The sequence below is a fragment of the Streptomyces sp. CB09001 genome (assembly GCF_003369795.1).
In the GTDB taxonomy this organism is placed as follows: domain Bacteria; phylum Actinomycetota; class Actinomycetes; order Streptomycetales; family Streptomycetaceae; genus Streptomyces.
The window spans coordinates 4,731,490-4,846,509 of the sequence record NZ_CP026730.1; the positions used below are offsets into that span (position 1 = coordinate 4,731,490).

Genomic DNA, 115,020 nt, shown 5'->3' on the forward strand with positions numbered 1-115,020 from the left:
CGGAGGAGCAGCCGACGCGACGAGACCGAACGACAAGGGACTGCGCCCCCGCCGGCCTTTGTGTGTTGGGGGGAGCATGAGAACGCTTGACGTACTGAGGCTGATGGGACGCAGAGAAGCGCTGCGGTGTTTGGCGGTAGGTGCCACGGCGGCCGCGGTCGGCGCGTGCGGCGGCCATGGTTCCGGTGGCGGCCCCGTGGGGCGGGCGCTCCGGGACTACGCCGTCGGCGACTGGGCGGCCACGATGACCGGGGGCCGCGAGGGGGCATTCACGATCACCTCGGACGGCAGGTGGTCGGAGACGGTCCTGGGCCTTTCGGGCCGGTGGAAGCTGGACTCCAGCGGCCTCACCGTCATCTCTGACGGCCTGGACAGCGAAGACCTCGTGGACAAGCCGTATCTCGTGCCAGACGTGCCGAGCCAGGCGTCAGCCGCGCTGTCGAAGAGCTACACCACGGTCGGCGGATGGGGCAGTGACCACGACGGCGACGTCATCGTGCGCACCGAACGGGGCACGGTGATCCTGACCTTCCCACGCAAGGGCTCGGGCGGTATGGATGACCACGTCGTGAGACTGACGAAGATGCCTCAGCCAACGCAGGAGGCCCCCTGATGCGGCACACCGCCCCGCGCCCCCGTACTCACCGACGCGTTCCCCCCTCGACCTCGACCTCGACCCAGGACCCCACTCGCAGCCCCCACCCGGCCATGGCCCCGGCTTCGGCCTCGAGCACGTGCCGCGCCCGCAACCGGGGCAGCCCCAGCCTGCCCGGCCGCATCGTGCGCACGGCGATGACGGCGAGCCTCCGGTCGAGGTAGGCCACGTCGATGGCCATCCGCATCCGGAACGTGTGCACACTGCTGGCGGGGCTCAGCAGCATCGCCCCGTCGACCGAATCGCGCCCCAACAGCCCCTTGGTCCGCGCACGGTACGAGCTTGCGACCTCCAGCGGAATGCGAACCTCCTCGCCGTCCGGCTCCACCACGGCCAAGACCCCCGTCCCGTCCCGCCACCGCCGCCGTCCCATGCAGATGCCCTCCCTACGGCCCCGTCGCTCCCGTTGAAGGTATCCGCCCGGAGTGGATGACCGCCGGACCCCTTTGCTGCTTCCGGTGCGTTACGGACCCGTTATGGCCCAAGAAGCCGCAAGTGCAGTGGTTTTGAACTCCCGGGTGGCCGGGGAGAGACAGGTGTCACCCTGGTGCCGCCCGTCCCCGGTGGATAGCGTTGCTTCGCTGAAGAGAAGCCTCGTCCCACCCAGGAGCCGACAGTGAATCGCCGCCGCCCCACCCTCCTCGCAGCGCTCACACTGACCGCCACAGCGGCCTTGACGCTCTCCGCGTGCGGCAGCGACGACGACAGCCCGGACAAGGGGGAGGACAAGATCGCGGGGGCGGACACGAGCAGCGAACCGTCAATGTCGCCCAGCGAAACGGCTACGGTCCAGCCGGAGCGGCCGGAGATCACATTGCCGGCCGACGTGACGTACAAGTTCGAGTGGGGCAAGACCGGTGATCCGGTCAAGGATGCCGTGCTGCACGATGCCGAACAGCGCATCAGGGCTGTGGACATGGCCATTGCCGAGCAGGACCCACTGCACAAGGCGTATCGCTTCTACTCGGAAGGCGAGGCGGCCGCGGGGAGTGAGAAGTACATTCGGGATTTCGTGGACCACAAGGCTCGTACAACGGGTGTGACCCGCTACTACAAGGAAAGCGTGGACGCCAAGGACGACGGTACCGCCGCCCTGGTGTACTGCGAGGACCAGAGTAAGTCGTTCAACAAGTTCCTCAAGACTGGGAAGGCTGACGTCACGTCGGTGACGAAGGACAGCTACGTCCTGTATGCGAGCACGCTGCGCAAGAACAGCGAGGGCGTCTGGGTGACGGAGCGACTGGTTTCGGAACGGGGGAGTGCGAAGTGCCAGCCATGAATCGCCGAAATGTTTTGATACTGCCTGTGGGGCTCGCCGCCCTGTTCCTCGTTACCACTGCCCCAGCCCATGCGGAGAAGGGATTTGGTGGAGCGACGGACGGGCAGACGGAGCAGCATGCCGATACCGGTGACGACGGCACCGTTTCCGTCACCGTAGGTGGTGTCGTCTTCGACCGTTCGAAGAACGGTAGTGGTGATTCGGTTGGGCCGGTGACGTCGTCGACGTCATGGAGTCCACCGGCGTGTTGGTATGCCCCGAAGTACACGCCCGAGGAGTTGCAGGACTACCTGGAGCCGATCTGGGAGGCCGAGTCCACGGGGTACGAGTGGGATGCCAAGCAGCGCGAGAAGTACAACGCGAAGGATGAGAAGAAGGGCTTCAACAAGGACAAGACCGGCAAGGGTTTCTGGTGGGGTTCGTATGTGAATGAGAGCTTCCCGCCGGGCTGGGACAAGTGCGACACGGACTACTTCTGGGTGGACGCGGGTGATCCACCGCCTGCGGACAAGGAGAACGCCGTGACCCCGGAGGTTCTCGCCGAGCTCGCCTACGCCGAGATCCGGGTCCCCGGCACCGAGGTGACGCTGGCGCCTGCCGAGGCGACCAAGGTGAACCTTCCGACGTGGGCGTGGCTGGACGGTGCCGAGTTCAAGCCGGTGTCTGTCACCGCGTCCGTGGAGGAGATCGGGATCAACGCGACGGCCACGGCGGAGCCGGTGTCGCTGCGGATCGAACCGGGCACCCCGGATGCCGAGATCTACCCGGCGTCAGGGGTCTGCGAGATCAAGGACGGCCGTATCGGCGCTCCGTACGAGAAGGGGAGGGCGGACGACACGCCGCCGTGCGGGGTGAAGTACCTGCGTTCCTCGGGTGAGGGGACCTTCCCGCTTCAGGCGACCGTCACCTGGGAGATCCACTGGACCGGCAGTGGCGGCGCGGGAGGAGACCTCCCCGACGGTACGTTCGGCGCCACGCAAGATGTCGTCGTGCAGGAGATCCAGGCCGTCAACCGCTGACCGGGTTGGCCGGTCCGGCGGCGGTGAGGTGGCCGGACTCGTAATGGTGTTGAACGGGGCCTCGGCCGAGGGTAGGAAGGCCGCATGACTGGACTCGGTGCCGTATTCCGTCCCCAGCTCGCCCCCGAGCGGCTGCGTGCCGTGGCGCGTGTCGCCGACGAGGTGGGCCTCGAGGAGCTGTGGCTGTGGGAGGACTGTTTCCGGGAGGGCGGGATCTCCACGGCCGCCGCCGCGCTCGCGTGGACCGAGCGGGTGCGGGTCGGGGTCGGGCTGTTGCCCGTGCCGTTGCGGAACGTGGCCGTCACCGCGATGGAGGCCGCCACGCTGCACCGGATGTTCCCCGGCCGCGCCGTCCTCGGCGTGGGACACGGGGTGCAGGACTGGATGGGACAGGTCGGGGCCCGGGCCGAGTCGCCCCTGACGCTGCTGCGGGAGCATCTCGTGGCGCTGCGGGCGTTGTTGAGGGGAGAGCGGGTGACGTCGACGGGGCGCTACGTCCGACTCGACGACGTCGCGCTCGACTGGCCGCCGGAGCAGGCCGTCGAGGTGCTCGCCGGCGCCACCGGGCCCCGCTCGCTGCGGCTGGCCGGTGAGGCCGCCGACGGGACCGTGCTCACCGCGAACACTCCGCCGGACGGGGTGCGCCGCGCCCGGCGGCTCATCGACGCAGGGCGGGCGGCGGCCGGGCGGTCGGAAGCGCACAGGGTAGTCGTGTATCTCCTCGCCGCCACCGGACCCGGCGCCGATGAACGGCTTCGGGACGAGTTGGTCGCCGAAGGTGTCGGGGACGTGCCGGATCTCGGGGTCGCCGGAGACGCGGAGGCCGTCGCCGACGCCGTGCGGCGGCTGGCCGAAGCCGGGGCCGACACCGTGATCCTCCAGCCGACCGGGGACGAACCCGACCCGGAGGGTTTCGTGCGGTTCGCCGCCGAGCGGGTCCGGCCGTTGACGGTTTAGCGGTGGCCATGGGCGGCGCCGGGGTGCCCAGAAGGTGTGCGGGCATCCGGGAGCGGCCGGGTGCGCACCAGGCGGACCCGGAGGGTCTGCTGGGTCTGCTGGACACCGAGCCGATCTCCGGACCACTCGGCGCGGCCTTCCGGATCACCTCCTTCGCGCTCGTGGTCACGCATCCCACTGCTCCGGTGCGGGGAACCTCAGGCGGGGCGGGTCGGGCTGCCCTCTGCCCGAAGGAGCCGCGCCGTGTACGGGTTCAGTTCGATGGCGTCGTCATCGCCGACGATCACGGTGCCGCCGAGGTAGGCGAGGTGTCGTCCGTAGGCGTAATTGGGCTCGAGGGCGAAGGTCATCCCCGGTTCCAGGACCATGTCGGCGGCCATGGTGGGACGGTGGTCGTCCTCGGGCGGGTAGGCACCGGCCCCGGCCATGCGGCGGCTGGCGTCGTTGGGGAAGCCGCCCGCCGCGATCATCGGGTTCAGTGTGTGGACGGCGGGGCCGAACTCCCATCCGCCGGCGTCGGCGTACGGCTTGCGGATGTCGTCGACGGCCTCGCCGAACGTCCGGCCGGGGCGCAAGGCGTTCAGACCGGCGTCGTACGCCGCCCGCGCGACGTCGGCGGCGCGCCGGAGTTCCTCGTGCGGTTCACCGATGGTGAGGGTGACCTGGTGCTGTGTGTGGCGGCCGGCGGCATTGCTGAACACCTCGGCGGAGACGACGTCGCCGTGCTCCAGGACACGCGGGGCCTGCGGGCGGTAGCTCCACGGCGGCGGGCCTGATGCGAGAGGGGCGGGGCCGGTCCAGAAGTGCATGGCCGCGGGGGTGGTTCCGCGGGCGTATCCCGCGGCCATTCCGGCCGCGTACACCTCGCTCTCCGGGACACCGGCGGCAGCGGTCCCGACCATGGCGCGCACCATGGCGTCGCCGATACGCGCGGAGTGGCGCACCACGGCGATCTCCTCGGGCCCCAGCGGCATGATGAGCCGGGACAGCGCCATCCCCGCCGGTGTGAAGCGGGCGGCGGGGAAGGCGGTCCGCACGGCGTCCCAGAGGCGGTGGGGCACGATGCCCTCGGGGTGCCACGGCGGATAGGGTTCCAGCCCGACGACCCCGACAGTGGCCTGCTCCAGCCCCAGCTCACCGAGGGCCGCGATGATCGCGCGGGAGTCGCGAGGCATGCGCAGGTTCTCCGGCGGAATCCACACGACATCGCCCCGGCGGGCGGATTCGAGGTGGTCCTTGGTGAACATCTCCATCGGGAGCAGCGAGACCGGCTCGCCGTCGCGCGGGAAGACGACGGTGGTGCCGGCCCGGCCGTTGGTGAACCAGGTGTCGTAGGCGAACGGCGCCGGGCCGGCGTCCTCGTGCTCCCCGAAGACCAGCAGGGCGTCGATGCCCTCGCGCTCCATGAACGCCCGCGCCAGGTCCCATCGGCGGTCCCGCTCGGCCATCGAGAAGGCGGGCACGGTGCCCACGGAGATGTCGACCGCCCTCACCACGGGACGTCGCCGTTGCGGTCGCGGTACTGCCCGGTGGGCCCGGGCGAGGTGGTGGCGAACTCGACGATCGCGTCGGTGCCCTCCGTGACCGTCTGGGTGCCCTGGTGGTGGTTGAGGTCGGTGGCGGTGAAGCCCGGGTCGGCCAGGTTGAACCGGACGTCCGGGATGCCGTTGGCGTATTGGACGGTGAGCATGTTCAGGGCGGCCTTGGACACCGGGTACATCAGGTGGGCGACGGCCGACTCCGGCCGCTTGGGGTCCGTCGCGATCGCCAGCGACCCGGCGCCGCTGGAGACCATGACCACCCGCGGGTCGTCCGCGGCACGCAGCAGCGGCAAGAACGCGTGGGTGACACGGACCGGACCGAACACGTTGACCCGGAAGACGGGGATGAGATCCTGCGGCAGCGTCCCCTCGGGCGGGGTCAGCCGGTCCATGGGACCGACCTGCTCACCGGTGATTCCGGCGTTGTTGATCAGGACGTCGAGTCGGGCGGTGCTGTTCCGGACCGCCCTGACGGCCGCGGCGACGGAGTCGTCCGAGGTCACGTCCAGCGGCACGAACGTCACGTCCGCGCCTTCGGCGGCGAGCCTCTCGGCGGCCTCCTGCCCGCGGGCCTCGTCGCGTGCGCCGAGGAAGACGCGCCAGCCGAGCCCGCCGAGGCGGCGGACCGTCTCGTAGCCGAGCCCCTTGTTGGCGCCGGTGACCAGAGCGGTGGTGGTGGTCGGGGTTCCTGGTGAGTCGTTCATGCTTCGACGCTAAGCAGGGGCCGGGAAGCCATCCAGGTACGCCGGAGAGTGGTAGCGGCCGTCCCAGGATGCCGGCACCGCCGAGGGGGAGGATGGGGGTATGGACCGCTTCGAGCTCGCCCGCGTCGTCAAGGCCGCCCGCGCACGCATCGCGCCCGGGGACGTCGGCCTTCCGTCGGGTCCCAGAAGGAGGGTCGCCGGCCTGCGCCGCGAGGAGGTGGCCCAGCTCGCCGGGCTCAGCGTCGAGTACGTGGTCCGCCTCGAGCAGGGCCGCGGACCCCAGCCGTCCGCCCAGGTGCTCTCAGCGCTGGCCGGCGCACTCCGGCTCGAGCGCGACGAACGCGACCAGCTCTTCCGGCTGGCCGGAAACTCCCCGCCGCTGTCCGGCCGGATCGAGACCACCGTCCGCCCGAGCGTGCTGCGGCTGCTGGAACGGCTCAGCGACCTACCCGCGCTCGTACTGTCCGCCAAAGGCGACGTGCTGGCACAGAACCCGATGGCCGGCGCGCTCCTCGGCGACCTCATGCGCTGGCCCGACGGGCACCGCAACATCGTCTGGCAGCGGTTCCTCGGCGTCGGGGTCGCTCATGTCGCGACCTCTCCGGAGGAGGAGGAAGCGACGGCCCAGCAGTCCGTGGGACTGCTGCGTACCGCGCGCTCGCGCTACCCCCACGACCCGGACCTCCGCTCACTGATCGAGGAGCTGATCGACGGCAGCGAGCGCTTCTGGAGCATGTGGGAGGAAGGCCGCTCCACGACTTCCCGGTCGATGCGCAAGACAATCGACCACCCCGCCCTCGGGACTCTCCTCCTGGACTGCGACACCCTGCTGCTGCCCGACACCGATCAATCGATGATCGTTTACTCCGCCGCGCCCGATTCGCGCGAGGCGGCGGCCCTCTGCACGTTGCGCGCCGCGATCGCCCACTGACGGACGGACCTCAGGCGCCGGGCGAGGCGACGGACCCTACTGCGGCCCGTGCGGCCCGTGCGGCCCGTGCGGCCCGTGCGGCCCGTGCGGCTCGTGCGGCCCGTGCGGCTCGGCGGGCGGCTCGGCGACGAGGCGGTGCGGGCGAGCAGCGTGGAGCGCAGGCGCGGCACCGCATCCCCCTGCCTCCGGGCGGAGATCGCGTGACACACGCAGCAAGGGCGGTTCGCTGGGCGTCTCGCTGCTGAGCACCCTCTACCCGAGTACGCTCACCTCCACCGCAGACTGCGCCGAAACAGGCCGCCCCGGAGCCGAACCGACCCGCCAAGGTCCCGCCCGGAAAATCGCCTGGGTCCGCGCCGCCGGCGGCCGTATCTTTGAGCCGGACCTCCCTGGCCCTGTCCGCCACCGTTCCCGACCGGCTATCGAGCGGAGCCTTCTTCATGGCGCGCCCTTCCCGCCCCCGGACCTTCGACCTCCTCGTGGCCGAAGGTGCCGCCGTTCCCACCGAAGGGTGGGACTTCTCCTGGTTCGAGGGGCGGGCCACCGAGACCCGGCCCTCCTGGGGGTACGCGCGGTCCATGGCCGGGCGGCTGGCCGGGGCCACCGCCGTACTGGACGTGCAGACCGGGGGAGGGGAGGTGCTGGACTTCGCCCTCGAAGCCGCCGGCGCCGACCGGGCGCGGCTCGTCGCCGCCACCGAGGGGTGGGCGCCCAACGCCGCCGAGGCCACCCGGCTGCTGCGCCCGCGCGGAGTCCCGGTGGTCGCCTCGGCCGACGACGCGCCCCTGCCCTTCGCGGACGGCGCCTTCGACCTGGTCGTGAGCCGGCATCCCGTCGAGCCGCACTGGGACGAGGTGGCCCGCGTGCTCATGCCCGGCGGCACCTACTTCGCGCAGCACGTCGGTCCTGCCAGCGTCTTCGAGCTCATCGAGTACTTCCTCGGACCGCTGCCCGAGGACAGCCACCGGCACCGTGACCCCGAGCGTGAGCGCGCCGACGCCGAGGCGGCCGGGCTGGAGGTCGTCGAGCTGCGGGCGGAGCGGCTGCGGATGGAGTTCCGCGACATCGGTGCCGTGGTCCACTTCCTGCGCAAGGTGGTGTGGATGGTCCCCGGTTTCACCGTCGAGGCGTACCGGGACCGGCTGCGCGACCTGCACGAACGCATCGAGGCCGACGGGCCCTTCGTCGCCCACAGCTCCCGCCATCTCTTCGACGTGCGCAAGCCGGACGCCACGAGCCGGCCCCACCCGCGGCCCTGACACCCACGACAGGACCGGGCCCCGCCTCCTCACGCGTGCGCCCCCACCGTCACCTCCCCGATCACCAGCTCCGCCGCCGCCTCCAGCACGGCCCCCACCCGTTCCGCGCGGTCCGCCAGCTCGCGCTCCTGCCGCGCCGTCAGTCGGACCAGCGGTTCGACCGTGATGGTCGTACGGCGGCCCCGGCGGCGCTGGTGCCAGACGCCCGCCGCGACCCCGTCGACCAGCAGCACGGGGAAGTTGCCGGCCTGCCCGCCCGCCAGGGCCCGCCGGTAGGCGGCCCCCGGGAAGAGCAGTTCCCGCGGCTGCGCGGCGACGACGTACGCGTCGAAGTACGGCAGCAACCGCACCCCGCGCAGCAGTTCGTCCCGTTCCGGGGCGTCGGGGAAGCCGGTGTCGCCCGCCGCCACCCACGCCGGGGCGCCCTCGAAGCGGACCTCCTCGATCTCGCCCGCGGCGGCCAGTTCGGCGTAGCGGTCCTTCGCCCAGCCGGGCGGTGCGGCCAGCCAGCGGGCGAAGTGCTGGGGCGTCGCCGGTCCGTACGCGTACAGGTATCGGCGTACGAGGAGCCGCGTCGCCTCCTCGGGCGGCAGCGGGGTGAAGTGGGGCGGCCGGGTGTACGTCACCCTGCGGCCGCGGTTCGGGCCGAAGGACAGGGCGCCGCACTGGCCGGCCCGGTGCAGGACCTGGCGCCAGCGGGGCCACATGGTCTGGAAGGCGGGCATGACCAGGTCGCCGGCCCAGGGGCCGGTGCGGGCGACGACTTCCTCGCCGAGTTCGTCGATGGTCAGGAAGGCGCCGTCGAGCGCGTCGGCGATCGCGGCCACGACCTGCCCGGCCTGCTCCCCGGTGAGGCGTACCCCGGCGGGGAAGGCGGCCGGGCCGGCCGGGATCGCGGGCAGCGCGGCGCACCACATCGGCAGGTCGCGGGCCGGGAGCAGATGCACCGTCCCGCGCGGGCCGTGCGTCTTCACCAGCGCGGGCGCGGGCGCGGGCGCGAGCGCCGGCGCTGGTGGCGCGAGCCGGGCGGTGGGCCACAGGGCGTCGCGTACGTCCGTGCGGGTCACGCCGTCGGCCCGCAGGCCCACCGACAACTCGGCCGCGGACAGTACCTGGGCGTGGACACCGAGCATCGCGGCGGCCACGTCGGCGACGGGCGTGCCCGTCCGGGCGGACCTGGCCAGGAACTGCCGTTCCGAGCGTCGTGCGCTCGCCGCGGCCCAAGTGATGCCTGCCGTCTTCGTCATGGGGCGACGTTAAGGGGGAAGTAGGACGGATCCTGTCCTCGGTCACTCCTGGTCGTCTTCGGTTGTCCGGGGACGGATCTTCCGGGCTTAAGTGACACACCTTCGCAAATATCCGCGTGCGTGGCGGCAGGGTACGCAATCACCCATCGACCCTCACAGGGTTTCCACATCGTTATTCATCGATGTCCTCTTCGAGTCGAAAACGGCCCGCCCGGTCGCGTAGGTTCGGAGCCAGGTAATTCGCGTGAGCAAAGCCGCGCGAGTGGCACCGCGCAGTGGAGGGGGCTGCGCGGTGCCGGAGCAACGGTCGGACGAGCCGTGGGACCCCGTCGTGCCGGCCGCCGGACCGATCGAGCCGAGTCGGCCCCGCCGTACCCCTCCAGGCTCACGCGCATCACCGCCCGCCCGGAGGTGCGCGGTGATTTGGCCACCGTTCAGGGCGGAATGAGGGCTTCCGTGGTCATCCGGGCGTTGCCGGGCGACTCCGGAGAGTAGTTGTGGCACGCCGATGCACGCAGCATCACTTACGAAGGGTTATGGTGGAAACCCCCCCCTCGGGCCGGTCCGTATCCCCCCCCACGGACCGGCCCGTTTTTTCTGCCCTCCGGGCGGTGCCCGCCAGCGGTACGCCCGTAACGAGGAGTTCACCGGTGCGCCGTCCTGTGTCGTGGCATGGCGGCGCTTGTTCGAGGGCATAAGCCAAGCAGGTCGACGCCCGAACCACGGGTGTCGGATCTCAGCGGACGGCACGGAGCCGTCCGCCCGGGAGGCCCTTTGCACCAGCCCCACCGTGCGGTCACGGCACGGAAGACGCGGCGGAGGACCGGTCCCCGGTCCGCGCCAGTGCAGGGCGGCCCCAGGGACCTGCCCGACGGCGACCGTCGGGCAGCCCCACGACCGGTCGGCTCGTTCCCGCCCTCCCGGCGCGGTCCGTTCCCGCCCTCCCGGCCCTGCGTCCACTCCGTCGCTCCCCGACCTCTTCCGAGGGGGTACGTCCTTCCGTGGTGACCAGCACAAAGCGCCACAAGCCAGATAGGCGCACCTACGTTCTCGACACCAGCGTCCTGCTGGCCGACCCGAACGCCCTGAACCGCTTCGACGAGCACGAGGTCGTGCTCCCCATCGTCGTGGTGACGGAGTTGGAGGCCAAACGGCACCATCCCGAACTCGGCTATTTCGCCCGGCAGGCCCTGCGCCTGCTCGACGAGTTCCGGGTGCGGCACGGTCGCCTCGACGCCCCCATCCCGATCGGGGACCTCGGCGGCACCGTCCGCGTCGAGCTCAACCACTCGGACCCCAGCGTGCTGCCCAGCGGCTACCGCCTGGGGGACAACGACTCCCGCATCCTCGCGGTCGCCCGCAACCTGCAGGCGGAGGGGTTCGACGTCACCGTCGTCTCGAAGGACCTCCCGCTCAGGATCAAGGCGTCCTCCGTCGGGCTCCTGGCCGAGGAGTACCGCGCCGAGCTGGCCATCACGGACGCCTCCGGCTGGACCGGAATGTCCGAACTCACCCTGCCGGGTGAGCAGGTGGACGTGCTCTTCGAGGAGGGCCGGGTCCACGTCCCCGAGGCGGCCGGCCTGCCCGTGCACACCGGTCTGACCATCCAGTCGGAGCGCGGCAAGGCCCTCGGCCGGGTCGCCCCCGACGGCGACGTCCGGCTGGTGCGCGGCGACCGGGAGGCCTTCGGCATCAAGGGCCGCAGCGCCGAGCAGCGGATCGCACTCGACCTGCTCCTCGATCCGGACGTCGGCATCGTGTCGATGGGCGGCCGGGCCGGCACCGGCAAGTCGGCGCTCGCCCTGTGCGCGGGCCTCGAAGCGGTCCTGGAGCGCCGGCAGCACCAGAAGGTGATGGTCTTCCGGCCGCTGTACGCGGTGGGCGGGCAGGAACTCGGCTATCTGCCCGGCTCCGAGGCCGAGAAGATGAGCCCCTGGGCGCAGGCGGTCTTCGACACGCTGTCGGCCGTCACCAGCCGGGAGGTCATCGAGGAGGTGACCGCGCGCGGGATGCTGGAGGTACTGCCGCTCACCCACATCCGGGGCCGCTCGCTGCACGACGCGTTCGTGATCGTGGACGAGGCGCAGTCGCTGGAACGGAACGTCCTGCTGACCGTGCTGTCCCGGATCGGGGCCAACTCACGGGTCGTACTCACCCATGACGTGGCACAACGGGACAATCTCCGGGTGGGGCGATATGACGGAGTCGTCGCCGTCGTCGAGAAACTGAAGGGGCATCCGCTCTTCGCGCACGTCACCCTGACGCGCTCCGAGAGGTCCCAGATCGCGGCGCTCGTGACCGAAATGCTGGAGGACGGTCACATCTGACGCTTCCGTGAAGTCCGACCCGTGAAGGGTCGATTGCCCGTAGGAGAGTCGGTTACCCGTCAGTTCGGCGCCGTCCGGAAAGGCCCAGAGCCTAGCCGGGCGGCGCCTCGGCGTGTGCGGATTTCCGTGAATCCCGTGGGCCAAACGAGATGTGAGCTTTCACACGCAACACAGAATTGCCTCACCCCGCCGGGTTACGGCAGAGTCTCACTCCTGTCAGGCCCCGCATACGACACAGCTGTACCCCTGGGGGCACCTCCCACGCTCTTAAAGCAGTGGGGGAGGTACGGCGCCCCAGAAGCATCAGATCCAACTCCATAGTCGAGTCGTATGCCGCCCGAGCACCACGCGGCGCTCCCGGCGAGGGAGTTGTCCACCGGGCCCGTGCCTCCCGTGACCCGTAGTTGGGGAGGCCAGTGCCAGGGGCACGATTGCGTCCGCGAGGGTCACCGAAGCGGGCGATGCTGGAAGGAAACCGTGTGAGCCGGATCTCGGTCCGGGGATTCGCAGTGGCCTCGGCCACGGCGGTCACCGCCGTCGGAAGCGTCGTCGGAGTTGCCTCGGGCAGCGTCGCGCAGAACAACGACGACGCGGAGGCGACGGCAGCAGGCACGACCCTGCTTGCCGACATCCCCATGGGTGAGCAGGCGCAGGTGCAGACCGCGTCCCTGACGCAGCAGGCCGATGTGCAGGCCATCGCCGCGGACGCGAGCGCCAAGAAGGGCGCCGAGGAGGCGGCCCGCAAGGCAGCCGCCAAGACCGCCGTGGCCAAGCAGCAGAAGGCCAAGCAGGCGGCCGCGGACGCCAAGAAGCGCGAGGCGGCGAGGGACGCGGCCAGCCGCGACGCCCAGCGCGACGCCAGCAGCTTCACCGTCCAGAGCTCCTACAGCACCAGCCAGATCCAGGCGATGGCGCGCCAGATGGTGCCCAGCGGCCAGTTCCAGTGCTTCAGCAACATCGTGAACCACGAGTCCAGCTGGAACTACCAGGCCGTCAACGCCTCCTCCGGCGCCTACGGTCTCTTCCAGGCCCTCCCGGCGGGCAAGTACGCCTCCGCGGGCGCCGACTGGCGGACCAACCCGGCCACCCAGATCAAGTGGGGCCTCAGCTACATGGACAACCGCTACGGCAGCCCGTGCGACGCCTGGGCCTTCTGGCAGGCCAACCACTGGTACTGAGCCCGCAGTCGCCCGCCTTCCCCGGCGCCGCGGTCCACGCTCAACCTCGCGCAGCCCCTCACCGTCTTATGGTGAGGGGCTTTCGCGCTCCCGCCATGTACGGTCGGACCGGAACGACTCCAGGGGGGAGTGGTGGGGAAGGACGGGGGAAGAGGACGGATCATGTCACGAGTGCCAGGGTGGCTCGGCCGGCTCGGCGCCGGACTGACGCGGGCGAGCGAGCGGTTGGAGCAGCGCCGCGAGGAAGCGGGGCGGGACGACACCGACGACGGCCCCGGGCCGGCCTCCGACCACGCGCGGCGACCCCTGGACGACCCGGCTGACGGCACGGCGCAGGACGCGGCCGGGGACACCGCCGGTGAGCACCTCGCCGCCCACCGCCCGGCCGGGGTCGTCAACCGCCCCGATCCGGCGCAGGCCGTGCCCTGGGGAGTCCGGGTGGCCGCGGAGGCGGGGTGGCGGCTGCTGGTGCTCGCGGGCACCGTGTGGGTGCTGATGCGGGTCATCAGCGCCGTACAGCTGGTGGTGCTGGCGTTCGTGGCCGCGCTGCTGATCACCGCGCTGCTTCAGCCGGCCGTGGCCTGGCTGCGCCGGCACGGGGTGCCGCGGGGGCCGGCCACCGCCCTGACCGCGATCCTCGGGTTCGTGGTGATGGGGCTGATCGGCTGGTTCGTCACCTGGCAGGTCATGGAGAACATCGACAACCTCTCCGACCAGGTCCAGGACGGCATCGACGAGTTGCGCAACTGGCTGCTGAACAGCCCGTTCCACGTCACCGACAAGCAGATCAACGAGATCGCGAAGAACCTGCGCGACGCGGTCGGCGCCAACACCGACCAGATCACCTCGGCCGGGCTCGAAGGCGTCACGGTCGTCGTCGAGGCGCTCACCGGCATCCTGCTGGCCGCCTTCTCGACGCTGTTCCTGCTCTACGACGGCAAGCGCATCTGGCAGTGGTCGCTGAAGCTGGTGCCCGCCGCAGCCCGGCCGGGCGTGGCCGGAGCCGGCCCGCGCGCCTGGCGGACGCTGACCGCCTACGTGCGCGGCACGGTGATAGTCGCGCTGATCGACGCCATCTTCATCGGCCTCGGCATCTACTTCCTGGACGTGCCGATGGCCGTCCCGCTGGCCGTGTTCATCTTCCTGTTCGCCTTCATCCCGCTGGTCGGCGCGGTGGTGTCGGGGGCACTCGCGGTCGTCGTGGCGCTGGTGACGCAGGGCGTGTTCGCGGCGGTCATGACGCTCGTCGTGGTGCTGGCGGTGCAGCAGATCGAGGGGCACATCCTGCAGCCGTTCATCCTCGGACGCGCGGTGCGGGTCCATCCGCTCGCCGTGGTGCTCTCGGTGGCCGCCGGCGGCATGGTGGCCGGCATCGGCGGCGCCGTGGTCGCCGTGCCGCTGGTGGCGGTGACCAACACCGTCGTGGGCTATCTGCGGGCGTACTCCCGCGAGGCCGCCCTGCGGCAGACGCCGAGACCGCACGGAGCCACCTCGACCGACGCCGCCCCGGCCGTCGACCGGGTCCCGGGGCCGCCGAAGACCCCGGAACCCCCGGTGGAAGGCCCGCCGGCGGACACCTCCCCGGCGTAGCGAGGGCGGGGGTGCCGAGCCCGCCCCGGCCAGGCGAACGGGCCCCGCCCACCTCTCGGTGAGCGGGGCCCGTGCCGTGTGTGCCGCGCCGGGACGAAGCCCGTGCCGACTACTCGGCGGCCAGGACCGCCTCGGCGTCCAGCGTGACGCCGACGGCCTCGACCACGGCGGCGATCTTGAACGCCTCCTGGATCGTCTCGCGGTCCACCCCGGCCTTGCGGAGCACCTGCTCGTGCGAGTCCAGGCACATGCCGCAGCCGTTGATGGCGGACACCGCGAAGGACCACAGCTCGAAGTCGACCTTGTCGACGCCCGGGTTGCCGATGACGTTCATCCGCAGACCGGCGCGCAGGGTGCCGTACTCGTGGTCCGACAGCAGATGCCGGGTGCGGTAGAAGACGTTGTTCATCGCCATCACGGCGGCGGCCGACTTGGCGGCCGTGTACGCCTCCGGCGTGAGGTTCGCCTTCGCCTCCGGCTCCAGCTCGCGCAGCACGATGGGGGAGCGCGAGGCGATGGCGGTCGCCAGCACCGTGCCCCACAGCTGCTGCGCCGGGAGACCGGAGTTGCCGATGACCGAACCCAGGTTGAGCTTCAGGTCCTTGGCGTAGTCCGGGACGGCGGACTTCAGGGAGTCGAGGGACATGTCAGATCACTCTCCCGAGAGCAGCGCGACCGGGTCCAGGGTCTCGTCGCCCTTGCTCCAGTTGCACGGGCAGAGCTCGTCGGTCTGCAGGGCGTCGAGGACCCGCAGGACCTCCTTGGGGTTACGGCCGACGCTGCCGGCGGTGACCATCGTGAACTGGATCTCGTTGTTCTGGTCCACGATGAAGACCGCGCGCTGCGCGAAGCCGTCCTCGCCCTCGATGCCGAGGTCACGCATGAGCTCGTGCTTCGAGTCGGCCAGCATCGGGAAGGGCAGGTCGGTCAGGTCCGGGTGGTCCTTGCGCCAGGCGTGGTGCACGAACTCGGAGTCGCCGGAGAAGCCGAGGATCTGGGCGTCACGGTCGGCGAACTCGTCGTTCAGCTTGCCGAAGGCGGCGATCTCGGTCGGGCACACGAAGGTGAAGTCCTTGGGCCAGGCGAAGACGACCTTCCACTGACCCTCGTAGGTCTTGTGGTTGATCTGCTGGAACTCCTTGCCCTTCTCCAGCGAGACACAGGCGGTCAGGTCGAACTCGGGGAACTTGTCACCGACAGTGAGCACGTGCTCTCCAAAAGCGCAGCGAAGAAACACCCATTTTGCGAGTGTTTCCCAGGGGTTGGACGTTAGTGATGTTGGCACAGGGTGCATTGATTAGTGAAATAGCTACACTCGGTCCAGTTGATCGGAGGTGGCTATTAGTGTCCAGTAAGAAGAGGCAGCCCAGCCTCGCTCAGCTGCGGGCTTTCGACGCGGTCGCCGAGCATCTGCACTTCCGTGACGCCGCCGCCGCGATCGGCATGAGCCAGCCGGCGCTCTCGGGCGCCGTCTCCGCCCTGGAGGAGGCACTGGGTGTCACCCTCCTGGAGCGTACGACGCGCAAGGTGCTGCTCTCACCGGCCGGCGAGCGGCTCGCGGTGCGGACGAAGGCGGTACTGGCGGAGGTCGGCGCGCTCCTCGAGGAGGCGGAGGCGGTACGGGCGCCCTTCACCGGCGCGCTGCGGCTCGGCGTCATCCCCACCGTGGCGCCGTACCTGCTGCCCACGGTGCTGCGGCTGGTGCACGACCGCTACCCCGACCTCGACCTCCAGGTCCACGAGGAGCAGACCGCCAGCCTCCTGGACGGGCTCACCACCGGCCGCCTCGACCTGCTCCTGCTCGCGGTCCCGCTCGGCGTCCCCGGCGTCACCGAACTCCCGCTCTTCGACGAGGACTTCGTCCTGGTCACGCCGCTCGACCACCGGCTCGGCGGCCGGGAGGGCCTCGAACGCTCGGTGCTGCGCGAGCTGAAGCTGCTGCTGCTCGACGAGGGGCACTGCCTGCGCGACCAGGCACTCGACATCTGTCGGGAGGCGGGCCGCGCGGGTGTCCCGGCGACGACCACGGCCGCCGGACTGTCCACGCTGGTGCAACTGGTGGCGGGCGGCCTCGGTGTGACGCTGCTGCCCCGCACCGCCGTCCGGGTGGAGACCTCCCGGTCCAGCCGGCTCCTCACCGCGTCGTTCACCGACCCGGCCCCCACCCGCCGCGTCGCCCTCGCCATGCGTACGGGCGCGGCCCGGTCCGCGGAGTACGCGGAACTGGCGGCGGCCCTGCGGGAGGCGATGGCGGACCTGCCGGTGCGGACGGTGCACGACTGAGCGACCGCCCGCCGGGACGGCCGCTCGGCCGGTCGTACGCCGGCGGAACTACTCCGTGCGCAGCCCCTCCGGCCGCATCAGCCGCAGCAGCGGCGGCAGGCTGCACAGCGTCACCACCAGGACGACCGCGGCGCCGATGCCGGTCATGGACAGGACGCCGGTCCAGTCGACGCCGACCGGGGTGTTCGTCATCTTCAGCAGCACCGTGCCCAGGGTCAGGCCCACCACCGAGGCGAGCAGCAGGCCGAGCACGATGGGAATCGCCGTCTGCCAGAGCACCGAGAGGCTGAGCGTGCGGCGCCGGGTGCCGAAGGCGACCAGGGCCGACAGCAGCTTCTTGCGCTCGCGCAGCTGCTCCAGCTGCGAGACCAGCAGACTGGCGCCGATCAGCGCCAGCACGCACGCCGCCCCCACGAACAGGCCGGTGCGGATGGCGTCGAACCGGTCGGTCCGCTCGGTCGCCGACCAGGTCACGGCGTCCGCGAGCGGGTCGATGGCCGCCGTGGTGTTCCGCACCAGGTCGTGCACGTCCGGCACCGACTCGTCCAGCTGGAGATAGGCGTGTCCGTCCAGCGTCGGTGCGAGCGATGTCGGCACCGCCCCCGGCGTGATGAGGAAGCCGCCCCGGTCGGTCCCGGCCAGCAGCCCCGGAAGCGCCTTCGCCGTCTTGATGCCCTGCGGAACCGTCCAGGGGACCGCCTGGCGCTGCGGACCGCCCTCGTAGGTCGGGTCCGAGTACAGCTTCCGGCCGGGGGCGGCCAGCTTCGTCATGTCCTCCCCGGTGTCCCACTCGGCACCGTGAACGGCGAACACGTCGCCGTCCGCGCACGAGGGCAGCCTGGAGATCTCCCGCAGCGACGCGCAGTCGCCCACGGTGAGCATCGTGCCGTGCTCCGGGTCCCGGGCGCGGTCGCCCACGTAGCCCTCGGAGAAGGCGTAGACCGCCGTCACCCCCTTGGTCTCGCGGAACTTCTCGGCCGCCGGGGCCATCGGGACCCCGCTCGACAGCTGCGCCTCCATCTGCGCCCGCGACACGTCCTGCCCGGTGGACTTGGTGTAGTCGTCGTCCACGCCGGCGAACAGCATCTGCAGCGCGATCGCCCCGGCGACGGCCACCGCGATGCCGTTGACCATCCGGGCCGCCGTGCCGCTGCTCAGCTGGAGCCTGCGCACGGCCAGCTGCCAGGCCACGCCGCCGGAGCCGAGCCGGGCGACGACACTCTCCACGATCCACGGCAGCAGCGCGGTCACGCCGACCAGGAGGAGGACGACACCGCCGGTCACCAGGTACTGGTTGAAGTCGCCGTTCTCCCGGCCGTTGCCGATCATCGGGTAGAGCATCGCCAGTCCGGCCAGCGGCAGTATCAGCCGCCACCACAGCCGGCGCCGGGCCGGCCGGCTGTCGCGCACCACGCCGAGCGGTTCGATGACGACCCCGCGCAGCGCGAACAGCGTCACCAGCACCGCCGCCGCCGGCACCGCCACCGCCACCAGCAGGGCCAGCACCGGCGAGGGGTTGAGATAGCTGGGGAACACGCTGATGCGGAACACCTCGGCGCTGCCGGCGAGTTGCCGCCCGACCATGAAGAACACGGCACCGAAGACCAGCCCGAGGGCCGCGCCGGCCATCGCCTCGCCGGCGGCGATGCGCCTGGTCATGCGGCTGTCGGAGCCGACCAGCCGCAGCGCCGCGAGCCGCCGGTCCCGCCGCTCGCCGCCGAACCGCACGGCGGCGGCGATGAACACCGCGACCGGCATCAGCAGCACCACGAAGACGACGAGGATCAGCAGGATCAGCACCGGGTCGGACTGCTCCTCCCCCGGATCCGGGTCTCCGAACCGGTCGATACGCTCGATCCGGCCCGAGGCGATGTGTTCCGCGAGCCCCTCCGCGCCCCGGTAGTAGGCGAGTTCGGCCGAGCCGATCAGCCCCTCCTCGGCGATCGTGCCGACGATCCGCTCCGGCAGCCGCTCACGCAGCAGCGCGCCGGAGTCCGAGTTCAGCAGCTCCCGCAGCGCGGGGGAGACCACCATCTCGCCCTGCGCCGGGAACTTCTCCACCCCCGGCGGCAGCGGGGCCCGCGGTCCCTCCGGCTCCAGGGCCCGGCCCCGGACGTCCTTGTCGCGGAAGTCCTCGTCGACGTCGGCGATCACGAGGGTGTCGTTCGCCTTCGGCATCGGGTCGGAGGCGTAGGTGATGTCGGAGCGCGCCGCCTCCCGGTCGTGCCGGACGGTGAGCGCGTTCGGCAGGGCCGTCGTCAGCAGCAGCAGCGCCACGCCGAGCCCGACGCCGACGGCCGTCAGCACGGCCCGGGTCCACCCCTCCCGGCCGCCGGTGAAGGCGAAGCGGACGCCCAGCATCAGGTCGGCGGCCCACTGGCGCACGTTCATACGACCCGCTCCATGTCCCGGGACTTGCCGTCGCGTACGACGATCTCGCGGTCGGAGTAGGCGGCCACCCGTGCCTCGTGCGTGACCAGCACGACCGCGGCGTTGGTGGAGCGGGCGGCGTCCGTGAGGAGTTCCATCACGCGCTCCCCGTTGAGGGAGTCCAGCGCGCCGGTCGGCTCGTCCGCGAAGAGCACGCGCGGGTTGGTGACCAGCGAGCGTGCCACCGCGACCCGCTGCCCCTGGCCGCCCGAGACCTCGCCGGGCCGCTTCTTCCTGAGGTCGTCGACCTCCAGCCGCTCCATCCAGCCCAGCGCGGCCCGCTCGGCCTCCTTGCGGGAGGTGCCGTTCAGGCGCAGCGGAAGGGCGACGTTCTCGACGCAGGTCAGCTCCGGCACCAACTGGCCGAACTGGAACACGAACCCGAAGTCCGAGCGGCGCAGAGCACTGCGCTGGGCGTCGGACATCGCCGACAGCTCGCGCCCGTTGTACGTGATCGTCCCCGAGTCGGGCGGCACGATGCCGGCGAGGCAGTGCAGCAGCGTCGACTTGCCGGACCCGGAGGGGCCCATGACGGCGACGACCTCGCCGGGGTGGATGGAGAACTCGGCACCGTCGAGGGCGAGGGTGGGGCCGTAGGCCTTGCGGAGCTGGTCCGCCGAGAGCAGGGAACCTGCGGGGGGAGTCATCGGGTTACCGCCTCACGGAGCTTGTCGAGGCGCGCGGCGGTCAGTTCCAGCCAGCGCAGGTCGGCCTCGAGATGGAACAGGGCGTGGTCGCAGATGAGCTGGTCGGCGAGATCGCCCTTGCGCTTGCGGTCGGTGAGGATGCGCATGCTGCGCAGGTGTTCCGAACGCTGGGTGTCGAGGATGTCGGCGGCGTCGCGGTGGGTGAGCAGCGCGAGGACGACCTTGGTGTACAGCGTCGACTGGAGGTACGGCTCGGGCTTCTCCGGCGTGGCGAGCCACCGCTGTACGTCGGTGATCCCCTCGTCGGTGATCGCGTACCGCTTGCGCTCGGGACCGCCGCCCGCCTCGATGCCGTCGACCACGACGAGGCCGTTCTTCAGCAGGCGGGACATCGTCGAATAGACCTGGCCGTAGTGCAGCGGCCGGTCGTGACCGAACTTCTCGTCGAAGGCGCGCTTGAGGTCGTAACCGTGGCGCGGCCCGGACTCCAGGAGCCCTAGGAGGGTGTGACCGATGGACATGCGGAGCACTCTACACACGGTGTATACCCCCGATGTATACGCACCGTGCAGAGATCGTGGCGCCCGGTTCACGAGGGCGACGGGGCCGCAGGTCGGAGCCGATTGTCACGGTTCCGCTACGACGGGGGGCCGCACCTCCGCATCGCTGCGGTGGTGCGGCCGGCGAGGGTCGGTCACGGCGGGGGCGCGGCCCCCGGCCCGCCGCCCCCCGGCGGGCGGCCGCGGCGCGGCAACGGCCCGGTGTCACGGGGCAGCCGCCCGGCCTCCGTCAGCGCCCTGCGGAGCAGGAACTCGATCTGGGCGTTGGCCGAGCGCAGCTCGTCGCCCGCCCAGCGGGCCAGCGCCTCGTACACCTGCGGGTCGAGCCGCAGCAGCACCTGCTTGCGCTGCCGCGGCCGGCGCTTCGGTGCCGGGCCCTCGGGCCCGGAATCCTCGGGCGGGTTCGTCACTGGTAGAGCGTCCCCGTGTTCAGGACCGGCTGGGCGGCGCGGTCCCCGCAGAGCACGACCATCAGGTTGGACACCATCGCCGCCTTGCGTTCGTCGTCCATCTCCACGATGCCCTGCTCGCTGATCCGGGCGAGCGCCGCCTCGACCATGCCGACCGCGCCGTCCACGATCTGCCGACGCGCGGCGACCACCGCACCGGCCTGCTGCCGCTGGAGCATGGCCGAGGCGATCTCCGGCGCGTACGCGAGGTGCGTGAAGCGGGACTCGATGATCTGCACGCCGGCCGCCTCCACGCGCGCGTGCAGCTCGACGGCGAGCTTCTCGGTGATCTCCTCGGCGTTGCCGCGCAGCGAGAGGCCGTCCTCGTCGTGGGCGTCGTAGGGGTATTCGATGGCGATGTGCCGCACGGCCGCCTCGGTCTGGGTGGAGACGAACTCGATGTAGTCGTCCACCTCGAAGGTGGCCTGCGCGGTGTCCTCCACCCGCCACACCACGACCGCCGCCAGCTCGATGGGGTTGCCGTACGCGTCGTTGACCTTCAGGACGGCCGTCTCGTGGTTGCGCACCCGCGTCGAGATCTTGGTGCGGGAGGTGAAGGGGTTGACCCAGCGCAGGCCGTCCTGGCGGATGGTGCCCCGGTACCGTCCGAAGAGCTGCACCACGCGGGCCTCACCCGGCGCCACCATGTTCAGGCCGCACATCGCGAGGAAGGCGGCGACGGCGATCAGGATGCCCGCGATGATCAGCACCGCCTTGGCGCCGGTGGAGGCGGCCGCGGTCGCGGTGACGATCAGGCCGGCGCCGACGAGCAGCCCGACCAGGCCGAGCAGCAGCGCGAGGCCGCCGCCGATGCTGTGTGCCTGATTCTCCCGCACCCGCGGCGCCGGCATCTCGGGCACATCCGCGGTGACCTGTGGGGCATCGTGCGTGGACATGGGTGGTCCCCCGTTCTCTCTTTGCTGGCAAAGTGATATCACTTTACCTGCAAATGACAACCCTGCGCCCCTCTCGTACGTCGGTTCCTGTGGAACGGGTGCTGATTCTCACGTCCGTACAAGGCTGGATCGGTTGCCGTTTGTCACATCTCCCGGTGTTAGCTTTCTGAGCTGACCTGAGCGACGAACCTGTGCGACGCGTGAGCGAGACGTGCCCACAGATGACCGAAGCGGAGCGGATCGGACCCATGGGACGAGCGGAAGAGAGAAAAGCGCGACAGCGCGGTGGACGCCGCGCGGCGCCGAAACGCCGCCGTTCGTCGGGCGCGGGCGCGGCCGCGGGCGGGAAGGGCCGGATACGCCGGCTGTTCACCTGGAAGAAGATCCTCGGCACGTTCTTCGGCCTCTGCCTGCTCGGCATGGGCGCCTTCATCGTGCTGTACATGATGATCGACATCCCCGAGGGCAACCCCGAGGCCGAGCTGCAGAGCAACGTCTACAAGTACAGCGACGGCAGCGTCATGGCCCGCACCGGGGACCGCAACCGCGAGATCGTCGACCTCGCCAAGATCCCCAAGGACGTCCAGCGCACCTTCGTCGCCGCCGAGAACAAGACCTTCTACAAGGACGCGGGCGTCGACCTCAAGGGCACCGCGCGCGGCGTGTTCAACACCCTCTCCGGCAAGGGCGCGCAGGGCGGTTCGACGATCACCCAGCAGTACGTCAAGAACTACTACCTGACCCAGGACCAGACGGTCTCGCGCAAGCTGAAGGAACTGGTCATCTCCCTCAAGCTGGACCGGGAGAAGTCCAAGGACTACATCCTCGCCGGCTACATCAACACCAGCTACTACGGCCGGGGCGCCTACGGCATCCAGGCCGCCGCACAGGCCTACTACCGCGTCGACGCCGAGGACCTGACGGTCGAACAGGGCGCGTACCTCTCCGCGCTGCTCCAGGCGCCGAACCAGTACGACTGGGCGATCGCGAGCGAGACCGGCAAGAAGCTCGTGCAGCAGCGCTGGAACTACGTCCTGGACAACATGGTCGGGCAGGAGTGGCTGAGCGCGGGCGACCGGCAGAGCATGAAGTTCCCGGAGCCCAAGGAGCCCAAGGCCGCCGCCGGCAAGGAGGGCCAGGTCGGCTACCTGGTGGACGCGGCCGACTTCGCGCTCAAGAAGCAGCTCGTCGCCCAGGGCGCCGCCGAGGACATGGAGCAGGCCAAGGCCCTGGTGGACCTCGGCGGCTACACCGTCACCCTCAACATCGACAAGAAGAAGCAGACCGCGCTGGAGGAGGCGGTCAAGAAGCAGCTCACCGGCAAGCTGGACCCCGACAAGCGCAAGGTCGACGCCGACGTCCAGGCCGGAGCCGTCTCCGTCGACCCGAAGACGGGCTCCGTCGTCGCGATGTACGGCGGCGTGAACTACCTGAAGCACTTCACCAACAACGCCACCCGCGACGACTACCAGCCCGCCTCCACCTTCAAGCCGGTCATCCTCGCCGCCGCCGTCGACCACGACGCCGAGACCCAGGACGGCGTGCCGATCACGGCCAGCACCCGCTACGACGGCGACAGCGAGCGCCCCGTGATGGACGGCGACAAGGAGGTCGGCTTCGCACCGCCCAACGAGGACGACCACGACTACGGCGAGATCGACGTCCAGGAGGCGATGAACAAGTCCGTCAACTCCGTCTTCGCGCAGATGGGCATCGACGTCGGCATGCCCGAGGTCATGAAGGTCGCCGCCGACCTGGGCATGGACACCGAGGGCGAGCAGGCCGTGCCCGCGCAGACCCTGGGCAGTATGGGCGCCAGCCCGCTGGAGATGGCAGGCGTCTACGCCACCTTCGACAACCACGGCAAGAAGGTCACCCCGGCGATCGTGAAGTCGGTCGAGCACAAGGACCGCACGATCGAGATGCCCGACCCCATCGGCGAGCAGATCATCAGCCGGGAGGCCGCCGACACGGTGACCTCGGTACTCACCGGCGTGGTCAACGACGGTACGGCCAAGACCTCCGTGCGGGAGAACCCGCTGCGCGACGGGCAGAAGGTGGCCGGCAAGACCGGTACGTCCGACAACAACAAGTCCGCCTGGTTCACCGGCTTCACCCCCGGCCTCGTCACCTCCGTCGGCCTGTTCGGCGAGGACGACAAGCCGCCGCACGCGCAGGTCCCGATGTACAAGGCGGCCGGGGTCGACTACCGCGTCAACGGCGGTGGCCCGCCGGCGGAGATCTGGGCCGCGTACACCTTCGGCGTGATGGACGAGGTCACCGAGTTCGACCTGGAGACCAAGCAGGGCGCCGCGGTGCAGCCCACCAAGTCGCCGTCCACCTCCCAGTCGCCGAGCCGGTCGCCGAGCCGGGAGGAGACCAGCGAGGCGCCCGAGACGGAGGCGCCGGAGACCCAGGAACCGACGTCCGAGGCGCCGGAGACCGAGGATCCGCCGGAGTCGCCCTCGCAGTCGCCGTCGAACAGCCCGTCGACCCAGCTGCCGCCCACGGGAGGGACGTCCACCGAGCCGGAGAACCCGGACTTCCCCGGCGGGGACTGGCAGCAGTAGACCGCCAGGAGTCGCGGACACGCGTGAAGGGGCGCCCGGTGCTCACCGGGCGCCCCTTCACACGCCGCCGCTTCTGGCGTCGCCCCTAGCCGCGGTTCAGCTCGAACCACACCACCTTGCCGGTGCTCAGGCGCGTCGCGCCCCAGCGCCGGGCCAGCCGGTTCACCAGGTACAGCCCACGACCGCCCTCGTCGGTCGCCCGCGCCTGCCGCAGCCGGGGGAGCTGCGGCACGTCGTCGCCGACCTCGCAGCGCAGCACGTCCGTGCGCAGCAGCCGCAGCGTGACCGGCTTGGAGGCGTACCGCACCGCGTTGGTCACCACCTCGCTGACGAGCAGCTCCACGGCGTCCGTCAGGTCCTCCATGCCCCAGCGGGCGAGAGCGCGCCGGGCCAGGCGCCGGGCCTTGCCGGGTGCCGCGTCCTCCGGCTCCAGGAACCAGTACGCCACGTCGCTGGGCGCGATGCCGTCGAAGCGGGCGGCGAGCAGCGCGATGTCGTCGTCCCGGTCGCCCGGGCCGAGCATGTCCAGCACCTCGTCGCAGAGGGCTTCCAGGGGCGGCGGATGGTCGGGACCGGTGAGCTGCGCGGTCGCCGCCAGCCGCTCCCGCAGCTGCTCTATGCCGGTCCACACGTCCCGCAGCCGGGACTCGACCAGCCCGTCGGTGTAGAGGAGCAGGGTCGCACCGGCCGGGGCGTCCAGCTCCACCGCCTCGAAGTCCACACCGCCCACCCCGATCGGGGCGCCGGCCGGCACCCGCAGCACCTCGGCGTGGCCGTCCATGTGCAGCAGCACCGGCGGCGGGTGGCCGGCGTTGGCGACGGTGATGCGGTGCGAGACCGGGTCGTACACCGCGTACAGGCAGGTCGCCATCCGGTCGGTGCCCAGCCGTTGCGCCTGCTCGTCCAGGTGGTGCAGCACCTCCTGCGGCGGCAGGTCGAGCCCGGCCAGGGTCTGCGCCGTGGTCCGCAGCTGGCCCATGATGGCCGCCGACGTCATGGAGTGGCCCATCACGTCCCCGACGACCAGCGCGACCCGGCTGCCCGGCAGCGGGATGGCGTCGTACCAGTCGCCGCCCACCCGCGCGGTCTCGGCGGCCGGGAGGTAGCGGGAGGCCAGCCGTACGCCGGTGCAGCGCGGCAGGTTCTCCGGGAGCATCGTGCGCTGCAGCTCGTCGGCGATGTACGCCTCCCGCCCGTACAGCACCGCCTTGTCGATGCCCAGCGCGCTGTGCGTGGCGAGCTGCGCGGCCACCAGCAGGTCGTCGGCCTCGAAGGGGATGCGCTCCGGACCGCGCAGGAACAGCGCGGCGCCGATCACCCGGCGTCGGCCGCGCAGCGGCGCGAGGATCGCCCTGCGGCCGTCGGGCAGGGCGAAGTCGAGGTCCTCGCCCAGCAGTTCGGGCAGCGCGGCGCGGGCGGCCGGGGTGTCCGTGAAGACCGGGCGCACCCCGCGCAGCACCTCGGCCAGCGCGCTGCCCGGCCGTACCTCGCACAGCTCGGCGCCGACCGTCTCCAGCTCGGTGGGTTCGGGCTGGGGCACGGGGGCGAAGCCGCCCTCGGTGTCCCGCTCGGCCGGTATGCGGTCGGTGCGCCGCAGCCGCAGTACCAGCGGGCCGGTGGGCCGCTCGTCGCCGACCGGCAGCGGCTCGCGCAGATAGACGAGGATGGCGTCCGAGAACGTGGGCACGGTGGCCCGGCACAGCCCCATCACGATCTCGTCCAGGTCCATGCCCCGGGCGATCCGCCGGGTCGCGGCGCCCACGAAGCGCAGCCGGTCCCCGTCCCGCCGCATGGGCGTGGGCTGCCCGGGCGCGGTGAGCTGCCCGGTACGCCGGTCCGGCTCCGGCGGTGCGCCGCGGCGGCCCGTGGCGCCGGCCGGCGCCTCGGACCCCGGCCGCACCGGAGCGGCCTGCCCGCCGCCGGGCAGGCCGGCCGAGGACACGCCGTCCGGCGGCGCGACCCCCGGCGCCGCGCCGGACGGCTCACCGCCCGGCTGCCCGCCGTCCGGCTGTACGGGGACGCCCTCGGACCCGGGCCGGGAACGGTGCGTGTCGGGCTCCGCCGCCTGCTCGGCGCCCGGCTGGGAGTGCTCCAGGGCCCCCGGGGAGTCCCCGCCCGCGGCGGGCGGTGTCTGACCGGTGCGCCCCTGGGCCGGTAACGCCGACCCGGAGGCGCGCGGCGGCACGGGGGCAGGCAGGAGCGCCCCGCGGGGATCCGTGGGGTCGGCGCCCGTCGAGGGGCGGTCGAAGGAGGTCGGGTGCTCCGTCACGCGTGTCGAATCCATCCGTCCGGGACTGCGCGCGGCGCGTGCAGTTCGTCCCGCAGAAATCCCGATACCCGCAATCCGTGCCCAAGGAACGGGGTTCCCGCGTGGTCAGAGGCTGTTCCTGTGTCACCGGCGGACCGTCTGCGGCCCGCCCGCGTGTTGCCCTCGTACCCCTCGCTCACGTCCTGCCGCCCCTCGGTGACGATCGGTCAAGCACAGCGCACGCTCCGCCGGTTGCCGCTGCCGCGCTCATTGCGGAGGACGATCCTACGTTTCTTGCCGGGGGGCACATCAAGGGTCTCATGAGGAGACGTGCGCGGGCGTGCGATCCCAGTCCCCCGGCAGCGACGGTACCGGCCACGCCGGATCGGGCCGCCAGTGCTCCCAGCCGTCGGCGAACGGCGACCCCCAGGCACGGATCTCCGCCACCGCGGACCGACCCGCCCGGCGCACCCGCTCGGCCGAGGCGGGGTCCATCAGGCCGTCCCGCCGGGCCTGCGCGAACTCGTCCTCGTCCCGCCAGTGCCAAGTGCGGTCCGGATGGACGGAGATGTCCAGGAAATGGTCCTCCGAGTCGACCCCGCCCTCCCAACGGGTCAGCGGCCGCTCCAGGTTCACGTACCAGTTCTTGAACCGCCAGCCCGGATCCCAGAACAGCCACACCGACCAGGCCTCGCCGGGCCGCGCCAGCTTCAGCACCCCCGTGCCGAACCACCGGTCGCGCTGCACGGCGCGCGGCTTGGTGTAGCGCGTGGCCAGCGGTTCCAGGTGTACGGGCGTGCCGTCGGCCAGGACCGGCTTCACACACTCGGTGCCGGGCGCCAGCCACACGGCGAGCAGGTCGGCGTCGTCCCGTACGACGGTGACGGGGCGCGCGATGTGGACGTGCGGGCCGCCGTTCTCCCGGTACCGCCACAGGATGTGGCTGCCGGGCGCCCAGTGTTCCACCGGGCCCGGCGGGCCCTCCGCCCCCGCCGCCGCGCTCACCGCTTCTCCGTCTGCCATGGAGAGATATTAGGTGCCATGGCCAATCGACGCGCCGAAGATCGCGAGAGCGTGCGCCGGCGTACGCCCCCGTGATCGCCGGGACCTCTCACGGGCGGGTCATCCGCAGCACGTCCAGGGCCTCGTACAGCTGCTCCTTCGTGAGGTCGCCGCGTTCCACGTACCCGCCCTCCAGCACGACCTGGCGGATCGTCCTCCGCTCGGCCAGCGCCTTCTTGGCGACCTTGGCGGCCTCCTCGTACCCGATGTACTTGTTCAGCGGCGTGACCACGGACGGCGAGGACTCGGCGTACTCGCGGGCCCGCTCGGGGTGCGCCACGATCCCGTCCACGGTGCGGTCGGCGAGCAGCCGGGAGACGTTGGCGAGCAGCCGTACCGACTCCAGTACGTTCTTGGCGATGACCGGCAGCATGACGTTCAGCTCGAAGTTGCCCGCCGCGCCCGCCGCGGCGACCGTCGCGTCGTTGCCCGTGACCTGGGCGGCGACCATGAGGACCGCCTCGGGGATCACCGGGTTGACCTTGCCGGGCATGATGGACGAGCCGGGCTGGAGGTCGGGCAGCGAGATCTCCGCGAGTCCGGTGCGCGGCCCGGACGCCATCCAGCGCAGGTCGTTGGCGATCTTCGTCAGTCCGACGCCGATGGTCCGCAGCTGCCCGCTGGTCTCGACGATGCCGTCCCGGGCGCCCTGCGCCTCGAAGTGGTCGCGCGCCTCGGTCAGCGGCAGCCCCGTCGCGCGGGCCACCTCCGCGATGACGGCGGCGGAGAAGCCGGGCGGGGTGTTGATGCCGGTGCCCACGGCGGTGCCGCCCAGCGGCAGCTCGGCGAGGCGGGGGAGCGACGCCCGAAGCCGCTCGATGCCGTACCGCACCTGGGCCGCGTAGCCGCCGAACTCCTGTCCCAGGGTGACGGGTGTGGCGTCCATGAGGTGCGTACGCCCGGACTTCACCACGTCGGCGAACTCCACCGCCTTGCGCTCCAGGGCGCCGGCGAGGTGGTCCAGGGCCGGGACCAGGTCGCGGGTGACGGCGGCGGTGGCGGCGATGTGGATCGAGGACGGGAAGACGTCGTTGGACGACTGGGAGGCGTTGACGTGGTCGTTGGGATGCACGTCGCGGCCGAGCCGTTCACTCGCCAGGGTGGCGACGACCTCGTTGGTGTTCATGTTGGACGAGGTCCCGGACCCGGTCTGGAACACGTCGACGGGGAAGTGCTCGTCCCACTTCCCCTCGGCGACCTCGGCGGCCGCCTCCCGGATCGCGTCGGCGACATCCCGGTCGAGCACGCCCAGCTCGGCGTTGACCTTCGCCGCCGCGCCCTTGATCCGCGCGAGCGCCTCGATGTGCGCGCGCTCGATGCGCTGCCCGGAGACGGGGAAGTTCTCGACGGCGCGCTGTGTCTGGGCGCGCCACTTGGCGTCCGCGGGGACGCGGACCTCGCCCATGGAGTCGTGCTCGATGCGGTATTCGCTCATACCGGGTACAGCGTGCGGGGCGACGCGGATGTTCCGGGGCCGGGCCGAACGGGTGCCGGGTGACGCCGTGATCCGGCACCCGCCCGGCGGGTCAGCCCGCCAGCAGGCTCACGTCGTCCAGGACGAAGCTCGTCTGCAGGCTGCCGTCCTCGCTGCCGGTGAAGCTCAGGGCCACCTGCCGGCCGGCGTGGGCGCCGAGGTCGACCGTGCGCTGCACGTAGCCGTCGCGGGCGTCCGCGTTGGACAGGGTGGCGAGCGTGGTGCCGTCGGCCTTCACCTTGAAGGTGTCGTACGCCGTCGTCCCCGACTCGTCGGTGTCGATGTGCAGCCAGTACGTCAGCCGGGTGCATCCGGTCGGCACGGTCACCGTCTGGCCGACCGACTCGGTGTGCGTGGAACCGTAGCCGGCCAGCCAGGAGAAGCGGGTCCCGGTGTGCGCCGACTGGCCCGAGTGGGCGCCGATGGTGCCGGTGTCCCCGGTCCACGGCGAGCTGCCGCTCTCGAAACCGCCGTTGGCGACGGGGTCGGTGTCGCAACCGCCGCCCCCGTCGTCGCCGGTGCCCACGGCGCGCTGCCAGATGGTGTACGCGATGCCGTCCGACGCCCGGTCCAGGCCGGTGGTGTTGATGTTGTCCAGGTTGTCGCACGACCGGTGGTAGCAAGGGTCGTACGAGGAGCCGGCGGTGCCGCCCCACTTGGCGGCCTGTGCGGAGGTCTTGCGGGCACCGGCGCCCATCGCGTAGCCGGAGGTCGGGATGCCGTACTGCTCGAAGGAGTAGTCGTCGCTGCGCCCGGCGCCCTCGGTGTTCTCCTCGGGCTGCAGGCCCAGCGAGTCCCAGTACGCCTTCATCGGCGCGGCGGCGGCCGAGGTGACGTGGTTGACGAAGTAGCCGCCGTTGGTGGAGGCGACCATGTCGAAGTTGTAGTACGCCGCGATGGCGGACCGCTGCGCCGAGGAGAGCGAGCGGACGTAGAAGTCGGAGCCGTTGAGGCCCTGTTCCTCGTCGGTCCACCAGGCGAAGCGGACCCGGGCCTTCATCGTCGGGTTCTGCCGCGCCAGGGTCAGGGCGTTCTCCAGGAGGGCGGCCGAGCCCGATCCGTTGTCGTTCATTCCGGGGCCCGCCGAGACGCTGTCGAGGTGGGCGCCGAACATGTACACATTGCCTGCGTCGCCGTGCGGCCACTCGGCGATCAGGTTGGGGCCGGCGCCGCTGCTGCAACCGGAGGAGCACGGCTGCTCGGTGACGGTGTAACCGGCCGCCTGCAGCTTGCCCTTCACGTAGGCGACGGAGTCGCGGTACCCCTGGCCGGCCGAGTGGCGGGTGCCGCCGTTGCGTCCGGCTATGGAGTGCAGTTCGGTCAGGTGCGCCTTCACCTTCGTCACGTCGACGTCGGGCGACTGGGCGGTGGGCGCGGAGCCGGCGGCGACGGCGGGGAGTGTGCCGAGACCGAGCACGACGGCGAGGGACAGGCTCGCCACGGCGAATCTTCGTTTCACCTTGGTCCTCCAGAAGTGGCTGAGGGGTGGCCACGCAGGGCAGGTACGCATGGCATGTCCATGTCGGAGCGGCGAAAGACTCACAGTGCGAGCCGGGGCAGTCAATGGAACGGACGCCCGGAACGGCAGGTTGTCCGAAAGATGAACCACATGTCCGTTATCCGGACATGAGGGGAGAGGCCAAAGGCCGGCCCGGACGGGTCCGGACCGGCCTTTCGCCGAGCGAGCGGAGGAGCGAGGCGGGTTACGCCAGGCCCGGCCCCCGTACCGGAATCGTCGTGAACGTCGGCGCGGGCGCCGGGTCCTGGAAGAAGTCGTTGCCCTTGTCGTCCACCACGACGAACGCCGGGAAGTCCTCGACCTCGATCTTCCAGACCGCCTCCATGCCGAGCTCCTCGTACTCGACGACCTCGACCTTCTTGATGCAGTCCTGCGCGAGCCGCGCCGCGGGCCCGCCGATCGAGCCCAGGTAGAAGCCGCCGTGCGCGTCGCACGCGGCGGTGACCTGCTTGCTCCGGTTGCCCTTGGCCAGCATCACCTTGGAGCCGCCCGCCGCCTGGAACTGCTCCACGTAGGAGTCCATGCGCCCGGCCGTGGTCGGGCCGAAGGAGCCGGAGGCGTACCCCTGGGGCGTCTTGGCCGGACCCGCGTAGTACACCGGGTGGTCCTTCAGGTACTGCGGCATCTCCTCGCCCGCGTCCAGCCGCTCCTTGATCTTGGCGTGCGCGATGTCGCGGGCCACCACCAGCGGGCCGGTGAGCGACAGGCGGGTCTTGACCGGGTGCTTGGTCAGCTCGGCGAGGATGTCGTCCATCGGCCGGTTGAGGTCGATCTTCACGACGTCACCGTCGGCGTCGAGGTGCTCGTCCGTCGTCTCCGGCAGGAACCGGGCCGGGTCGGTCTCCAGCTGCTCCAGGAACACGCCCTCGGCGGTGATCTTCGCGACCGCCTGCCGGTCGGCCGAGCAGGACACCGCGATGGCGACCGGGCAGGACGCCCCGTGCCGCGGCAGCCGCACCACGCGGACGTCGTGGCAGAAGTACTTGCCGCCGAACTGCGCGCCGATGCCGATCCTCTGCGTCAGCTCGAAGACCTTCTCCTCCAGCTCCTTGTCCCGGAAGCCGTGCCCGAGCTCCGAGCCTTCGGCCGGGATCTCGTCCAGGTAGTGCGCGGAGGCGTACTTCGCGGTCTTCAGCGCGTACTCGGCCGACGTGCCGCCGACGACGATCGCCAGGTGGTACGGCGGGCAGGCGGCCGTGCCGAGCGAGCGGATCTTCTCCTCCAGGAACTTCATCATGGAGGACTCGTTCAGGACGGCCTTCGTCTCCTGGTAGAGGAACGACTTGTTGGCCGAGCCGCCGCCCTTCGCCATGAACAGGAACTTGTAGGCGCCGCCGTCGGTCGCGTACAGCTCGATCTGGGCCGGGAGGTTGGAGCCGGTGTTCTTCTCCTCCCACATGGTGAGCGGAGCCATCTGCGAGTAACGCAGGTTCAGGTTCTTGTACGCGTCGTAGATGCCCCGGCTCAGGGCCTCCTCGTCGCCGCCCGCGGTGAGCACGTTCTGGCCCCGCTTGCCCATGACGATCGCCGTGCCGGTGTCCTGGCACATCGGCAGCACGCCCGCCGCCGCGATGTTCGCGTTCTTCAGCAGGTCCAGGGCGACGAACTTGTCGTTGCCGGACGCCTCCGGGTCGTCGATGATGCGGCGCAGCTGCGCCAGGTGGGCCGGGCGCAGGTAGTGCTGGATGTCGTGAACGGCCTCCTCTGCCAGCTTGCGCAGGGCCTCCGACTCCACCTTGAGGAACGTCCGCCCGTCGGCCTCGAAGGTGGAGACACCCTCGGCGGTCACCAGCCGGTACGGAGTGGTGTCCTCGCCCTGGGGGAGCAGATCGGTGTACGCGAACTCAGGCATCTCGCCCATTCCTCACTCGACATCACGCGCGGCTGGATTCCTCAGCAACGACGGCTGGCCTCCGTTGGCAGCGCCAACCAGCCTAAAACCTGCCGACGGCGCCGAGCTTGTGAGGTAAGGCTCAGTGGGCTCCGGCCCCGGGACCGGCCCCGGCCCCGGTCCGAGACAAGGTTGTCCACAGGGCTAGTCGCGATCTATCGCGTTTCGGTACGCTACTGACGTGGACCTCCAGAAGCACGCCCCAGCCGCCCCGCGCACCTCCGAGCTGCGCGCCTCGGACGCCGACCGCGACCGCGTCGCCGACATGCTGCGCGAGGCCCTCGCCGAGGGACGGCTCACCGCCGACGAGCACGCCGAGCGCGTCGAGGGCGTGCTGGCCGCCAAGACCGTCGGCGAGCTGGACGTCTTCGTGCGGGACCTGCCCGCCGCCCATCGCGGCCGGGACACCACCGCCCCGGCCCCGCACCACCCCACCGCCGGCGCCATCCCGACGGAACCCGACGAGAACGTGGTGGCGGTCTTCAGCAGCGCCGTGCGCAAGGGCCGCTGGCGCGCGAACCGCCGCATCCACGCCTACGCGGTCTTCGGCAGCGTCGAGATCGACCTCAGCGAGGCGGTCTTCGAGTACCAGCAGGTGGTCATCAAGGCGTTCTCCGTCTTCGGCAGCGTCGAGGTGCGCGTCCCGGAGAACGTGTCGGTGCGCGGCGCGGGCGGCAGCGTGCTGGGCAGCTTCGAGGTCCACACCCTCGACTCCAGCGAGGCCGAGGCTCCCGTCATCTACATAGACGGCTGGGCCGTACTGGGCAGCGTGGAGGCCCGCCCCAAGCGCGGCAAGGTCGTCGCCGACATCCTCGACCGGGTGCACCGGCGGGTCGAGAAGGGTTTGCGCAAGCACCTGTAGCGCGGCACCGGCAGCGGTTGGGAACCCAGTGCATAGGCGCGCGTACAACGGGTAAGCCTTGACGCATCGTCTCTCGCTAGCGAAGCCGTCGTCAGGAGTAGACCCGTGCTGCAACCGCCGCATTCGTCCCTGCAGGTAGCTGCCGTTCCGGCCCAGCGGGTGCCCGTGCGGGACAGGGACCAAGACGCTCCCTGGCACACCGAGGCGGTGTGCCGGCGCGACGAGGCCGGACTGTTCTTCGCCCCCTCCAAGGAACCGACCGCCGCCCGGCTCTCCCGCGAAGAGGCCGCCAAGCGCGTCTGCGCGCGCTGTCCGGTCATGGTCGAGTGCCGCGAGCACGCCCTGTTGCAGCCCGAGCCCTACGGCGTCTGGGGCGGCCTCACGGCCGCCGAGCGCCGCGTGGTCCTCGCCCGGCGCCGCCGCCGCGACGTGGAACTCAAGAACGCCGCCCGCACGACGGGCCGCATAGCGGCGGCCGGTTAGAACCCGGACACGCAGAAGGGCACCCTCTCCGCACAGAGGGTGCCCTTTCTGCGGCTGCGCCTCGTGGACGCGACCGACGGCGCCTCCCGGTGCCGGGGGCCGCAGCCGGCCCAAGGGGCGCGGGGAACTGCGCGACCAGCCACGACGGCGCCGCACCCGCCCCACGACAGGCACCCCCGACTCAATGGGCGCCCCGCGAAACCGACGGAGTCACTTCGCCCGGTCGAAATCCACCGCGCTGTACGCCCGCAGCTTGCTCAGCCGGTGCTCGGAGTCGATCCGCCGCACCGTCCCCGACTTGGACCGCATCACGATCGAGTCGGTCGTCGCCGTCTCCGAGCGGTACCGCACCCCGCGCAGCAGCTCGCCGTCCGTGATACCGGTCGCGACGAAGAAGACGTTGTCCCCGGAGACCAGGTCGTCGGTGGTCAGCACCCGGTCCAGGTCGTGCCCGGCGTCCACCGCGCGCTGCCGCTCCTCGTCGTCCTTGGGCCACAGCTTGCCCTGGATGGTGCCGCCCAGGCACTTCACGGCGCAGGCCGAGATGATGCCCTCCGGCGTGCCACCGATGCCGAGCAGCAGGTCGATGCCGGTGCCCTCGCGCAGGGCCAGGATGGAGCCGGCCACGTCGCCGTCGGAGATCAGCTTGATCCGGGCGCCGGTCTCCCGGACCTCCTTGATGAGGCCCTGGTGCCGCGGCCGGTCGAGGATGACGACCGTGACGTCTTCCGGCGTGCGCCGCTTGGCCTTGGCGATCCGGCGGATGTTCACGGCCACGGGCGCGTTGATGTCGACGAAGTCGGCGGCCTCGGGACCCGTGACGAGCTTGTCCATGTAGAAGACCGCGGACGGGTCGAACATGGAGCCGCGCTCGGCCGCGGCCAGCACCGCGATCGCGTTGGTCATGCCGTTGGCGGTCAGCGTGGTGCCGTCGATCGGGTCGACGGCGATGTCGACCTCGGCCCCGGTGCCGTCGCCGACCCGCTCCCCGTTGAAGAGCATCGGGGCCTCGTCCTTCTCGCCCTCGCCGATGACGACGACGCCGTTCATCGAGACGGTGTGGACGAGGGTCCGCATGGCGCGCACCGCGGCACCGTCGGCGCCGTTCTTGTCACCGCGCCCGACCCAGCGGCCCGCGGCCATCGCCGCGGCCTCGGTGACCCGCACGAGCTCCATGGCGAGGTTGCGGTCGGGGGCCTCCGAGGGGACGTCCAGCTCGGACGGGAGATGATGCTCGGTCATCGGAACGCACCTTTCTGATACGACGACGGCCGGATGAGGGTATGGCCACGACTCTATCGTCAGTCCGACAAAATGAGCAGGGGACCCCACGTATGAGCGGAGCGGGCACCTGCGACGATAGGGGGCGTGGCAGGTATGAAAGGCAAGCAGAAGTCGGCCCGGGACATGATTCTGTCCCTCGGGGTCATCGTCCTCGCGGCGGGCGTGATCTGGATCTTCATCCCGCACGACGACGGCGAACCGGACGTCAAGCGGGTCGACTACCGGGTCGAACTGCTGACCGCGCAGCGCGCCGCGTCGTACCCGGTGGCGGCGCCCGAGGGGCTGTCCGAGGACTGGAAGCCGACCTCCGTGCGCTTCCGGGGCGACGACTCCGACGCCTGGCACCTGGGGTTCCGGGCCCCGGACGGCGAGTACGTGGCGGTCGAGCAGTCCACGAAGAAGCCGGCCACGTTCATCCACGACGCCAGCCAGGGCGGGCAGGTGACCGAGCGGACCGAGGAGATCGGCGGCCGGACCTGGACGCGGTACACGGGCGGCCGGTACGACGCGCTGGTGCTGGACGGCACCGGCGACATGAAGGGCGCGACGACGGTCGTGGCCGGCACCGGATCGTTCGAACAGCTCGGCAAGATGGCGGCGGCCCTGAAACTGGCCTGACCGGCCACCGGCCACGGGTCACGGGTCACGGGTCACCGCCACGGGTCACCGGCCGCACGGCCCGGTCCGCACAGCACGACGAAGCCCCCGGCAGCTCGCCGGGGGCTTCGTCATGCGTGCGGTGCCGCGCGCCTCAGACCGTGGTGACGACCTGGTCGTAGGCCAGCCGCGGGGAGCGCGGGAACCAGGCGTCCGGGCCCGGACGGCCGATGTTCACGACCATCAGCGGAGTGTGGTCGTCGTCCAGGAACTCCTTGCGCACGCCCTCGAAGTCGAGGCCGGTCATCGGTCCGGCGGCCAGACCGGCGGCGCGGACGCCGACGATGAAGTACGCGGCCTGGAGGGCGGCGTTCAGGGTGGCCGCGCCCTCGCGGACCGGGCGCTCGCTGAAGAACGCGTCCTTCGCGGCGGGGAAGTGCGGGAACAGCTCGGGGAGTTCCTCGTGGAACTCGTTGTCGGCGGACAGGATCGCGACCAGCGGGGCGGTGGCCGTCTTGGGCTGGTTGCCCTCGGCCATGTGGGCGACCAGGCGCTCGCGGGCCTCGGGGGAGCGGACCAGCGTGATGCGCAGCGGCGACTGGTTGAAGGCGGTCGGGCCGTACTTGACCAGGTCGTAGATGGCCTGCACCTGCTCGTCGGTCACCGGCTCGTCGGTGAAGGTGTTCGCGGTGCGGGCCTCGCGGAACAGCAGGTCCTGGGCGGCGGGGTCAAGAACGAGAGACATGCGTGATCTTTCTCCGGGGGTGCGTCGGCTCCGCGCGGTGTGGGGGCCGGGGGCCGTTGACGCCGACGACACTACGGCAAAGAAGTTCAAGCTTCAACCAAAACGGGATTGCGGTGATCCGCTTCACACGTCCGCCCGAGTGAAGGGACCCTGGCGTGTGCGGCGGCACGTGTGTCGGGAGGACCGGCCTCTGCGCGGTGCGCCTGTATGACCGTCTGCCTCCTCCACCTCGCCTACAGCCGCTACGACGGCCCGGCGTACGCCCGCTGCGCAGCCGCCCGCGCCACGCCGAGGCATTCCCCGCCCTGCCCGCGCGGCCCCGGGTGAGCCTGCTGTCCTGCTGCGTACTCGCCTGGCTGCTGCCGTACGCCCTGCTCACGCTGCGCCGCGGCGTCTGGTCGAGGAGTGCCGCATGAGAATCCTGCTGCGCGGACTGGGCCGCTCACTCGCCGTCGGCCTCACGTGCGCCGCCGTCGCCCTGGTCTACGTGTTCGTCGTCACCCGGGGACGGTGGATGTGAGAAGCGACGGTTCCAGTGGAAACCGGCCCCGTCGGACGCCGGGAGGGCGCCCCCTGCTGCGGGCCGCCCTCGGACTGCTCACGGCGGCCGTCGTGGCCCTGCCCTTCACCGTCGCCTGGCAGTACGACGCCCTACGGAGCGCGGTGGCCGAACAGACCGCGCCCCCCGTCTCCCCAGACGGCCGATCCGGCCCCGGCGCGGACGCCGAGGCGGCGCCCGCCGGAAACGCGCCCGTGGTCCTCGCCTACCACGACGTCGGCCCCGACGACCGCAGCCGCTACACCGTCTCCCCGGAGCATTTCGACGCCCAGCTGCGCGCCCTGCGCGACGCCGGCTACCGCACGCTGACCACCCGGGAGTTCACCGACTTCCTGCGCACCGGCCGCTCCCCGGGACCGCGCACCGTCCACCTCACCTTCGACGACGGCACGCACGGGCTGTGGACGCACGCCGACCCGGTCCTGGCCGGGTACGGAATGAAGGCGGCCGCCTACCTGATCACCGGACAGGTGGGCACTCACCGGCCGTACTACCTGTCCTGGCCCGAGGTGGAACGGATGGCCCGGTCGGGGCGCTGGGACTTCCAGGCCCACACCCACCTCAGCCACGAACGGGCGGCGGTGGACGCCGCCGGAAACGAGCGGTCGGTGTTCACCAACCGGCTGTGGCTCGCGGACGAGGGGCGCGTGGAGACCTCCGACGAGTACCGGCGACGGGTCGCGGCGGACCTCGACCGGTCGATCCGCGACCTCGTGCGGCACGGCCTGCCCCGCCCGCGGCTCTTCGCCTACCCCTTCTCGGAACGCCTCGACGAGTCCAACCTGGGCGCGCGCGACGCCGGCGCCCTGCGCTCCATGCTGCGGGAGCGTTTCACGGCCACGCTCACCAACAGCGCGGCGCGTCCGCTGCCGGCCGGGCCGCGTGCGGCCGCCGCCGGACAGGTGCAGCGCCTCGAGGTCACCCGGGACACCACCGCGGCCGGTCTGCTGCGCGAACTGGCCCGCCGGGCCACGGTGACGCCCCAGGACGCCGACCGGCCGCTGTCCCACCCGGCGCACTGGCGGACGACCGGCGCCACCGAGCAGGCCGGGCCCGGGATGCTCACCGGCGACAGCCGTCCCCCGGCCGGCACCGCGTACGCCTCGGCCGACTACCGCCCGATCGCCACCGCCGACTGGACCCACTACCGTCTGCGCGCCGCCGTCGGCGGTCTGCACGGCACCTCCAACAGCGCCGGCATCACCTTGCGGGCGGGCAGCGGACATCCCGTGTCGCTCTCCGTCGGCCACCACACGGCGAGCCTCACCACTGACGACCCGGAGGGAACCGGCGACCGGCGGAGCTGCCGCCTGAAGCCGTCCGCCACCCACCGGATCACCGTCTCCGTGACCCCGCGGCACGTGCGGGTGAACGTCGACGGCGAGAGCTGCGCGGCGGTCCGCGCGGGCCGGTGGCGGGTCGCGGAGGGCGCCGGGGGCTTCTCGCTCAGTGTGCGCAACGACGGGCCGGAGCGGCAGTGGCCCCGCTTCACCTCGCTGAAGGTCGGGTGACACGCATCACACGCGGTCGCCGATCATTTCCCGCGCCGGCCGCGGTCCGAAGGGCACATCACCACACGTGACCCGTACCCCGTACCTCGTCCCAGGGAGCGCATCGACATGACCGCCGCAGTGAAGGGCCCGGCCTCGTACTTCCCGTCCATCGAGAAGAAGTACGGCCGCCCGGTCGCGGAGTGGAAGGACCTCGTCCGGTCCTCGCCGCTCACCAAGCACATGGAACTCGTCGCCTGGCTCAAGACCGAGCACGGCCTGGGCCACGGGCACGCCAACGCGCTCGTCGCACACACCCTGGCCGAGGACGCGGCGAAGGAGGGCTAGAGGTCGATGACGACCTTGCCCCGCACGTGCCGGCCGGCCTGGAGCTCGACCGCGCGGCGGATCTGGTCGACCGGGAAGCTCGCCGCGAGGGGCACCCGGATGTGGCCCGCGGCGACCAGGCGGGCGATCTCCTCCAGGGCGCCGCGGGCCGCGTTCGCGCCGTTGGCCGCCGGTACGCCGTCGACCTGCCCGGCGATGGTGCAGATGCGGCCGTCCGGGACGCCCAGTTCCCTGGCGGCGTGCACCGTCTCCGTCCCGTGCAGATCGAGGGCGGCGGTGACGCCGCCGGGAGCGAGGGCCCGGACCCGGTCGGCCAGTCCGTCGCCGTAGACGACCGGCTCGGCCCCGAGGCCGCGCAGGAAATCGGACGATGCCGCCGATCCCGTCCCGATGACGCGCGCTCCCGCGCTCCGGGCCAGTTGGACGGCGAACACCCCGACCCCGCCCCCCGCGCCGCCGATCAGCACGGTGTCGTCCGGGCCGGGACCGACCACGGCGAGGGCGGCGGATGCCGTGCGGCCGGCGATCGTGAGGGTGGCGGCCGTGCGGTCGTCGACGCCGTCGGGGGTGTGGTACGCCTCGTTCGCCGCGGTCTGCCCGGCCGGGTCGATCACCACGAAGTCGGCGACGGCGCGGGAGAGGGCGCTGCCGAACACCCGGTCGCCCGGCGCGAAGCCGGTCACGCCCTCACCGGCCTGGTCGACCACTCCCGCGTAGTCGGTCCCGAACCCGGCCGGAAGGCTCAGGCCGAACCGCGCGGCGGTGTCCGCGTCGGACGTCATGAACCAGTCCATCGGGTTCAGACCGGCCGCGGTGACCCGCACCCGGACCTGCCCCGGGCCTGCCTGCGGAGCGGGAACCTCGCGGATGTCCAGTACTTCGGGGCCGCCGAAGGAATCGAGCCGGACCGCCCTGCTCCTGGCCGTCGGCGACTGATCGCTCTGTTCTCGCACGGACGTCATGGAGACCTGTCTCCTTGGGATTGGGGGAGTGCCGGTAAACGGACTATGCTCCGTTTACATGAATGACCGTAACACAAACGGAGCGCGATCCGTTTCGAGTGGAGCGGAGACGCGCGTGTCACGGGCCGACGCGACCCGCAACCGCGACCAGTTGCTCGCGGTCGCGACCCGCGTGTTCGGGTCGGCGGACGCCGAGCCGTCGATGCGGGCGATCGCCCGCGAGGCCGGGGTCGGCATCGCCACGCTCTACCGGCACTTCCCGACGCGCGAGTCGCTGGTCGACGCGGTCTACCGGGACCAGGTCGTGCGGCTGACGACCGGCGCCCGCGAGCTGCTCGGCGAGCTGCCCCCGGCTGCTGCCATGCGGCGCTGGATGGACCTGTTCGGGGACTGGATCGCGACCAAGAACGGCATGCTCGACACGCTGCTCGCGATGGTCGAGTCGGGCGAGATCGCCCATGCGCGGACCCGGACCGAGCTGCTGACCGCCATCACCACGATCCTTGACGCCGGCCGCGCGGCGGGCGACCTCCGCTCCGACGTCGGCGCCGAAGACATCGCCGCCTCTCTCATCGGCATCTTCACCGTGGCTCCCCGGCCGGAGCACGAGGCCAAGGCCGGGCGCCTGCTGAACCTCCTGATGGACGGCCTCCGGGCCGCCCGGCCGGCCTGAACTAGGGCGTGCCGTCGCTCCCGGCGGCCGCGTCCTGCGGGCCCGCCTCCTCCTCGGCCAGCGCCGCGTCCAGGCGGGCCCGGGCGCCGTCCAGCCGGCGGCGGCACACCTTCGCCAGCTCCTCGCCCCGCTCCCACAGGGCGAGGGACTCCTCCAGCGTCGTCCCGCCGGCCTCCAGCCGCCGGACGACGTCGATCAGCTCGTCCCGCGCCTGCTCGTACCCGAGCGCCTCGGACATCGCCGTCGGCTGCTCCACCTCGCTGGTCATCCACCCACCCTATGCGTCGACTCGTACGGAGAAATCGCCCTCGGAGACCCGCGCCCGCAGCGTCTCGCCGGGCGCCACCTCGGCGGGGTCGCGAACCGCGTGGCCGTCGGCCCGCTGGAGCACCGCGTACCCGCGCTTGAGGGTCGCGGCGGGGGAGAGCGCCACCACGCGCGCGTGCGTGTGCGTCAGCTCGGAGTCGGCCCGGTCGAGGTGGTGCCGCAGCGAACGGCGGCCCCGCTCCAGCAGCGCCGTCACCTGCTCCGCCCGCTCCTCGATCATCCGGTGCGGATCCTGTATCGACGGCCGGGCCAGTGCGTGGGCCAGCCCGCGCTCCTCGCGGTCGACGAACGCCGCCACGCACCGCCGGGCGCGGTCCCGCAGCAGCCGTACCCGCTCGTACTCCTCGCCGACGTCCGGCACGACCTTCTTCGCGGCGTCGGTGGGCGTGGAGGCGCGCAGGTCGGCGACCAGGTCGAGCAGCGGGCTGTCCGGCTCGTGGCCGATCGCCGAGACGACCGGCGTGCGGCAGGCGGCGACCGCCCGCACCAACTGCTCGTCGGAGAACGGCAGCAGATCCTCCACGCTGCCGCCGCCCCGCGCGACGACGATCACGTCCACGTCGTCCCGCGCGTCCAGCTCCTTCACCGCCTGCACCACCTGCGGCACCGCGTGCACGCCCTGCACCGGGACGTTGCGCACCTCGAAGCGGACGGCGGGCCAGCGGTGCCGGGCGTTCTCCAGGACGTCCCGCTCGGCCGCGGACGCCCGCCCGCACACCAGGCCGATCAGCTGCGGCAGGAACGGCAGCGGCTTCTTCCGCTCCGCCGCGAACAGCCCCTCGCGCGCGAGCGCCTTCTTCAGCTGCTCCAGCCGCGCCAGCAGCTCACCGACGCCCACCGGCTTGATCTCGGCGGCCCGCAGCGACAACTGCCCCCGCGGCGCGTACCACTCCGGCTTCGCGTGCACGACCACCCGCGCGCCCTCGCCGACCACGTCCGCCACGGCGTCGAAGACCTGCCGGTAGCAGGTCACGCTCACGGAGATGTCGTACGACGGGTCGCGCAGCGTCAGGAACACCACACCGGCGCCCGGCCGCCGCGACAACTGGGTGATCTGCCCTTCGACCCAGACCGCGCCGAGCCGGTCGATCCAGCCCCCGATCAGCCGGGACACCTCGCCCACGGGCAGCGGGCTTTCGGGGGTCGAGTTGGCAGCCATGCGCCCGAGCGTAACGGCCGGGTCCGACAATCCGGCTCCCGCGAGCCCGTTCCCTCACCCGCCGACCGCACCACAGCCCCGGCCCGCCCCGGCCTCCCCGCCCCGCCGTCTCTCCGCCGCCGCGACCGTCGTCCCCGAGGCGCCGGCCTTTCAGTCCGTGCCGGGCTTGTGTTCCCGTGGCCGTGGGACTCGCGGCCGTGGCCCTTCGGCCGGCGCCGGGCCCGTGTCCCCGCTTCCGTCGTCCTTGCGTCGCCGGCCATTCGGCTCGCGCCGAGCCGGTGTCACCGCGCCCATGGGTCCTTCGGGTCCGGCTCTGAGCCGCGCCGGGCCGATGTCCCGGTGGCCCGGCCTTTCGGCCCGCGCCGAGCCGGTGTGCGGGCGCGGCCCACGCCTTACGCCCCCGTCGTCTCCGCGTCCCTTTCCCTCCGACCCCTCCACTGCACCGCCAGCACCACGAGTCCCACGGCCAGCCAGATCGCCCCGACCACCTGGGCCGTCCCCGACGCCTCCACGATCACCGCGATCGTGATCGCGGCGCCGAGCACCGGCACCAGCAGATGCCGCCACCAGGTCACCCGGCCCCCGCCGCGCCGCACCACGAACCAGCCGACCACGCTGGCGTGCAGCAGCGTGAACGCGGTCAGCGCGCCGACGTCGACCACCGAGACCAGGTGGTCGAGACCGTCGTCCCGGCGCGCCGCCCACACCGCCGCCGCCATCGTGATCACCGCCGACACCAGCAGCGCCACGCGCGGCACCCCGGCGTCCGTCCGCGACAGCGCGCCCGGCAGCCGCCGGTCGCGGCCCATCGCGAACAGCAGCCGCCCGGCCGCCGCCTGCCCGGCCAGCGCCGCGAACGCCGCGCCGATCGCCTTGCTCACCGCCACCAGATCGTGCAGCCACGTGCCCACCGACGCGTCCACGGCGTCGTAGAACGCCGACCCCTGCCGCTCCGGCTCCGCCGCCAGCTCGGCCGACGACACCGGCTCGAGAAGCGCCACCAGATACGTCTGCGCCACGAACAGCACGCCCGCCAGCGCCAGGCAGAACAGCAGCGCCCGCGCGACCTTCGCCGAACCGCCCGTGACCTCCTCGGCGAACGTGGCGATCGCGTCGAATCCCAGGTACGACAGCACCGCCACCGACACCGCGCCGACCACCGCCGACAGCGCGAACGCCCCCTGCGTGCCGTCCCCCGACAGCGGTGACAGCCAGTCGCGCTCGGCCCCGTCCTGCGCCAGGACCACGATCGCCGTGATCACGAAGACGACGAGTACGACGATCTCCATGGCAAGCACCAGGAAGCCCACCCGGGCCGCCGTCCGCACCCCCCACAGGTTCAGCAGCGTCGTCACGACCACCGCGATCGCCGTCCACACCCACCGCGACACCTCCGGGACGAGCGCCTCCATCGCGATGCCGGAGAACAGGTACGCCACCGCCGGGATGAGGACGTAGTCCAGCATCGCCATCCAGCCGGCGATGAACCCCGCCCCGTTGCCGAGCCCCGCGCGCGCGTAGGCGAACACCGACCCCGCCTGGGGGACCACCCGCACCATCTGCGCGTAGCTGAACGCGGTGAACGCCATCGCGACCGTGGCGACGAGGTAGACGAGCGCGACCGCACCGTGCGACTTGGCGTCCAGCGTGCCGAACACGCCGACCGGCGCCATGGGCGCGATGAACAGCAGCCCGTAGACGACCAGGTCCCTGAAGCCGAGACTGCGCCTCAGCTGCTGTTCCCCACCGGCCCCCGGGGCCGTCGTACCGCTCTGCGCCATGGTGCCTCCGCCAGTGCCTCGGTCCTCGCCCCGGTTTCCGCTTCGGGCTCCGCCTCGGAACGTTCCCGCCAGTCTCCCCGGCAACGCCGCACCCACGCGATCTTTGACCCGCCGAACGCGGCCTTACGATGGGTGCCATGACTGCTTCGCCTGGCCGCCGTGTCCTGCTCGCCGCCCCCCGTGGCTACTGCGCGGGTGTGGACCGCGCCGTGATCGCCGTCGAGAAAGCCCTGGAGCAGTACGGGGCTCCGGTGTACGTCCGGCACGAGATCGTCCACAACAAGTACGTCGTCCAGACCCTGGAGAAGAAGGGCGCGATCTTCGTCGAGCGGACGGAGGAGGTCCCCGAGGGGAACATCGTGATGTTCTCCGCGCACGGCGTGGCCCCCGTCGTCCACGAGGAGGCCGAGCGCGGCCGCCTCGCCACCATCGACGCCACCTGCCCGCTCGTCACCAAGGTCCACAAGGAAGCCGTCCGCTTCGCCAACGACGACTACGACATCCTGCTGATCGGCCACGAGGGCCACGAGGAGGTCATCGGCACCTCCGGCGAGGCGCCCGACCACATCCAGCTCGTCGACGGACCCGAAGACGCCGCCAAGGTGGAGGTCCGCGACCCGTCGAAGGTGGTCTGGCTCTCCCAGACCACCCTCTCCGTCGACGAGACGATGGAGACCGTCGACGCCCTCAAGGACAAGTTCCCGCAGCTCATCTCCCCGCCGAGCGACGACATCTGCTACGCCACGCAGAACCGCCAGCTCGCGGTGAAGCAGATGGGTGCCGAGGCCGAGCTGGTGATCGTCGTCGGCTCCCGCAACTCCTCCAACTCCAAGCGCCTGGTCGAGGTCGCCGTGCAGGCCGGCTCCCGCGCGGCGTACCTGGTGGACTTCGCCGACGAGATCGACGAGTCCTGGCTGGAGGGCGTCACCACGGTCGGCGTCACCTCCGGTGCCTCCGTCCCCGACATCCTCGTCGAGCAGGTCCTGGGCTGGCTCTCGCAGCGCGGCTTCGAGGACGTGGAGATCGTCAAGGCCGCCGAGGAGTCGATCATCTTCTCGCTGCCCAAGGAGCTGCGCCGCGACCTGCGCGAGGAGGCGGCGTCCCTGGTGGCGGAGCGGGGCGGCTCCGGGACGGCGGGAGCCTGACCGGCCGGACCACCGCCTGGGTGACCGTCAGTCGTCCGTCGTAACGTAGGGCCATGCAGATCTTCGGCGTGGACATCGGCGGATCCGGGATCAAGGGCGCCCCTGTGGACCTCGACAGGGGCGACCTGGCCCAGGAGCGCTGCAAGGTGCTGACCCCGCACCCGGCCACCCCCGACGGCGTGGCCGACGGGGTCAAGCAGGTCGTCGAGCACTTCGGCTGGACCGGGCCGGTCGGCCTCACCTTCCCGGGCGTGGTGACGGGCGGCGCGACGGTGCGCACCGCGGCCAACGTCGACAAGGGCTGGGTCGACACCGACGCGCGCGCCCTGTTCGGCGAGCGGCTGGGCGGGCTCGACGTGACGGTCGTCAACGACGCGGACGCGGCGGGCGTCGCGGAGATGCACTTCGGAGCCGGCCGCGGCCGCAAGGGCACGGTCGTCCTGCTCACCTTCGGCACCGGCATCGGCAGTGCGGTGTTCACCGACGGCCTCCTGGTCCCCAACACCGAGCTGGGCCACCTGGAGCTGGACGGTCACGACGCGGAGACGCGCGCCTCCAGCAAGGTCAAGGAGGACCACGACATGTCGTGGGAGCACTGGGCCCACCGCGTCCAGAAGTACCTCGCGCACGTCGAGATGCTGTTCTCGCCGGAGCTGTTCATCATCGGCGGCGGGGTCAGCCGCAAGTCCCAGAAGTTCCTGCCCCACATCGAGGGCGTCCGGGCCGAGATCGTCCCCGCCCAGCTGCAGAACAACGCGGGGATCGTGGGCGCGGCGATGCACGCGGCCGGCTGAGCGGGAGCGGTCGGGCGGGGGGCCGGTTCCGGGCGGGAGCGGTCAGGCGGCGGGCCGGTTCCGGGCGGCGGCGGCCCGACGCCGCATCAGCCGGACCCGGCGGACGATCACGGTCGACCCGGCGGCCAGCGTCCCGCCGTACAGCCACCCGGCCTCGGTGGCCAGCGCGGTCACGATCCCCATCAGTCGTCCGCCGAGGCCGCCGTCCCCGCTCTCCGCCACGGGCACCAGGCCCACGGCGAAGGCGATCGGCACGACGACGGGGGCGGTCAGCAGGTCGCCCCGGCGCACCCAGAGCGCGGTGAGCAGACTCACCGGCACGAACAGCACCCCGTACGCGGTGAGGGACGCGCCGAACAGCAGCTCGTCGAGGAAGCCCAGCAGGATCATCACGGCCGCGCAGAACAGGCCGCTGCCCAGCCCCGTCAACCGCGGATTGGGCATCCCGCGCAGGGCACGCACCGCCCTCGCCACCGGCGAACCCGCCCCCGGGGCCGGCCGCACCGGTTCCGTGCGCCGTCCCGCCGGCCGCCCGACCGGCCCGGCAGGCGGACGCGCGGCGGCACCACCCCGCCCCTGCGAGGGCAGCGGCGCCCGGCTTCGTCGCGGTCCGTACTGGGCAGGTCGCGTCCTGTGTTGCTCCACTGGACCAACTTAGGTCGGTTTATGTGCCGAATAGCCCGACAGACACGCCGTCGGGCGCGCCTTGGCCAAGCGTTCGACTCCGAGCGGGTCCGGTACGGCACACCCCGTAGACTGGTGGATCGGCCCATGCCTGGCCCGCCCCATCCCACCCGCCCTCCGCATCTCACGTACGGGAAGTCGCAACGTGTCGCTCACGATCGGAATCGTCGGTCTGCCGAATGTCGGCAAGTCGACCCTGTTCAACGCCCTGACCAAGAACGACGTGCTCGCGGCCAACTACCCGTTCGCCACGATCGAGCCCAACGTCGGTGTCGTGGGCGTCCCCGACCCCCGCCTGACGAAGCTGGCCGAGATCTTCTCCTCCGAGAAGATCCTCCCGGCCACGGTCGACTTCGTCGACATCGCGGGCATCGTGCGCGGCGCGAGCGAGGGCGAGGGCCTGGGTAACAAGTTCCTGGCCAACATCCGCGAGTCCGACGCGATCTGCCAGGTCATCCGCGCCTTCAAGGACGAGAACGTCGTGCACGTCGACGGCAAGGTCTCGCCCAAGGACGACATCGAGACGATCAACACCGAGCTGATCCTCGCCGACCTCCAGACCATCGAGAAGGTCCTCCCGCGCCTCCAGAAGGAGTCGCGCATCAAGAAGGACGTCGCTCCCAAGGTCAAGGCGGTCGAGGAGGCCAAGGAGATCCTGGAGAAGGGCGACACCCTCTTCTCCCGGGGCATCCTCCAGGGCACCGAGCGCGCGGAGCTCCTCCACGACCTCCACCTCCTCACCACGAAGCCCTTCCTCTACGTCTTCAACGTCGACGAGGACGAGCTGACCGACGACGACTTCAAGAACGAGCAGCGCGCCCTGGTCGCCCCCGCCGAGGCGATCTTCCTCAACGCCAAGCTGGAGGCCGACCTCGCCGAGCTGGACGAGGACGAGGCCCTCGAACTCCTCCAGTCCGTCGGCCAGGAGGAGCCCGGCCTCGCCACCCTCGCCCACGTCGGCTTCCGCACCCTGGGCCTGCAGACCTACCTGACGGCCGGCCCCAAGGAATCCCGCGCCTGGACCATCAAGAAGGGCGCCACCGCTCCCGAGGCCGCCGGTGTCATCCACACCGACTTCCAGAAGGGCTTCATCAAGGCGGAGGTCATCTCCTTCGACGACCTGGTCGACACGGGCTCGGTCGCCGATGCCCGCGCCAAGGGCAAGGCGCGCATGGAGGGCAAGGAGTACGTGATGCGGGACGGGGACGTCGTGGAGTTCCGCTTCAACGTCTGAGGTCATGTCAACGCCTGTGCCCGACTCGTCTGTTGGCGAGTCGGGCACAGATGTCTGTCCGCGGTGAGTCCTCGATCCCGCCATGCGGTGACAGCGTTTGCCGGGCGGCGTGGCGGCGACACGGTCTCAGACCTTGACGACCTCCACGGAAGGGCCGCACAGGAGTGTCAGGTCCTCGGGGTCGGAGGTGAGGACGGTGACCGGCTGGGGTGCGTTGCGGGCGATCGCGGCGAGAGCGGCATCGATGGCGTACTTGTGGCCGTGCAGGTGATGGGTGCGAAGGAGGACGGCAGCCTGGTCGGTGATCTCCTTGGTGACGTCGTGAACGTCGACGCGGGAGAGGACCCACCTGATGCGGGCCTGGTGGATGCGCTCGTAGTCGGCCTCGAGCGTGGTCATGGCGCTGGTGGCGACGCGGACGCCCTCCTCCGACGCGGCCTGGACCAGAGTCACGACGGTGCGGTCCTTGCGGTAGAGCTTCGAGAGCCCTTCGCTGTCGAGCAGGAGGGTGCCGGGCATCAGGCGGCGGCCCCGCCGGCCTGCCGGTGGTCGTGGCGCAGGAGCGCCCGGGCGGCCTCGACCTCCTCGCGGGTGAGAGCTTCGTTGTCGGTCTCGAAGTCGGCGACGATCTCCCGCAGTTTGTCCATGGCGACCCGCTGTTCGAGAGCCTCGGCGACGTAGGCGGAGAAACCGCCGGGCCCGACATGGGCGCGTACGGCCTCGGCGAGATCCTCGGGCAGGCTGATCGAATACTTCCTGCTACCGCTCATGGTGCCGATCCTACCAGCGGTCGTAAGCCTGGAGGTGTGAACGACTGCCCCGGGGCTCGGTGGTTCCGCACGGCGCGGCGAATGCCGGTCGAGGCCCGGTGTGGGCGGTGGGAGGATGCCGGGGAGGGGCGGAGAAGGGCGGGGAGCGTGGGGCGGGGCGAGCGGGACACGGTCGCGAGGGGATCGCGACTGTATGAGGCGGCGCAGGCAGTGGTCGGTGACCACGGAAGGGCAGTGGAGGCGGTACGGGCGGCACTGAAGCCGCTCCACGACGCGGCGGTGAAGCGGGAGCTCGACGCCATTCCCGTGGCCCGGCTGCAGGACGTCACCGAAGGACGGCTGCGGTTGGGGAGCGTGGAGAAGAGCGGACTGCGCACCCTGGGCAGTGTTCTCGAAGCGGGCCCCTACCGGCTGCGGCAGATTCCCGGTGTCGGGCAGCGCACCGTCGATCAGATGCTCGCCGCCGCCCGCAGGCTCTCCGAGGCTGTGCACGAGACCGTGGCCGTCCACATCGACGTGGACCGGCCGGAACCGCGCACCACCGCGCTCGTCAGGGCCCTGCACGTCCTGGTGGAGGCCGGGCCGGACGCCCGGCGTGCGGTCGACAAGGCCACCGCTCTGGCGGAACGCCTCGGTCCGTTGCTGGCCGACGCGAGGCCCGCCGCTGGAAGGGTCCGGATGCTTCTGGCCGGCCGGGAGAAGAAGGCCCGCGCATGGGCGGCGGTCGCCGAGACGCGGTCGCTGGTGGACGAGACGGAGCGTGCCGGGCTGCCCGGACTGCTCGCCCAGGCGTCGGTGGACCTGCTCCGGGGGCTTTCGTCCGACGTCGCGGCCTGGGTGGACTTCGAACTCCGCTCCGCCGAGTACTACAGCCTGCTCGCCGAGATCTCCGGACGGCTGCCGGACGCGGCTGCCGCAGAGGGCTTTCTGCCCGACGAGATTGCGGAGCGGGTACGGGCCCAGCACCTCGACGACACGCACCGGCGGGTCTCCCTGCGCGGTTACCAGGCGTTCGGCGCACGGTTCGCGCTGGCGCAGCGCAAGGTGATACTCGGTGACGAGATGGGCCTCGGGAAGACGATCCAGGCGATCGCCGTCCTCGCCCACCTGGCAACCGAGGGGCAGAGTCACTTCATGGTCGTCTGCCCGGCGAGCGTCCTCGTGAACTGGACACGGGAGATCGAGGCCCGCAGCGCCCTGCGCGTCATGGTGCTCCACGGTCCCGACCGGCACTACGCGTTCGCCGACTGGAAGGGGCGGGGCGGCGTCGGGGTGACCACGTTCGACGCGCTGCGCGGCTTTCCCACACCGGGCGGCGGGGAGGTCGGGCTGCTGGTGGTCGACGAAGCGCACTCCGTGAAGAACCCGAAGGCCAAGCGGTCCCAATCGGTCGGCCTGTGGGCGGAGCGTTGCGAGCGCGCCCTCTTCATGACCGGAACCCCGATGGAGAACAGGGTCGTGGAGTTCCGCAACCTGGTCCAGATGCTCGACGGCGACGTCGCGGACTCCCTCGGTGAACGGGACGCGTTGGCCGGATCGGTCGCCTTCCGCAAGGCTGTGGCCCCGGTCTACCTGCGGCGCAACCAGGAGGACGTGCTGACGGAACTCCCGAGCCTTCAGCAGACCGACGAGTGGGAGGAGTTGAGCGCTTCGGACGAGGAGGCGTACCGCGAAGCCGTGCGCGCGGGCAACTTCATGGCCATGCGCAGGGCCGCTTACACGCGCCCCGAGAAGTCGGCCAAGCTGGACCGGCTCCGGGAGATCGTTCAGGAGGCCGGCGAGAACGGGCAGAAGACGGTGGTCTTCTCCAACTTCAAGGACGTACTGGGCGTGGTGAAGGAGGCCCTCGTGGCCGGAACCGCCAGGGCCACTCCGGTGTTCGGTCCGCTGACCGGCGGCGTCCCGGCCCAGCGTCGCCAGGAGATCGTCGACGACTTCGCCGGTGTCCAGGGCTCAGCGGTGCTCCTGGGGCAGATCCAGGCGGCGGGCGTCGGCCTCAACATGCAGGCCGCTTCCGTCGTCGTCATCTGCGAACCCCAGATCAAGCCGACCATCGAACATCAGGCGGTGGCCCGGGCCCACCGTATGGGCCAGGTCAGGCCGGTTCGCGTGCACCGTCTCCTCGCCACCGGAGGCGTGGACGAACGCATGGTGAAGATGCTGGAAACAAAGACGCGCCTGTTCGATGCCTATGCCCGCCGCAGCGCGGTGGCCGAAGCCACCCCGGACGCGGTCGACGTGTCGGACACCGAGCTGGCACGTCGGATCGTCGAGGAGGAACAGGCACGTCTGGGTATGACGGACGAGAGACCCACGTCATCCGAGTGAGGGTGTCCTCCGGTCCGCAGCCAGTCCGCAGGACACCCGTGAACGGCCGTCGGGAGCCAACGCTTGCCAACCAGGAAGCCCAGGTCAGAGCTCTGAAGGACGCTTCGCCGCAGGTCAGGATCAGTGCCGCGGGCATTCCGCTTCAACGGGTAGCCGGTGAGCTGTGCCACCGCGTCGACCCGGTGCCCGGCAGGGCGCCGTCGAGCAGGTCGCGCAGTTGTGCGCGGGCGGTGATGCCCAGCTTGGGGAAGACGCGGTAGAGGTGTGAGCCGACCGTGCGCGGGGAGAGGAACAGCCGCTCCCCGATCTCGCGGTTCGTCAGGCCGCGGGCCGCGAGACGGACGATCTGTTGCTGCTGGGGGCTGAGTTCGGTGAGCGCACCGGGTGTGGCACTGGTCGCCTCGATGCCCGCGGCTCGCAGTTCCGCCTTCGCGCGCTCGATCCACGGCCGGGCGCCGAGCCGCCGGAACGTGTCGAGTGCGGCGGTCAGCAGCGGACGGGCCTCCGCCACACGACGCTGCCGACGCAGCCACTCTCCGTAGTCCAGCCGGGTCTGTGCCCGCTCGAAGGGCCACTGCTCGCCCGCCTCCCCCGCCAGCGCCGCCCGGAAGTGGCGTTCGGCGTGCTCCGGTTCGGCGAGCAGGGCGCGGCTCCGCTCGACCAGGGAGGAGACCCGGGCCGACATGCCGGTGCCCAGACGCCGCACCGACCGCTCCAGCAGAACCGCGGCGTGCTCGTGCCGTCCTCGGCGGACGGCCGCCGCGGCGAGTTCGGCCAGCAAGGTGGAGGAGACGTGGTAGTGGACCGGGTCTCCGTCCTCGGTGAAGGCGGCGCGGAACTGCGCGTACGCGGTGTCGTAGTCACCCTCGGCCACCGCCGCCAGCCCCAGGGCACGGCGGGCGAAGACCGCGACGGAGCGGCTCTCCAGGGGATCGACGAGGGCCAGCGCCCGCTCGGCGTTCCGGCGTGCGTCGGCCGGCTCACCGAGCAGGGCCAGCACGGTCGCGTCGAGCGCCCGCGCGCAGGCCTCGGCGTGACCCAGTCCGGCCTGCGAGGCGACCTCCGCGATCTCGGCGGCCACCGAGCGGGCCTCGGCCCAGCGGCCCTGATCCAGACAGGCCCAGCCGACGGCGCTGGCCAGACCGGCCGGCAGCGGGCCATGCGCCTGCCAACGGCCGAACGCCTCGTCGAAGGTCCTGGCGGCGAGGGGGGTCTCGTCGAGGAGCCAGGCCACGACGCCGAGCGCCGTCAGGGTTCCGGCATCGCCCCTGGCCTCGGCGATCAGCCGGGGCAGCGCCGGGGCCAGGGACGCTCCCGCGCCGGTGGGATCGGAGACGGCCAGTGTCCAGGCGCGCAGCGCACCGCCCGCGGCGGAGTCCGGCACCTCGGCGAGCAGGGTCTCGATCCGCCGGCGCTGGGACTCCTCGCCCGAGTAGTAGCGGACCACCGCCGCCGCGGCGAGCGCGTCCAGCAGGCGGGGCGACCGGGTGGCCGCCGCCTCGTCGGCGATGCGCGCCAGCAGCGCGAAGGCGGCCGTGTGGTGCGGCCCCAGGGACATGAGCCGCCCCGTCGCCAACGCGGCCCGGCTGATCAGCGCCGGGTCGTCACTGCGCTCGCGTACCTCGGCGGCCAGGTGCTCCACCCAGCCGAGCTGACCGGTGAAGACGGCCGTGTCCGCGGCGTCGGCCAGCAGTCGCGCCTGGTCCGCGCGGCGCGGGCTGAGTTCCGCGGCGCGCTCCAGGGCGGCGGCAGCGGCCGCGTGGCCACCCCGGCGCCTGGCCCGGCCCGCTGTCTCCCGGAGGGCCGCCGACACCTGCTCGTCGGGCCGTACGGCCGCGGCGGCGAGATGCCAGGCGCGGCGGTCGGGCTCCTCGCCCAGCGACTGGGCGAGAGTGAGGTGGGCACGCCTGCGCTGCTCGAAGGGCGCGGCGTGGTAGACCGCCGAACGGACGAGCGGGTGGCGGAAGGAGACCCCGGCGCTGTCCCGGCGTACGAGACCGGCCTGCTCGGCGGGCAGCCACACCGTGTCGTCGGCCCCGGGCAGGCCCCGTGCGGCCACCGGAGCGTCCGCCGCGTCGGTGGCGGCGAGCGACAACAGGGCACGGCGGGTGGCTTCCGGCAGGCGCCGCAGGTCCCGCGTGAAGATCCCTTCCAGTCGGTCGGTGACGGGCAGCGGGCCCTCCACCGCGCTGCCCTCCAGCTGTCTGTCCGCGGCGGCGCGGGCGAGTTCGACCAGGGCCAGCGGATTGCCCGCCGCCTCCCGCAGGATCCGGGCCCGGGTACGGCCGGTGGGCCGCTTCGGCTGCTCGTCGAGCAGCCGGTTCGCCGCGTCACCACTCAACGGCCCGAGCTCCAGGCGCTCGTAGCCCTTGTCGAACCCGGGCAGCACGGCCGCCGCACGCACGCCCATCAGCAGCGTCACGGGCTCACTGTCCATGCGCCGGGCCAGGAAGGAGAGAACGTCCAGCGAGGCGCGGTCGATCCACTGGGCGTCGTCGACCACCACGAGCAGCGGTGCCGGTTCCGACAGATCCGACATCAACGTCAGGACCGCCAGGCCGACGAGCAGGGCGTCGCGGGTCTCGGCGCGAGCGGTGTCTCCGGTGTCTCCGGTGTCTCCGGCGGGTTCGGTGTCTTCGGCGGGTTCGGTCAGTCCCAGGGCGGTACGGAGTGCGGAGCGCTGCCGCGCCGGGAGGTTGTCCAGGCCACCCAGCACCGGGCGGAGCAGCTGGTGCAGACCGGCGAACGCCAGCGGCGCCTCGGACTCGCTGCCGACCGCCCTCAGTGCCCGATGGCCGGCACCGCGGGTCCACCGTACGGCGAGGTCGAGCAGGACGCTCTTGCCGGCACCGGGGTCGCCTTCGACGATCAGCACCGAGCTGTGGGACCGGTCCGCGGCAAGGCGACTCCTGATCTCCGCGATCTCGGCCTCCCGCCCCACCACGCCCGGACCGAGCCCTCCGGGCGAGCCATGGCCCGCTTCGGCGCGTTCACCATTCATCACGGATGCTCCAGGTACTGAGACAGCCCTGTGGGCAACGTGGCAGTGCCACGGAGGTATTCCTGCCGTCCCGCAGCCGCAGACCTCGGGTCCGGGCGGCCCCGGAGTGCAGTCACCTGACGCATACCGCCGCCCGTCACCCGCGACGCACTCTTGCGGCACAGGGGCGTTCACGCCCGACCTTCTGAGACCTTCTGAACTGGAGCACACCGTGGACACCATCACCCTGGGCGATGTCACCGTGACCCGGGTCCGGGAGTACTACGGCCCCGTCGGCCTGACGCCCGAGGCGTTCGTCCCGGACAGCCCGGCCCAGGCGTGGGACACGCACCGTTCCTGGCTGGTTCCGGACTTCCTGGACGCCGAGACCCGCATCGTCAACACCGCGATCCAGACCTGGGTCCTGCGCAGCGAGGGCAGGACCATCCTGGTCGACACCGGCGTCGGCAACCACAAGGACCGGCCGTACGCGCCGGTGTGGAGCCGCCTGGACACCGACTTCCTGGGCAATCTCGCCCGCGCCGGGGTCCGGCCCGAGGACGTCGACATCGTGATCAACACCCACCTGCACGTCGACCACGTCGGCTGGAACACCTACCTCGACGGCCGGACCTGGGTACCGACGTTCCCCAACGCCACCTACCTCATGGCCAAGGCGGACTTCGACTACTGGAACCCGGCCAACGAGATCAAGACCCGGCTCGGCCGCGGCAACCAGAACGTCTTCGAGGACAGCGTCGCCCCCGTGCACGAGGCCGGACTCACCCGGCTGTGGGAGGACGGCCACCGAATCGACTCCAACCTGCGCCTCGACCTCGCACCCGGCCACACCCCCGGCTCGTCGGTGCTGCGGCTGGAGTCCGGCACCGACCGGGCCCTGTTCGTCGGCGACCTGATGCACAGCCCGATCCAGATCCACGAGCCCGATGCCAACAGCTGCTTCTGCGAGGACCCCGCCGAAGCCCGCGCCACCCGCCACAAGCTCCTGGGGTCGGCGGTCGACAGCAACGCCCTCGTCTTCCCCGCGCACCTGGGCGGTCACGGCGCCGCCGAGGTCGTCCGAGAAGGCGGCAAGTTCGCCGTCAAGGGCTGGGCCCCCTTCGCCAGGTACACCGAGTCGGCCTGAGGCCCGCGGAAGGACACGAGAGATGAACCACCACCCCGAACCCGTCGTGACCACCGCGCAGGGCGCCGTCCGCGGCCTGCGCCGGGGCAGCACCCTCAGTTTCCTGAACATCCCCTACGCCGCCCCGCCCAGCGGCGCCGGTCGGTTCGCCCCGCCGCGGCCGCACGAGCCGTGGGACGGCGTACGGGACGCCACCGTGCCCGGACCCAACGCCCCGCAGTCCGAACGCAGGCTCGGCGAGATCGACATGACCCCCTACTTCGGCACCGGCTGGAGCCGCGGCGAGGACTACCTCACCGTCAACGTCTTCACGCCCGCCACCGGGACCGGCGAACTGCCGGTCATGGTGTTCGTCCACGGCGGCGGTTTCGTCGCCGGATCGACCCGGGCCACCCTGTACGACGGCTCCGCGTTCGCCCGTGACGGCGTCGTCCTCGTCACCCTCAACTACCGGCTCGGGATCGCCGGGTTCCTCGACATCCCCGGGGCGCCCGCCAACCGCGGTCTGCTCGACGTCGTCGCCGCGCTGCGCTGGGTGCGGGAGAACGTCTCCGCCTTCGGCGGCGACCCGCACAACGTCACCCTGTTCGGCCAGTCGGCCGGGGCGACCACCGTCGGCGGCGTCCTCGCCACCCCGGAGGCCGACGGCCTGTTCCGCCGCGCGATCGTGCAGAGCGGCAGCGGGCTGGGCGCGTTCACGCCCGAGCAGGCCGCCCGCGTCACCAGGGCCGCGGCCCTGGCCCTGGGCATCGAGCCGCACGTCGACGCGTTCGCCGGCCTCCCCGACGAGCGGCTCGTCGAGGCGGCGTCCGGGCTCGCCGGAATCGACCTGCGGACCGAGACCCACGCCGACCCGCTGATCGGCCTCAGCACCTTCAGCCTGGTCCTCGACACCCAGCCCGCCGCATCCGTCGCCGCCGGCCGCGCCGCCGGCGTCGACCTGCTCGTCGGCACCAACACCGAAGAGGGCAACCTCTACCTGGTTCCGGTGGGCAAGTACGCCACCTCGACCGCCGCCGACGTCGACGAGGCCGCCGCGCGCGCACACCCCGACCCGGCGCGGCTCGTCGAGACCTACCGTGCGTCACGCCCCGGGGCGTCCTTCGGGCAGCTGCGCTCCGCCGTCATGGCCGACGCCCTGTTCGGCGCGGGCAGCCGCGCGCTGGCCGGCGCCCATGCCGCCCACCCGCGGTCCGCGACGTACGCCTATGAGTTCGCCTGGCGATCCCGCGCCCTGGACGGGGAACTCGGCGCGACCCACGGGGTCGAACTTCCCTTCGTCTTCGACCTCGCCGACCGGCCCGAACTCAACGGCCCCGCCGCCCTGCTCGGCCCCGACGAGGTACCCGCGGACCTCGCCGCCCGCGTCCACGCGACCTGGATCCGGTTCGCCCGGACCGGCGACCCCGGCTGGGACCCGTACGACACCGACCGCCGGGCCACCATGCGCATCGACGCCGAGTGGAGCCAGGTCGACGACCCCCGCGGCCTGGAACGACAGGCGTGGAGCTGACCCTGCGCCGGGTACCGGGGGTACACCCGAGGCGTTTCAGCGCGCCAGCGCGCACTCCGCCGCCGCCACCACCGTGCGGGTCTGGAGTTCCACCTGGGCGGACACGGGCACCCGGCGCAGCCCCAGGGACTGCTCGAACTCCGTGCACCAGGCGGTGAAGAGCTGGTCCAGCTGGTGGTGGAGGCCGCCGGCCGCCGGGTCGTGGGCCGTGTGCAGGAGGCGAAGCAGGAGTCCTGCCGCGCGGAGCGGCTGGCGGCGCGCGACGACCTCCAGTGCGCTGATCCCGGCTGTCGTCGACGAGGGGGCACCGTCGGTGCGGGGCCCCGCCTCCGCCTGCCGGGCCAGGGGTTCCCAGGAGTCGGCCACCAGGTCGTACAGGTCGTCGGCCATCCACTCCAGTACGCGTACGGGCGGGCTGTCCTCCGGTGACGGCAGGAAGCCGCGGGCCTTCTCGAACACGGCGGTCACCCGCCGGCCGCCCTCCCGCACCAGCCCGGACAGGTCGCGCAGGGCACGGGCGGGCGCCGGGTGCGGGGCCCGGTCGTCCGCCGGGGCGGTGGCCCACAGCGGTACTTCGACGATGGCCGTGGCGCCGCCGTACCGCTGCGGCGCGCACCAGGTGGACCGGCCGATGTTCTCGGACCCGGCCGCCGGCCGCGCGGTGCTGTCCGGCGGCGGCAGGACATGGATGCCGGGGGCCGGGTTCTCCCAGTACAGGGCGTCGTACGTGCCGTGCTGGACGGGGATGCCGACGTCGGCGGCGGATGCCGCGAAGGGCGCGGCGAGTCCGGGCAGGTCGCGGGTCAGCTGGACCCAGGCGCCGCCCGCGTCGACGTTGTGCAGGGAGCACTGGAGGACGGGCCGCAGGGCGTCGATCGCGTCGAACAGCGCACGGCTCTCCGGGAGCTGCCGCCCCTCGATCGGGGCCCACTCCGGCTGCTCCGCCGCGACCGGGCGGAAGGCGGCGCGGTAGTAGGCGGACAGGGTGGGGGCGGGCCCGGCCGTCGCCGCCTCGATGCCCTCGCTCAGCGCGGCGCCGTCCGGGTCGAGGCACAGGACGATGTCCCAGGTGACGGCCTCGGGGTCGGTTGCCGGGGAGCGCCGGTCGCCGCCCGCGACCCGCTCCGCCAGCGCCAGTGCCGTCGCGCCGCCCACCGGCTCGTCCGGGTGCGGCCGGGCCACCACCAGGACGTGGCGGGTTCCGTGGCCCACCGACAGCATCAGGATCGGCCGGCCCGCCCGGGACGTGCCGACACGGCGCAGACGCCCCGTCCCCGGGAACCGGGAGACCAGCCGCCGCGCCGACTCGGTGACCTCCGCGACCGTGGGGTAGCGGTTCATCGCGCGTGTCCGGTCAGGCACCGCCGTTGCCACCGCCGTCGCCGGTGGTCTCCTTCTTGGCCGGCGGAGCGATCTCGATTCCGTTCGCCATGCCGTCTCCTTCCGATGCGATGACGCCCGCGGTCACTCGGGGCTGTGCCGGTGTCAGCGTTCGCTCACCGGCTCGTCGTTGTCAACGTCCGTAGGGCCGTGACCGGGTCCGGGACCGTGACCCGACGGCGCCACGGCTCTCCGGGGGCGGCCGGGCCGGCCGGCCCCGTCAGCGCCCCGTCGCACCGTCGATCAGCTCGCGGAGGATGTCCGCGTGGCCGGCATGGCGGCCGGTCTCCTCCACCATGTGGGTCAGGGCCCAGCGAACACTGGGCGCGGGGCGGCCCGGTCGCGGCCGGGGGAGCGGTGCGCCGAGGTCGGTGCAGGTGTCGAGCACGCGGTTCGCGCGTTCGACGGCCTGCCGGTAGCGGGCGACGACCTCGGCGACGCCGTCCTCGGGCGCGGCCCGGAACGTCGCGGGCCAGCTCCGCACCTCCTCCCCGAGGAAGAGCGCGCGCTCGACGTGGGTCAGGTGGTGGAGCAGCCCGAGCAGGTTGGTGCCGGACGGCACCGCGGCCGTACGGACCTGCGGTTCGGGCGCGCCCTCGACCTTGCCGGCGATCGAGGTCCGCAGGTAGTCGAGGAACCCGCGCAGGGTCTCGGCCTCAGTGCCGCCGGTCCGGGGCGGCGGGGTGTCCCGGTGGTGGGTGCGGGGGGTGGTGGGCATGGTGACCGGCCTCCAAGTGGGGTGCGGCGGGCGGGTGGCCCGTCAGCCCGCGCGACGGACGAGCAGGACGTGGTCGACGACCTCGGCGGTGCGCCCGCCCGGGCCGGTCGCGGTCCGGCGCGGGGCCTCGGCCCGTTCGACCCGCCACGTCGCCGGGTCCAGGGCGAGTTCCGCCGCGACCTCCTCGGGGCCCGGGTACCGCGCGTCGGGGTCCTGGTCCCACGACCACGGCGCGGTCGAGCCGTGGTCGACGACCAGCAGCCGCCCGCCCGGGCGCAGCGCGTGCGCGGCCGTGCGCAGGACCGACGCGCGGTCCAGGTCGAAGGGCGTGTGGAGGTAGTGCGCGCAGACCAGGTCGAACCGTCCCTCGGGGAAGGAGGCGCGCAGGTCGTGCCGTACGGCGTCGACCAGGTCGCCGAGGCCGTGGCTCCGGGCGAGCCCCGTGAGCCGCTCGGCCGCTACACCGGAGATGTCCACGGCCGTGACCCGCCAGCCCCGCCGGGCGAGCCACAGCGCGTCGCCGCCGCTGCCGCACCCCAGGTCCAGCGCCTCGCCGGGCGGCAGGGCGGTGACCGTCTCGACCAGGCGGACGTTGGGGCGCGGCGCGTCGGGCGCCGGGCGGGCGGCGTACACGCCGTCCCAGAACGTGTCCGCGTCGGTGGCGCTCATCGGAACTCCTTCAGTCGGTTCGGCCGACGGCGGCGGACAACGCGAGTCGCGGTCGACGCGCCGCGAGCCGTCGATGCGGCCAGTCTCGACACCCTCCGCCCGAACCCGCACGAAATCTTGCCGTTGTGGCAAGGTGGCCCGATGAACGCCGGAACGGACGACGCGGACGGAACGGACGACGTACTCGACGCCGTGGGCCCGCGCCTGCGCGCGCTGCGCCGCGAGCGCGGCATCACCCTCGCCCACCTCTCGGCGGCGACCGGCGTGTCGGAGAGCACCCTGTCCCGGCTGGAGAGCGGGCAGCGCCGCGCGACCCTGGAGCTGCTGCTGCCGCTCGCCCGGATCTACGACGTCCCCCTGGACGACCTCGTCGGCGCCCCGCGCACGGGCGACCCGCGCATCCACCTCAAGCCGGTCAAGCGCTTCGGGATGGTCTTCGTGCCGTTGTCCCGGCGGCCGGGCGGCACCCAGGCCTTCAAAATGATCATCCCGAGCCGCCCGGCGCCGCTCGAACCGACCCCGCAGACCCACGAGGGCTCCGAGTGGCTGTACGTGCTCGGCGGCCGTCTGCGGTTGCTGGTCGGCGAGCGCGACCTGACGCTGTCGCCCGGTGAGGCGGCCGAGTTCGACACGTCCCTGCCGCACTGGCTGGGCAGCGCCGACGGCGGCGCGGTCGAGCTACTCGTCCTGTTCGGACTGCAGGGGGTGCGGGCCCATGTGCACAGCGGCTGAGGGCCGTTCGACGCCCGCGCAGCCGTCCTGAGGGAGTGTCACGCCCGGTCCGTCACCCTGCGGCACGCCGCCACGTACCCGCGCACCAGCGCCCGCCCCTCGTCCTCGCGGCGCCGGGCCAGGGCGTAGCGGCTGGGCGACAGACCGCGGACCGGGCGGGTGACGACGCCGCCCAGGGTGATCAGCGGGGCGTTGCCCGTGGCCACCAGGCAGATGCCGAGGCCCGCGACCAGGGCCTCGTACGTCTCCTCCGTGCCGGAGATCTCGGCGCCGACGCGCGGCGGGCGGGCGGCGGGGCCGGCCAGTGCGCGCCGTTCGTCCAGCGCCAGCCAGAAGTCGCGCAGGACGCCCGCCTCCGGGGGCAGGGCGAGGAACGGCTCGTCGGCCAGGTCGGCGAAGTCGACCTCCTGGCGGGCGGCGAGGGGGTGGGTGCCGGGGAGGGCGACCAGGCGGGGTTCCTCGGCGACCACCGTCCAGGCGTAGCGGTCGGCGTCGGGCAGCGGCAGCCACACGAACGCGACGTCGGCCGTGCCGTCGGCCAGCCCCGCGGTCGGGTCCTCCCAGCTCATCTGCCGCAGCCGCAGGACCGCCTCCGGGTGGGCCGCGGTGAAGCGGGAGCGGATCGCCGGCAGCAGGCCGCCGCGGCCGGGGCTGGTGCTCATGCCGACGACCAGGGTGCCGCGCCGGGCCGCACGGGCCGCCTCCACCGCCGCCGCGCCCTCGGTCCAGTCGGCCAGCATCCGCCGGGCGTGCGGCAGCAGGGCCGTGCCCGCCTCGGTGAGGGTCACGCCCCGAGGGCCGCGGTGGAACAGCTCGGCACCCAACTGCCGTTCCAGTGCCCGGATCTGCTTGCTCAGCGCGGGCTGTGACACGTACAGCAGCTCGGCCGCCCGCGTGAAGTGCAGCTCCTCGGCCACCGTCGCGAAGTAGCGCAGCTCTAGCACACCCCGCTGCGCCTGCCGCTGGGCGACGACGGCGTCACCGCGGTCCTCGGCCACCTCGACCGGGTCCGCGAGGAGGTCGAGACCTGGGAGAAGCAGACCCGGGCCACGGCGTTCGACAACTGAGGCGCGCCGGAGGGTCGTTGCTGGCACCTTTGGATCCCGCACCCGACCGCACCCGACCGCACGCGACCGTGCCGGACCGCACGCGACCGTGCCGGACCGCACGCGACCGTGCCCGTGCCGAACCCAGGAGCCCGTCATGCTCTCGTCCCTGAAGGCCGTCAACCTGCTGGTGATGTTCCTGCTGGAACTCGCGGTGTACACGTCGGTCGTGCTCTGGGGGGTCGCCGTCGGCGACGCGTGGCCGGTCGAGGTGGCCCTGGGGGTGGGCGCGCCGGTCGTGATGGCGGCGGCGTGGGCGCTGTTCGGATCACCCCGCGCCCGCCATCCGGCGCGCGGGGGCGCGCGGATCGTCCTGGAGGTGCTGTGGTTCGGTGCCGGCGCCGTCGCCCTGGCCGCCGCCGGGAGACCGTGGTGGGCGGCCGTCCTCGCCGGTGTCTGCCTGGTCAACGCGGCGCTCAGACGGCTGTGGAAGCAGTGACGCCCGGCGTGCCCGCGACCCGCGCGCCGCCCCTCGCGCGGACCGCGCTTACGATGCGCGAGGCCGCACCCGTCGCCGCACCACCCTCTCGAACAGGAGCACGGTACTCGTGTCGATACCGCCACCGCCGGGGCCCCAAGGGCAGTACCCCCAGGGCCCGTACGCTCCGCAGTGGGGGCACCCCTTCGCGCCGTACCCCCGGCCGGCTCCCGTGAGCGGGCTCGCCATCGCCGCGTTCGTCCTCGGCGTCCTGTGCTTCGTGCCGGCGGTCGGACTCGTGCTGGGGCTGGTCGCGCTGGCCCGGATCCGCAAGCGGGGCGAACGCGGCAAGGGGTTCGCGGTGGCCGGCTGCGTGCTGTCCTCCGTGGGGCTGGCCCTGTGGGTGCTGACGCTCTCCACGGGTGCCGCCGGCGACTTCTGGGACGGCTTCCGAGACGCCGCGCGCGGCGAGGGCACCGCCTACTCCCTGGAGAAGGGCCAGTGCTTCACCACCCCCAGCGGCTCCCTCCAGGGGGTGACCTACGACGTCGACGAGGTGCCCTGCGCGCGGGAGCACGACGGCGAGGTCTTCGCCTCCTTCGACCTGCCGGACGGTTCCTACCCGGGCGACGGGGAGATCACGCGGGCCGCCGACGACCGGTGCTACGCCCTCCAGGACGCCTACGCGATGGACCGGTGGGCGCTGCCGGCCGACGTCGACGTGTACTACCTGACCCCGACCTCCGCGAGCTGGCGGACCGGCGACCGCGAGATCACCTGCCTGTTCGGCAACACGGACGAACGGGCCACGCTGACCGGTTCGCTGCGCAACGACGGCGCGCGGCTCGACGCCGACCAGCACACCTACCTGCTCGCGGAGGGCTACCTGAACCGGGCCATGGACGAGGTGCCCGCGGCGGAGGCGGTCGAGGACGACCTCGCGGGCTACCGGGTCTGGGCGGGGCAGGTCTCGGAGGCGCTCCGGGGCGAGGTCGCGATGCTGGACGGGCACGACTGGCCCGCCGGCGCCGAGCGCCCGGTCGCCGCCCTGACCGACGACCTGCGGGCGGCGCAGGAGGAGTGGGGCCTGGCGGCGAAGGCCGCCGACCTCGACGCCTACTACGAGCACTACGGCAAGGGCTACGACCTCGTCGCCGCCGACAGCACGGTCACCGCCCGCAAGGCTCTGGGCCTGGCCACCACGCCGCCGGACTACGAGGGCGGCGAAGGCGGGGGAGACGACCCCGGCGTGGAGGTGTGAGAACGGCCATAGCGGGGAGGAAGTGCCTGCGTAAAGCCCTCGGGCACCCCAAGTCATCACATCGAGTGATTCTTTGGCCTTTGCTTGCCTGGGCCAACCTACGGTTGCCACGCTGTTGCTGTCTGTACAACCTGATGGGAGCGGCCAGTGACATTCGGTGAGCAGCCGGCGTATCTGCGTGTCGCGGGTGATCTCCGCAAGAAGATCGCCGACGGCCTGCTGCCGCCTCACACCCGCCTCCCGTCCCAGGCGCGGATCCGCGAGGAGTACGGCGTCTCGGACACCGTCGCGCTGGAGGCCCGCAAGGTGCTGATGGCCGAGGGCCTGGTCGAGGGCCGCTCCGGCTCCGGCACCTACGTGCGCGAGCGGCCCGTCCCGCGGCGTGTCGCCCGCTCCGGATACCGGCCGGCCGGCGGTGCCACGCCGTTCCGTCAGGAGCAGGCCGACGGCGACGCGCGCGGCACCTGGGAGTCGCGCAGCGAGCAGGCCGAGGCGAGCGGTGCCGTGGCCGAGCGGCTCGGGATCAAGCCCGGCGACCGGGTGATGTGCACGCGGTACGTCTTCCGGGAGGCCGGTGAGGCCGTCATGCTCTCCACCTCCTGGGAGCCGCTGGACCTGACCGGCCGCACCCCGGTGATGCTGCCCGAGGAGGGGCCCCTCGGCGGCATGGGCGTCGTCGAGCGGATGGCCGCCATCGACGTCGTCGTCGACAACGTCACCGAGGAGGTCGGCGCCCGCCCCGGCCTCGCCGAGGAGTTGCTCGCCCTGGGCGGCGTTCCGGGGCACGTGGTGCTGGTCGTCCACCGCACGTTCTACGCCTCGGGACGTGCCGTGGAGACCGCCGACGTGGTCGTCCCGGCCGACCGGTACCGAGTGGCGTACCACCTGCCCGTCAGGTAACCCGTCGGGCAACCCGTCACGTAGACCACGGACAGCCCGGCGGACAGTCGGTCAAGCAGGGCCGTGGCCGGGAGAGTTCACGCGCCATGCCGCGGTGCGGGGCGGCGGTGTGAGATGGCGCACGCCTGTCGTGCGCCTCCCGCGCCCCGTCCCCCCGCTCACGCATCCGCCGGGGCCCGCGGCGCCGTTCGCGCGGCGCCGGAATCCGGTCGTTCCCCCAGGTCGCCTCCTCCGGTCCCGTCATGCCCGTGACCGGAGGCATCGGTGTGCGGGCACGGCGCGTTCCGTATCGTGCGCCCCCTGCGTTCTGGCTGGTTGCGTACCTCTTTGTGCAAAGTCGTATTCGCTCCGTGAAGGTTGGGCGTAGGCTCGGGCATATGCGGATTGCGGTTTCCTTGGCGGGCGGGGCGCGGCGGGTGCCGCGGGCGGCGGGAACGGGAAGTGGAGGGGCGCGATGAACGACAGCACGGTCACTCTTCCCTGGCTGGTCTTCCGGCAGGACGACAACGGCAATCGCTACCGCGTGGGCAGGTACGCCACCCGGGCGGAGGCCCAGAAGATCGCGGACACCCTCGACGGCCGCGGCCACAAGCAGCTCTACTGGGTCGAGAAGCTCGCCGCGCCCGGCGCGGGTGCGGCGGACTGAGCCACCGCGGCCCGGCCCACCGCGGCCCGGCCCACCGCGGCCCGGCCGGGCAGGCCGTAGGCTCCGGCGAATGACGGAACGGATCGTGGTGGGTGCCGCCCTGCTCGACGGCGGGCGCCTGCTCGCCGCGCGTCGGAGCGCGCCCGCCGAACTGGCCGGACGGTGGGAGCTGCCCGGCGGCAAGATCGAGCCGGGCGAGACGCCCGAGGCGGCGCTCGTGCGCGAACTGCGCGAGGAACTCGGGGTGGCGGCCGAGGCCGGTGAGCGCGTCCCGGGGCAGTGGCCCCTGCGGGCCCCCTTCGTCCTCCAGGTGTGGACCGCCCGCCTGCGCCCCGGCTCCGCGGCCCCCGCACCCCTGGAGGACCACGACGAACTGCGCTGGCTGACCCCCGGCCAGATCTGGGACGTGCCCTGGCTGGACCAGGACGTACCGGCCGTCGAGCGGGTGCTCGCACACCTGGGACCCGAGGTGAGCGCCGCGAGGAACGGTACCGAGCCCGGATAAAGGGTATGTGCCCATTAACCCCATGAAAACGGACAGTAGTGGGGTCGTCGGCCGGGGAAGTGATCGGCGTGAGTGACGGCGAGGGCGACTCGGCCGAGTGGGTCTTTCCCGCGGCGCCGGACGCCGTGCGCACCGCCCGCTCCCTGGTCCGCCGCACCCTGGGCGAGTGGCGGCTCGACAGTGTCGGGGACATCGCCGCCCTGCTGGTCAGCGAGCTGGTCACCAACGCCTTGCGGCACGCCACCGGCCCCATCGGCGTCCGCCTGGTGCGCAGTCCCGACGGGGTCGCCGGAGCCGCCGGAGCCGCCGGAGCCGCCGGAGCCTCCGGAGCCGCCGGGGCCGCCGGGGTTGACGGGGTCCTGCTGGTGGAGGTCTCCGACCCGCTGCCGGACCCGCCACGCGAGCGCGTCGCCCGCCCCGACGACGAGGACGGCCGGGGTCTGCAGTTGGTGGCCTCCGCCGCGCGGCGCTGGGGCACCCGTCCCGGGGAGGCGGGCAAGACCGTGTGGTTCGAACTCGCCCTGCCGCGCTAGCGCGACGACCTCGTGACGCACCGTCGTCGGCACGCCGACGGATGCCCGAAATGTACCCGTATCGTCCCTGGTTCGGATCGCCAACCGGTTCAGGCCAGTGGCAGTTGTGGAACCGCGTGATTCGATGCCGTGTCCGCTGGTTAGAAGACTGGAAGTGTTGTCGCGGTCCGGACCGAAAACCATCGGGACCGTGCTGTGATCGTGAACACCGTGTCGTGCGGCGCCGTAGTGCTGGATACTGCGGGCAGCCGCCTCCGGTGACCGGTGCCGGATGCGGTGAGCTGGAGGGGACGGTTCGCGTGAGCGAGATACCAGCGAGGGCCAAGGAGTCCACGGAGTCCGAGGGCCCGTCGGCAGACGCGCCACTCGGTGACGCGGTGTGGCAGAGCAGCCCGCCCGGCTCCATCTACGACTACATCAAGGTCGCCTCCTTCTCCATCGGCCCCGACGGACTCGTCGACCAGTGGAGCCTGCGTGCGGAGCAACTGCTCGGCATCCGGGCCGAGGACGCCGTGGGCACCGACCCCATCGAGGCCTTCATCGACCCCGACCTGCGGGAGCGCGGCCAGCGCAAGATGACCGAAATCCTCGACGGCCGGGAGTGGACCGGAGTGGTCCCCTTCCGGGCACCGGACGAGGCCGACGGCACGGCGCGGCACGCGAGCGGCCGGGACACCGGCGGCCGGCGCGGACTCGCCGAGGTGTACGTCATGCCGACGCGCACGGAGGACGGGGAGAAGGCCGCCGTCTGCATCGTCGTCGACGTCCGCGTCCTGCGCAGCATCGAGACCGATCTCGCCGCGTCGCAGGCCATATTCGGCCAGTCTCCCTTCGGGTTCCTGCTCATCGACCCCGACCTGACGGTGCGCCGCGCCAACCAGCGGTTCGCCGCCACCTTCGGCGGCACCCCCGACGACCACCGCGGCAAGGGCGTCCACGACTACCTGCCGCGCGCCGAGGCCGACCGGGTCACCGCGACCCTGCGCCGGGTCCTGGAGACCGGCGACTCCATCACGGACATGCACGTCACGGGCTTCGTGCCGGGCTCGGAGGGACGCCGCCACTGGTCGGTCAACCTCTACCGCGTGCACAGCGGTTCCGGCCGGCCCATCGGCGTCGCCTGGCTCGGCACCGACATCACCGCCCGCCGCCAGGCCGCCCGCGAGGCCGCCAACGCCCGGCGCAACCTCGCCCTCCTCAACGAGGCCGGAGCCCGCATCGGCAACTCCCTCGACCTGGAGACCACCGCCCGCGAACTGCTCGACGTCGTCGTCCCCGGCTTCTGCGACCTGGCCACCGTCGACCTCTACCAGGGACTGCTGGTCGGCGACGAGACCCCGCCAGGACTCGCCGACGGCAGCGCGGAACTGCGCCGCGTCGCCTTCTCCAGCGCCGTCTCCGACGCCCCGTTCCTCGGCACCGGCGAGCGGGTCAAGCTCGGCGCCGTCCACCACTACCCGTTCAACTCACCCTGCGCCGACGCCCTGCGCACCGCCCGGCCGCGCAGCGTCCCCGCCGAGGACGGCGGGCTCGTGCAGTCCACGCTCGCCGTGCCGATGGTCGCCCACGACACCGTCGTCGGACTCGTCCAGTTCGCCCGCACCAAGGGCAGCGAGCCGTTCGGCGAACGCGACCGCGACCTCGCCGTGGAACTGGCCGCGCGCGCCGCCGTCTGCATCGACAACGCCCGGCTCTACCGCCGCGAACACGAACGCGCGCTGATACTGCAACGCTCCCTGCTCCCGCCCGGCGACCCGGAGGCCTCCGGACTCGACATCGCCTGCCGCTACCTGCCCGGCGAGGCGGCCACCGGCCGGGCCAGCGAGGTCGGCGGCGACTGGTTCGACGTGATCGAACTCCCCGGGCACCGCACCGCGCTGGTCGTCGGCGACGTCATGGGCCGCGGTCTGCGCGCCGCCGTCGCGATGGGCGAACTGCGCACCGCCGTACGCACCCTGGCCCAGCTCGACATCGAACCGGCCGAGGTGCTCTCCCAGCTGGACGAGATCGCGCGCGGCCTCGGCGCTCCCGGGGGCGTCCAGCAGGCCACCCGGGCCGCCCGCCGCCCCCGCGAGGCCGACCTGTCCGAGGTCTACCTGGCGACCTGCGTGTACGCCGTCTACGACTCGGTGACCAGGCGCTGCACCTTCGCCAACGCGGGCCACCTGCCGCCCGTCCTGGTCGAGCCCGGCGAGAGCGCGCTGATGCTGGACGTGCCGCCCGGTCTGCCACTCGGCGTCGGCGGCGAGCCCTTCGAGGAGGTGGAGGTCGAACTGCCCGAGGGCGCCCTGCTCGCCCTCTACACCGACGGCCTCGTCGAGAGCCGCGACCACCCCCTCGACGAGGGCCTCCAGGCCTTCGTGGGCGCCCTCACGGACCCCACCCAGCCCCTGGAGGACGTCTGCGACCAGGTCCTCAACACCCTCGACAGCCACCACGGCGAGGACGACATCGCGCTGCTGATGGCCCGGGTCCAGGGCCTGCCCAGCGACAGCGTCGGCGACTGGACCCTGCCGCGCGAGCCGCGCAGCGTCGGCCGGGCCCGCGAGTACGCCCGCGCCCAGCTGCTGGCCTGGGACATGGAGCCGCTGGTCGACACGACGGAACTGCTCGTCAGCGAGCTGGTCACCAACGCGCTCCGCTACGGCGAGGGCGAGATCAGGCTCCGTCTCCTCCTCGACCGCACCCTGGTCTGCGAGGTCTGGGACTCCGGCCTGGTCCAGCCGCGCCGGCGTCGTGCCCGGGACACCGACGAGGGCGGCCGCGGCCTGCAACTGGTCGGCCTGCTCAGCGCGGCCTGGGGCTCACGCCGTACGCCGCGCGGCAAGACGGTCTGGTTCGAACTGCCCCTGCCGGGCGCCGACACCCGGCTCACGGACCCCGCGGAGGCCTTGCTGAGCCTGTTCTGACCCGGCCCGGCGTCGTACGGGTCCGGGCCCGCCGGGTACGGCGCACATGCCCGTACCCGGCCAGCAGCAGGGCTGCCCCGGCCGTGACCAGGGGCGGCACCAGATCGGCGGAGATCACCGCCACGCACCCCTGATCGCAACCGGAACACCGGTTCGAGTCGTCCCCGCAGGCACCACGCTCGGAGCGTAAGCGCGGCGACCGGTCACCGCGACCGGGGACGGACCACAGGGAGGGGACACCGTGGCGGCCACGGAACCGAGAAACACCGAACCGAAAGACACCGAACCGAAAAGCACCGAACCGAAAGACGCCGAACCGAAAGACGCCGAACCGAAAGACGCCGACGGCGAGGCCGGGCCACCCGGGCCACCCGCACCCGAGAAGAAGAAGCGGCTCCGCCGTACCCGCCGCATCACCCTCGCCGTCCTCCTGGTCCTGCTCCTCCCCCTCCTCACCGCCGAGACCGCCCTCCGCATCAACTACATGGGCGACCCCGCCGACGGCACCCACACCCGCAACCGCGACGCGATCTGGCTCGGCCACGCCTGGGTCGACGGCCGCAAGAAGGACGCGGACCTCACCGCGCTGGCCCGAGACCTGAAAACCACCGGCATCCGCGACCTGTACGTCCACACCGGCCCGATGGAACACGACGGCACGCTGCCGAAGTCCCTCTACCCCAGGGCCCGCTGGCTGGTGGACGCCGTGCACCGCGAGATGCCCGGCGTCCGCGTCCAGGCCTTCCTCGGCGACGTCCTCGCCACCGAGAGCCCCGACGGCATGCGCCTGGAGAAGCCCGCCACCCGCGCCGCCGTCGTCGACTCGGCCCGCCAGGTGCTGGACGTGGGCTACGACGGCGTCCACCTCGACCTGGAACCGCTGCATTCGGGCGACGGCGACTACCTCTCGCTCCTGGACGACGTCCGCGCCGTCACCCGCGCCCGCGACGCGCAGCTCTCCGTCGCCGCGCACCAGATCGACCCGCTGCCCGGCTTCCACTCCTTCTGGGGCACGGTCGCCGGGCACCCCAAGTGGTGGTCGCAGGAGTTCTTCGGCCAGGTCGCCCGCCGCGTCGACCAGATCGCCGTCATGTCGTACGACACGATGCAGCCCCTGGAGAGCCTGTACGGCGGCTATGTCGCCCAGCAGACCTCGCTGGCCCTGGAGGTCACCCCGCCGACGACCCACCTCCTGATGGGCCTGCCCTTCTACCACGAGAACCGCTTCGGCCACTGGAACCACGCGGAGACCGTCGCCGCCGCCGTCCGCGGCGTCCGCCTCGGCCTGTCCCGCACGGACGCCGACCGGGAGAGGTTCGGCGTCGCCGCGTACATCGACTTCGCGGCGACGGAGCAGGACTGGGCGTCGTACCGGGACGGCTGGGTCCGCTAGGACCGGTCCCGGGACCGGCGCCCGATCTTCGAGCCCAGCCACACCAGCGGGTCGTACTTGCGGTCCACGGCCCGTTCCTTCAGGGGGATCAGCGCGTTGTCCGTGATCCTGATGCCCTCGGGACAGACTTCCGTGCAGCACTTGGTGATGTTGCAGTAGCCCAGGCCGTGTTCGTCCTGGGCGGTGCGTGACCGGTCCAGGCCGGTGTCACCGGCGGCGTCCAGCGGGTGCATGTCCAGTTCGGCGACGCGCATGAGGAAGCGCGGGCCCGCGAAGGCGGGCTTGTTCTCCTCGTGGTCCCGCACGACATGGCAGGTGTCCTGGCACAGGAAGCACTCGATGCACTTGCGGAACTCCTGCGAGCGGTCCACGTCCTCCTGCATCATCCGGTACTCGCCCGGCCCGAGGTCGGCGGGCGGCACGAAGGCCGGGACCTCGCGGGCCTTGGTGTAGTTGAAGCCGACGTCCGTCACCAGGTCCCGGATCACCGGGAAGGCCCGCAGCGGTGTGACGGTGACCGTCTCCTCGCGGGTGAACACGGACATGCGGGTCATGCACAGCAGCCGGGGCCGCCCGTTGATCTCCGCCGAGCACGAACCGCACTTGCCCGCCTTGCAGTTCCAGCGCACCGCGAGGTCGGGGGCCTGGGTGGCCTGGAGGCGGTGGATGATGTCGAGGACCACCTCGCCCTCGTTGACCTCGACCGTGAAGTCCTCCAGGCCGCCGCCCTCCACGTCACCGCGCCACACCTTGAAACGGGCCTCGTAGCCGCTCATTCGGACCGGCCCTCCAGTTCCTCGTCGGCGAGGTACTTCACCAGCTCCTCCTTGTCGAAGAGGGCGAGCAGGTCGGGCCGGATGGGCTCGGTGGTCTGCCGCTCCAGGGCGATCCGGCCGCGCTCCGGGTCCGTCGCCGCGAGGTCGCCCGCCGGTTCGGCCAGCGAGCAGAGCAGGTTGGCCGCGCGCCAGCGCCGGTCCATCGACGGATGGTCCTCGCGGGTGTGCCCGCCGCGCGACTCGGTGCGCTCCAGCGCGGCCCGTGCCACGCACTCGCTGACCAGCAGCATGTTGCGCAGGTCCAGGGCGAGGTGCCAGCCCGGGTTGAACTGCCGGTGCCCCTCAACCCCGGCCCGGCGGGCGCGCACCCGCAGCTCCGCCAGCTTCTCCAGGGCCTGCTTCATCTCCGCCTCGCGGCGGATGATCCCCACCAGGTCGTTCATGGTCTGCTGGAGCTCCTGGTGGAGGGTGTACGGGTTCTCCGGCGGGCCCGCGTCGGGCCCCTGCGCTTCGGCGGAGAAGGGCCGCAGGGCCTCCGCGGCGGCCGCGTCGACCTGGGCGTCGTCGACCCGGGGGCGGGCGTCCTCGTCCGTCCGCTCCGCCGCGTACTCGGCCGCGTACCGTCCGGCCCGGCGCCCGAACACCAGCAGGTCGGACAGCGAGTTGCCGCCCAGCCGGTTGGAGCCGTGCATGCCGCCGGCCACCTCACCGGCCGCGAACAGCCCCGGCACCCCGCGGGCGGCGGCGGTGTCGGAGTCGACGGCGACGCCGCCCATAACGTAGTGGCAGGTGGGCCCGACCTCCATCGCCTCCGCCGTGATGTCCACGTCCGCCAGCTCCTTGAACTGGTGGTACATCGAGGGCAGCCGGCGCCGGATCACCTCGGCGGACATCCGGGTCGACACGTCGAGGAAGACCCCGCCGTGCGGTGAGCCCCGGCCCTCCTTCACCTCGGCGTTGATCGCGCGGGCCACCTCGTCGCGGGGGAGGAGTTCGGGCGGACGCCGGTTGTGGTCCGGGTCGTCGTACCAGCGGTCGCCCTCCGCCTCCGACTCGGCGTACTTCTCCTTGAAGACGTCGGGGACGTAGTCGAACATGAAGCGCTTGCCCTCGGAGTTGCGCAGCACCCCGCCGTCCCCGCGCACCGACTCGGTGACCAGGATGCCCTTCACCGAGGGCGGCCAGACCATGCCCGTCGGGTGGAACTGCACGAACTCCATGTTCAGCAGCGGCGCCCCGGCCAGCAGCGCCAGGGCGTGGCCGTCGCCGGTGTACTCCCACGAGTTCGACGTCACCTTGAAGGACTTGCCGATGCCGCCGGTGGCGATGACCACCGAGGGTGCCTGGAGGACGAAGAAGCGGCCGCTCTCGCGCTCGTAGCCGAAGACGCCCGAGACCCTTTGGTCCTCCTGGAGCACGCGGGTGACCGTGCACTCCTGGAAGACCTTCAGCCGCGACTCGTAATCCCCGGTCTCGCGGAAGTCCTCCTGCTGGAGCGAGACGATCTTCTGCTGGAGGGTGCGGATCAGCTCCAGGCCCGTGCGGTCGCCGACGTGGGCGAGGCGCGGGTACTCGTGGCCGCCGAAGTTGCGCTGCGAGATCCGGCCGTCCTTCGTACGGTCGAACAGCGCGCCCCAGGTCTCCAGCTCCCACACCCGCTGCGGGGCCTCCTGGGCGTGCAGCTCGGCCATCCGCCACTGGTTGAGGAACTTGCCGCCGCGCATGGTGTCGCGGAAGTGGACCTGCCAGTTGTCGCCCGAGTTGACGTTGCCCATGGAGGCGGCGATGCCGCCCTCCGCCATCACGGTGTGCGCCTTGCCGAACAACGACTTGCAGATCACGGCCGTACGGGCGCCGCGCTCGCGGGCCTCGACGGCGGCGCGCAGCCCGGCACCGCCCGCGCCCACCACGACGACGTCCCATTCCTGCCGGTCGACCACGGACATCAGAAAGCCTCACTCGTCAGAAGAAGCGCGGATCGTCGAAGACACCGGACGCGACCAGGTACACGTAGAAGTCGGCGAGCGCCACGCTCACCAGAGACGCCCAGGCCAGCTGCATGTGCCGGGCGTTGAGCCGGCCGACCAGCTGCCACATCCGGTAGCGCGCGGGATGCCGCGAGAAGTGCTTGAGCTTGCCGCCGACGATGTGCCGGCAGGAGTGGCAGGAGAGGGTGTACGCCCAGATCAGCGCGATGTTGGCGAGGAACACCAGGGTGCCGAGCCCCATGTGGCCCCAGGCGTAGTGCTCGTCGCGGAAGGCGAGCACGGTGTCGTAGGTGAGGATCAGCGCGACGAGGAGGGCCGCGTAGAAGAAGTACCGGTGGACGTTCTGCAGGATCAGCGGGAAGCGGGTCTCGCCGGTGTACTTCCGGTGCGGCTCGGCCACCGCGCAGGCCGGCGGGGAGGCCCAGAAGCCCCGGTAGTAGGCCTTGCGGTAGTAGTAGCAGGTCAGGCGGAAGCCGAGCGGGAAGATCAGGATGATGATCGCGGGGGAGATGCCCCACCAGGTGCCGAAGAGCTCCCAGTTGGGTCCCGACCGCATCGGCTCGCAGTTCTCCGCCAGACAGGGGGAGTAGAAGGGCGAGACGTAGGGGGCCGCGTAGTAGTCGGCGTTCGCGAAGGCCCGCCAGGTCGAGTAGACGACGAAGGCCAGCAGGCCCGCTGCGGTGGCGGCCGGTGCCAGCCACCAGCGGTCGGTGCGCAGGTGCGGGGCGCGGATGGCGGCGCGCGTCGGGGTGTGGACGCCACCGCCCGGGGGACGGTCTTCGGTGGCTGGCGGTTCGGTACCAGTGGCCACTGGGCGGCTCCGGTCGGTCGGGTCGGGTTGAGGGCCTTTCTCGAGTCCCCGGAACGGGCCCTAGGGGGCGCGGCGGTCGCGGGCGCCGAGACCCTCGTCGTCCGAGTCCGTCCACAGGGAGCCGTCGTACGGCGTGTCGGGGATCGGGACGAGGTCCGGACGCCTGGGCGCCTCCGGCGCGGCAGCCGCCGCCCGCAGCAGCGCGACGCTCTCGCGCAGGTGGTCGGCGTCGGTGCGGACCCGGCGGACTTCCAGGTCGCCGCTGCCCAGCTGCTGTTCCAGCCGGGTCACCGTCCGGGACAGCTCGTCCAGGCTGCGCTGCACCGATGACAGATCGTCGTGCACGGACAAGACGTGACCTCGCTTCCGTCGGACACGGCAGAGGGCCGCCGGCCTTGGGGGGCTACGTTCATGCGCCTGAGAGTGTCGCGCGTCACACCAGTCGCTGGGAAGGGATGTGCAGCGATTGGCCGGGGCGCGTCGGTGCACCGCGGGCGGCATTGCGCCGCACGGGTGACCTTACGCACCGTCGTCGCCGTGTCTCCGAGCGTGGCGGAACCGTTTCCCCTTCAGTGGCCGCATCCCCGTCCGGATACAAATGATCAACTTGAATACCGCACATACGGCAAATGCGGCACAACGCAGCGAACGCGGCCTTCCGGAGGTAGCAGAGATGTCCCACGTCGGCGTCGGACCGCGCGCGGTGATGCGTTCGGTCGCCTTCCTCACCGCGGGCGTCCTCGCGGTCCCCGCGTTGGCCGGCTGCACCTCCGAGGATCCGTCGAGCAAGCCGCTCGCCGAACAGGACGTCGCCGCCGCGGCCCGCGCCAAGATCTCCGACGGCGGCACGCTGCGCTGGGCCGTGGACTCCGTACCGGACACGCTGAACGCCTTCCAGTCGGACGCAGACGCCACGACGACCCGCGTCGCGCAGGCCGTGCTGCCCTCCATGTACCGGATGGACGAGACCGGCAGCCCGGTGCGCAACCCCGACTTCCTGGAGTCGGCCGAGGTCGTCGACACCGAGCCCAAGCAGGTCGTCGTCTACAAGCTGAACCAGCAGGCCGTCTGGAGCGACGGCCGGGAGATCGGCGCCGCGGACTTCGCCGCCCAGTGGCGCGCCCTGTCCGGGAAGGACAGCGCCTACTGGACCGCCCGCAACGCGGGGTACGACCGCATCGAGAAGGTCGAGCGCGGTGCGAACGACCTGGAGGTCAAGGTCACCTTCAGCCGGCCCTACGCCGACTGGAAGGCCCTGTTCACGCCCCTGTACCCGAAGGACGTCACGGGCACCCCGGACGCCTTCAACGACGGCGCGCGGCGGACCCTCAAGGTCAGCGCCGGGCCCTTCGCCGTCAAGAAGGTCGACACCAAGGGCGACCGGGTGGTCCTCACCGGCAACCCGCGCTGGTGGGGCGAGCCGGCGAAGCTGGACGAGATCGTGCTGCGCGCCGTCCCCCGCGACGAGCGGGTCGCCGAACTGGTCGCCGGCCGGCTCGACCTCGCCGAGATCGACCCGGACACCGCCGACGAGGTCACCCTGGCCGCCGGTCCCCGGGACCCCGCCACCGGAACCCCGCTGATGGGACCCGGGGGCACCCCGGCCGCGGGCCCGCAGGGCAGGTCCGCCGCACAGGCACTGCGCTCCTGGGCCATCGCCAACGGCTCCGACGAGGAGGCAGCCGAGGAGGAGCTCCTCGCCCGGGAGGAACGCAGCGAGGCCGAGGCGAAGACCCGGCGCCGGCAGCAGGCCCTGAACGGCTTCGAGCTCCGCAAGTCCCTGGAGCCCGCCTACACCCAGCTCGCCCTCAACGGCGCCGGCGGCCCGCTCGCCGACGAGCGCGTCCGCCGGGCCGTGGCCCGCGCCCTGGACCGCGAGGAGCTGGCCGAAGCGGTGCTCAAGCCGCTCGGCCTCCCCGCCGAGCCCGTGGGCAGCCACCTCGCGCTGTCCGGCCAGCCCGCCTACGCCGACGGCAGCGGCGCCCTCGGCGAGCAGAACGCCAAGGAGGCCCGGGCCCTGCTCGCGGACGCCGGATGGGTTCCCGGCGGCCCGGTGAAGAAGAAGGACGGCGAGGAGGCGGCCGGCGCCGAGAAGGACAAGAAGGACAAGGCCGAGAAGGACGAGGCCGAGAAGGACGAGAAGAAGTCCGAGGGCGACGACGACGGCACGTACATCGTCGGCGAGGACGACGAGGACACGGACGGCAAGAACACGGACGGCCAGAACGACGACGGTGACGACAGCAAGGACGGCGCCGACCAGGAGAGCGGCGAGAAGCACAGCAGCGGCAAGAACACCGCGCAGGGCGGCGCCCCCGGGGCCTACGCCCCCAAGGGCACCGCGGCCCCGGCCGGCGCCGCGGCGGCCCCGCTCGCCAAGGACGGCAAGGCGCTCACCCTCCGCTTCGTGCTCCCCTCGGGACCCGGCTCCGGGACCCTGCGCACCGTGGCCGACCGGATCACGGACATGCTGAAGGAGATCGGCATCGGCACCAAGATCACCAAGGTGCCGGACGAGAGCTACTTCAAGGACCACATCGCCGCCGGCGAGTACGATTTGGCGCTCTACTCCTGGCCCGCCTCCGCGTTCCCCGCCACCGACGCCCGCCCCATCTACGCCAAGCCCGTCCCCGCCGCCGACGGTTCCCTGAACGTCGCCCAGAACTACACCCGGGTCGGCACCGACCAGGTCGACCAGCTCTTCGACCGGGCCCTGGCCACCCTGGACCGGAAGGAGGCCCGGGACCTGCTGCGCAAGGCCGACTCGCGGATCTGGGCGGCGGCCGGCTCCGTCCCCCTCTACCAGCGCCCCCAGCTGCTGGCGGCCCGCAAGAACCTCGCCAACGCGGGCGCCTTCGGCTTCGGGACACCGGTCTACGAGGACATGGGCTTCCTCAAGAAGGGCGCCCAGGGCTCCCGGCCCACCGCCCCGGCCGGCTCCTCCTCCCCGTCCTCCTCCTCGTCGTCTTCCTCGTCCTGAACCCTCCCGGCAAGCCGCAGTCTCCGGAGCCCCGTACCATTGGGTGAGGCCGTGGCATGTACCGCCCGGCAGGCCCGCGTGACACGGACGTCCGCGAGGGCCGTCCTCACACCCTCCGGGAGTACGCCTCACATGACCGCGTCTACAACGCGTCACGACATCCGCAACGTCGCCATCGTTGCCCACGTCGACCACGGCAAGACCACGATCGTCGACGGAATGCTCAAGCAGGCCGGTGCCTTCGCCGCGCACCAGCTCGAAGGCGTCGACGACCGCATGATGGACTCGAACGACCTGGAGCGTGAGAAGGGCATCACGATCCTCGCCAAGAACACGGCGGTGAAGTACCACCCGAAGGATGGCGGCGACGTCATCACCATCAACATCATCGACACCCCCGGCCACGCCGACTTCGGCGGCGAGGTCGAGCGCGGTCTGTCGATGGTCGACGGTGTGGTGCTGCTCGTGGACGCCTCCGAGGGCCCGCTGCCGCAGACCCGGTTCGTGCTGCGCAAGGCGCTCAGCCAGCGGCTGCCGATCATCCTGTGCATCAACAAGACGGACCGCCCGGACGCCCGCATCGACGAGGTGGTCAACGAGACCTACGACCTCTTCCTCGACCTGGACGCCGACGAGGAGCAGATCGAGTTCCCGATCGTCTACGCCTGCGGCCGGGACGGCATCGCCTCCCTCACCAAGCCCGAGGACGGCACGGTCCCGTCCGACTCCACCAGCCTGGAGCCGTTCTTCTCGACGATCCTGGACTACATCCCGGCCCCGACCTACGACGAGGACGCCCCGCTCCAGGCCCACGTCACCAACCTGGACGCCGACAACTTCCTCGGCCGCATCGCGCTGCTGCGCGTCCACCAGGGCGAGCTGAAGAAGGGCCAGACGGTCGCCTGGCTGAAGCGCGACGGGTCCGTGCACAACGTGCGGATCTCCGAGCTGATGATGACCGAGGCGCTCACCCGCAAGCCCGCCGAGAAGGCCGGCCCGGGTGACATCTGCGCGGTGGCCGGCATCCCGGACATCATGATCGGCGAGACCCTGGCCGACGTGGAGAACCCGGTACCGCTGCCACTGATCACGGTGGACGAGCCCGCGATCTCCATGACCATCGGCACCAACACCTCCCCGCTGGTCGGCCGCGGCGCCACCGGCAAGGGCGCCGACAACAAGGCGGTCGTCAAGGACCGCAAGGTCACCGCCCGCCAGGTCAAGGACCGCCTCGACCGCGAGCTGATCGGCAACGTCTCGCTCCGCGTCCTGGACACCGAGCGTCCGGACGCCTGGGAGGTGCAGGGCCGCGGTGAGCTGGCGCTGGCCATCCTGGTCGAGCAGATGCGCCGTGAGGGCTTCGAGCTGACCATCGGCAAGCCGCAGGTCGTCACCAAGGACGTCGAGGGCAAGACGTACGAGCCCGTCGAGCGCATGACGATCGACGTGCCCGAGGAGCACATGGGCGCGGTCACGCAGCTGATGGGCGTGCGCAAGGGCCGGATGGACAACATGTCCAACCACGGCTCGGGCTGGGTCCGCATGGAGTTCGTGGTCCCCTCCCGCGGTCTGATCGGATTCCGGACGGAGTTCCTCACCCAGACCCGGGGCACCGGCATCGCGCACTCCATCCACGAGGGCCACGAGCCCTGGTTCGGCACCCTCACGACCCGTAACAACGGCTCGCTGGTCGCCGACCGCTCGGGTGCCGTCACCGCGTTCGCGATGACCAACCTCCAGGAGCGCGGCGTGCTCTTCACGGACCCCGGCACCGAGGTGTACGAGGGCATGATCGTCGGCGAGAACTCCCGCGCCGACGACATGGACGTGAACATCACCAAGGAGAAGAAGCTCACCAACATGCGGTCGTCCTCGGCCGACTCGTTCGAGGCGATCGTCCCGCCGCGCAAGCTCTCGCTGGAGCAGTCCCTGGAGTTCTGCCGCGACGACGAGTGCGTCGAGGTGACCCCGGAGGCCGTCCGGATCCGCAAGGTGAACCTGGACGCCCGTGAGCGCGCCCGCGCCGCCAGCCGGGCCAAGCACGGCTGACCCCGGCCGCACGACCAACGGCACCGGACACCACGGCTGACGTGGGGTCCGGTGCCGTTCGTCGTGATGCCGACGCGGGCGGGACGCGAGCGTAGGGAAAACCCTCGATTTCCCGGCGGGGCGGCGCGGGGCGGGCAGGGCCGCACTAACCTGCGCGGGAGCACTTCGCCCGGACCGCCGGCGGACGTGCCGGGCGCGGGACATACCTTCGGGCCAGCTTGCACCCAGCGCCCGTTACGCGCAATCAATTTCTGTCGCGCGGACGTCCGTTATACGGACGGTCACCACCGTTAGATGTGTAACAAGTCCGTTTCGCAGCGATCTCGTACCAAACCCTTTGTCCGGATTTTGAAAGATCTGGCCCCTATCTGTGATCGAACCGAGACCTCGAACCTGTGGTTCGTTCCCCGGAGGATGGCAGATAGTTAGAGGCCATCTCATTTGGTAGGTAGGCTGTTGGCCGTGGCGGGGATTGTTGAGCGGCTGGTGCCGGACGAGTTGTGGGAGCTGTTTCAGCGGGTGGTGCCGACGGCGCCGTCGCGGCCTCAGGGCGGAGGCCGGCGACGTCACGGTGACCGGGAGGTGCTGGCTGCGATCGTGTTCGTGGCGACGACCGGCTGCACGTGGCAGCAGCTGCCTGCGGCGTCGTTCGGACCATCCGGTGCGACGGCCCACCGCCGGTTCACAGAGTGGACGAAGGCCAGGGTGTGGGCCAAGCTCCACCGCCTGGTCCTCGACGAACTCGGCTCCCGAGGTGACCTGGACTGGTCGCGTTGCGCGATCGACTCGGTGAACATGCGGGCCCTGAAAAGGGGGAACTGACAGGTCCGAATCCTGTCGACCGGGGCAAGTACGGCTCGAAGATCCATCTGATCACCGAGCGGACCGGTCTGCCCCTATCCGTCGGGATCTCCGGCGCCAACGTCCACGACAGCCAGGCCCTCATCCCGCTTGTGAAGGGCATACCCCCGATCCGGTCCCGCCGAGGCCCCCGCCGACGCAAACCCAGCAAGCTCCACGCCGACAAGGGCTACGACTACCGCCACCTGCGGCAATGGTTGTCACGGCGAGGCATCCGGCACCGCATCGCCCGCAGAGGCGTCGAGAATTCACAGCGGCTGGGCCGTCACCGCTGGACCATCGAACGGACCATGGCCTGGCTCGCCGGCTGCCGCAGGCTCCACCGCCGCTACGAACGCAAGGCCGAGCACTTTCTCGCCTTCACCAGCCTCGCCTGCACCCTCATCTGCTATCGCAGGCTATCTGCTCCCCTCACCCCTCGGCGCTCAGAATCATGAAGTTCCCGGGGTTCGGTACCGGGGTGAATCCGGCCTTCGCGTAGACCGCGTGCGCGTCGAGGGTCGACAGCAGCACGCGCTTGAGCCGATAGGGAGCAAGGTGGTCGCGAACCGCTGCGGCAAGCCACGTCCCGAGCCCCTTGCCGCGGTGGGCGGGGGCAACGTAAACGTCGCAAAGCCAAGCGAAGGTGGCACGGTCGGTGACCACGCGAGCGTAGGCAGCCTGGTCGCCGCCGGCGTCGTAGACGGCGAAGTTCAGCGAGCCGCGCACCGACTCTTCGACAGTCTCCCGGGTGCGCCCCCGGGCCCAGAACGCGTCCGTTGAGAGCCAACGGTGCACTAGTTCCACGTCGAGGCGATCCGGGTCTGTAGAGAGCTCGTACCCGTTGATTCCACCGCTGGTGATCATGAAGCGGCAGCGTATCCATGATGCTTGGTTTTTCCAAGTGGTTGTCACGCCAAATGAGATGACTTCTTAGGCGCGTAGAGCTCGGATAAACGGGTCACGCGCTGACGGGGCGCAGGCTCGCGAGCGTGAGGGTGCACGGCGATCTCATCACCGGCCGATGGCTGGAACGTGGCGCGTGCTCCTCTTTGCGGTGAACCAGCGGATTCATGAGGAGGAACCCATGCGAGGTGCCACAAGCGCCATATGGGTCGCGTCGTCCCCGATGGCAGGTGTAGGCCTCGCGGGTGCGTTCAGTGCCGTCACGGTTGATGCGGCAGCGGCCCGGCGTCGCGAACTTCCTTGACGTCGTGTGCCGTCGGCCGGCAGCCGCCGGCCGTGAGCCAGGGTTCTCCCGGGGCCGTGCCGCCCCTCCGTCTTTGTTCCCCTCGCGCGCTGCGAAAGACGTACGCCGTGCGAAGGCCGTCGGCCGCGTGCACTCCCGACGACCTCCTACCTGTGAAATGGACGAATCATGACGAGTCCAATCGAGATTGAGGGTGCTGAAGCCTCTTCCGTCTTGGACAAAGAGAGCGCGCCGCAGGGTGACGCCCCGAAGCCCAAGGAGCCGGAAGGGCGTAAGCCCGGCCAGTTGATGTGGGCGCGCTTCAAGCGCGACCGGGCCGGTGTGATCTCTGCCTGCGTCGTCCTGTTCTTCTTCGTGATCGCGGCCGCGGCGCCGCTGATCTCGAAGGTCTACGGCAAGGACCCGTACACGCTGTACGGGCAGGACAACCCCGAACTCCTGGACATGTTCACGATGCCCGCCGCACCGTTCGGCGGCATCGACGGCGACTTCTGGTTCGGCATCGAACCGGGCCTGGGCCGCGACGTGTTCACCCAGCTGCTGTACGGCATGCGCAACTCGATGGCCACCGCGCTGGCGGCGACCATCATCATGACGGTGCTGGGTGTCCTGATCGGCCTCGCCGGCGGCTACTTCGGCGGCAAGATCGACTACTGGCTCGGCCGGGTCACCGACTTCTTCATGGCCCTGCCCAGCCAGCTGTTCTTCGTCGCCGCGATGCCCGTCATCACCACGGTGTTCGTCGCTCCGGACAAGGAGACGCCGACCTATGTGCGAGCCTCGGCGATCATCATCGTGCTGGCCTTCCTGGGCTGGATGAGCATGTCCCGCATCGTCCGGGGCGCCACGATGTCCCTGCGCGACCGGGAGTTCATCGAGGCGGCGCGCATCTCCGGGGCCTCGCCCTGGCGCATCATCCGCAAGGAACTGCTGCCCAACATCGTCACCCCGACGCTGGTACAGGCGACGCTCACGCTGCCGAGCACCATCCTCAACATCGCGTTCCTGTCCTTCGTGGGCGTGGGGTACGTCGAGCCCACCCCGGACTGGGGACGGATGTTCTCCATCGGCGCCAACATCGTCGAGCAGGATCCGTACTACATGCTCTTCCCCGGTGTGGCCATGGTGATCTTCATTGTGGCCTTCAACCTCCTCGGTGACTCGGTGCGGGACGCCTTCGATCCCAAGGGAAACCGCTGAGGCCAAGGGGGACCCCCCACATCCTCGCCCGGCCGGTTCGGCGCCGCTCAGCCCGGCTCCGGCCACGTACCAGCAGTGCTCACTACTCACAGGCAGGTGGATTCGTCCTCATGAGCATTCTCCGTAACCGCACCGCCACGGCCGCCATAGTCGCGGTCGCAGCCGGCGCCCTGACCCTCACCGCCTGCGGTGGTGGCGACAGCGACAGCTCCGCCAAGGACAACAGCAAGAAGAAGGAAGACGCCAAGTCGCAGTCGAAGCCGGTCCAGATCGGCGACGCGCAGGCGTCCACCGGCCCGGCCCCCGAGGTCCCCGGCGCCAAGCCCGGCGGTACCGCGACCGTCTACCAGGAGGCGGACTTCTCGCACCTGGACCCGGGCCAGATCTACGTCTCGGACGGCAAGCTGCTCGGCCGCCTCATCTTCCGCGGTCTGACGCAGTACGACGAGGACGAGAACGGCAACCTGACCGTCGTGGGCGACCTCGCCACCGACGCGGGCAAGACGTCCGACGGCGGTAAGACCTGGACGTACACCCTGAAGGACAGCCTGAAGGACGCGAACGGGAACCCGATCAACTCGGCGGACATCCGCAACACGGTCGAGCGCCTGTACTCGAACTACATCACCGACGGTCCCACGTACCTGCAGCAGTGGCTGTCGGGCGACGGCACCACCTACCGCGACGCCTACGCCGGTCCGGACAAGGGCAAGCACCTGCCCGACAACGTCCTGGAGACGCCGGACGACAAGACGATCGTCTTCCACTTCAAGACCGCGCGGCCCGACCTCCCGCAGATGCTGACCATGCCCGGTTACAGCGTCGTTCCGGAGGAGACGGACACCAAGGAGAAGTACGACTCCGCGCCCGTCGCCGTCGGTCCGTACAAGATCGCCGACTTCAAGCCGGGCAAGTCCATGAAGCTGGTCAAGAACACCCAGTGGGACCCCAAGTCCGACTCGGTGCGCCACCAGTACGTCGACGGTTTCAACATCGAGATGAACCACGACGACGAGGACCAGACCAAGACCCTCCTCGCCGACCAGGGTGGCGCCAAGAACGCCATGATGTTCACCGGCCAGGTCGCCACGACGCAGCTCCAGAAGGTCGTCGGTGACAAGGACGCGATGAAGAACCGCACGATCCAGGGCTACGCCCCCTACGTGTGGCAGCTCAACTTCAACCTGGACCGCGTCAAGGACAAGAAGCTCCGTGACGCGATCACCCTGGCCCTGCCCTCGGCCGCGGTCTTCAAGGCCGACGGCGGTGCCTACGGCGGTGAGGTCGCCAACTCGCTGATGTCGCCCACCACCCCGGGCTACGACGAGTCGTTCGACCCGTTCAACCGCGCCAAGAAGCCGAACGGCGACATCGAGGCCGCCAAGAAGCTGATCAAGGAGGGCGGCTTCGAGGGCAAGAGCCTCGTCTACGCCTACGGCAACACGCCGACCCGTCAGCAGCAGGCCGTCCTGATCGCCGACGCCCTGGAGAAGATCGGTCTGGACATCCAGAAGAAGGAGATCGACTCCGCCACCTGGTACGAGCAGGTCGGCAAGGTCAAGAACGGCTACGACCTGTACATGACCGGCTGGGGCCAGGACTGGCCGTCCGCCTCCACGGTCATCCCGCCGGTGTACGACGGCAAGCAGATCCAGGACGGCGCGTCGAACTACTCGCACATCAACGACGACCACGTCAACTCGGAGATCCAGCGCATCCAGCAGATCACCGACACGGCCGAGGCCACCAAGGCGTGGGCCGAGCTGAACGAGTACATCTCCAAGGAGGTCAACCCGGCCGCCCCGATCTACTACACCAAGGTCTTCCAGATCTTCGGTTCGAACATCGGCGGCATCCGCTACAGCTCGGACTCGAGCTACGTGGACGTGACCCGGATCTTCCTCAAGAAGTAGTCCGCACGGTAGGGAATCCGGTGGTGGGCGCGCGGCGGAGCGCCCCCACCGGGCCCGGATCCGGTCCACACCTCCCCATCCGACTGCCGCAGTCCTGAGAGCAGCTGTCTGCCATGCTTCAATTCCTCATTCGCCGGTCCTTCGGCGCGGTGCTGATCCTGGTGTTGATCAGTGCCTTCACCTTCTTCATGTTCTTCGCGATCCCGCAGGACCCGGCGTTGCTGGCCTGTGGCAAGAACTGCACTCCGGACGCGCTGGAGATCATCCACAAGAACCTGGGCCTCGACCAGCCGGTCACCGTCCAGTACTGGCACTTCCTGGCCGGCATCTTCACGGGGCGCGACTTCGCGGTCGGCCACTGCGACGCCCCCTGCTTCGGCGTCTCCTTCGCGAACAACCAGAACGTCTGGGACACGATCCTGGACCGCTTCCCGCTGACCGTCTCGCTGACCGTCGGCAGCCTCGTCGTCTTCCTCGTCGTCGGTCTCGGCGCCGGCCTGCTGGCCGCCAAGTACCGCGGCTCCTGGATCGACAAGGTCTTCACCTCGGGTTCGCTGGTCATCAGCTCCCTGCAGATCTACTTCCTCGGCCCGCTGGTGCTGCTCCTGCTCGTGTACAACACGGGCTGGCTCGAGAAGCCGAAGTACGTGCCGTTCTCCGAGGACCTGGGCGGCTGGTTCATGGGTCTGCTGATCCCATGGCTGGTCATGGCGACCATTTTCACCGCTCAGTACACCCGTATGGGCCGCTCGTCGATGATCGAGCAACTCCAGGAAGAGCATGTGAAGGCGGCCCGTGCCAAGGGCATGTCGGGCAACTACACCTTCTTCCGCTACGCCTGGCGCGGCTCTCTCGTCCCCATCGTCACCATCCTCGGTATCGACCTTTCCTCGCTCATGGGCGGCGGCATGGTGACCGAGCTGACGTTCGGCCTGGCCGGTGTCGGCCGGCTCGCGCTGGACTCCGTCACCAACAAGGACCTGCCGATGCTGATGGGCGTCATGCTGGTCAGCGCCGCGCTCATCATCTTCTTCAACCTGATCGTGGACGCCATGTACGCAGTCATCGACCCGCGCGTGCGCCTGTCCTAGGAGAACCACCGTGACCACTCAGACCAAGCCCGAAGCGGCCCCGGCCGCCGCCGCGGGGGACGCGTTTCTCTCGGTGCGCGACCTCAAGGTCCACTTCTCCACCGAGGGCGGCGTCGTCAAGGCGGTGGACGGTCTCTCCTTCGACCTGGAGCGGGGCAAGACCCTCGGCATCGTCGGCGAGTCCGGCTCCGGCAAGTCGGTGACCAACCTGGCCGTCCTCGGCCTGCACGACCGCCGCAAGACCGCGGTCGACGGCTCGATCACCCTGGACGGCCAGGAACTGACCGACGCCAGTGAGAAGCAGCTGGAGAAGCTGCGCGGCAAGAAGATGGCGATGATCTTCCAGGACGCGCTGACCGCGCTGTCGCCGTACTACACGGTCGGCCGGCAGATCGCGGAGCCGTTCATGAAGCACAACGGCGCGTCCAAGAAGGACGCCCGGGTGCGCGCCATCGACCTGCTGCAGAAAGTCGGCATCCCGCACCCGCAGAAGCGGGTCGACGACTACCCGCACCAGTTCTCCGGCGGTATGCGCCAGCGCGCCATGATCGCCATGGCCCTGTCCTGCAACCCGGACCTGCTCATCGCGGACGAGCCCACCACGGCGCTCGACGTGACCGTCCAGGCGCAGATCCTCGACCTGCTCAAGGACCTCCAGCAGGAGTTCGGCTCCGCGATCATCATGATCACCCACGACCTGGGCGTGGTCGGCAACATGGCCGACGACATCATGGTCATGTACGCGGGCCGGGCCGTCGAGCGCGGCACGGTGCGCGAGGTGCTCAAGTCCCCGCAGCACCCGTACACCTGGGGTCTGCTGGGCTCGATGCCGAACCTGACCTCCGACGTCGACGAGCCGCTGATGCCGATCCCGGGGTCGCCGCCCTCGCTGATGAACCCGCCCTCCGGGTGCGCGTTCCACCCGCGGTGCGGCTTCACCGACCTGGTCTCCGGCGAGCGCTGCTCGGGGGAGCGTCCGACGCTCCCGAACGGCCGCGCCGCCGCCTGTCACCTGACGGGCGACCAGCGGCAGCAGGTGTTCATCGAGAAGATTCAGCCCCGGCTGGGCTGAGCGGAAACCGGCGACTGGGGCATCACCATGAGCGACAACAGCAAGACGACCACAGCGGTGGCCGACGACTTCCCGCAGCAGCGGGACGGCGACACCGCGCCGCTTCTCAAGGTCAGCGGCCTCTCGAAGTACTTCCCGATCAAGGGCGGCTTCCCGATCAAGCGCACCGTCGGCCACGTCAAGGCCGTCGACGGTGTCGACTTCGAGGTCCACCCGGGCGAGAGCCTCGGCCTCGTCGGCGAGTCCGGCTGCGGCAAGTCGACCACCGGCCGGCTGCTGACCCGGCTGTACGAGCCGACGCAGGGCACGATCGAGTACCGGGGCCAGGACATCACCCGGGCCAACCGGCGGCAGCTGGCGCCGATCCGGTCCGAGATCCAGATGATCTTCCAGGACCCGTACGCGTCGCTGAACCCGCGGCAGACCGTCGGCACGATCATCTCGGGCCCGATGGAGATCAACGGGATCAACCCGCCCGGCGGCCGGGAGAAGCGCGTCCGCGAGCTCCTGGAGATCGTCGGTCTCAACCCGGAGCACTACAACCGCTTCCCGCACGAGTTCTCCGGCGGCCAGCGGCAGCGCATCGGTGTGGCGCGCGCCGTCGCGCTGCAGCCGAAGCTCATCGTCGCCGACGAGCCGGTCTCGGCCCTCGACGTGTCGATCCAGGCCCAGGTGGTGAACCTGCTGCAGGAAGTGCAGCGGGAGATGGGCATCGCGTTCGTCTTCATCGCCCACGACCTGGCGATCGTGCGGCACTTCTCGCAGCGCGTCGCGGTGATGTACCTGGGCAAGATCGTGGAGATCGCGGACCGCGACTCGCTCTACAACCGCCCGCGCCACCCGTACACGCACGCCCTGCTGTCGGCGGTGCCCGAGGCGGACCTCGACGCCGACAAGCGCGAGCGGATCCGGCTGGAGGGCGACGTGCCCTCGCCGATCTCGCCGCCCTCCGGCTGCCGGTTCCGCACCCGGTGCTGGAAGGCGCAGGACAAGTGCGCCACCGAGGAGCCGCCGCTGGTGCGGCTCTCCGGGAACCGGGAGGGCCACCTGACGGCCTGCCACTTCCCGGAGGAGGGCTCGACGGAGGCCAGGGCCGAGGACATCGTCATGGACCCGGGCCTGAAGGCGATGGAGGCCGACGCCGACGGCGGCGCGGCGGTCTCCAAGGGCTGACCGGCACACGAAGGCAGCCGGGAAAGGGCGGCGGCGGGAGCAGGACTCCCGCCGCCGCCCTTCCCCATGCCGCCGCCCTTCCGCGTGCCGCGGGACCTCCTGCACCCGTCCGGAGGACACCGGCAACCCGTACGGACCGGACGGGTGTGCGCCCCCGAGTACGCCCCTCGAAGCTGGACCGGCACGGACCAGCGGACGAGTCAGGGCACGAGGAGGCACTCCATGCGCGGAGCCACGCACGCCAAATGGGCCGCTTGCGCGGCGGCGGTAGTCCTCGCAGCGGCGGCCTGCGGCGGCGGGGGCGGGGACGGGGGCAGCGGCGGCGGCAGTGGCGGTGTGCTCAGCTCCTCCTGGGGCGACCCGCAGAACCCGCTGGAGCCGGCCAACACCAACGAGGTGCAGGGCGGCAAGGTCCTCGACATGATCTTCCGGGGGCTGAAGAAGTACGACCCCGAGACGGGCGAGGCGCAGAACATGCTCGCCGAGAAGATCGAGACCTCCGACTCGCAGAACTTCACCGTCACCGTCAAGGACGGCTGGACCTTCAGCAACGGCGAGAAGGTCACCGCCCAGTCCTTCGTGGACGCCTGGAACTACGGCGCGAGCCTGAAGAACAACCAGCGCAACGCCTACTTCTTCGCCTACATCGACGGCTACGACAAGGCGCACCCCGAGGACGGCGGCAAGCAGAGCGCGGACACCCTGTCCGGGCTGAAGGTGACCGGCCCCCTGACCTTCACCGTCAGGCTCAGCCAGAAGTTCTCCACGTTCCCCGACACCCTCGGCTACCCGGCCTTCGCGCCGCTGCCCAAGGCGTTCTTCGACGACCACGACGCCTGGCTGAAGAAGCCCGTCGGCAACGGCCCCTACCAGGTCGACAACTACACCCGCGGCTCCCAGATGTCCCTGCGCAAGTGGGACGACTACCCGGGCCCGGACAAGGCGCAGAACGGCGGCGTGGACCTCAAGGTCTACACCGACAACAACACCGCCTACACCGACCTGATCGCGGGCAACCTCGACCTCGTCGACGACGTGCCGGCCTCCCAGCTCAAGAACGTCAAGAACGACCTCGGCGACCGGTACATCAACACCCCCGCCGGCATCATCCAGACCCTCGCCTTCCCGTTCTACGACAACGACTGGAACAAGCCCGGCTCGGAGAAGGTCCGCAAGGGCCTGTCCATGGCGATCGACCGCAAGCAGATCACCGACACCATCTTCCAGAACACCCGCACCCCGGCCACCGACTGGACCTCACCGGTCCTCGGCAAGGACGGCGGCTACAAGCCGGGCCTGTGCGGCGACGCCTGCGAGTACAACGCCGACGAGGCGAAGAAGCTGGTCAAGGAGGGCGGCGGGCTGCCCGGCGGCCAAGTCAAGATCACGTACAACGCCGACACCGGCTCCCACAAGCAGTGGGTCGACGCGGTCTGCAACTCCATCAACAACGCCCTGGACAACGACCGCGCCTGCGCCGGCAACCCGGTCGGCACCTTCGCCGACTTCCGCAACCAGATCACCGACCAGAAGATGAGCGGCCCCTTCCGCGCCGGCTGGCAGATGGACTACCCGCTCATCCAGAACTTCCTCCAGCCGCTCTACTACACCAACGCCTCCTCCAACGACGGCAAGTGGTCGAGCAAGAAGTTCGACGACCTCGTCGACCAGGCCAACGCCGAGACCGACACCGCCAAGGCCGTCGGCCTCTTCCAGCAGGCCGAGGAGGTCCTCAGGGACGACATGGGGGCCATCCCGCTCTGGTACCAGAACGGCAGCGCCGGATACTCCGACCGGCTCTCCAACGTGAAGCTCAACCCGTTCAGCGTCCCGGTGTACAACGAGATCAAGGTCGGCTGAGGGGGCGCCATGGGACGCTATGTCGTCCGGCGGCTGCTCCAGATGATCCCGGTCTTCATCGGGGCCACGCTGCTGATCTTCCTGATGGTCAACGTGATGGGCGACCCCATCGCGGGCCTGTGCGGGGACCGGGAGTGCGACCCCGCGACGGCCGCGCAGCTGCGGCACGAGTTCGGCCTCGACCAGCCCGTGTGGCGGCAGTACGTCACCTACATGGGCAACGTCTTCACCGGCGACTTCGGCACCGCCTTCAACGGCCAGCCGGTCACCGAACTGATGGGGACGGCGTTCCCGGTCACCATCCGGCTCACCATCGTGGCGATCCTCTTCGAGATCATCGTGGGGATCATCCTCGGCGTCGTCACCGGGCTGCGCCGCGGCCGCCCCGTCGACACCGGGGTGCTGCTGCTGACCCTCGTCGTCATCTCCGTGCCCACCTTCGTCACCGGCCTGCTGCTCCAGCTGCTGCTCGGCGTGAAGTGGGGCTGGATCGACCCGGCGGTCTCCTCCGAGGCGGCCTTCGGCGAGCTGATCGTCCCCGGGCTGGTCCTCGCCTCGGTCTCGCTGGCCTACGTCACCCGGCTGACCCGCACCTCCATCGCGGAGAACCGGCGCTCCGACTACGTCCGCACCGCCATCGCCAAGGGTCTGCCGCGCCACCGGGTCATCACCCGGCACCTGCTGCGCAACTCCCTCATCCCCGTCGTCACCTTCATCGGCACCGACATCGGCGCGCTGATGGGCGGCGCCATCGTCACCGAGCGGATCTTCAACATCCACGGCGTCGGCTACCAGCTGTACCAGGGCATCCTGCGCCAGAACACCCAGACCGTGGTCGGCTTCGTCACCGTCCTGGTCCTCGTCTTCCTCGTCGCCAACCTCGTCGTCGACCTCCTGTACGCCGTACTCGACCCGAGGATCCGCTATGCCTGAACAGGAGCCCTACGAGCCCGAACGCGCCATCGCCGGCACCGGCATGGGCGGCACGATGGACCTCGGCGCGAGCGAGGCGGTCACGCTGGAGCAGCCGCCGGGCCCGGACGGGGCCGACCCGCGGGAAAAGCCGCGCAGCCTGTGGTCCGACGCCTGGCACGACCTGCGCCGCAACCCCGTCTTCATCATCTCGGCGCTGGTGATCCTCTTCCTGATCGTCATCTCCATCTGGCCGTCGCTGATCGCCTCCGGCAGCCCCCTCAAGTGCGACCTGGCCAAGGCCCAGGAGGGCTCCCAGCCAGGCCACCCCTTCGGTTTCAACGGCCAGGGCTGCGACGTCTACACCCGCACCGTCTACGGCGCCCGCACCTCGGTGGCGGTCGGCATCCTCGCCACCCTCGGTGTCGCCCTCCTCGGCAGCGTCCTCGGCGGTCTCGCCGGGTTCTTCGGCGGCGGCGGGGACGCGGTCCTGTCCCGGATCACCGACATCTTCTTCGCGATCCCGGTCGTCCTGGGCGGCCTCGTCCTGCTCTCCGTCATCACCAGCAACACCATCTGGCCGGTCATCGGCTTCATCGTGCTGCTCGGCTGGCCGCAGATCTCCCGCATCGCCCGCGGCTCCGTCATCACCGCCAAGCAGAACGACTACGTGCAGGCGGCGCGGGCGCTGGGCGCGTCCAACTCCCGCCTCCTGCTCCGCCACATCGCGCCCAACGCGATCGCGCCCGTCATCGTCGTGGCGACCATCGCGCTCGGCACCTACATCTCCCTGGAGGCGACCCTGTCCTTCCTCGGCGTCGGTCTCAAGCCGCCCAGCGTCTCCTGGGGCATCGACATCTCCTCCGCCGCCCCGTACGTGCGCAACGCCCCGCACGCGCTGCTCTGGCCCTCCGGAGCCCTCGCCATCACCGTCCTCGCGTTCATCATGCTCGGCGACGCGGTGCGCGACGCCCTCGACCCGAAGCTGAGGTGAGCCGGCGCATGCTGCTCGAAGTGCGCGACCTGCACGTGGAGTTCCGCACCCGCGACGGGGTCGCCAAGGCCGTCAACGGCGTCAGCTACGGCGTGGACGCGGGCGAGACCCTCGCGGTGCTCGGCGAGTCCGGCTCCGGAAAGTCCGTCACCGCCCAGACGATCATGGGCATCCTCGACATCCCGCCGGGCCGGGTCACCGCGGGGGAGGTCCTCTTCGAGGGCCGGGACCTGCTGAAACTGAAGGAGGACGAACGCCGCAAGATCCGCGGCGCCGAGATGGCGATGATCTTCCAGGACGCGCTGTCGTCGTTGAACCCCGTCCTGACCGTCGGCGCCCAGCTCGCCGAGATGTTCACCGTGCACCGCGGCATGTCCCGCAAGGACGCCCACGCCAAGGCCGTCGAGCTGATGGACCGGGTCCGCATCCCGGCCGCCAAGGAGCGGGTGCGGCAGTACCCGCACCAGTTCTCCGGCGGCATGCGCCAGCGCATCATGATCGCGATGGCGATGGCCCTGGAGCCCAAGCTGATCATCGCCGACGAGCCGACCACCGCCCTCGACGTCACCGTCCAGGCCCAGGTCATGGACCTGCTCGCGGAACTCCAGCGCGAACTGCACATGGGCCTGATCCTCATCACCCACGACCTCGGCGTGGTCGCCGACGTCGCCGACAAGATCGCCGTCATGTACGCGGGCCGGATCGTGGAGACGGCCCCGGTCCACGACATCTACAAGGCCCCGGCCCACCCGTACACCCGGGGCCTGCTGGAGTCGATCCCGCGCCTGGACCAGAAGGGCCAGGAGCTCTACGCCATCAAGGGCCTGCCGCCCAACCTCACCCGCATCCCGTCCGGCTGCGCCTTCCACCCCCGCTGCCCGATGGCCCAGGACGTCTGCCGCACCGACGTACCGCCCCTGTACGACGTCACGGAGTCCGACGCCGAGCGGGGCAGCGCCTGCCACTTCTGGAGGGAGTGCCTGCATGGCTGAGACCACGGAGCCGATCCTCGAAGTCCGCGGCCTGGTCAAGCACTACCCGCTGACCTCCGGCATCCTCTTCAGGAAGCAGGTCGGCGCGGTCAAGGCCGTCGACGGCGTGGACTTCGAGCTGGCCCGCGGAGAGACGCTCGGCATCGTCGGCGAGTCCGGCTGCGGCAAGTCCACGGTCGCCAAGATGCTGGTCAACCTGGAGCGGCCGACGGCGGGGGAGATCCGCTACAAGGGCGAGGACATCACCCGCCTGTCGGGCCGGGCCCTGAAGGCCGTACGCCGGAACATCCAGATGGTCTTCCAGGACCCCTACACCTCCCTCAACCCCCGCATGACCGTCGGCGACATCATCGGCGAGGCCTACGACATCCACCCCGAGGTGGCCCCGAAGGGCGACCGGCGGCGACGGGTCCAGGACCTGCTGGACGTGGTCGGCCTGAACCCGGAGTACATCAACCGCTACCCCCACCAGTTCTCCGGCGGCCAGCGCCAGCGCATCGGCATCGCGCGGGGCCTGGCGCTGCGCCCGGAGATCATCGTCGCCGACGAACCGGTCTCGGCCCTCGACGTGTCGGTCCAGGCCCAGGTGATCAACCTGATGGCCCGGCTCCAGGACGAGTTCGACCTCTCGTACATCTTCATCGCCCACGACCTGTCGATCGTCCGGCACATCTCGGACCGGGTCGGCGTGATGTACCTGGGCCGCATCGTCGAGACCGGCCGGGACGAGGAGATCTACGACCATCCCACGCACCCCTACACCCAGGCGCTGCTGTCCGCCGTACCGGTGCCCGACCCGGAGGCCCGGGAACACCGGGAGCGGATCATCCTGTCCGGCGACGTCCCGTCCCCGACCAACATCCCCTCGGGGTGCCGCTTCCGCACCCGCTGCTGGAAGGCGCGGGAGCGCTGCGCGCTGGAGGTACCGGCCCTCGCCGTCCCCGCCGAGTTCCGCTCGGTCTCCGGCCCCGCGGCCCACGACTCGGCGTGCCACTTCGCGGAGGAGAAGCAGGTGGTGCCGCCCGAGGGCGAGGGCGAGGGCAGCGGGCCGGGGTGACATGGTCCCCGGCCCGCTTACGGCACCCGCACGGCCGTACGCCGATCAGCGTCGCGGGCCCGTGTGTCGGGGCCGCTTCGCCGAAGTTACCCGCGTGTCAAAGACGTTGGCGTACGGGTGACGCGGCGGGCGTCACGCCGGGGCGGGCAGCGACCGCTTGAGGAAGTCCACCTGGAGCCGCAGCAGGTTCTCGGCGACCGACTCCTGCGGGGTCATGTGCGTGACGCCGGACAGGGGCAGCACCTCGTGCGGCCGGCCGGCCGCCAGCAGGGCCGAGGACAGCCGCAGCGAGTGGGCGACCACCACGTTGTCGTCCGCGAGACCGTGGATGACCATCATGGGCCGGTGCGGCTCGGCGGCGTCGACCAGACCGGCGTCGTCGATCACCGAGTTGCGGCGGTAGACGTCCGGCTGCGCACCGGGGTCGCCGAGGTACCGCTCCTGGTAGTGGGTGTCGTAGAGCCTGAGGTCGGTGACCGGGGCACCGACGACCGCGGCGTGGAAGACGTCCGGCCGGCGCAGCGCCGCGAGGGCGGCGAGATAGCCGCCGAAGGACCACCCCCGGACGGCGACGCGGTCCAGGTCCAGCGGGAAGTCGGCCGCGAGGGCGTGCAGCGCGTCCACCTGGTCCTGGAGCACCACGGCGGCCACGTCGTCCTTGACGGCCTTCTCCCAGGCGGGGGAGCGCCCCGGAGTGCCCCGCCCGTCGGCGACGACCACCGCGAACCCCTGGTCCGCGAACCACTGCGAGGTGAGGTGGGCGTTGTGCGCGGCCACGACGCGCTGACCGTGCGGACCACCGTAGGGGTCCAGGAGGACGGGGAGGGGGGTGTCACCGTGGTAGTCCGTTGGCATAAGCACGGCGCACGGGACACGTCGTGCGCCCCCTTGGGTGAGGGTCACGCGCGGGGACAAACCGGGGTCTTCCGCGTACGAGGCGATGGTCGCCGCGGGCTTCCCGTCCCGCAGTACCCGGACGCGGGCTCCCGGCCGGTCGAGGGTCGCGGAGACGAGCACCGTCACGCCCCCCGCGCGAACCGCCGAGTGCACACCGGGCTCCTGCGACAGGCGTTCGACGCCCAGTTCGTTCACCCGGTAGACGTGCACCTCGCCGATCTCCGCCCCGGCCGCCTCCTCGCCCGCCGAGGCGGAGACCAGCACGTCGTCGGGCCCGACGTCCAGCACCGCCCGCAGGTGCAACTGGGCGCCGGTGAGCAGTCGTTCACCCACCGCGAGCACCCGCGCACCGCCCTCGTCGGCGATCCGCACGAGCTGGCCCGAAGGGCTCCAGCTGGGCATCCCGGGGAAGAGTTCCAGCCAAATTGGATCTTCGTCGGCGTGCACCATCCGGGTCGTCCCCGACTCGGTGTCCACCGCCAGGAACAGCTGGCTGCGCTGGTCGCGCGCCTGTACGAGAAGCAGCGGCGCACCCGAGGCTGACCAGTGCACTCGCGCCAGATACGGATACCGCGCCCGGTCCCAGCGGACCTCCGTGCGCCCCCCGTCGAGACCGACCACGAACAGCCGTACGTCCGCGTTGGGGGTGCCCGCCGCCGGGTACGGCACGTGTTGTGGATCACGCTCGGGACGGGCCGGGTCGGAGATCCACCAGCGCTGGACCGGCGTGTCGTCCACGCGGGCCACCAGCAGCCGGTCCGACTCCGGGCTCCACCAGAAGCCCCGGCTGCGCGACATCTCCTCGGCCGCCACGAACTCGGCGAGCCCGTACGTGACGCCTTCGCCGTCCGCCTCGGCCAGCGCCCGGTCCCCGTCCCCCTCGGCGCCCACCACCCGCAGGGCGCCGTGGGCGACGTAGGCGATGTGCAGGCCGTCGGGGGAGGGGCGAGGGTCGATCACCGGTCCGGGGGTGGGGAGTTCGCGCGCGGTGCCGGCCCGCAGCTCGGCCGCGAAGAGCCGCCCCGAAAGGGCGAAGGAGGCCAGCTCGACCGTCGAGTCGGTCGCGTAGCCGACGATCCCGGCGCCGCCCTCGCGGCTGCGCTCGCGCCGGGCCCGTTCCTCGGGCGACAGACGCTCCTCGGCGCCGCCCAGAAGGGCGCGGGGGTCGGCTGCGATGCGCTCCCCGCCCTTCTCGACGTCCAGGATCCACAGCGAATTGGCCCGGTCCGTACCGGTGCCGGAGCGCAGGAAGGCGACCCGTGAACCATCGGGTGCCACGGTGAACGAACGCGGCGCGCCGAGCGTGAACCGCTGGGTGCGGGCGTGCCGTTTGGGGAAGGAATCGGGCTCGGTCGTCATGCCTTGACCATATTGGCCATGCGCCCCCTTGTGCGGCCGTGCGCCGAGAGATGCGCGCGCACGGATAGTTATGATCACTAGCGCATAGTGGGTACCAACCAGGTGCCCGTCCCGTGGATTTATCTGTCCCGAGCTCCGACTGCGACCGACCCCCATGTCCCTGGGCCCATTGGAGGTGAGCCGCCGTGGCACTCTCGATCTCGGCGGTCGTGCTGCTGGCGATCATCGTCTTCCTGCTGGTCAAGAAGTCAGGCTTGAAAGCCGGGCATGCGGTGGTCTGCATGCTCCTCGGCTTCTACCTGGCCTCGTCGACGATGGCTCCTACGATCAGCGAGCTGACGACGAACATCGCGGGGATGATCGGAGACATCAACTTCTGACGGCGGAACCGGCCGGCGCTTCGGCGGCGTCTCCGCCCCCGAAGCGCGAAGCAGCCCGGGGAGACGGAGGCGCCGAGGCATGACGAACACCGTGATGGGGATCCTGGTGTGCGGCCTGGTCGGGGTGCTGCTCCTGTGGGCCGGGCTGCACGACGCCGCACGGGTACGCCGACTGCGCAGGCACGGGATTCTCGCCTCCGGCATGGTGGTCGACAACGTACGGGTGCGCGGTGCTCAGGGCAGTCCCTCGTGGGCGCCGATCATCGCCTTCGCCGACCAGCGCGGCTACCGCGTGGAGTTCACGCCGAGCATGCGCGGATCCGGAATGGGGCTCGCGACCGGCCGCGAGGTCACCGTGATCTATCTGCCCCAAGACCCGCAGGCGGCCCGCGTGTTCATGCGCCGTCACATGACCGGCCCGGTGTACTTCGTGCTGGCCGTGGCCCTGGTCTTCCTGGGCATCGGCGCGGTGATCGCCGTGACGGCCTGACGTCTGCCGGATCAGCCCGCGTCCGCAGCGATTCCCCTCGGGTGTCCTGTTCGACCGCCTTCTGCGCGCGGGCTTCGTAAGCTTGGCGTGCTGGGGCAAGAACGAGGGGCGAGGTGTGGCGCGTGGATGACGACGGCGTGGACAGACGGCTTCGGGAGCTGGCCAAGGCGTCCCCGAACTTCGGGCGGCTCTACGGGCATCAACCGCTGCTCGCCATCTACGGATCCCAGGCCGAACTCACGGTCTTCACCAACCCCAACGCCGCCTACGTCAGCGCGGGCCAGTTCGGTGAGGTGCTCGCCGAGGAGTTCGTCACGCGGACGGGCACACGCGTCGAGGGAACGAACCAGGTCGACCGCATCAACGCCCTCACCCGCGCCGGTGTCCTCGTCGGCTGGAGCCGCGACGCCTTCCACCGGCTGCGCCGGGGCCGCAACGAGGCGGCGCATCATCACCTCTTCGACACCACCATGGCCCTGGAGGCCCTGAAGCTGTGCTGGCAGCTCGGCGACCTGTTCGACCGGGCCATGGACGGCCCCCGTGCCGTTACCGCCTTCGTGCCACCCAGCCTCCCCGCCGAGACCCCGCACACCGATCCGAGGGAGATCGCCGAACTGCGCGAGGCGCTGGACGGCCACCGGCGCACCCTCGCCGAGTCCCGCGTGAAGCTGGCGGAGGCAGGAGACCGCCTGGAGGCGGAGCGCCGCGCCCGCGCCGAGGCCGAGCGGATCATCGCCCATGCCGAGCAGGCCAAGGCGGCTGCCGCCGCGCAGGTCGACGCGTTGCGGGCGCAGGTCACCGAGTTGAGGGCAGCGCACCAGCAGCGCTACGACCGGGAACGCCTGAGCCCCCGCCCGGTCGCCGCCACGGCCCGCGACGCCATCGTGGAGCGCGCCCAGCGTCCCGCCCCGCTCAACGAGGTGCAGGCACGCGAGAAGATCGACGCGATGCTCACCCGGGCGGGCTGGCTGATCCAGGACAAGGCGGACGCCAACCCGCTGGCGGGTATCGGCGTCGCGATCCGCGAGTTCACCCTCGCCACCGGCCGCGCCGACTACGTCCTCTACGTCGCTGGGAAGATCGTCGGCGTCATCGAGGCCAAACGCGAGGGCACACCGCTGGAGGGGGCCCTCGCTCAGAATGAGCGGTACGCAGCGGGTGTGATCAAGGAACACGCTATGGCGGTCTGGCGTCGCCACGAGCCGTTCGCCTTCCGCTACGCCACCACCGGCACCGAGTCCTACTTCCTTAACCGGATCGACCCGGACGCCCGTTCCCGCGAGGTCTTCTCCTTCCATCGCCCCGAGACCCTCGCCGCCTGGATCCGGTACGCCGACGAACACCCCGACGCGCCCACCTTCCGAGCGGCCCTGCGCACCGCCATGCCCCTACTGGAGACCCACGGCCTGCGCATGGCCCAGGTCGAGGCGATCACGGGCCTGGAGTCCTCCCTGGCCGCGGACCAGCCACGCGCCCTCATCCAGATGGCGACGGGCGCCGGAAAGACGTTCACGGCCGTCACCGAGACCTACCGCCTGCTCCGCCACGCGGGCGCCCGCCGCATCCTTTTCCTCGTCGACCGCAACAACCTCGGCCGCCAGGCCCGCGCGGAGTTCGACAAGTACCGCACCCCCGACGAGAACCGGAAGCTCACCGATCTCTACAACGTCGACATGCTGGGCCGGGGCGGCCTCCAGGAAACCTCCTCGGTGGTCATCTCGACGATCCAGCGGATGTACGCCCTCCTCAAGGGCGACCCGCTGGACGACGGGGCTCAAAGCCAGGACTTGGAGGACGACGCCGCCTCGCCCCTCGACGACTCCTACGTGACCGACGAGCCGATCACAGTCGAGTACAACCCCGATGTCCCCGTCGAGTCCTTCGACGTGATCGTCGTCGACGAGTGCCACCGCTCCATCTACGGCCTGTGGCGCGGCGTCCTCGACTACTTCGACGCCCACCTCGTTGGTCTCACCGCCACCCCCACTCGCCAGACCAAGGGCTTCTTCGACCACAACGAGGTCTCCCGCTACACCTTCGAACAGGCGGTCGCCGACGGCGTCAACGTCGACTTCGACATCGCGCGCATCGTGACCGACCTGCGGGACGGGAACGTCGTCGCGAAGATCGAGGCCGGTACGACGGTCCGCATCCGCGACCGCCAGACCCGCGCCCAGCGGTACGAGGAACTCGACGAGGACTTCACTTACACCGCCCCGCAGATCGGCCGCACGGTCATCACGGAGGACGAGGTCCGTGCGGTCCTGACCGTCTACCGCGACAACTGGAAGCGCTGGTTCCCGGGGCGCGCCGACCTCCCCAAGACCCTGATCTTCGCCGGCCCGTACGACGATCACGCCGACGAGGTGCTCAAGCAGGTCAAGCAGATCTTCGGACGGGGCGACGAGTTCGCCAAGAAGATCACCTACCGGTCCCGCGACAACGGCGACGACCCCGAGAAGCTCATCAACGACCTGCGCAACTCGCCTCGGCTGCGGGTCGCGGTGACTGTCGACATGATTGCCACGGGCACGGACGTCAAGCCACTGGAGTGCGTGATCTTCCTGCGGCCGGTGAAGAGCCCGGTGATGTTCGAGCAGATGAAGGGCCGAGGAGCCCGTTCCATCGACGCGGACGAGCTGAAGGCGGTCACCCCCGAGGCGGCGCCCGACCTCAGGAAGGACCGCTTCGTCCTCGTCGACGCGGTCGGCGTCACCGACTCCCCGCTGGTCGACGCCCGCCCCCTGATCCCGGCCGGGGCTCAGCGCGGCATCCCGCTGGCCAAGCTTCTCGACAAGGCGGGCACCCGCTCCCTCACTGTCGACGAGGCGGAGACCCTGGCCCGGCGCCTGGCCCGCATCGACCGCCAGCTCGGCAAGGACGAACGGGACCTCCTGGCCGAGGCGTCCGGTGGAGCGAGCCTCGCAGACCTGTCCCGCCGCATCACGGATGCGGTGGACGTCGACACGCAGGACCGCGCCCGGCACGAGGGCGGCCCCGAACTGGCGCAGCAACTCGTCCACGACGCGATCGCCCCGCTCACCACCCGGCCCGCGCTGCGCAAGCTGATCCTGGAGATCCGCCACCAGCAGGACTTGACGTACGACGAGACCACCGAGGTGACGGTCACCGAGGTGCGCGAGATTCCCATGGCGGAGCGGGCGACCAAGGAACTCGCCGAGTGGAACTCCCTGCTGGAGCGGGAGCAGCGGGACGAGAACGCGGCGATCCGCATCGCGCTGGGCAGCGGAGCCCGGGTCGCGCCCCGCGAGGCACGGGCCGCGCTCAGGGAGCTCACCGGCCGCATCCGGGCGACGAATCGTTCCTGGACGACAGAGGTTCTGTGGGACCTGTACGAACAGGTCGGCAGGGCGGCGACAAGCCCCGGCAAGGAAGCGGGCCTGGGCGATCTGGTGCGGCTCATCCGATTCGAGCTGGGAGCGGACGACGAGCTGAAGCCGTACCGTACGGTGGTCGAGCAGCGCTTCGAGGGCTGGCTGCTGCGTCAGCGACAGGCGGGCGTGGAGTTCACCGAGGACCAGCTGTGGTGGCTGGAGCGGATAAAGAACGCCATCGCCGTCGACGTGGGTGTGGAGCCCGGCGACTTCGCCGTCGCCCCGTTCTCGGAGCGCGGTGGCGGCAGGGGCTTCATGCGGGCGTTCGGGGACAAGAACCGGGCGTTGGAATTGCTGGATGAGCTGAATCAGGAATTGGCTTGAGCGAGAACGGCGACGTGAGCGGGGGGCGGGAGCTTCCGACGGGCTGGGCTTGGAGTATCTTGCAGGATCTTCTTGCCTGTGAGCCTCGTGCGATAACAGACGGTCCGTTCGGATCGAACTTGAAGTCGGCTCACTACACGGCTTCGGGCGCGCGTGTCATTCGGCTCCAGAATGTGGGCGACGGGGAGTTTCGAGACGAGCGTGCCTATATCAGCCTCGAACACTTCGAGAGCCTGCGGGCCCATGAAGCCATCGAAGGGGACTTGCTCCTGGCCTCGTTGGGCGAGACTCTGCCGCGCGTCGCTATTGTTCCGAAGCTCGACGATCCCGCCATCGTGAAGGCTGACGTCATCCGAGCAAGGCTGCATCCAGGCGTTCTGACCAAGTGGGTCTATTACGCCCTGCTGGCTCCACAGACGCGCGCGTATGCGGGTTCCTTGATCAAGGGGGTCGGGCGGCCCCGCTTGGGCATGGCTGCTATGAGGGACATCCCGGTTCCGCTGCCGCCGCTCGCGGAGCAGCACCGGATCGTCGAGGCGCTGGAAGAGCAGCTCTCGCGCATCGATTCGGGCGGCGCCACGCTGCGCCAGGCCCGTCGCCGTCTTGAAGGGCTGCGGAAGAGAGTCCTGGTCTCAACGGTGCCTGATGAGGTACCGGAATCCTGGCGGATGACGACCGTGGAAGGTGCGGGAACCCTTGAGCTCGGGCGTGCGCGGCACCCTGACTGGCATCACGGCCCCGACGTGCGCCCGTACTTGCGGGTTGCCAACGTCTTCGAAGACCGGATCGACACCACGGATGTCATGGAGATGGACTTCTCAGGGATCTGGGAGAGGTACCGACTAGAGTCCGGGGATGTTCTCCTCAATGAGGGGCAGAGCCCTCACCTCGTAGGGCGGCCAGCTCTCTACCGAGGAATTCCCGAGAACGTGGCGTTCACCAACAGTCTGCTGCGTTTCAAAGCCAATGCTGACGTGCTCCCGGAATGGGCTCTGCTTGTTTTTCGACGACATCTGCACGCAAAGCGGTTCATGCGGGAGGTGCGCATCACGACGAACATCGCGCATCTGTCCGCTAAGCGCTTGAAGAAGGTCGAATTTCCAGTACCGCCCCTGGAAGTACAGAAGCAACTTGTCCAGCGCTGCGATGAACTCTTGACCGGCATCGCGGCCATGGATCGGCAGGTGGGCATCGGCTTGAGGCGTGGTAATGCCTTGAGGGCGGCTCTGCTGCGGCGAGCTTTCACCGGAGGACTGGGCTCGCAGGACCCCGCTGAGGAGCCCGCTGCCGTGCTTCTGGACCGCATCGCAGCCGAGAGGGCAGCGACCCCCAAGCCCAAGCCCAAGCGCACACGCAAGGCCACGACCAAGGCCTCCTCCCAGCGAGCTGCCGACGTGGCTGCCCCCGAACCGACATCCTCACCCGCCCTCGCCGTACAGCAGGAGTTCGAGCTGTGACCGCCGCCCCCGCAGATGCTCAGCAGCCCGCCTCCGAGCCCGTCAAGACGGCCAAGGCGGTAGCCCAGACCAACACGCTCGTCGCCAAGCTCTGGAACTACTGCAACGTCCTTCGGGACAACGGCATGTCCACCATCGAGTACGTCGAGCAGCTCTCCTATCTGCTCTTCCTCAAGATGGTCGACGAGATCGAGAACGACACGTGGGACGGGCGCGACATGAGCGCCGTCGTTCCCGCCAGCTACAACTGGAAGTCCCTCGTCACCAAGCGCGGTCCCGAGCTGGAGAAGCACTACCGAGCCGTCCTCGAGAATCTCGGCAGCCGCCCCGAGACGACCATCGGCACGATCTTCGACGAGGCCCAGAACCGGATCACCAAGCCCGCCCTCCTCGAAAAGCTGGTCGTCGAGCTGATCGGCCGCGAGGACTGGACCGTCACCGGCACCGACCTCAAGGGCGACGCCTACGAGGGCCTGCTCGCCAAGGGCGCCTCGGACACGAAGACCGGCGCCGGCCAGTACTTCACGCCCCGGCCCCTCATCGACGCCATGGTCGACGTCATGCAGCCTGGCGCGGACGACACGATCACTGACCCTGCCTGCGGCACCGGCGGTTTCCTCATCGCGGCCCACGCGTACATCCGCGACCACCACATGCAGACCATGTCGCTCGACGACCGCAGGGCGTACGACGAGGGCCGCAAGATCTGGGGCAACGAACTCGTCACCGGCACCGCCCGCCTCGCCGCGATGAACATGCTCCTCCACGGCATCGGCACGAGCGACGGCCCGAGCCTGATCACCGTCGGAGACGCCCTCGCCGACAAGCCCAGCGGCAAGCACGCCACCCTCGTCCTCGCGAACCCGCCCTTCGGCCGCAAGTCCGCAATCACCGTGATCGGCCAGGACGGCGACGCGGAGAAGCAGGACACCGAGTACGACCGGGACGACTTCACCGCCACGACCACCAACAAGCAGCTCAACTTCCTGCAACACATCATGTCGCTCACGGCCGTCGGTGGACGTGCCGCCGTCGTCCTGCCTGACAACGTCCTCTTCGAGGGCGGCGCGGGCGAGAAGGTCCGCCGCAAGCTGTTGGACGAGTTCGACCTGCACACCATCCTGCGGCTGCCCACCGGCATCTTCTACGCGGGCGGCGTCAAGGCGAACGTCCTGTTCTTCGAGAAGAAGCCCCCGCGTGCCGATGGCAAGCCGCACACCACCGAGACGTGGGTGTACGACTTCCGTACGGGCCAGCACTTCACGCTCAAGCAGCGCCCCCTCACCCGCGCCCACCTGGACGACTTCGTGGCGGCCTACAGGCCGGGCGAGCCTCGTTCCTCCCGCGTCGAGTCCGAGGACGAGAACGGTCCGTTCAGGAAGTTCAGCTACGACGACCTGATCGCCCGCGACAAGGTCAACCTCGACATCACGTGGATGAGCGACCCCGCCCTGGACGACGCCGACAGCGACCTGCCGCCCGAGGTGATCGCCGAGGAGATCGTTCGAGACCTCCAGTCCGCCCTGACCGAGTTCACGGCCATCGCCCGCTCCCTGGGCGGCGACGTGGACGTACCGGAGGCCGAGGTCGAGTAGGAGGGCACCGGATCAGCCCTCGACCGCGTACGGCAGGCAACCGGCTCACGCGTCTGGGGCGAATGCGAGTGGTGGTGAGACGGACCGCTCCTCTTCGTCCGCCGAGGTCGGGTCGTTGGCCGTCGGTCCGGGCCGGGAGGTGACACCCCCCGGCAATCGTGCGGCCACCAGCCGGTGCGAGGTGCCGCACGATGCGAGTGACGGCCCGGTTGCGCTTGGTGGCCGGAACTCATCTGCACCATTGATCGCATACCCGGCGCGCCAGATGATGGTGTGGGCTCCCCCGCAGGTATCGAAACCGAGCAGATGTGATGGCTGGTCCGCTGTGGCCGGTGGATCGGAGGCAGGGCGTGTCGGCGGGCAGTGACGCGGATGCGAGTGGTGTCGGATGAGACACCGGATGCAGGTGCTGCTCCAGATCATGCTGGCGTTGGTTGCCTGCTTGCTCGGCATCACCACCAATTACGCCACCAGTACCGACGAGGCGCCGTGGGCGCTTCAGATCATCCAACGGTTCTCGGTCCCGGCGATCGGGCTGCTGGTGGTGGCCATGGTGGTCGGGCAGGTCGTGGTGTACCGGCTGGAGAACCCCGCGCCACCGCAAGCCGACTGGCCGCGTGACCGGGTTCCGTATCCGGGTTTGGACGCCTACGACGAGGACGAGGCGTCCGTCTACTTCGGCCGGGAGGCGCAGGCCGTTGATCTGACGCGCAGGCTGCACACCACCGAGACGCGGCCCGCCGACCGGTTGTTGCTCCTGGCCGGAGCGTCCGGCAGTGGCAAATCCTCGCTGGTGCGGGCCGGTGTCCTTCCCCGACTGAGAGAGCGGCGATGGACCGTCATCCCGCCCTTCTCACCAGGCCCGAATCCGCTTGGCGCACTTGCCGCGTCCCTTGCGACCGCCGCAGGAGAGCGGGAGACGGCCGGCTCCGTACTGCGGCGGCTCCGCCAGGGGCCGGACTCGCTGCGGACCGAGCTGGCCCGGCTCCGCGGAGGGAGGTTCCGGCGGACCCTCCTCGTCGTCGATCAGTTCGAGGAACTCGTTACTCTCGGGGGTGAGCGGGAACGAGCCTACTTCCTTGATTCCCTGCGTTGCTGCCTGGAACAGGACCCGTCGGTCCGGGTATTGGCCACGCTTCGCGTGGACCTCCTGGGAAGACTTCTCAGTACCGGGCATGCAGAACTCTTCCAACACCCCATCGCGATCGGCTCCCTGGGCCGCGCACAACTTGCCGAGGTCGTTGAGGCCCCAGGCGCCCTGGTGGGCCTCGATTTCGCACCCGGCGTGGTCGACACGATTGTCGCGGAGACGGGCACCGATGACGCTCTGCCCCTGCTTGCCTACCTCCTCCAGGAGCTCTACTTCGTGGCCGGTCCCGGCGGCACGGTTACCGAGGAGTTGTACCAGCGGCTCGGTGGTGTGCCGGGCGCTCTGGCGCGGCAGGCCGACAACACCGTGGCGGGTCTCGGTACAGAGGACAGCATCGACTTCGTCCTTCGCGTGTTGCTGAAGTTCGTCACTGTGGAGGGACAGGAGGTGGCCCGCCGCCACGTGCCACTGTCGGACCTCAGCGACCGGGAGCGGCGGGTGGTGGATGCGTTCGTCGACGCTCGGCTGCTGCGGTCCGATGCACGCGGGGACCTTGCCACCGGCCAGGAGCCGTACGCGCAAGTGACGCACGAGGCCCTGTTCCGGCAGTGGGCGCCGCTGCGGCAGGACGTCGAGGCGCGGGCCGAGCGGCTGCGCGAGCGTGCGGAGTTGGAGCGGTGGGCCGAGGACTGGGAACGGGCCGGGCGAAGCGCCGACTACCTGCTCACCGGTGAACGGCTCACCGTGGCCCAGCGCTGGCTCGAAGCCCTGGAGGAGGCCGGGCAGGCTTCAGCACCCGCGCGACTGCTTGTCGAGGCTTCCCGGCGCCGGGACCTCGCCTTCCTGAGACGTGTCTCCGACAGTATCGGCCAGCAAGTACTCAGCAGTGCGGAGGCCGAGCCGGAGCGTGCGCTGCTGCTGGCACTGGCCGCGCTCGGTGAGTGCACGCCCACACCTTCGGCGAGGCGCGGGCTGCTGGCGGCTCTGGCCGTCAGCCATCCGCGTACTCGGCTCGACGGGCACACGGACACCGTCCGTGACATCGCCTGGTCGCCGGACGGGCGGCTGTTGGCAACGGCCTCCCGGGACGGCACGGGCCGGATCTACGACGCCCGGTCGGGGCGGTCCATGGTCGTCCTGCCGTCCGACGGTGTGATGGTCGAGTCCGTCACCTGGTCACCCGACGCGGTCCAGGTGGCCACCGTCGGTCGTGATCTTGTCGTACGGATCTGGGACGCCGTCTCCGGTGAGCCGGTACGGTCGCTGACCGGGGCCGGAGACATCGGCAGGCAGGTGGCCTGGTCGCCTGACGGGGCGCACATCGCAGCCACGTTCAGGGACCGAGTGGTGCGAGTCTGGGAGGCCCGGACCGGCCGGCTCGTGCATGAACTGCGTGGGCACGGCGACGACGTCTGGGGCGTTGCCTGGTCGCCGGACAGCATGCTTCTCGGTACTGCCTCCCACGACCACACTGTGATCGTGTGGGACCGCGCGACGGGGACGGCCACCGTGACCCTGACCGGGCACACGGACTTCGTCGAGGGCATCGTCTGGTCCCCGGACGGTCGACGTATCGCGACCGGCTCCGGTGACCACACCGCTCGCATCTGGGACGTGGAGACGGGTGAACTGCGACTGCTGTTGCGCGGCCACACCGACTACGTGTGGAACCTTGCCTGGTCCCCGGACGGCCGGATGCTCGCTTCCGCCTCTTCCGACCGGACCGTGCGTATCGTCGGCGCTGAGGACGCGAAGGTCCTGGCGGTGTTGCGCGGCCACACGGACACCGTGTGGGGGGTGACCTGGTCGCCCGACGGCGCTCAGCTCGCGACCGGCTCGACCGACGGTACCGGGATGGTGTGGGATCTGCGTCCGCGCGGCGCCGAGAGCGTACTTGTCGACGGGCACGGCGGCCCGGTGAACGAAGCCGCGTGGTCCGGAGACGGCAGCCGTGTTGCCACAGCCTCCAACGACGGCACGGCCCGGGTCTGGGACGCGGGAACGGGCTCTCCCGCCGGGACCGTCGTGTGCCTGGACGACCGGGTGTGGAGTGTGGCTTGCCCACCGCACGGTGACCGGCTCGCGCTCAGTACCAATGACGGGCTCTTCCGGGTCGTGGACGGCACAGGCCATACGCTTTTCGAGCGGCGGTGGACGGTACCGAACTGATGAAGTTCGAGGAACACCAGGACTGGGTGGGCCGCGTGGCTTGGGCGCCGGGCGGGCGGCTGCTCGCCAGCTGTTCCGACGACCGAACCTGTCGGCTCTGGGACACCACCGACAGTCGGCAGCTCACAGTCCTGCGCGGACACGACAACTATGTAGAGGACGTGAGCTGGTCTCCGGACGAGACGCGCGTCGCCACGGCCTCGGGGGACTGGACCGCCGCCGTGTGGGATGCAGCCACAGGTCGGTGCATCGACGTCTTGAGGGGACACGAGGGGCGCGTCCGCGCTGTCGCCTGGTCACCTGACGGCAGATGTGTCGCCACCGGGTCTGACGACCGCACCGTACGAGTTTGGTCCGCGGCCACCTTTGAGGAGGTAGCAGTCGTCGGCGTCCACCAGGACAGAGTGACCTCGGTGGCGTGGTCGGACGACAGTGCACAGCTACTGACCGGCTCTGCCGACGGGACGGCCCGGGTATGGCCGGCGGAGCCGGACTTCGACCGGCTGGAGGCAGTTGCGCGGGCGAGGGTCTTCCGCACGCTCACGGAGGAGGAACGGCGGCACTACATGCTGCCGCTCGAACCTTCGTGATCAGTAGACCTCTTCAACTGTGCAGTCGTCGGTGTGGAGGAGATAGTCATCCGGGTTCAGGTTCATCGCCTCACGCTCCTTCGAAGACCAGTACAGCGCGTTGCGCTCCTGGAAGGTCTCGGGGCCCTCGTAGGAGATCAACCACACGAACTGGTTGAGCTCGCGGACCAACCACGCCCCACCGATCGAGAAGCCCAACTTCAGCCGCAGCGGCACGATTTCCTCTCGCCAGCGCTCCGCCCACTCGTCGAGCATGCCGTCACGGATGGTGTACGTACGCAGCTGTGTGGTCCTGGGCATGGCAGACATCATCCTGACATTCTCCCTGTTCAGGGAGGGTTCGACTGAGTGCGGACGATTGGGCATGGCTCGCTTTCTCGGTCTGGGAGGGAGCCCTCTGCATCAGCCCTCGACCGCGTACGGCAGGAAGCCGGTCCATGCGGCGGGGGCGAAGGCGAGCTGCGGGCCGCCGAGGTGCTTCGAGTCGCGGACGTGCACGATGGCGGGTTCGGTGGCGATCTCGACGCAGGAGTCGCCTTCCGGGCCGCTGCTGTAACTGCTCTTGAACCACGCCAGGTTCAAGGTGTCCTTGGCGGAAGCCTTGCGGATCATGCTTCTCCCAGCATTCGCTCGATGAGGGCCAGCGTCTCCCCGGGCGGAAGAGCCTGCGCCCGGATCGTGCCATATCGCAATTCAAGGATCCTTAGGTGCCTTGGATCAGAGGCTGGGCGGCCGTTGAAGGCGCCGTCGGAGCGTCCGACCGCTGTGCCGTCCTCGAACTTCAACAGCTCGATCCTGCCGCTCATGCCTGGATGGGCGACGCTGTCCATCGGCATGACTTGCAGTGAAACGTTGTTGAACCGCCCCACTTCCAGCAGGCGTTCGAATTGGCGCTTCCTGACCATTGTGCCCCCAACGCGGCGACGGAGGGTTGACTCTTCCAGCACAAAACTGAGAGAAGGCGAAGGCGAGCGATCGAAGACGGACAGCCGCGCCATCCGGGCGGACACCAGACTCTCCACTTCCTCGGGAGGGTAAGGAGGCTGGCGTACTTCGAAGAGGGCACGCGCGTAGTCGGGTGTCTGCAACAGGCCAGCGATGCTGCTGCACTCGTACGCTCCGATCTCGACCGCCCGCCCCTCCAACTGTGCGAGATCCCGAACCTTCTTCGGATACCGGACCTTCTTGACGTCCTCCCGCATCGCCGCGATGAGTCCACCGGCGGCCAGGACCGCGTCCGCCTTGTCCAAGTACTCGGGCCGGGGGATCCGCTTGCCCGTCTCGATCTTGTAAACGAGGTCCGCCCCGTATCCGGCGGCCACTGCGAAGTCGCCGACCCTCAGGCCGGCGGCCTCCCGGCGCAGCCTCAACTGCCGTCCCACCGTGGCCACCACGGCCAGTGCCCAGTCGTCGTCCGGGTCCACCTCCCAGCCCGGCCCGTCCGTCCCCTCCGCTTCCGTCCCGGCCCGCACCGCGTCATCGCTCACCGACATGTGTGCCCCTCCGTTGTGGCGCGACGTACTGTTCCGGTCGGTTTGCCGAGCTGCTTCGACAGCTTGGACACGGCCCGACGAACCTTGGACCGTAGCTCTACGTAGCGGACCAATGACCCGATTCAGTATGTCCCGTCGGCCACGCTCGGTGACGTGAATCAGCGAACTCAGGGAACTGCCGAGCACAGGTCACGACCCGAACCACCAGGCACCGTCCGGAACTTCAGCGTGCTGCTGTCGTCCACCCCGCGCGGTGCCCGCCTCGCCCGCCTGCTTGCCGTGGACACGCTCCGGAGTTGGGGGCTGCCGTACGAGCGGGCGAGTCATGTCGTCGCGGAGCTGGCCGCCAACGCGGCGACCCACGGTCGGCTTCCGGGCCGCAGCTTCCGGCTCACGCTCTACGTGATCGGTGCGACGGTCCGCGTCGAGGTCACGGACACATGCGGTGAGCGCATGCCCGCACCGCAGGAGCCGGACGGGGACGCGGAGTCGGGCAGGGGCCTGCTGCTCGTCGAGGCTCTGGCGGACCGCTGGGGCGTGGCCGAGGAACGGTTCCCGCGCAAGACCGTCTGGGCTGAGCTGGGCTTTTCGCCACCGGAACCCGAATCCTCGCGCTCCGGTGGCGACGGTGACTGAAAGACAAAGAACTTCCGGGAAAGGACCCCCGCCAAACCCAACCCTCCCGCCCGTAGCCGCACCTGCTCGTGCTCACTCGGGCGGGTGAACATCGCCGTTCCGGCTGGATTTTCGGGGCATCGAGGCCCGAGGCTCAGCCCAACGCACCATCACCAACACGACAGACATGAGGCGGCCCCCGCCGGGACGGGAATCCCAAAGCGAGGGCCTCACCACCGAGGAAGAGGCAACTTCCTGATGGGTACCAAGAACCCTAGCGTGCCCCTCCGCGCCCAGGCCCGCCCTACGGGCAACAAGCACCCCAACCGGCGCCCCGGCACAGCTCACCGCACAGGCGGCGGGATCGTCCACGACAACACCCGCCACACCACCCGCTTCACGGTGATCGGCAACCACCTGGCGCAGCACCGGGAGCTGTCGCTCCTCGCGATCGGGCTCGGCACGCACCTCCAGTCGCTGCCCAAGGGCGCCCCCGCCGACATCAAGACCCTCACCGCACGCTTCCCCGAGGGCGCCACCCGGATCGCCGCCGCCCTGCGCGAGCTGGAGACGCACGGATACCTCCGCCGCGAGCGCCGCCGTACGTCCTCCGGCCGCATCGTCACCCGCACCGTCTCCTGCAACCAGCCGACGGTCACCCCCGGCCGCGCCGAGGAGACCCCCGAGCCCCGGCCGGAGCCCCGGGAGGTCCGGGGGCCGGGTGGGGAGAGAGAGGCCGTACCCAAGGCGTCCGAGCGGCGCCCTCACAAGCCGCTCTCCGCCGTCCCCCGCCCGGTCTACTCCGGCCCCGGGATCCTCCAGGCCGCCACCGACCTCCTCGCGGGCCTGCGCCGCCAAGACCCGAGCCTGCTCCTCTCCGCCCGCGACACCGCCCACCTGGCCCCCGGCGTCGCCGCCTGGCTGGACCGCGACGTCACCCCCGCCGCCGTACGGCGCGCCCTGACGGCAGACCTGCCACCGGAGGGCGTACGACGGCCTGCCGCCTTCCTCGCCCACCGGCTCACCGCCCAGCTTCCGCCCCCGCCACCGTTCCGCGTGTCGGCCGCGCCCACGCCCGTACGGCATCCCGTACAGAACTGCGACGGCTGTGACCGAGGCTTCCGCGCTCCGGAACCCGGCCGCTGCCGCGACTGCCGAACCGATGACCTGGAGGACGCCTAGCATGAACTCGACGATCCTTGCCCGAGCCCGTGGGCACCGACGACGAGGAGCGAGCGCCATGACCGCCGCATCGGACGACACGCAGCAGGGCGCCTCCCACCTCTACCGGGCCATGCGCGACCTCGTTCAGTCCTCGGACGACACGCTGCCCGGCAAGTTCGAGATCACCAAGGAAGGGATCGTCCACGACATGATGTCGCCCAGCGGTCGGCACGAGCTGACCACACTGCGGCTCCGGAAGCGCCTGGAGAAGGTGATGCCGGAAGAGATCGTGGCGCACACCGGTGAGCCGGACGTGGAGGACGAGTCCGAAGGCGTCATGCGGCGACCCGATCTGATGGTGATCGCCGAGGAGGACATGGACATCGAGGGGTCGTTCGACCCCCGGTCGCTTGTTGCCGCCGTCGAGGTCGTCTCCCGCTCCAACCCGGGCAACGACTGGGTGGGGAAGGTGCGCGACTACCCCCTGCTCGGCATCCCCGTCTACGCGGTCTTCGACCCCCGCACAGGCACCGGCGCCGTTTTCACGGACATCCACTCCACCCCGGAGGGGCCCCGCTACGCGGTGCGCAAGGACTTCGTCTACGGCGAGGACGTCACGATCGGCGAGTGGACCGTCTCGACGGCCGGACTGCCGCGCTACCAGGACGTCCCGGCGACGGAAGCCGGTGCCGGAGGGGCTTGATCCGGAAACACGGGGAACGGGATTCGGTCACCTTCACCGCAGCCGCGCTCACTGGCTTGACCGACCCCCGGTCACTTCCGCGATGGTGCTCACAAAGATCGTGGCGAAGAGTGATCACGGGGTTGCACATGGCTGTTTCCGCACCGCAGACGCGTCAGTTCGAGGCGTTCATGACGAACTTGTCGTACGCACGGCGCATGGTGAAAGCGGGCCGGATGCTCACGCCCTTCCGGTCGCCCACGATCGACATCGACGACTTCTACCGGGCGGCCTGGGTCCAGGCCGTCGCCGCCGTCGACCACTGGCTGCACGAAGAGGTACTGCGCCGGGTGGCGGAGCTGACCGCCAAGGACAGCCCCGAGATGCCGCCCCAGCTGCGGAGGTACGAACTTCCGCTGCACCGGGTCGAGGCAGTGCGGCGCGGGGAGGTCACACTCTCCGAGGCCGTGGTGGAGCACTTGCGCGAGAAGCTCGCCGTGCAGGCGCTCCAGCACCCCGGCAAGATCTCCGAGGTGCTCAGGCTCGTCACGGAGAAGAAGGTCTGGTACGAGGCGGCCGGCTGCATCAACCAGCACTTCTTCCAGGGGCGCACCACCTTCAACGAGAAGAAACTGCGCAGTCGGTACCTGGAGATCACCCAGCGCCGGAACAGGATCGCGCACGACGCCGACCTCGTCGACGGCGACCTGAAGCAGCGCCGTGCCATCGACGAGGCGGAGGTGACGGACGCCATCGACTGGATCGAGCGCATCGCCCTGGCCATCGCCCACGTGCTCGACGACGAAGCGTGACGTCGGCCGCCTTCCGGGGGTCCGGGCAAGCCCGCTTCGGCCCCCTGCCCGGGGAAGGTCTCCCGTGTCGCGGCGAGGCCCCCGCCACCTCATAGGGTGGACCCCATGAAGGAACTGCCCGCCCGGCGTCTGCTGCTGGTGCACGCGCACCCGGACGACGAGTCGATCAACAACGGCGTCACCATGGCCCGCTACGCGGCCGAGGGCGCCCACGTGACGCTGGTGACCTGCACCCTCGGCGAGCGGGGCGAGGTCATCCCGCCCGGCCTCGCCCATCTGTCCGGAGCCGCTCTCGGCGGGCACCGCAGGGGCGAGCTGGCGGACGCGATGCGCGCACTCGGCGTCGACGACTTCCGGCTGCTCGGCGGGCCGGGGCGGTTCGCCGACTCCGGGATGATGGGGCTGGCCGACAACGACGACCCCGGCTGCCTCTGGCAGGCCGACGTCGACCGGGCCGCCGGGATGCTCGTCGACGTGATCCGCGAGGTGCGCCCCCAGGTGCTCGTCACCTACGACCCGAACGGCGGCTACGGCCACCCCGACCACATCCAGGCCCACCGCATCGCCATGCGGGCGGTGGAGCTGGCGGCCGAGGCCGGGTGTCCCGTCGCCAAGGTCTACTGGAACCGTGTGCCGCGCTCCCGGGTGGAGGACGCCTTCGCCCGGCTCCGGGACGACCTGCCCGGTCTGCCGTTCGAGAAGGCGGCCGGCGTCGAGGACGTGCCGGGTGTCGTCGACGACGAGCGGATCACCACCGAGATCCACGGCGAGGGCACCGCGTACGCCGCCGCCAAGGCCGCCGCGATGCGCGCCCACGCCACCCAGATCACGGTCGCCGAACCGTATTTCGTCCTCTCCAACGACCTGGCCCAGCCGATCCTCACCACCGAGCACTACGAACTGGTGCGCGGCGAGCGGGGCGGCGGCGACGGACGCGAGAGCGACCTGTTCGCGGGCATCGCCGGGACCTCCGACACCGGGGAGGCGACCTCGTGAACAGCCGCAACGAACCGCCGAGCTCCGCGCTCGCCCAGCCGCTGCGCCCGCCCTCGCTCGGACGGGCCGCCCTGTACGCCGGACTCTTCGTGCTCGGCGCCGTCCTCGGGGTGGCGGGCGCGCTGCTCCAGCCGGCCTGGTTCCCGGGCGGGCTGCTGCTCGCGCTGGCCGCCGAGGCGGGGCTGTGTGTCGGGGCGGGCCGTGCCGTCGGGCGCCGGGGAGGGGCCGTCGCGCCCGCCCTCGGCTGGGCGCTCGCCGTGGTGCTGCTCACCACCAGCCGTCCGGAGGGCGACTTCCTCTTCGCCGCCGGCGCCGGCTCCTATCTTTTCCTGCTCGGCGGGATCGCCGTTGCTGTGATCTGCGCCACCCTCGCGCCGGTGCGGCAACCGGACGGCGGCCCCGCCCGACTTCGCAAGTGACGTACCGCTTCGCCGTGCCGTGGGCGTGCGAGTCCCGTGTGGGTTTCCACGGCGGTCACGGGATACGCGCGAGAAGTGGCCAGTATGGTGGTGCGCGCCCCCGAGCCGCCCGCTGAAGGCGTGACGGGCGGCGGAGCCAACCGGGAGAACCTGCCTTGAGTCGTGAAACTGACAGTTCGTCCTCCGGGCCCCACGGGCGCGGCGGAGCCGCATACCCGTCGGGCACCCCGCCCTACGGGACACCCACGGCTTCCGACGCCGGTGCTGACGCGGGCCGTTCGGCCACGCGACCGGAGGAGCGCAAGACCGAGACGACGCTGACGACCCGGATCCGGATCAACATCCCCGGGTCGCGGCCCATTCCGCCGGTCGTCGTGCGCAAGCCCGTCGCGGACGGTGAGGACGCCGCCGACGGCCCGGAGACGACGGGCGAGCGGCCCGCGCCCGCGCCGGCGCCGAGCGCCGCCGCGCCCGCGGCCGCCGCTCCCGAGGCTCCCGCCGAGACCGCCCAGACCGCCCAGACCGCCGAGGAAAAGCCGACGAGCGACTGGTTCGCGCCACGCAAGTCGGGCCCGGGCAAAGGCACTCAGGGCGGCGGTTCCACCAACGGTGCCGGCCTGCCCGCGGGTTCGGCGCCCGCCTCCGGAACCCCGGGCGCGGCGGGGTCGCGTGGCGCGGGTCCCGCGGGCCCGGCGGGTGCTTCGGGTGCCGGTGCGCGGCCGGGCGGCGGGAGTGGCCGTCCCGGTGGCGTCGTCGGCTCCATGACCGCACCCGGCGGCGTCCGGTCCGGGTCCGCGGGCGGTGCCGCCCGCTCCGGTGCGACCGGCGGGCCCGTGGCGCCCGGTCACGGCGGCGGCACCGGTTCCTTCGACGTGACCGAGGCACTGGCGGCCGGTCCGCTGGGCGGCGGCAGCAACGGCAACGGCGCCCGGCCGGGCGCCGACGCCGGTGGCGAGCCGCGCCGCGACGACCTGCCGTACTTCGCGGGCGACGGCCGGACCGAGCAGGCCCCCGGGCAGCAGAACGGCCTGAACGGGCAGTCCCCGTACGGCAACGGGCCCCAGGGCCCCGCGGGACCGACGAGCGGCCCGGCCACCGGCGACAGCCGGCTGACGCCGCCCCCCGCCGGAGACCTCGGCATGTCCGGGGCTCCCGCAGTGCCCGGCGGGCAGCGCGAGCCCGCGCCGAACCACCTGCGCGGCCCGGGCAGCCTCGCCGGCCCGGGGGGTCCCGGCGGCCCCGGCAGGCCGGCCGGCTCCGGTCCCGGCGCGGGCCCGGACGCCGCCCGCCCCGGCCCCGGCGGCGGGCTCAGCGACGACACCGCGATCCTCACCCCGCAGCGGCCGGTCCCGCCCGGCGCGGGCAACCCGGACAACATCTCCGGCAACACCGTCACCAGCGGCATCCCCGTCGTACCGGGCGGGCGCACCGCGCCGTTCCCGTCCGGGTCCGGCGACGGGCCGCTGCCGCACACGCCGCCCAAACTGCCGGAGCCGGTCTCCGCCCCGCCGGCGAGCTCCGCCAAGCCTGCCAAGCCCGCCAAGAAGAAGGGGCGCAAGAAGCTCCCGCTGCTCGTCGGCGGCCTGGTCGTCGTCGCCGGTGTCACCTACGGCGCCGGCCTGCTGATGAACCGCTCCGACGTGCCCAAGGGCACCACCGTGCTCGGTGTCGACATCGGCGGCGGCACCCGCGACGACGCCGTCGAGAAGCTGGACAAGGCCCTCGGCGCCCGCGCGGCCAAACCGCTCAAGCTCACCGTGGGCGGCGAGACCGTCTCCCTGAAGCCGGACCAGGCGGGGCTCCAGCTCGACACCCAGGCCACGGCCAGCTCCGCGGCGACCAGCGACTACAACCCGATGTCCGTGATCGGCTCGCTCTTCGGCCAGAAGCGGGTCGTCGAACCGGTCATGCCCGTCGACGAGGAGAAGCTGCACGCCGCCCTGGAGGACGCCGCGGGCGGGGCCGGGTCGGCGACCGAGGGCACGATCAAGTTCGAGTCCGGCAAGGCCGTCCCCGTGTACGGCAAGGCCGGCCAGGGCATAGACGTCGCCAAGTCGACCGAGGCCGTGCAGGCCGCGTACCGCGCCCAGGTGGAGACCGGCACCGCCACCTCCGTGAACGTGCCGACGACCGCCAAGCAGCCCACGGTCTCCAAGGCCGAGGTCGACCGGATGCTGAAGGAGTTCGCGGAGCCGGCGATGTCGGACCGGGTGACCGTGCAGACGGACCCGGCCCACTCCATTCCGCTGAGTCCCGAGAAGTCGCTCTGGAAGTTCCTCAGGGTCACGGCCGTCGACGGCAAGCTCGTCGACAAGCCCGACCTGAACGCCCTCAAGGAGCTCTACGGCCAGACGTTCGACGGTGTGCTCATCACCCGCGCCAACGGTGAGAAGACGGCCGTCACCCCCCAGGACGTCTACGGCG

99 protein-coding genes and 1 pseudogene (1 of these 100 only partly in view) are annotated in these 115,020 nt (G+C 71.1%); 61 read left to right on the forward strand and 39 right to left on the reverse strand.

The window, feature by feature from the left end:
• The first annotated feature begins 196 nt into the window (after positions 1-196).
• A complete protein-coding gene (locus C4J65_RS22200; protein WP_115743968.1) occupies positions 197-613 on the forward strand; it encodes a hypothetical protein in 417 nt (138 codons plus the stop codon).
• Between the two features lie 28 nt (positions 614-641).
• Here C4J65_RS22200 and C4J65_RS22205 read toward each other — a convergent pair whose 3' ends face one another.
• A complete protein-coding gene (locus C4J65_RS22205; protein ID WP_115743969.1) occupies positions 642-1,028 on the reverse strand; it encodes a DUF192 domain-containing protein in 387 nt (128 codons plus the stop codon).
• A gap of 243 nt (positions 1,029-1,271) precedes the next feature.
• Here C4J65_RS22205 and C4J65_RS22210 point away from each other — a divergent pair, with 243 nt between their 5' ends.
• From C4J65_RS22210 to C4J65_RS22220, 3 genes are all read left to right on the forward strand, one after another.
• Complete coding sequence (locus tag C4J65_RS22210; RefSeq protein ID WP_115743970.1) at positions 1,272-1,934, forward strand: hypothetical protein; 663 nt, start codon at positions 1,272-1,274, stop codon at positions 1,932-1,934.
• Positions 1,931-2,953 (forward strand): hypothetical protein, encoded by a 1,023-nt coding sequence (locus C4J65_RS22215; protein WP_115746575.1) that lies wholly within the window; start codon positions 1,931-1,933, stop codon positions 2,951-2,953. Before C4J65_RS22210 ends, C4J65_RS22215 begins: the two co-directional genes overlap by 4 nt.
• A gap of 84 nt (positions 2,954-3,037) precedes the next feature.
• Positions 3,038-3,910, forward strand: coding sequence for an LLM class flavin-dependent oxidoreductase (locus tag C4J65_RS22220; protein ID WP_115743971.1), 873 nt, complete (start codon positions 3,038-3,040; stop codon positions 3,908-3,910).
• Between the two features lie 197 nt (positions 3,911-4,107).
• On the opposite strand, the gene C4J65_RS22225 is transcribed toward C4J65_RS22220, so the two are convergent.
• Together C4J65_RS22225 and C4J65_RS22230 are read right to left on the reverse strand one after the other, a co-directional pair.
• Positions 4,108-5,406: a M24 family metallopeptidase gene (locus C4J65_RS22225; RefSeq protein WP_115743972.1), complete on the reverse strand. Its 1,299-nt coding sequence runs from the start codon at positions 5,404-5,406 to the stop codon at positions 4,108-4,110.
• On the reverse strand, positions 5,400-6,155 hold the full coding sequence (locus C4J65_RS22230) for an SDR family NAD(P)-dependent oxidoreductase (protein ID WP_115743973.1): 756 nt from the start codon (positions 6,153-6,155) through the stop codon (positions 5,400-5,402). Before C4J65_RS22230 ends, C4J65_RS22225 begins: the two co-directional genes overlap by 7 nt.
• Positions 6,156-6,255: 100 nt before the next feature.
• Between C4J65_RS22230 and C4J65_RS22235 the strand changes: the two genes are divergently transcribed.
• From C4J65_RS22235 to C4J65_RS22245, 3 genes are all read left to right on the forward strand, one after another.
• Positions 6,256-7,086 (forward strand): helix-turn-helix transcriptional regulator, encoded by an 831-nt coding sequence (locus C4J65_RS22235; protein ID WP_115743974.1) that lies wholly within the window; start codon positions 6,256-6,258, stop codon positions 7,084-7,086.
• Positions 7,087-7,134: 48 nt separating this feature from the next.
• Positions 7,135-7,290 (forward strand): hypothetical protein, encoded by a 156-nt coding sequence (locus C4J65_RS36140; protein WP_162833285.1) that lies wholly within the window; start codon positions 7,135-7,137, stop codon positions 7,288-7,290.
• Between the two features lie 236 nt (positions 7,291-7,526).
• Positions 7,527-8,345, forward strand: a complete 819-nt coding sequence (locus C4J65_RS22245) for a class I SAM-dependent methyltransferase (RefSeq protein ID WP_115743976.1) — start codon at positions 7,527-7,529, stop codon at positions 8,343-8,345.
• Positions 8,346-8,374: 29 nt separating this feature from the next.
• Here C4J65_RS22245 and C4J65_RS22250 read toward each other — a convergent pair whose 3' ends face one another.
• Positions 8,375-9,592 (reverse strand): winged helix DNA-binding domain-containing protein, encoded by a 1,218-nt coding sequence (locus tag C4J65_RS22250; protein WP_115743977.1) that lies wholly within the window; start codon positions 9,590-9,592, stop codon positions 8,375-8,377.
• A gap of 1,001 nt (positions 9,593-10,593) precedes the next feature.
• Between C4J65_RS22250 and C4J65_RS22260 the strand changes: the two genes are divergently transcribed.
• The 3 genes from C4J65_RS22260 (at position 10,594) to C4J65_RS22270 (ending at position 14,687) form a co-directional block, all read left to right on the forward strand.
• Complete coding sequence (locus C4J65_RS22260; RefSeq protein ID WP_115743979.1) at positions 10,594-11,919, forward strand: PhoH family protein; 1,326 nt, start codon at positions 10,594-10,596, stop codon at positions 11,917-11,919.
• A 479-nt stretch (positions 11,920-12,398) separates the two neighbouring features.
• Positions 12,399-13,097, forward strand: coding sequence for a transglycosylase SLT domain-containing protein (locus C4J65_RS22265; RefSeq protein ID WP_240330490.1), 699 nt, complete (start codon positions 12,399-12,401; stop codon positions 13,095-13,097).
• A 162-nt stretch (positions 13,098-13,259) separates the two neighbouring features.
• Complete coding sequence (locus tag C4J65_RS22270; RefSeq protein ID WP_115743981.1) at positions 13,260-14,687, forward strand: AI-2E family transporter; 1,428 nt, start codon at positions 13,260-13,262, stop codon at positions 14,685-14,687.
• A 109-nt stretch (positions 14,688-14,796) separates the two neighbouring features.
• On the opposite strand, the gene C4J65_RS22275 is transcribed toward C4J65_RS22270, so the two are convergent.
• Positions 14,797-15,333: an alkyl hydroperoxide reductase gene (locus tag C4J65_RS22275; protein ID WP_115743982.1), complete on the reverse strand. Its 537-nt coding sequence runs from the start codon at positions 15,331-15,333 to the stop codon at positions 14,797-14,799.
• A 6-nt stretch (positions 15,334-15,339) separates the two neighbouring features.
• A complete protein-coding gene (locus C4J65_RS22280; RefSeq protein ID WP_003973945.1) occupies positions 15,340-15,894 on the reverse strand; it encodes a peroxiredoxin in 555 nt (184 codons plus the stop codon).
• Positions 15,895-16,031: 137 nt separating this feature from the next.
• Between C4J65_RS22280 and C4J65_RS22285 the strand changes: the two genes are divergently transcribed.
• On the forward strand, positions 16,032-16,970 hold the full coding sequence (locus tag C4J65_RS22285; protein ID WP_115743983.1) for a hydrogen peroxide-inducible genes activator: 939 nt from the start codon (positions 16,032-16,034) through the stop codon (positions 16,968-16,970).
• Between the two features lie 48 nt (positions 16,971-17,018).
• Here C4J65_RS22285 and C4J65_RS22290 read toward each other — a convergent pair whose 3' ends face one another.
• The 5 genes from C4J65_RS22290 to C4J65_RS22310 form a co-directional block, all read right to left on the reverse strand.
• Entirely contained in the window at positions 17,019-19,361 is a 2,343-nt protein-coding gene (locus C4J65_RS22290; protein WP_162833286.1) for an ABC transporter permease, read from the reverse strand.
• Complete coding sequence (locus C4J65_RS22295; RefSeq protein WP_115743984.1) at positions 19,358-20,047, reverse strand: ABC transporter ATP-binding protein; 690 nt, start codon at positions 20,045-20,047, stop codon at positions 19,358-19,360. The genes C4J65_RS22290 and C4J65_RS22295 overlap by 4 nt, the downstream gene beginning before the upstream one ends.
• Positions 20,044-20,568 (reverse strand): PadR family transcriptional regulator, encoded by a 525-nt coding sequence (locus C4J65_RS22300; protein WP_003973941.1) that lies wholly within the window; start codon positions 20,566-20,568, stop codon positions 20,044-20,046. Before C4J65_RS22300 ends, C4J65_RS22295 begins: the two co-directional genes overlap by 4 nt.
• Positions 20,569-20,741: 173 nt before the next feature.
• Positions 20,742-21,017 (reverse strand): hypothetical protein, encoded by a 276-nt coding sequence (locus tag C4J65_RS22305; protein WP_115743985.1) that lies wholly within the window; start codon positions 21,015-21,017, stop codon positions 20,742-20,744.
• Positions 21,014-21,952, reverse strand: coding sequence for an SPFH domain-containing protein (locus tag C4J65_RS22310; RefSeq protein WP_115743986.1), 939 nt, complete (start codon positions 21,950-21,952; stop codon positions 21,014-21,016). Before C4J65_RS22310 ends, C4J65_RS22305 begins: the two co-directional genes overlap by 4 nt.
• A gap of 248 nt (positions 21,953-22,200) precedes the next feature.
• Here C4J65_RS22310 and C4J65_RS22315 point away from each other — a divergent pair, with 248 nt between their 5' ends.
• Complete coding sequence (locus tag C4J65_RS22315; RefSeq protein ID WP_162833287.1) at positions 22,201-24,522, forward strand: transglycosylase domain-containing protein; 2,322 nt, start codon at positions 22,201-22,203, stop codon at positions 24,520-24,522.
• Between the two features lie 85 nt (positions 24,523-24,607).
• Here the strand turns inward: C4J65_RS22315 and C4J65_RS22320 are convergent, their stop codons facing one another.
• From C4J65_RS22320 to C4J65_RS22340, 5 genes are all read right to left on the reverse strand, one after another.
• Positions 24,608-26,806, reverse strand: coding sequence for a SpoIIE family protein phosphatase (locus tag C4J65_RS22320; protein ID WP_162833288.1), 2,199 nt, complete (start codon positions 26,804-26,806; stop codon positions 24,608-24,610).
• A 282-nt stretch (positions 26,807-27,088) separates the two neighbouring features.
• Positions 27,089-27,793: a DUF402 domain-containing protein gene (locus C4J65_RS22325; RefSeq protein ID WP_115743988.1), complete on the reverse strand. Its 705-nt coding sequence runs from the start codon at positions 27,791-27,793 to the stop codon at positions 27,089-27,091.
• Positions 27,794-27,881: 88 nt separating this feature from the next.
• Positions 27,882-29,267: a class II fumarate hydratase gene (locus C4J65_RS22330; RefSeq protein ID WP_115743989.1), complete on the reverse strand. Its 1,386-nt coding sequence runs from the start codon at positions 29,265-29,267 to the stop codon at positions 27,882-27,884.
• Between the two features lie 91 nt (positions 29,268-29,358).
• On the reverse strand, positions 29,359-30,816 hold the full coding sequence (locus tag C4J65_RS22335) for a M28 family peptidase (RefSeq protein ID WP_115743990.1): 1,458 nt from the start codon (positions 30,814-30,816) through the stop codon (positions 29,359-29,361).
• A 193-nt stretch (positions 30,817-31,009) separates the two neighbouring features.
• A complete protein-coding gene (locus C4J65_RS22340) occupies positions 31,010-32,677 on the reverse strand; it encodes a fumarate hydratase (protein WP_162833289.1) in 1,668 nt (555 codons plus the stop codon).
• Between the two features lie 220 nt (positions 32,678-32,897).
• Between C4J65_RS22340 and C4J65_RS22345 the strand changes: the two genes are divergently transcribed.
• On the forward strand, positions 32,898-33,578 hold the full coding sequence (locus C4J65_RS22345; RefSeq protein WP_115743992.1) for a DUF1707 domain-containing protein: 681 nt from the start codon (positions 32,898-32,900) through the stop codon (positions 33,576-33,578).
• Positions 33,579-33,683: 105 nt separating this feature from the next.
• Positions 33,684-34,061: a WhiB family transcriptional regulator gene (locus C4J65_RS22350; RefSeq protein WP_003973931.1), complete on the forward strand. Its 378-nt coding sequence runs from the start codon at positions 33,684-33,686 to the stop codon at positions 34,059-34,061.
• A 210-nt stretch (positions 34,062-34,271) separates the two neighbouring features.
• On the opposite strand, the gene glpX is transcribed toward C4J65_RS22350, so the two are convergent.
• Positions 34,272-35,303, reverse strand: a complete 1,032-nt coding sequence (glpX, locus tag C4J65_RS22355) for a class II fructose-bisphosphatase (RefSeq protein ID WP_087807460.1) — start codon at positions 35,301-35,303, stop codon at positions 34,272-34,274.
• Between the two features lie 135 nt (positions 35,304-35,438).
• Here glpX and C4J65_RS22360 point away from each other — a divergent pair, with 135 nt between their 5' ends.
• Positions 35,439-35,963: a DUF4245 domain-containing protein gene (locus C4J65_RS22360; RefSeq protein ID WP_115743993.1), complete on the forward strand. Its 525-nt coding sequence runs from the start codon at positions 35,439-35,441 to the stop codon at positions 35,961-35,963.
• Between the two features lie 133 nt (positions 35,964-36,096).
• Here C4J65_RS22360 and C4J65_RS22365 read toward each other — a convergent pair whose 3' ends face one another.
• A complete protein-coding gene (locus tag C4J65_RS22365; protein ID WP_115743994.1) occupies positions 36,097-36,687 on the reverse strand; it encodes a malonic semialdehyde reductase in 591 nt (196 codons plus the stop codon).
• Positions 36,688-37,203: 516 nt separating this feature from the next.
• Between C4J65_RS22365 and C4J65_RS37090 the strand changes: the two genes are divergently transcribed.
• Positions 37,204-38,757 carry a polysaccharide deacetylase family protein gene (locus C4J65_RS37090; RefSeq protein ID WP_115743997.1) on the forward strand — a complete coding sequence of 518 codons (1,554 nt, stop codon included), beginning with the start codon at positions 37,204-37,206 and terminating at the stop codon, positions 38,755-38,757.
• A 108-nt stretch (positions 38,758-38,865) separates the two neighbouring features.
• Complete coding sequence (locus tag C4J65_RS22385; protein ID WP_115743998.1) at positions 38,866-39,084, forward strand: DUF4287 domain-containing protein; 219 nt, start codon at positions 38,866-38,868, stop codon at positions 39,082-39,084.
• Here C4J65_RS22385 and C4J65_RS22390 read toward each other — a convergent pair.
• Positions 39,081-40,037 carry an NADP-dependent oxidoreductase gene (locus C4J65_RS22390; RefSeq protein ID WP_115746578.1) on the reverse strand — a complete coding sequence of 319 codons (957 nt, stop codon included), beginning with the start codon at positions 40,035-40,037 and terminating at the stop codon, positions 39,081-39,083. The genes C4J65_RS22385 and C4J65_RS22390 overlap by 4 nt on opposite strands.
• 67 nt (positions 40,038-40,104) lie before the next feature.
• Here C4J65_RS22390 and C4J65_RS22395 point away from each other — a divergent pair, with 67 nt between their 5' ends.
• Positions 40,105-40,719, forward strand: coding sequence for a TetR/AcrR family transcriptional regulator (locus C4J65_RS22395; RefSeq protein WP_115743999.1), 615 nt, complete (start codon positions 40,105-40,107; stop codon positions 40,717-40,719).
• 1 nt (position 40,720) lies between these two features.
• Here C4J65_RS22395 and C4J65_RS22400 read toward each other — a convergent pair whose 3' ends face one another.
• From C4J65_RS22400 to C4J65_RS22410, 3 genes are all read right to left on the reverse strand, one after another.
• Positions 40,721-40,987 (reverse strand): exodeoxyribonuclease VII small subunit, encoded by a 267-nt coding sequence (locus tag C4J65_RS22400; RefSeq protein ID WP_115744000.1) that lies wholly within the window; start codon positions 40,985-40,987, stop codon positions 40,721-40,723.
• A 9-nt stretch (positions 40,988-40,996) separates the two neighbouring features.
• Positions 40,997-42,205, reverse strand: a complete 1,209-nt coding sequence (xseA, locus tag C4J65_RS22405) for an exodeoxyribonuclease VII large subunit (protein ID WP_115744001.1) — start codon at positions 42,203-42,205, stop codon at positions 40,997-40,999.
• 392 nt (positions 42,206-42,597) lie between these two features.
• Positions 42,598-43,986 (reverse strand): APC family permease, encoded by a 1,389-nt coding sequence (locus C4J65_RS22410; RefSeq protein ID WP_115744002.1) that lies wholly within the window; start codon positions 43,984-43,986, stop codon positions 42,598-42,600.
• A gap of 128 nt (positions 43,987-44,114) precedes the next feature.
• Here C4J65_RS22410 and C4J65_RS22415 point away from each other — a divergent pair, with 128 nt between their 5' ends.
• Together C4J65_RS22415 and C4J65_RS22420 are read left to right on the forward strand one after the other, a co-directional pair.
• The gene (locus tag C4J65_RS22415; RefSeq protein WP_115744003.1) at positions 44,115-45,131 is read left to right on the forward strand and encodes a 4-hydroxy-3-methylbut-2-enyl diphosphate reductase; all 1,017 of its coding nucleotides are present in this window, start codon (positions 44,115-44,117) and stop codon (positions 45,129-45,131) included.
• A gap of 53 nt (positions 45,132-45,184) precedes the next feature.
• Positions 45,185-45,925, forward strand: a complete 741-nt coding sequence (locus C4J65_RS22420; RefSeq protein ID WP_115744004.1) for a polyphosphate--glucose phosphotransferase — start codon at positions 45,185-45,187, stop codon at positions 45,923-45,925.
• A gap of 42 nt (positions 45,926-45,967) precedes the next feature.
• Here C4J65_RS22420 and C4J65_RS22425 read toward each other — a convergent pair whose 3' ends face one another.
• Positions 45,968-46,570: a DUF6542 domain-containing protein gene (locus tag C4J65_RS22425; RefSeq protein ID WP_115744005.1), complete on the reverse strand. Its 603-nt coding sequence runs from the start codon at positions 46,568-46,570 to the stop codon at positions 45,968-45,970.
• Between the two features lie 184 nt (positions 46,571-46,754).
• Between C4J65_RS22425 and ychF the strand changes: the two genes are divergently transcribed.
• Positions 46,755-47,843, forward strand: coding sequence for a redox-regulated ATPase YchF (ychF, locus tag C4J65_RS22430; RefSeq protein ID WP_115744006.1), 1,089 nt, complete (start codon positions 46,755-46,757; stop codon positions 47,841-47,843).
• A gap of 126 nt (positions 47,844-47,969) precedes the next feature.
• Here the strand turns inward: ychF and C4J65_RS22435 are convergent, their stop codons facing one another.
• Positions 47,970-48,362 (reverse strand): DNA-binding protein, encoded by a 393-nt coding sequence (locus C4J65_RS22435; RefSeq protein WP_115744007.1) that lies wholly within the window; start codon positions 48,360-48,362, stop codon positions 47,970-47,972.
• A complete protein-coding gene (locus C4J65_RS22440) occupies positions 48,362-48,613 on the reverse strand; it encodes a hypothetical protein (protein WP_018845686.1) in 252 nt (83 codons plus the stop codon). The genes C4J65_RS22435 and C4J65_RS22440 overlap by 1 nt, the downstream gene beginning before the upstream one ends.
• Before the next feature lie 234 nt (positions 48,614-48,847).
• Between C4J65_RS22440 and C4J65_RS22445 the strand changes: the two genes are divergently transcribed.
• Entirely contained in the window at positions 48,848-50,941 is a 2,094-nt protein-coding gene (locus tag C4J65_RS22445) for a DEAD/DEAH box helicase (RefSeq protein ID WP_115744008.1), read from the forward strand.
• A gap of 142 nt (positions 50,942-51,083) precedes the next feature.
• Here the strand turns inward: C4J65_RS22445 and C4J65_RS22450 are convergent, their stop codons facing one another.
• Complete coding sequence (locus C4J65_RS22450; protein WP_162833292.1) at positions 51,084-53,942, reverse strand: LuxR family transcriptional regulator; 2,859 nt, start codon at positions 53,940-53,942, stop codon at positions 51,084-51,086.
• Between the two features lie 211 nt (positions 53,943-54,153).
• Between C4J65_RS22450 and C4J65_RS22455 the strand changes: the two genes are divergently transcribed.
• Both C4J65_RS22455 and C4J65_RS22460 read left to right on the forward strand, forming a co-directional pair.
• Entirely contained in the window at positions 54,154-55,068 is a 915-nt protein-coding gene (locus tag C4J65_RS22455) for an MBL fold metallo-hydrolase (protein WP_115744010.1), read from the forward strand.
• Positions 55,069-55,090: 22 nt separating this feature from the next.
• Positions 55,091-56,581: a carboxylesterase family protein gene (locus C4J65_RS22460; protein ID WP_115744011.1), complete on the forward strand. Its 1,491-nt coding sequence runs from the start codon at positions 55,091-55,093 to the stop codon at positions 56,579-56,581.
• Between the two features lie 36 nt (positions 56,582-56,617).
• Here the strand turns inward: C4J65_RS22460 and C4J65_RS22465 are convergent, their stop codons facing one another.
• The 3 genes from C4J65_RS22465 to C4J65_RS22475 form a co-directional block, all read right to left on the reverse strand.
• The gene (locus tag C4J65_RS22465) at positions 56,618-57,922 is read right to left on the reverse strand and encodes a M14 family zinc carboxypeptidase (RefSeq protein ID WP_115744012.1); all 1,305 of its coding nucleotides are present in this window, start codon (positions 57,920-57,922) and stop codon (positions 56,618-56,620) included.
• Positions 57,923-58,181: 259 nt separating this feature from the next.
• Positions 58,182-58,679, reverse strand: a complete 498-nt coding sequence (locus C4J65_RS22470; RefSeq protein ID WP_115744013.1) for a DinB family protein — start codon at positions 58,677-58,679, stop codon at positions 58,182-58,184.
• 42 nt (positions 58,680-58,721) lie between these two features.
• On the reverse strand, positions 58,722-59,348 hold the full coding sequence (locus tag C4J65_RS22475; protein ID WP_115744014.1) for a class I SAM-dependent methyltransferase: 627 nt from the start codon (positions 59,346-59,348) through the stop codon (positions 58,722-58,724).
• A gap of 141 nt (positions 59,349-59,489) precedes the next feature.
• Between C4J65_RS22475 and C4J65_RS22480 the strand changes: the two genes are divergently transcribed.
• Complete coding sequence (locus tag C4J65_RS22480) at positions 59,490-60,080, forward strand: XRE family transcriptional regulator (protein ID WP_115744015.1); 591 nt, start codon at positions 59,490-59,492, stop codon at positions 60,078-60,080.
• Positions 60,081-60,118: 38 nt separating this feature from the next.
• On the opposite strand, the gene C4J65_RS22485 is transcribed toward C4J65_RS22480, so the two are convergent.
• Entirely contained in the window at positions 60,119-61,024 is a 906-nt protein-coding gene (locus C4J65_RS22485) for a LysR family transcriptional regulator (RefSeq protein ID WP_115746579.1), read from the reverse strand.
• Here C4J65_RS22485 and C4J65_RS36760 point away from each other — a divergent pair.
• From C4J65_RS36760 to C4J65_RS22530, 9 genes and pseudogenes are all read left to right on the forward strand, one after another.
• Positions 61,025-61,147: pseudogene (locus C4J65_RS36760) on the forward strand (short-chain dehydrogenase/reductase); the annotation flags it as partial.
• A gap of 136 nt (positions 61,148-61,283) precedes the next feature.
• Complete coding sequence (locus C4J65_RS22495; protein ID WP_115744016.1) at positions 61,284-61,625, forward strand: YrdB family protein; 342 nt, start codon at positions 61,284-61,286, stop codon at positions 61,623-61,625.
• Positions 61,626-61,836: 211 nt separating this feature from the next.
• A complete protein-coding gene (locus C4J65_RS22500; protein WP_346265883.1) occupies positions 61,837-62,865 on the forward strand; it encodes a DUF4190 domain-containing protein in 1,029 nt (342 codons plus the stop codon).
• A gap of 147 nt (positions 62,866-63,012) precedes the next feature.
• Positions 63,013-63,765, forward strand: a complete 753-nt coding sequence (locus tag C4J65_RS22505; RefSeq protein WP_115744018.1) for a GntR family transcriptional regulator — start codon at positions 63,013-63,015, stop codon at positions 63,763-63,765.
• Between the two features lie 454 nt (positions 63,766-64,219).
• Positions 64,220-64,411 carry an SPOR domain-containing protein gene (locus C4J65_RS22510; RefSeq protein ID WP_115744019.1) on the forward strand — a complete coding sequence of 64 codons (192 nt, stop codon included), beginning with the start codon at positions 64,220-64,222 and terminating at the stop codon, positions 64,409-64,411.
• A 70-nt stretch (positions 64,412-64,481) separates the two neighbouring features.
• Positions 64,482-64,916 carry a (deoxy)nucleoside triphosphate pyrophosphohydrolase gene (locus tag C4J65_RS22515; RefSeq protein WP_115744020.1) on the forward strand — a complete coding sequence of 145 codons (435 nt, stop codon included), beginning with the start codon at positions 64,482-64,484 and terminating at the stop codon, positions 64,914-64,916.
• Positions 64,917-64,954: 38 nt separating this feature from the next.
• On the forward strand, positions 64,955-65,449 hold the full coding sequence (locus tag C4J65_RS22520) for an ATP-binding protein (protein ID WP_115744021.1): 495 nt from the start codon (positions 64,955-64,957) through the stop codon (positions 65,447-65,449).
• Between the two features lie 299 nt (positions 65,450-65,748).
• Positions 65,749-68,358 (forward strand): SpoIIE family protein phosphatase, encoded by a 2,610-nt coding sequence (locus C4J65_RS22525; RefSeq protein WP_115744022.1) that lies wholly within the window; start codon positions 65,749-65,751, stop codon positions 68,356-68,358.
• Between the two features lie 241 nt (positions 68,359-68,599).
• Positions 68,600-69,751 carry a glycoside hydrolase family 18 protein gene (locus C4J65_RS22530; protein ID WP_115744023.1) on the forward strand — a complete coding sequence of 384 codons (1,152 nt, stop codon included), beginning with the start codon at positions 68,600-68,602 and terminating at the stop codon, positions 69,749-69,751.
• On the opposite strand, the gene C4J65_RS22535 is transcribed toward C4J65_RS22530, so the two are convergent.
• The 4 genes from C4J65_RS22535 to C4J65_RS22550 are packed head-to-tail and all read right to left on the reverse strand — an operon-like array spanning position 69,748 to position 73,677.
• Positions 69,748-70,527: a succinate dehydrogenase/fumarate reductase iron-sulfur subunit gene (locus tag C4J65_RS22535; RefSeq protein WP_115744024.1), complete on the reverse strand. Its 780-nt coding sequence runs from the start codon at positions 70,525-70,527 to the stop codon at positions 69,748-69,750. The genes C4J65_RS22530 and C4J65_RS22535 overlap by 4 nt on opposite strands.
• The gene (locus C4J65_RS22540; protein WP_115744025.1) at positions 70,524-72,473 is read right to left on the reverse strand and encodes a fumarate reductase/succinate dehydrogenase flavoprotein subunit; all 1,950 of its coding nucleotides are present in this window, start codon (positions 72,471-72,473) and stop codon (positions 70,524-70,526) included. Before C4J65_RS22540 ends, C4J65_RS22535 begins: the two co-directional genes overlap by 4 nt.
• 16 nt (positions 72,474-72,489) lie before the next feature.
• Entirely contained in the window at positions 72,490-73,326 is an 837-nt protein-coding gene (locus C4J65_RS22545; RefSeq protein WP_115744026.1) for a hypothetical protein, read from the reverse strand.
• Positions 73,327-73,386: 60 nt separating this feature from the next.
• On the reverse strand, positions 73,387-73,677 hold the full coding sequence (locus C4J65_RS22550; protein ID WP_162833293.1) for a hypothetical protein: 291 nt from the start codon (positions 73,675-73,677) through the stop codon (positions 73,387-73,389).
• A gap of 322 nt (positions 73,678-73,999) precedes the next feature.
• On the opposite strand from C4J65_RS22550, the gene C4J65_RS22560 reads away from it, so the two are divergent.
• The 3 genes from C4J65_RS22560 to C4J65_RS22570 all read left to right on the forward strand — a co-directional run bounded on the left by C4J65_RS22560 (position 74,000) and on the right by C4J65_RS22570 (position 79,653).
• Positions 74,000-76,306, forward strand: coding sequence for an ABC transporter family substrate-binding protein (locus C4J65_RS22560; protein WP_115744028.1), 2,307 nt, complete (start codon positions 74,000-74,002; stop codon positions 76,304-76,306).
• A 132-nt stretch (positions 76,307-76,438) separates the two neighbouring features.
• On the forward strand, positions 76,439-78,355 hold the full coding sequence (gene typA / locus C4J65_RS22565; protein WP_115744029.1) for a translational GTPase TypA: 1,917 nt from the start codon (positions 76,439-76,441) through the stop codon (positions 78,353-78,355).
• Between the two features lie 471 nt (positions 78,356-78,826).
• A protein-coding gene (locus C4J65_RS22570) for an IS5 family transposase (protein ID WP_162833616.1) occupies positions 78,827-79,653 on the forward strand; the annotation gives its coding sequence in 2 pieces (ribosomal slippage) (positions 78,827-79,175 and positions 79,175-79,653; 828 coding nt in all).
• Here the strand turns inward: C4J65_RS22570 and C4J65_RS22575 are convergent.
• Positions 79,628-80,062 carry a GNAT family N-acetyltransferase gene (locus C4J65_RS22575; RefSeq protein ID WP_115744030.1) on the reverse strand — a complete coding sequence of 145 codons (435 nt, stop codon included), beginning with the start codon at positions 80,060-80,062 and terminating at the stop codon, positions 79,628-79,630. The two genes, C4J65_RS22570 and C4J65_RS22575, sit on opposite strands and share 26 nt — an antisense overlap.
• Before the next feature lie 511 nt (positions 80,063-80,573).
• Between C4J65_RS22575 and C4J65_RS22580 the strand changes: the two genes are divergently transcribed.
• The 10 genes from C4J65_RS22580 (at position 80,574) to C4J65_RS22625 (ending at position 92,669) form a co-directional block, all read left to right on the forward strand.
• On the forward strand, positions 80,574-81,605 hold the full coding sequence (locus C4J65_RS22580; protein WP_115744031.1) for an ABC transporter permease: 1,032 nt from the start codon (positions 80,574-80,576) through the stop codon (positions 81,603-81,605).
• Positions 81,606-81,715: 110 nt separating this feature from the next.
• Positions 81,716-83,518: an ABC transporter substrate-binding protein gene (locus tag C4J65_RS22585; RefSeq protein WP_115744032.1), complete on the forward strand. Its 1,803-nt coding sequence runs from the start codon at positions 81,716-81,718 to the stop codon at positions 83,516-83,518.
• Positions 83,519-83,631: 113 nt separating this feature from the next.
• A complete protein-coding gene (locus C4J65_RS22590; protein ID WP_115744033.1) occupies positions 83,632-84,609 on the forward strand; it encodes an ABC transporter permease in 978 nt (325 codons plus the stop codon).
• Positions 84,610-84,619: 10 nt separating this feature from the next.
• The gene (locus tag C4J65_RS22595; RefSeq protein WP_115744034.1) at positions 84,620-85,681 is read left to right on the forward strand and encodes an ABC transporter ATP-binding protein; all 1,062 of its coding nucleotides are present in this window, start codon (positions 84,620-84,622) and stop codon (positions 85,679-85,681) included.
• Positions 85,682-85,708: 27 nt separating this feature from the next.
• Positions 85,709-86,854, forward strand: a complete 1,146-nt coding sequence (locus C4J65_RS22600) for a dipeptide ABC transporter ATP-binding protein (protein ID WP_115744035.1) — start codon at positions 85,709-85,711, stop codon at positions 86,852-86,854.
• 222 nt (positions 86,855-87,076) lie between these two features.
• On the forward strand, positions 87,077-88,714 hold the full coding sequence (locus C4J65_RS22605) for an ABC transporter substrate-binding protein (protein WP_115744036.1): 1,638 nt from the start codon (positions 87,077-87,079) through the stop codon (positions 88,712-88,714).
• A 9-nt stretch (positions 88,715-88,723) separates the two neighbouring features.
• Complete coding sequence (locus tag C4J65_RS22610) at positions 88,724-89,647, forward strand: ABC transporter permease (RefSeq protein ID WP_115744037.1); 924 nt, start codon at positions 88,724-88,726, stop codon at positions 89,645-89,647.
• Complete coding sequence (locus C4J65_RS22615) at positions 89,640-90,620, forward strand: ABC transporter permease (protein ID WP_162833294.1); 981 nt, start codon at positions 89,640-89,642, stop codon at positions 90,618-90,620. The genes C4J65_RS22610 and C4J65_RS22615 overlap by 8 nt, the downstream gene beginning before the upstream one ends.
• An 8-nt stretch (positions 90,621-90,628) precedes the next feature.
• Complete coding sequence (locus tag C4J65_RS22620) at positions 90,629-91,612, forward strand: ABC transporter ATP-binding protein (protein ID WP_115744038.1); 984 nt, start codon at positions 90,629-90,631, stop codon at positions 91,610-91,612.
• Positions 91,605-92,669 (forward strand): dipeptide ABC transporter ATP-binding protein, encoded by a 1,065-nt coding sequence (locus C4J65_RS22625; protein WP_115744039.1) that lies wholly within the window; start codon positions 91,605-91,607, stop codon positions 92,667-92,669. The genes C4J65_RS22620 and C4J65_RS22625 overlap by 8 nt, the downstream gene beginning before the upstream one ends.
• A 132-nt stretch (positions 92,670-92,801) precedes the next feature.
• On the opposite strand, the gene C4J65_RS22630 is transcribed toward C4J65_RS22625, so the two are convergent.
• A complete protein-coding gene (locus C4J65_RS22630) occupies positions 92,802-94,925 on the reverse strand; it encodes a prolyl oligopeptidase family serine peptidase (protein ID WP_115744040.1) in 2,124 nt (707 codons plus the stop codon).
• A 185-nt stretch (positions 94,926-95,110) separates the two neighbouring features.
• Here C4J65_RS22630 and C4J65_RS22635 point away from each other — a divergent pair, with 185 nt between their 5' ends.
• The 7 genes from C4J65_RS22635 to C4J65_RS36765 all read left to right on the forward strand — a co-directional run bounded on the left by C4J65_RS22635 (position 95,111) and on the right by C4J65_RS36765 (position 106,415).
• Positions 95,111-95,305, forward strand: a complete 195-nt coding sequence (locus C4J65_RS22635; RefSeq protein ID WP_115744041.1) for a hypothetical protein — start codon at positions 95,111-95,113, stop codon at positions 95,303-95,305.
• Positions 95,306-95,384: 79 nt separating this feature from the next.
• Complete coding sequence (locus C4J65_RS22640) at positions 95,385-95,795, forward strand: DUF3592 domain-containing protein (protein WP_115744042.1); 411 nt, start codon at positions 95,385-95,387, stop codon at positions 95,793-95,795.
• Between the two features lie 122 nt (positions 95,796-95,917).
• Positions 95,918-99,514 carry a DEAD/DEAH box helicase family protein gene (locus C4J65_RS22645; RefSeq protein WP_240330491.1) on the forward strand — a complete coding sequence of 1,199 codons (3,597 nt, stop codon included), beginning with the start codon at positions 95,918-95,920 and terminating at the stop codon, positions 99,512-99,514.
• A complete protein-coding gene (locus C4J65_RS22650; RefSeq protein ID WP_162833295.1) occupies positions 99,511-100,971 on the forward strand; it encodes a restriction endonuclease subunit S in 1,461 nt (486 codons plus the stop codon). Before C4J65_RS22645 ends, C4J65_RS22650 begins: the two co-directional genes overlap by 4 nt.
• Positions 100,968-102,566: a class I SAM-dependent DNA methyltransferase gene (locus C4J65_RS22655; protein ID WP_115744044.1), complete on the forward strand. Its 1,599-nt coding sequence runs from the start codon at positions 100,968-100,970 to the stop codon at positions 102,564-102,566. The genes C4J65_RS22650 and C4J65_RS22655 overlap by 4 nt, the downstream gene beginning before the upstream one ends.
• Before the next feature lie 400 nt (positions 102,567-102,966).
• Complete coding sequence (locus tag C4J65_RS22660; protein WP_240330492.1) at positions 102,967-105,825, forward strand: WD40 repeat domain-containing protein; 2,859 nt, start codon at positions 102,967-102,969, stop codon at positions 105,823-105,825.
• Complete coding sequence (locus tag C4J65_RS36765; protein ID WP_240330493.1) at positions 105,807-106,415, forward strand: WD40 repeat domain-containing protein; 609 nt, start codon at positions 105,807-105,809, stop codon at positions 106,413-106,415. The genes C4J65_RS22660 and C4J65_RS36765 overlap by 19 nt, the downstream gene beginning before the upstream one ends.
• On the opposite strand, the gene C4J65_RS22665 is transcribed toward C4J65_RS36765, so the two are convergent.
• The 3 genes from C4J65_RS22665 to C4J65_RS22675 form a co-directional block, all read right to left on the reverse strand.
• Complete coding sequence (locus C4J65_RS22665; protein ID WP_115746583.1) at positions 106,416-106,715, reverse strand: NIPSNAP family protein; 300 nt, start codon at positions 106,713-106,715, stop codon at positions 106,416-106,418.
• A gap of 102 nt (positions 106,716-106,817) precedes the next feature.
• Positions 106,818-107,027, reverse strand: coding sequence for a DUF397 domain-containing protein (locus C4J65_RS22670; RefSeq protein ID WP_115744045.1), 210 nt, complete (start codon positions 107,025-107,027; stop codon positions 106,818-106,820).
• Positions 107,024-107,908, reverse strand: a complete 885-nt coding sequence (locus tag C4J65_RS22675; RefSeq protein WP_115744046.1) for a helix-turn-helix transcriptional regulator — start codon at positions 107,906-107,908, stop codon at positions 107,024-107,026. Before C4J65_RS22675 ends, C4J65_RS22670 begins: the two co-directional genes overlap by 4 nt.
• Positions 107,909-108,061: 153 nt before the next feature.
• Here C4J65_RS22675 and C4J65_RS22680 point away from each other — a divergent pair, with 153 nt between their 5' ends.
• From C4J65_RS22680 to C4J65_RS22710, 7 genes are all read left to right on the forward strand, one after another.
• Entirely contained in the window at positions 108,062-108,544 is a 483-nt protein-coding gene (locus C4J65_RS22680) for an ATP-binding protein (protein ID WP_115744047.1), read from the forward strand.
• A gap of 237 nt (positions 108,545-108,781) precedes the next feature.
• The gene (locus C4J65_RS22685) at positions 108,782-109,705 is read left to right on the forward strand and encodes a helix-turn-helix domain-containing protein (protein ID WP_205351051.1); all 924 of its coding nucleotides are present in this window, start codon (positions 108,782-108,784) and stop codon (positions 109,703-109,705) included.
• A 58-nt stretch (positions 109,706-109,763) separates the two neighbouring features.
• Positions 109,764-110,390 carry a Uma2 family endonuclease gene (locus C4J65_RS22690; RefSeq protein ID WP_115744048.1) on the forward strand — a complete coding sequence of 209 codons (627 nt, stop codon included), beginning with the start codon at positions 109,764-109,766 and terminating at the stop codon, positions 110,388-110,390.
• A gap of 128 nt (positions 110,391-110,518) precedes the next feature.
• Positions 110,519-111,181, forward strand: coding sequence for a hypothetical protein (locus tag C4J65_RS22695; RefSeq protein WP_115744049.1), 663 nt, complete (start codon positions 110,519-110,521; stop codon positions 111,179-111,181).
• A gap of 105 nt (positions 111,182-111,286) precedes the next feature.
• On the forward strand, positions 111,287-112,177 hold the full coding sequence (gene mshB, locus C4J65_RS22700; protein ID WP_115744050.1) for an N-acetyl-1-D-myo-inositol-2-amino-2-deoxy-alpha-D-glucopyranoside deacetylase: 891 nt from the start codon (positions 111,287-111,289) through the stop codon (positions 112,175-112,177).
• A complete protein-coding gene (locus tag C4J65_RS22705) occupies positions 112,174-112,596 on the forward strand; it encodes a DUF6113 family protein (protein ID WP_109033271.1) in 423 nt (140 codons plus the stop codon). Before mshB ends, C4J65_RS22705 begins: the two co-directional genes overlap by 4 nt.
• A 155-nt stretch (positions 112,597-112,751) precedes the next feature.
• A protein-coding gene (locus C4J65_RS22710) for a hypothetical protein (protein WP_115744051.1) crosses the window boundary here: on the forward strand, positions 112,752-115,020 show its 5' portion. Its footprint extends 65 nt past the window's final position; only the first 2,269 of its 2,334 coding nucleotides appear in the window; the start codon lies at positions 112,752-112,754; the stop codon falls past the right edge of the window.

What these genes read in the sequence shown, in the direction of transcription:
- C4J65_RS22585 (WP_115744032.1), top strand. Translation starts at nt 81,716, where the DNA reads ATGAGCATTCTCCGTAACCGCACCGCCACGGCCGCCATAGTCGCGGTC.
- C4J65_RS22465 (WP_115744012.1), bottom strand. Translation starts at nt 57,922, where the DNA reads ATGAACCGCTACCCCACGGTCGCGGAGGTCACCGAGTCGGCGCGGCGG.
- C4J65_RS22560 (WP_115744028.1), top strand. Translation starts at nt 74,000, where the DNA reads ATGTCCCACGTCGGCGTCGGACCGCGCGCGGTGATGCGTTCGGTCGCC.
- C4J65_RS22515 (WP_115744020.1), top strand. Translation starts at nt 64,482, where the DNA reads ATGACGGAACGGATCGTGGTGGGTGCCGCCCTGCTCGACGGCGGGCGC.
- C4J65_RS22475 (WP_115744014.1), bottom strand. Translation starts at nt 59,348, where the DNA reads ATGAGCGCCACCGACGCGGACACGTTCTGGGACGGCGTGTACGCCGCC.
- C4J65_RS22605 (WP_115744036.1), top strand. Translation starts at nt 87,077, where the DNA reads ATGCGCGGAGCCACGCACGCCAAATGGGCCGCTTGCGCGGCGGCGGTA.
- C4J65_RS22470 (WP_115744013.1), bottom strand. Translation starts at nt 58,679, where the DNA reads ATGCCCACCACCCCCCGCACCCACCACCGGGACACCCCGCCGCCCCGG.
- C4J65_RS22690 (WP_115744048.1), top strand. Translation starts at nt 109,764, where the DNA reads ATGACCGCCGCATCGGACGACACGCAGCAGGGCGCCTCCCACCTCTAC.
- glpX (WP_087807460.1), bottom strand. Translation starts at nt 35,303, where the DNA reads ATGACCGAGCATCATCTCCCGTCCGAGCTGGACGTCCCCTCGGAGGCC.
- C4J65_RS22420 (WP_115744004.1), top strand. Translation starts at nt 45,185, where the DNA reads ATGCAGATCTTCGGCGTGGACATCGGCGGATCCGGGATCAAGGGCGCC.
- C4J65_RS22220 (WP_115743971.1), top strand. Translation starts at nt 3,038, where the DNA reads ATGACTGGACTCGGTGCCGTATTCCGTCCCCAGCTCGCCCCCGAGCGG.
- C4J65_RS22235 (WP_115743974.1), top strand. Translation starts at nt 6,256, where the DNA reads ATGGACCGCTTCGAGCTCGCCCGCGTCGTCAAGGCCGCCCGCGCACGC.
- C4J65_RS22535 (WP_115744024.1), bottom strand. Translation starts at nt 70,527, where the DNA reads ATGAGCGGCTACGAGGCCCGTTTCAAGGTGTGGCGCGGTGACGTGGAG.
- C4J65_RS22415 (WP_115744003.1), top strand. Translation starts at nt 44,115, where the DNA reads ATGGGTGCCATGACTGCTTCGCCTGGCCGCCGTGTCCTGCTCGCCGCC.
- C4J65_RS22275 (WP_115743982.1), bottom strand. Translation starts at nt 15,333, where the DNA reads ATGTCCCTCGACTCCCTGAAGTCCGCCGTCCCGGACTACGCCAAGGAC.
- C4J65_RS22385 (WP_115743998.1), top strand. Translation starts at nt 38,866, where the DNA reads ATGACCGCCGCAGTGAAGGGCCCGGCCTCGTACTTCCCGTCCATCGAG.
- C4J65_RS22340 (WP_162833289.1), bottom strand. Translation starts at nt 32,677, where the DNA reads ATGCCTGAGTTCGCGTACACCGATCTGCTCCCCCAGGGCGAGGACACC.
- C4J65_RS22440 (WP_018845686.1), bottom strand. Translation starts at nt 48,613, where the DNA reads ATGAGCGGTAGCAGGAAGTATTCGATCAGCCTGCCCGAGGATCTCGCC.
- C4J65_RS22675 (WP_115744046.1), bottom strand. Translation starts at nt 107,908, where the DNA reads ATGTCGGTGAGCGATGACGCGGTGCGGGCCGGGACGGAAGCGGAGGGG.
- C4J65_RS22630 (WP_115744040.1), bottom strand. Translation starts at nt 94,925, where the DNA reads ATGACGACCGAGCCCGATTCCTTCCCCAAACGGCACGCCCGCACCCAG.
- C4J65_RS22580 (WP_115744031.1), top strand. Translation starts at nt 80,574, where the DNA reads ATGACGAGTCCAATCGAGATTGAGGGTGCTGAAGCCTCTTCCGTCTTG.
- C4J65_RS22310 (WP_115743986.1), bottom strand. Translation starts at nt 21,952, where the DNA reads ATGTCCACGCACGATGCCCCACAGGTCACCGCGGATGTGCCCGAGATG.
- C4J65_RS22245 (WP_115743976.1), top strand. Translation starts at nt 7,527, where the DNA reads ATGGCGCGCCCTTCCCGCCCCCGGACCTTCGACCTCCTCGTGGCCGAA.
- C4J65_RS22435 (WP_115744007.1), bottom strand. Translation starts at nt 48,362, where the DNA reads ATGCCCGGCACCCTCCTGCTCGACAGCGAAGGGCTCTCGAAGCTCTAC.
- C4J65_RS22325 (WP_115743988.1), bottom strand. Translation starts at nt 27,793, where the DNA reads ATGGCAGACGGAGAAGCGGTGAGCGCGGCGGCGGGGGCGGAGGGCCCG.
- C4J65_RS22250 (WP_115743977.1), bottom strand. Translation starts at nt 9,592, where the DNA reads ATGACGAAGACGGCAGGCATCACTTGGGCCGCGGCGAGCGCACGACGC.
- C4J65_RS22295 (WP_115743984.1), bottom strand. Translation starts at nt 20,047, where the DNA reads ATGACTCCCCCCGCAGGTTCCCTGCTCTCGGCGGACCAGCTCCGCAAG.
- C4J65_RS22365 (WP_115743994.1), bottom strand. Translation starts at nt 36,687, where the DNA reads ATGTCTCTCGTTCTTGACCCCGCCGCCCAGGACCTGCTGTTCCGCGAG.
- xseA (WP_115744001.1), bottom strand. Translation starts at nt 42,205, where the DNA reads ATGGCTGCCAACTCGACCCCCGAAAGCCCGCTGCCCGTGGGCGAGGTG.
- C4J65_RS22395 (WP_115743999.1), top strand. Translation starts at nt 40,105, where the DNA reads ATGAATGACCGTAACACAAACGGAGCGCGATCCGTTTCGAGTGGAGCG.
- C4J65_RS22315 (WP_162833287.1), top strand. Translation starts at nt 22,201, where the DNA reads ATGGGACGAGCGGAAGAGAGAAAAGCGCGACAGCGCGGTGGACGCCGC.
- C4J65_RS22660 (WP_240330492.1), top strand. Translation starts at nt 102,967, where the DNA reads ATGCAGGTGCTGCTCCAGATCATGCTGGCGTTGGTTGCCTGCTTGCTC.
- C4J65_RS22610 (WP_115744037.1), top strand. Translation starts at nt 88,724, where the DNA reads ATGGGACGCTATGTCGTCCGGCGGCTGCTCCAGATGATCCCGGTCTTC.
- C4J65_RS22510 (WP_115744019.1), top strand. Translation starts at nt 64,220, where the DNA reads ATGAACGACAGCACGGTCACTCTTCCCTGGCTGGTCTTCCGGCAGGAC.
- C4J65_RS22590 (WP_115744033.1), top strand. Translation starts at nt 83,632, where the DNA reads ATGCTTCAATTCCTCATTCGCCGGTCCTTCGGCGCGGTGCTGATCCTG.
- C4J65_RS22290 (WP_162833286.1), bottom strand. Translation starts at nt 19,361, where the DNA reads ATGAACGTGCGCCAGTGGGCCGCCGACCTGATGCTGGGCGTCCGCTTC.
- C4J65_RS22615 (WP_162833294.1), top strand. Translation starts at nt 89,640, where the DNA reads ATGCCTGAACAGGAGCCCTACGAGCCCGAACGCGCCATCGCCGGCACC.
- C4J65_RS22670 (WP_115744045.1), bottom strand. Translation starts at nt 107,027, where the DNA reads ATGATCCGCAAGGCTTCCGCCAAGGACACCTTGAACCTGGCGTGGTTC.
- C4J65_RS22270 (WP_115743981.1), top strand. Translation starts at nt 13,260, where the DNA reads ATGTCACGAGTGCCAGGGTGGCTCGGCCGGCTCGGCGCCGGACTGACG.
- C4J65_RS22400 (WP_115744000.1), bottom strand. Translation starts at nt 40,987, where the DNA reads ATGACCAGCGAGGTGGAGCAGCCGACGGCGATGTCCGAGGCGCTCGGG.
- C4J65_RS22575 (WP_115744030.1), bottom strand. Translation starts at nt 80,062, where the DNA reads ATGATCACCAGCGGTGGAATCAACGGGTACGAGCTCTCTACAGACCCG.
- C4J65_RS22335 (WP_115743990.1), bottom strand. Translation starts at nt 30,816, where the DNA reads ATGCGTACCTGCCCTGCGTGGCCACCCCTCAGCCACTTCTGGAGGACC.
- C4J65_RS22460 (WP_115744011.1), top strand. Translation starts at nt 55,091, where the DNA reads ATGAACCACCACCCCGAACCCGTCGTGACCACCGCGCAGGGCGCCGTC.
- C4J65_RS22600 (WP_115744035.1), top strand. Translation starts at nt 85,709, where the DNA reads ATGAGCGACAACAGCAAGACGACCACAGCGGTGGCCGACGACTTCCCG.
- C4J65_RS22620 (WP_115744038.1), top strand. Translation starts at nt 90,629, where the DNA reads ATGCTGCTCGAAGTGCGCGACCTGCACGTGGAGTTCCGCACCCGCGAC.
- C4J65_RS22495 (WP_115744016.1), top strand. Translation starts at nt 61,284, where the DNA reads ATGCTCTCGTCCCTGAAGGCCGTCAACCTGCTGGTGATGTTCCTGCTG.
- C4J65_RS22625 (WP_115744039.1), top strand. Translation starts at nt 91,605, where the DNA reads ATGGCTGAGACCACGGAGCCGATCCTCGAAGTCCGCGGCCTGGTCAAG.
- C4J65_RS22205 (WP_115743969.1), bottom strand. Translation starts at nt 1,028, where the DNA reads ATGGGACGGCGGCGGTGGCGGGACGGGACGGGGGTCTTGGCCGTGGTG.
- C4J65_RS22695 (WP_115744049.1), top strand. Translation starts at nt 110,519, where the DNA reads ATGGCTGTTTCCGCACCGCAGACGCGTCAGTTCGAGGCGTTCATGACG.
- C4J65_RS22300 (WP_003973941.1), bottom strand. Translation starts at nt 20,568, where the DNA reads ATGTCCATCGGTCACACCCTCCTAGGGCTCCTGGAGTCCGGGCCGCGC.
- mshB (WP_115744050.1), top strand. Translation starts at nt 111,287, where the DNA reads ATGAAGGAACTGCCCGCCCGGCGTCTGCTGCTGGTGCACGCGCACCCG.
- C4J65_RS22450 (WP_162833292.1), bottom strand. Translation starts at nt 53,942, where the DNA reads ATGAATGGTGAACGCGCCGAAGCGGGCCATGGCTCGCCCGGAGGGCTC.
- C4J65_RS22540 (WP_115744025.1), bottom strand. Translation starts at nt 72,473, where the DNA reads ATGTCCGTGGTCGACCGGCAGGAATGGGACGTCGTCGTGGTGGGCGCG.
- C4J65_RS22480 (WP_115744015.1), top strand. Translation starts at nt 59,490, where the DNA reads ATGAACGCCGGAACGGACGACGCGGACGGAACGGACGACGTACTCGAC.
- typA (WP_115744029.1), top strand. Translation starts at nt 76,439, where the DNA reads ATGACCGCGTCTACAACGCGTCACGACATCCGCAACGTCGCCATCGTT.
- C4J65_RS22330 (WP_115743989.1), bottom strand. Translation starts at nt 29,267, where the DNA reads ATGAGCGAATACCGCATCGAGCACGACTCCATGGGCGAGGTCCGCGTC.
- C4J65_RS22410 (WP_115744002.1), bottom strand. Translation starts at nt 43,986, where the DNA reads ATGGCGCAGAGCGGTACGACGGCCCCGGGGGCCGGTGGGGAACAGCAG.
- C4J65_RS22665 (WP_115746583.1), bottom strand. Translation starts at nt 106,715, where the DNA reads ATGCCCAGGACCACACAGCTGCGTACGTACACCATCCGTGACGGCATG.
- C4J65_RS22320 (WP_162833288.1), bottom strand. Translation starts at nt 26,806, where the DNA reads ATGGATTCGACACGCGTGACGGAGCACCCGACCTCCTTCGACCGCCCC.
- C4J65_RS22215 (WP_115746575.1), top strand. Translation starts at nt 1,931, where the DNA reads ATGAATCGCCGAAATGTTTTGATACTGCCTGTGGGGCTCGCCGCCCTG.
- C4J65_RS22230 (WP_115743973.1), bottom strand. Translation starts at nt 6,155, where the DNA reads ATGAACGACTCACCAGGAACCCCGACCACCACCACCGCTCTGGTCACC.
- C4J65_RS22685 (WP_205351051.1), top strand. Translation starts at nt 108,782, where the DNA reads ATGGGTACCAAGAACCCTAGCGTGCCCCTCCGCGCCCAGGCCCGCCCT.
- C4J65_RS22640 (WP_115744042.1), top strand. Translation starts at nt 95,385, where the DNA reads ATGACGAACACCGTGATGGGGATCCTGGTGTGCGGCCTGGTCGGGGTG.
- C4J65_RS22360 (WP_115743993.1), top strand. Translation starts at nt 35,439, where the DNA reads ATGAAAGGCAAGCAGAAGTCGGCCCGGGACATGATTCTGTCCCTCGGG.